Source organism: Thioclava sp. DLFJ4-1 (genome assembly GCF_002020145.1).
GTDB lineage: Bacteria > Pseudomonadota > Alphaproteobacteria > Rhodobacterales > Rhodobacteraceae > Thioclava > Thioclava sediminum.
On sequence record NZ_MPZT01000003.1, the window covers coordinates 225,970 to 336,028 of the forward strand.

At 64.6% G+C, this 110,059-nt stretch carries 115 protein-coding genes (2 of these 115 running past the window's edge); 62 read left to right on the forward strand and 53 right to left on the reverse strand.

Going from position 1 to position 110,059, the window contains the following annotated elements; translation table 11 throughout:
• The 10 genes from BMI85_RS10915 to BMI85_RS10960 all read left to right on the forward strand — a co-directional run.
• Positions 1-142, forward strand: partial view of a hypothetical protein gene (locus BMI85_RS10915; protein ID WP_078601319.1) — the end only. Its footprint begins 425 nt before the window's first position; 142 of the gene's 567 nt are visible here — the last part of the coding sequence; the start codon falls outside the window, past its left edge; the stop codon is at positions 140-142.
• A 96-nt stretch (positions 143-238) separates the two neighbouring features.
• Positions 239-844, forward strand: coding sequence for a glutathione peroxidase (locus BMI85_RS10920; RefSeq protein WP_168174779.1), 606 nt, complete (start codon positions 239-241; stop codon positions 842-844).
• 196 nt (positions 845-1,040) lie between these two features.
• Positions 1,041-2,720, forward strand: coding sequence for a 30S ribosomal protein S1 (rpsA, locus tag BMI85_RS10925; RefSeq protein ID WP_078520828.1), 1,680 nt, complete (start codon positions 1,041-1,043; stop codon positions 2,718-2,720).
• Between the two features lie 301 nt (positions 2,721-3,021).
• The gene (ihfB, locus tag BMI85_RS10930) at positions 3,022-3,309 is read left to right on the forward strand and encodes an integration host factor subunit beta (protein WP_075774953.1); all 288 of its coding nucleotides are present in this window, start codon (positions 3,022-3,024) and stop codon (positions 3,307-3,309) included.
• 6 nt (positions 3,310-3,315) lie between these two features.
• On the forward strand, positions 3,316-3,672 hold the full coding sequence (locus tag BMI85_RS10935) for a LapA family protein (RefSeq protein WP_246832543.1): 357 nt from the start codon (positions 3,316-3,318) through the stop codon (positions 3,670-3,672).
• A gap of 1 nt (position 3,673) precedes the next feature.
• On the forward strand, positions 3,674-4,360 hold the full coding sequence (locus BMI85_RS10940; RefSeq protein WP_078601321.1) for a phosphoribosylanthranilate isomerase: 687 nt from the start codon (positions 3,674-3,676) through the stop codon (positions 4,358-4,360).
• A 105-nt stretch (positions 4,361-4,465) separates the two neighbouring features.
• On the forward strand, positions 4,466-5,698 hold the full coding sequence (gene trpB, locus BMI85_RS10945; RefSeq protein WP_078520826.1) for a tryptophan synthase subunit beta: 1,233 nt from the start codon (positions 4,466-4,468) through the stop codon (positions 5,696-5,698).
• A 139-nt stretch (positions 5,699-5,837) separates the two neighbouring features.
• A complete protein-coding gene (locus BMI85_RS10950; RefSeq protein ID WP_078540699.1) occupies positions 5,838-6,371 on the forward strand; it encodes a PepSY domain-containing protein in 534 nt (177 codons plus the stop codon).
• Positions 6,372-6,453: 82 nt separating this feature from the next.
• A complete protein-coding gene (locus tag BMI85_RS10955) occupies positions 6,454-6,963 on the forward strand; it encodes a hypothetical protein (protein ID WP_078601322.1) in 510 nt (169 codons plus the stop codon).
• Between the two features lie 30 nt (positions 6,964-6,993).
• Positions 6,994-7,551 (forward strand): LuxR C-terminal-related transcriptional regulator, encoded by a 558-nt coding sequence (locus BMI85_RS10960; RefSeq protein WP_078601323.1) that lies wholly within the window; start codon positions 6,994-6,996, stop codon positions 7,549-7,551.
• A gap of 4 nt (positions 7,552-7,555) precedes the next feature.
• Here the strand turns inward: BMI85_RS10960 and BMI85_RS10965 are convergent, their stop codons facing one another.
• On the reverse strand, positions 7,556-8,449 hold the full coding sequence (locus BMI85_RS10965) for a LysR family transcriptional regulator (protein ID WP_078601324.1): 894 nt from the start codon (positions 8,447-8,449) through the stop codon (positions 7,556-7,558).
• Between the two features lie 127 nt (positions 8,450-8,576).
• Here BMI85_RS10965 and BMI85_RS10970 point away from each other — a divergent pair, with 127 nt between their 5' ends.
• On the forward strand, positions 8,577-8,981 hold the full coding sequence (locus BMI85_RS10970) for a DoxX family protein (protein WP_078601325.1): 405 nt from the start codon (positions 8,577-8,579) through the stop codon (positions 8,979-8,981).
• Between the two features lie 12 nt (positions 8,982-8,993).
• Positions 8,994-9,797 carry a VOC family protein gene (locus BMI85_RS10975; protein ID WP_078540716.1) on the forward strand — a complete coding sequence of 268 codons (804 nt, stop codon included), beginning with the start codon at positions 8,994-8,996 and terminating at the stop codon, positions 9,795-9,797.
• A 44-nt stretch (positions 9,798-9,841) separates the two neighbouring features.
• Here BMI85_RS10975 and BMI85_RS10980 read toward each other — a convergent pair whose 3' ends face one another.
• The 3 genes from BMI85_RS10980 to BMI85_RS10990 all read right to left on the reverse strand — a co-directional run bounded on the left by BMI85_RS10980 (position 9,842) and on the right by BMI85_RS10990 (position 11,704).
• Positions 9,842-10,906, reverse strand: a complete 1,065-nt coding sequence (locus BMI85_RS10980; protein ID WP_078601326.1) for a 5-(carboxyamino)imidazole ribonucleotide synthase — start codon at positions 10,904-10,906, stop codon at positions 9,842-9,844.
• Positions 10,899-11,384, reverse strand: a complete 486-nt coding sequence (gene purE / locus BMI85_RS10985) for a 5-(carboxyamino)imidazole ribonucleotide mutase (protein ID WP_078601327.1) — start codon at positions 11,382-11,384, stop codon at positions 10,899-10,901. The genes BMI85_RS10980 and purE overlap by 8 nt, the downstream gene beginning before the upstream one ends.
• A 101-nt stretch (positions 11,385-11,485) precedes the next feature.
• On the reverse strand, positions 11,486-11,704 hold the full coding sequence (locus BMI85_RS10990) for a DUF465 domain-containing protein (protein ID WP_078520817.1): 219 nt from the start codon (positions 11,702-11,704) through the stop codon (positions 11,486-11,488).
• A gap of 232 nt (positions 11,705-11,936) precedes the next feature.
• Between BMI85_RS10990 and BMI85_RS10995 the strand changes: the two genes are divergently transcribed.
• Complete coding sequence (locus tag BMI85_RS10995; protein WP_078540722.1) at positions 11,937-12,347, forward strand: Hsp20 family protein; 411 nt, start codon at positions 11,937-11,939, stop codon at positions 12,345-12,347.
• Positions 12,348-12,370: 23 nt separating this feature from the next.
• Positions 12,371-12,598: a DUF1150 family protein gene (locus BMI85_RS11000; RefSeq protein WP_078520815.1), complete on the forward strand. Its 228-nt coding sequence runs from the start codon at positions 12,371-12,373 to the stop codon at positions 12,596-12,598.
• 33 nt (positions 12,599-12,631) lie between these two features.
• On the opposite strand, the gene BMI85_RS11005 is transcribed toward BMI85_RS11000, so the two are convergent.
• From BMI85_RS11005 to BMI85_RS11035, 7 genes are all read right to left on the reverse strand, one after another.
• Positions 12,632-13,069 (reverse strand): paraquat-inducible protein A, encoded by a 438-nt coding sequence (locus BMI85_RS11005; RefSeq protein WP_078520814.1) that lies wholly within the window; start codon positions 13,067-13,069, stop codon positions 12,632-12,634.
• Between the two features lie 36 nt (positions 13,070-13,105).
• Positions 13,106-13,879: a DNA repair protein gene (locus BMI85_RS11010; RefSeq protein WP_244176646.1), complete on the reverse strand. Its 774-nt coding sequence runs from the start codon at positions 13,877-13,879 to the stop codon at positions 13,106-13,108.
• 127 nt (positions 13,880-14,006) lie between these two features.
• On the reverse strand, positions 14,007-14,753 hold the full coding sequence (locus BMI85_RS11015) for an ATP-binding cassette domain-containing protein (RefSeq protein WP_078601328.1): 747 nt from the start codon (positions 14,751-14,753) through the stop codon (positions 14,007-14,009).
• Positions 14,750-15,541 (reverse strand): ABC transporter permease, encoded by a 792-nt coding sequence (locus BMI85_RS11020; RefSeq protein ID WP_078601329.1) that lies wholly within the window; start codon positions 15,539-15,541, stop codon positions 14,750-14,752. The genes BMI85_RS11015 and BMI85_RS11020 overlap by 4 nt, the downstream gene beginning before the upstream one ends.
• The gene (gene alr / locus BMI85_RS11025) at positions 15,538-16,587 is read right to left on the reverse strand and encodes an alanine racemase (RefSeq protein ID WP_078601330.1); all 1,050 of its coding nucleotides are present in this window, start codon (positions 16,585-16,587) and stop codon (positions 15,538-15,540) included. The genes BMI85_RS11020 and alr overlap by 4 nt, the downstream gene beginning before the upstream one ends.
• Before the next feature lie 69 nt (positions 16,588-16,656).
• A complete protein-coding gene (locus BMI85_RS11030) occupies positions 16,657-17,367 on the reverse strand; it encodes a hypothetical protein (protein WP_210402343.1) in 711 nt (236 codons plus the stop codon).
• 38 nt (positions 17,368-17,405) lie between these two features.
• The gene (locus BMI85_RS11035) at positions 17,406-18,161 is read right to left on the reverse strand and encodes an RNA methyltransferase (RefSeq protein ID WP_078540750.1); all 756 of its coding nucleotides are present in this window, start codon (positions 18,159-18,161) and stop codon (positions 17,406-17,408) included.
• A gap of 100 nt (positions 18,162-18,261) precedes the next feature.
• On the opposite strand from BMI85_RS11035, the gene BMI85_RS11040 reads away from it, so the two are divergent.
• Both BMI85_RS11040 and BMI85_RS11045 read left to right on the forward strand, forming a co-directional pair.
• Positions 18,262-18,879 carry a thiamine phosphate synthase gene (locus BMI85_RS11040; protein ID WP_078601332.1) on the forward strand — a complete coding sequence of 206 codons (618 nt, stop codon included), beginning with the start codon at positions 18,262-18,264 and terminating at the stop codon, positions 18,877-18,879.
• Complete coding sequence (locus BMI85_RS11045) at positions 18,879-19,553, forward strand: AAA family ATPase (protein ID WP_078601333.1); 675 nt, start codon at positions 18,879-18,881, stop codon at positions 19,551-19,553. Before BMI85_RS11040 ends, BMI85_RS11045 begins: the two co-directional genes overlap by 1 nt.
• A 60-nt stretch (positions 19,554-19,613) precedes the next feature.
• On the opposite strand, the gene BMI85_RS11050 is transcribed toward BMI85_RS11045, so the two are convergent.
• The 11 genes from BMI85_RS11050 to BMI85_RS11095 all read right to left on the reverse strand — a co-directional run bounded on the left by BMI85_RS11050 (position 19,614) and on the right by BMI85_RS11095 (position 29,524).
• Positions 19,614-20,987, reverse strand: a complete 1,374-nt coding sequence (locus BMI85_RS11050; protein ID WP_078601334.1) for a cytochrome P450 — start codon at positions 20,985-20,987, stop codon at positions 19,614-19,616.
• Entirely contained in the window at positions 20,984-22,258 is a 1,275-nt protein-coding gene (locus BMI85_RS11055; protein ID WP_078601335.1) for a hypothetical protein, read from the reverse strand. Before BMI85_RS11055 ends, BMI85_RS11050 begins: the two co-directional genes overlap by 4 nt.
• Positions 22,259-22,314: 56 nt before the next feature.
• A complete protein-coding gene (locus BMI85_RS11060; protein ID WP_078521041.1) occupies positions 22,315-23,007 on the reverse strand; it encodes a M48 family metallopeptidase in 693 nt (230 codons plus the stop codon).
• A 34-nt stretch (positions 23,008-23,041) separates the two neighbouring features.
• A complete protein-coding gene (locus BMI85_RS11065) occupies positions 23,042-23,674 on the reverse strand; it encodes a DedA family protein (protein WP_078601336.1) in 633 nt (210 codons plus the stop codon).
• Entirely contained in the window at positions 23,671-24,045 is a 375-nt protein-coding gene (locus BMI85_RS11070) for a hypothetical protein (RefSeq protein ID WP_078601337.1), read from the reverse strand. Before BMI85_RS11070 ends, BMI85_RS11065 begins: the two co-directional genes overlap by 4 nt.
• Entirely contained in the window at positions 24,042-25,223 is a 1,182-nt protein-coding gene (locus BMI85_RS11075; protein ID WP_078601338.1) for a VWA domain-containing protein, read from the reverse strand. The genes BMI85_RS11070 and BMI85_RS11075 overlap by 4 nt, the downstream gene beginning before the upstream one ends.
• Positions 25,224-25,236: 13 nt before the next feature.
• Positions 25,237-25,404, reverse strand: a complete 168-nt coding sequence (locus BMI85_RS21425; protein ID WP_165756950.1) for a hypothetical protein — start codon at positions 25,402-25,404, stop codon at positions 25,237-25,239.
• A 52-nt stretch (positions 25,405-25,456) separates the two neighbouring features.
• Entirely contained in the window at positions 25,457-26,947 is a 1,491-nt protein-coding gene (locus tag BMI85_RS11080; protein ID WP_078601339.1) for a DUF2927 domain-containing protein, read from the reverse strand.
• Between the two features lie 374 nt (positions 26,948-27,321).
• Positions 27,322-28,308 (reverse strand): methyltetrahydrofolate cobalamin methyltransferase, encoded by a 987-nt coding sequence (locus tag BMI85_RS11085; protein ID WP_078520801.1) that lies wholly within the window; start codon positions 28,306-28,308, stop codon positions 27,322-27,324.
• Positions 28,305-29,198 carry a 5,10-methylenetetrahydrofolate reductase gene (locus BMI85_RS11090; RefSeq protein WP_078601340.1) on the reverse strand — a complete coding sequence of 298 codons (894 nt, stop codon included), beginning with the start codon at positions 29,196-29,198 and terminating at the stop codon, positions 28,305-28,307. Before BMI85_RS11090 ends, BMI85_RS11085 begins: the two co-directional genes overlap by 4 nt.
• Positions 29,199-29,212: 14 nt before the next feature.
• On the reverse strand, positions 29,213-29,524 hold the full coding sequence (locus tag BMI85_RS11095; RefSeq protein ID WP_078520799.1) for a virulence factor: 312 nt from the start codon (positions 29,522-29,524) through the stop codon (positions 29,213-29,215).
• Positions 29,525-29,839: 315 nt separating this feature from the next.
• Between BMI85_RS11095 and BMI85_RS11100 the strand changes: the two genes are divergently transcribed.
• A complete protein-coding gene (locus BMI85_RS11100; protein ID WP_078550184.1) occupies positions 29,840-30,280 on the forward strand; it encodes a hypothetical protein in 441 nt (146 codons plus the stop codon).
• A gap of 54 nt (positions 30,281-30,334) precedes the next feature.
• Here the strand turns inward: BMI85_RS11100 and BMI85_RS11105 are convergent, their stop codons facing one another.
• Positions 30,335-31,249, reverse strand: coding sequence for a LysR family transcriptional regulator (locus BMI85_RS11105; RefSeq protein ID WP_078520797.1), 915 nt, complete (start codon positions 31,247-31,249; stop codon positions 30,335-30,337).
• A 373-nt stretch (positions 31,250-31,622) separates the two neighbouring features.
• On the opposite strand from BMI85_RS11105, the gene BMI85_RS11110 reads away from it, so the two are divergent.
• The 5 genes from BMI85_RS11110 to BMI85_RS11130 all read left to right on the forward strand — a co-directional run bounded on the left by BMI85_RS11110 (position 31,623) and on the right by BMI85_RS11130 (position 36,380).
• Entirely contained in the window at positions 31,623-32,840 is a 1,218-nt protein-coding gene (locus BMI85_RS11110; protein WP_078601341.1) for an ABC transporter substrate-binding protein, read from the forward strand.
• A gap of 72 nt (positions 32,841-32,912) precedes the next feature.
• Positions 32,913-33,686 (forward strand): ABC transporter ATP-binding protein, encoded by a 774-nt coding sequence (locus tag BMI85_RS11115; RefSeq protein WP_078540781.1) that lies wholly within the window; start codon positions 32,913-32,915, stop codon positions 33,684-33,686.
• An 11-nt stretch (positions 33,687-33,697) separates the two neighbouring features.
• Positions 33,698-34,405, forward strand: coding sequence for an ABC transporter ATP-binding protein (locus tag BMI85_RS11120; protein WP_198453301.1), 708 nt, complete (start codon positions 33,698-33,700; stop codon positions 34,403-34,405).
• A 63-nt stretch (positions 34,406-34,468) separates the two neighbouring features.
• Positions 34,469-35,365 carry a branched-chain amino acid ABC transporter permease gene (locus BMI85_RS11125; protein WP_246831903.1) on the forward strand — a complete coding sequence of 299 codons (897 nt, stop codon included), beginning with the start codon at positions 34,469-34,471 and terminating at the stop codon, positions 35,363-35,365.
• A gap of 94 nt (positions 35,366-35,459) precedes the next feature.
• The gene (locus tag BMI85_RS11130) at positions 35,460-36,380 is read left to right on the forward strand and encodes a branched-chain amino acid ABC transporter permease (protein ID WP_078601570.1); all 921 of its coding nucleotides are present in this window, start codon (positions 35,460-35,462) and stop codon (positions 36,378-36,380) included.
• 141 nt (positions 36,381-36,521) lie between these two features.
• Here the strand turns inward: BMI85_RS11130 and BMI85_RS11135 are convergent, their stop codons facing one another.
• Both BMI85_RS11135 and hpt read right to left on the reverse strand, forming a co-directional pair.
• Positions 36,522-36,704, reverse strand: a complete 183-nt coding sequence (locus tag BMI85_RS11135; RefSeq protein WP_078550189.1) for a hypothetical protein — start codon at positions 36,702-36,704, stop codon at positions 36,522-36,524.
• Positions 36,701-37,249 (reverse strand): hypoxanthine phosphoribosyltransferase, encoded by a 549-nt coding sequence (gene hpt, locus BMI85_RS11140; RefSeq protein ID WP_078520791.1) that lies wholly within the window; start codon positions 37,247-37,249, stop codon positions 36,701-36,703. The genes BMI85_RS11135 and hpt overlap by 4 nt, the downstream gene beginning before the upstream one ends.
• An 84-nt stretch (positions 37,250-37,333) precedes the next feature.
• Here hpt and BMI85_RS11145 point away from each other — a divergent pair, with 84 nt between their 5' ends.
• Positions 37,334-37,792, forward strand: a complete 459-nt coding sequence (locus BMI85_RS11145) for a type II toxin-antitoxin system RatA family toxin (protein ID WP_078520790.1) — start codon at positions 37,334-37,336, stop codon at positions 37,790-37,792.
• A gap of 77 nt (positions 37,793-37,869) precedes the next feature.
• On the opposite strand, the gene BMI85_RS11150 is transcribed toward BMI85_RS11145, so the two are convergent.
• The 4 genes from BMI85_RS11150 to BMI85_RS11165 form a co-directional block, all read right to left on the reverse strand.
• Positions 37,870-39,048: an ammonium transporter gene (locus BMI85_RS11150; protein WP_078601571.1), complete on the reverse strand. Its 1,179-nt coding sequence runs from the start codon at positions 39,046-39,048 to the stop codon at positions 37,870-37,872.
• A gap of 179 nt (positions 39,049-39,227) precedes the next feature.
• Positions 39,228-39,701: a CinA family protein gene (locus BMI85_RS11155; RefSeq protein ID WP_078550193.1), complete on the reverse strand. Its 474-nt coding sequence runs from the start codon at positions 39,699-39,701 to the stop codon at positions 39,228-39,230.
• Positions 39,698-40,207 carry a phosphatidylglycerophosphatase A gene (locus BMI85_RS11160; protein ID WP_078601342.1) on the reverse strand — a complete coding sequence of 170 codons (510 nt, stop codon included), beginning with the start codon at positions 40,205-40,207 and terminating at the stop codon, positions 39,698-39,700. The genes BMI85_RS11155 and BMI85_RS11160 overlap by 4 nt, the downstream gene beginning before the upstream one ends.
• A 4-nt stretch (positions 40,208-40,211) precedes the next feature.
• Positions 40,212-41,339: a bifunctional 2-C-methyl-D-erythritol 4-phosphate cytidylyltransferase/2-C-methyl-D-erythritol 2,4-cyclodiphosphate synthase gene (locus BMI85_RS11165; RefSeq protein WP_078601343.1), complete on the reverse strand. Its 1,128-nt coding sequence runs from the start codon at positions 41,337-41,339 to the stop codon at positions 40,212-40,214.
• A 216-nt stretch (positions 41,340-41,555) separates the two neighbouring features.
• Between BMI85_RS11165 and dusB the strand changes: the two genes are divergently transcribed.
• From dusB to BMI85_RS11190, 5 genes are all read left to right on the forward strand, one after another.
• Entirely contained in the window at positions 41,556-42,536 is a 981-nt protein-coding gene (dusB, locus tag BMI85_RS11170; protein ID WP_281480936.1) for a tRNA dihydrouridine synthase DusB, read from the forward strand.
• A complete protein-coding gene (locus BMI85_RS11175) occupies positions 42,533-43,600 on the forward strand; it encodes an ATP-binding protein (protein ID WP_078520786.1) in 1,068 nt (355 codons plus the stop codon). Before dusB ends, BMI85_RS11175 begins: the two co-directional genes overlap by 4 nt.
• A 3-nt stretch (positions 43,601-43,603) precedes the next feature.
• A complete protein-coding gene (locus BMI85_RS11180; protein ID WP_078520785.1) occupies positions 43,604-44,974 on the forward strand; it encodes a response regulator in 1,371 nt (456 codons plus the stop codon).
• A 73-nt stretch (positions 44,975-45,047) separates the two neighbouring features.
• Positions 45,048-47,330, forward strand: coding sequence for a PAS domain-containing sensor histidine kinase (locus BMI85_RS11185; protein WP_246831904.1), 2,283 nt, complete (start codon positions 45,048-45,050; stop codon positions 47,328-47,330).
• Entirely contained in the window at positions 47,327-48,727 is a 1,401-nt protein-coding gene (locus BMI85_RS11190; RefSeq protein ID WP_078520784.1) for a sigma-54 dependent transcriptional regulator, read from the forward strand. The genes BMI85_RS11185 and BMI85_RS11190 overlap by 4 nt, the downstream gene beginning before the upstream one ends.
• Before the next feature lie 101 nt (positions 48,728-48,828).
• Here the strand turns inward: BMI85_RS11190 and BMI85_RS11195 are convergent, their stop codons facing one another.
• The 6 genes from BMI85_RS11195 to BMI85_RS11220 form a co-directional block, all read right to left on the reverse strand.
• The gene (locus BMI85_RS11195) at positions 48,829-50,157 is read right to left on the reverse strand and encodes a branched-chain amino acid ABC transporter permease (RefSeq protein WP_078601344.1); all 1,329 of its coding nucleotides are present in this window, start codon (positions 50,155-50,157) and stop codon (positions 48,829-48,831) included.
• On the reverse strand, positions 50,154-51,161 hold the full coding sequence (locus BMI85_RS11200; RefSeq protein ID WP_078540795.1) for a branched-chain amino acid ABC transporter permease: 1,008 nt from the start codon (positions 51,159-51,161) through the stop codon (positions 50,154-50,156). The genes BMI85_RS11195 and BMI85_RS11200 overlap by 4 nt, the downstream gene beginning before the upstream one ends.
• Before the next feature lie 3 nt (positions 51,162-51,164).
• Complete coding sequence (locus BMI85_RS11205) at positions 51,165-51,869, reverse strand: ABC transporter ATP-binding protein (RefSeq protein WP_078540796.1); 705 nt, start codon at positions 51,867-51,869, stop codon at positions 51,165-51,167.
• Positions 51,866-52,726, reverse strand: coding sequence for an ABC transporter ATP-binding protein (locus BMI85_RS11210; protein WP_078540797.1), 861 nt, complete (start codon positions 52,724-52,726; stop codon positions 51,866-51,868). The genes BMI85_RS11205 and BMI85_RS11210 overlap by 4 nt, the downstream gene beginning before the upstream one ends.
• A 104-nt stretch (positions 52,727-52,830) precedes the next feature.
• On the reverse strand, positions 52,831-54,015 hold the full coding sequence (locus BMI85_RS11215; protein WP_078550210.1) for an ABC transporter substrate-binding protein: 1,185 nt from the start codon (positions 54,013-54,015) through the stop codon (positions 52,831-52,833).
• Between the two features lie 191 nt (positions 54,016-54,206).
• Complete coding sequence (locus BMI85_RS11220) at positions 54,207-55,235, reverse strand: GlxA family transcriptional regulator (protein WP_108722344.1); 1,029 nt, start codon at positions 55,233-55,235, stop codon at positions 54,207-54,209.
• 222 nt (positions 55,236-55,457) lie between these two features.
• Between BMI85_RS11220 and BMI85_RS11225 the strand changes: the two genes are divergently transcribed.
• On the forward strand, positions 55,458-56,828 hold the full coding sequence (locus BMI85_RS11225; RefSeq protein WP_078540799.1) for a 3-deoxy-7-phosphoheptulonate synthase class II: 1,371 nt from the start codon (positions 55,458-55,460) through the stop codon (positions 56,826-56,828).
• A 104-nt stretch (positions 56,829-56,932) separates the two neighbouring features.
• Here the strand turns inward: BMI85_RS11225 and BMI85_RS11230 are convergent, their stop codons facing one another.
• Complete coding sequence (locus BMI85_RS11230) at positions 56,933-57,703, reverse strand: PAS domain-containing protein (RefSeq protein ID WP_078601345.1); 771 nt, start codon at positions 57,701-57,703, stop codon at positions 56,933-56,935.
• A gap of 174 nt (positions 57,704-57,877) precedes the next feature.
• Between BMI85_RS11230 and BMI85_RS11235 the strand changes: the two genes are divergently transcribed.
• The 3 genes from BMI85_RS11235 to BMI85_RS11245 are packed head-to-tail and all read left to right on the forward strand — an operon-like array spanning position 57,878 to position 59,981.
• Positions 57,878-58,813, forward strand: a complete 936-nt coding sequence (locus tag BMI85_RS11235; RefSeq protein WP_246832544.1) for a YicC/YloC family endoribonuclease — start codon at positions 57,878-57,880, stop codon at positions 58,811-58,813.
• 5 nt (positions 58,814-58,818) lie between these two features.
• Positions 58,819-59,463 (forward strand): guanylate kinase, encoded by a 645-nt coding sequence (gene gmk / locus BMI85_RS11240; RefSeq protein WP_078520775.1) that lies wholly within the window; start codon positions 58,819-58,821, stop codon positions 59,461-59,463.
• Positions 59,460-59,981: a gamma carbonic anhydrase family protein gene (locus BMI85_RS11245; RefSeq protein WP_078601347.1), complete on the forward strand. Its 522-nt coding sequence runs from the start codon at positions 59,460-59,462 to the stop codon at positions 59,979-59,981. Before gmk ends, BMI85_RS11245 begins: the two co-directional genes overlap by 4 nt.
• On the opposite strand, the gene BMI85_RS11250 is transcribed toward BMI85_RS11245, so the two are convergent.
• Positions 59,978-60,385 carry a hypothetical protein gene (locus BMI85_RS11250; RefSeq protein ID WP_143595058.1) on the reverse strand — a complete coding sequence of 136 codons (408 nt, stop codon included), beginning with the start codon at positions 60,383-60,385 and terminating at the stop codon, positions 59,978-59,980. The two genes, BMI85_RS11245 and BMI85_RS11250, sit on opposite strands and share 4 nt — an antisense overlap.
• Before the next feature lie 243 nt (positions 60,386-60,628).
• Here BMI85_RS11250 and BMI85_RS11255 point away from each other — a divergent pair, with 243 nt between their 5' ends.
• The 4 genes from BMI85_RS11255 to BMI85_RS11270 all read left to right on the forward strand — a co-directional run bounded on the left by BMI85_RS11255 (position 60,629) and on the right by BMI85_RS11270 (position 64,795).
• The gene (locus tag BMI85_RS11255) at positions 60,629-61,687 is read left to right on the forward strand and encodes an ATP-binding protein (protein ID WP_078540806.1); all 1,059 of its coding nucleotides are present in this window, start codon (positions 60,629-60,631) and stop codon (positions 61,685-61,687) included.
• 131 nt (positions 61,688-61,818) lie between these two features.
• The gene (locus tag BMI85_RS11260) at positions 61,819-62,964 is read left to right on the forward strand and encodes a Ppx/GppA phosphatase family protein (protein WP_078520771.1); all 1,146 of its coding nucleotides are present in this window, start codon (positions 61,819-61,821) and stop codon (positions 62,962-62,964) included.
• Positions 62,964-63,698: an RlmE family RNA methyltransferase gene (locus BMI85_RS11265; protein WP_078520770.1), complete on the forward strand. Its 735-nt coding sequence runs from the start codon at positions 62,964-62,966 to the stop codon at positions 63,696-63,698. The genes BMI85_RS11260 and BMI85_RS11265 overlap by 1 nt, the downstream gene beginning before the upstream one ends.
• 125 nt (positions 63,699-63,823) lie before the next feature.
• A complete protein-coding gene (locus tag BMI85_RS11270; RefSeq protein ID WP_078601349.1) occupies positions 63,824-64,795 on the forward strand; it encodes a GAF domain-containing protein in 972 nt (323 codons plus the stop codon).
• 49 nt (positions 64,796-64,844) lie between these two features.
• Here the strand turns inward: BMI85_RS11270 and BMI85_RS11275 are convergent, their stop codons facing one another.
• From BMI85_RS11275 to BMI85_RS11295, 5 genes are all read right to left on the reverse strand, one after another.
• Positions 64,845-65,495 carry an aspartate/glutamate racemase family protein gene (locus BMI85_RS11275; RefSeq protein WP_078601350.1) on the reverse strand — a complete coding sequence of 217 codons (651 nt, stop codon included), beginning with the start codon at positions 65,493-65,495 and terminating at the stop codon, positions 64,845-64,847.
• A 6-nt stretch (positions 65,496-65,501) separates the two neighbouring features.
• The gene (locus tag BMI85_RS11280) at positions 65,502-66,338 is read right to left on the reverse strand and encodes an ABC transporter permease (RefSeq protein WP_078601351.1); all 837 of its coding nucleotides are present in this window, start codon (positions 66,336-66,338) and stop codon (positions 65,502-65,504) included.
• A 3-nt stretch (positions 66,339-66,341) separates the two neighbouring features.
• Positions 66,342-67,199: an ABC transporter permease gene (locus BMI85_RS11285; protein ID WP_078601352.1), complete on the reverse strand. Its 858-nt coding sequence runs from the start codon at positions 67,197-67,199 to the stop codon at positions 66,342-66,344.
• 74 nt (positions 67,200-67,273) lie between these two features.
• A complete protein-coding gene (locus BMI85_RS11290) occupies positions 67,274-68,539 on the reverse strand; it encodes an extracellular solute-binding protein (RefSeq protein WP_078601353.1) in 1,266 nt (421 codons plus the stop codon).
• Between the two features lie 31 nt (positions 68,540-68,570).
• The gene (locus BMI85_RS11295; RefSeq protein ID WP_078601354.1) at positions 68,571-69,545 is read right to left on the reverse strand and encodes an ABC transporter ATP-binding protein; all 975 of its coding nucleotides are present in this window, start codon (positions 69,543-69,545) and stop codon (positions 68,571-68,573) included.
• A 228-nt stretch (positions 69,546-69,773) separates the two neighbouring features.
• On the opposite strand from BMI85_RS11295, the gene BMI85_RS11300 reads away from it, so the two are divergent.
• The 4 genes from BMI85_RS11300 to adh all read left to right on the forward strand — a co-directional run bounded on the left by BMI85_RS11300 (position 69,774) and on the right by adh (position 75,926).
• Entirely contained in the window at positions 69,774-70,460 is a 687-nt protein-coding gene (locus BMI85_RS11300; protein WP_078550232.1) for a GntR family transcriptional regulator, read from the forward strand.
• Positions 70,457-71,275 carry a GNAT family N-acetyltransferase gene (locus BMI85_RS11305; protein ID WP_078601355.1) on the forward strand — a complete coding sequence of 273 codons (819 nt, stop codon included), beginning with the start codon at positions 70,457-70,459 and terminating at the stop codon, positions 71,273-71,275. The genes BMI85_RS11300 and BMI85_RS11305 overlap by 4 nt, the downstream gene beginning before the upstream one ends.
• 476 nt (positions 71,276-71,751) lie before the next feature.
• Positions 71,752-74,133 (forward strand): S8 family peptidase, encoded by a 2,382-nt coding sequence (locus BMI85_RS11310; protein WP_078601356.1) that lies wholly within the window; start codon positions 71,752-71,754, stop codon positions 74,131-74,133.
• A 266-nt stretch (positions 74,134-74,399) separates the two neighbouring features.
• A complete protein-coding gene (gene adh / locus BMI85_RS11315; RefSeq protein WP_078601357.1) occupies positions 74,400-75,926 on the forward strand; it encodes an aldehyde dehydrogenase in 1,527 nt (508 codons plus the stop codon).
• Positions 75,927-76,030: 104 nt separating this feature from the next.
• Here adh and BMI85_RS11320 read toward each other — a convergent pair whose 3' ends face one another.
• The gene (locus BMI85_RS11320) at positions 76,031-76,924 is read right to left on the reverse strand and encodes a helix-turn-helix domain-containing protein (protein WP_078571025.1); all 894 of its coding nucleotides are present in this window, start codon (positions 76,922-76,924) and stop codon (positions 76,031-76,033) included.
• Positions 76,925-77,032: 108 nt separating this feature from the next.
• Positions 77,033-77,917 carry a tRNA (adenosine(37)-N6)-dimethylallyltransferase MiaA gene (miaA, locus tag BMI85_RS11325; RefSeq protein ID WP_078601358.1) on the reverse strand — a complete coding sequence of 295 codons (885 nt, stop codon included), beginning with the start codon at positions 77,915-77,917 and terminating at the stop codon, positions 77,033-77,035.
• A 118-nt stretch (positions 77,918-78,035) separates the two neighbouring features.
• Between miaA and pyrH the strand changes: the two genes are divergently transcribed.
• From pyrH to BMI85_RS11390, 14 genes are all read left to right on the forward strand, one after another.
• Positions 78,036-78,767 carry a UMP kinase gene (gene pyrH / locus BMI85_RS11330; protein WP_078550242.1) on the forward strand — a complete coding sequence of 244 codons (732 nt, stop codon included), beginning with the start codon at positions 78,036-78,038 and terminating at the stop codon, positions 78,765-78,767.
• Between the two features lie 89 nt (positions 78,768-78,856).
• Positions 78,857-79,420, forward strand: coding sequence for a ribosome recycling factor (frr, locus tag BMI85_RS11335; RefSeq protein ID WP_078550245.1), 564 nt, complete (start codon positions 78,857-78,859; stop codon positions 79,418-79,420).
• 51 nt (positions 79,421-79,471) lie between these two features.
• Positions 79,472-80,230, forward strand: a complete 759-nt coding sequence (uppS, locus tag BMI85_RS11340; protein WP_093477136.1) for a polyprenyl diphosphate synthase — start codon at positions 79,472-79,474, stop codon at positions 80,228-80,230.
• Entirely contained in the window at positions 80,227-81,024 is a 798-nt protein-coding gene (locus BMI85_RS11345; protein WP_281480950.1) for a phosphatidate cytidylyltransferase, read from the forward strand. The genes uppS and BMI85_RS11345 overlap by 4 nt, the downstream gene beginning before the upstream one ends.
• 3 nt (positions 81,025-81,027) lie before the next feature.
• Entirely contained in the window at positions 81,028-82,206 is a 1,179-nt protein-coding gene (gene dxr / locus BMI85_RS11350; protein ID WP_246832545.1) for a 1-deoxy-D-xylulose-5-phosphate reductoisomerase, read from the forward strand.
• 3 nt (positions 82,207-82,209) lie between these two features.
• Positions 82,210-83,550, forward strand: a complete 1,341-nt coding sequence (gene rseP, locus BMI85_RS11355; protein WP_246831907.1) for an RIP metalloprotease RseP — start codon at positions 82,210-82,212, stop codon at positions 83,548-83,550.
• Between the two features lie 111 nt (positions 83,551-83,661).
• Positions 83,662-83,835: a hypothetical protein gene (locus tag BMI85_RS21430; protein ID WP_166741394.1), complete on the forward strand. Its 174-nt coding sequence runs from the start codon at positions 83,662-83,664 to the stop codon at positions 83,833-83,835.
• A gap of 289 nt (positions 83,836-84,124) precedes the next feature.
• A complete protein-coding gene (bamA, locus tag BMI85_RS11360; protein ID WP_143595060.1) occupies positions 84,125-86,377 on the forward strand; it encodes an outer membrane protein assembly factor BamA in 2,253 nt (750 codons plus the stop codon).
• Between the two features lie 9 nt (positions 86,378-86,386).
• Positions 86,387-87,274 (forward strand): OmpH family outer membrane protein, encoded by an 888-nt coding sequence (locus tag BMI85_RS11365; RefSeq protein ID WP_078601360.1) that lies wholly within the window; start codon positions 86,387-86,389, stop codon positions 87,272-87,274.
• Between the two features lie 122 nt (positions 87,275-87,396).
• On the forward strand, positions 87,397-87,858 hold the full coding sequence (fabZ, locus tag BMI85_RS11370; protein WP_078520753.1) for a 3-hydroxyacyl-ACP dehydratase FabZ: 462 nt from the start codon (positions 87,397-87,399) through the stop codon (positions 87,856-87,858).
• Positions 87,859-87,862: 4 nt separating this feature from the next.
• A complete protein-coding gene (gene lpxA / locus BMI85_RS11375) occupies positions 87,863-88,660 on the forward strand; it encodes an acyl-ACP--UDP-N-acetylglucosamine O-acyltransferase (protein ID WP_078601361.1) in 798 nt (265 codons plus the stop codon).
• Positions 88,657-89,472: a UDP-2,3-diacylglucosamine diphosphatase LpxI gene (gene lpxI, locus BMI85_RS11380; protein WP_078601362.1), complete on the forward strand. Its 816-nt coding sequence runs from the start codon at positions 88,657-88,659 to the stop codon at positions 89,470-89,472. Before lpxA ends, lpxI begins: the two co-directional genes overlap by 4 nt.
• Positions 89,469-90,620: a lipid-A-disaccharide synthase gene (gene lpxB, locus BMI85_RS11385; RefSeq protein WP_078601363.1), complete on the forward strand. Its 1,152-nt coding sequence runs from the start codon at positions 89,469-89,471 to the stop codon at positions 90,618-90,620. Before lpxI ends, lpxB begins: the two co-directional genes overlap by 4 nt.
• Entirely contained in the window at positions 90,620-90,883 is a 264-nt protein-coding gene (locus tag BMI85_RS11390; RefSeq protein ID WP_078601364.1) for a hypothetical protein, read from the forward strand. The genes lpxB and BMI85_RS11390 overlap by 1 nt, the downstream gene beginning before the upstream one ends.
• Positions 90,884-90,904: 21 nt before the next feature.
• On the opposite strand, the gene BMI85_RS11395 is transcribed toward BMI85_RS11390, so the two are convergent.
• From BMI85_RS11395 to BMI85_RS11410, 4 genes are all read right to left on the reverse strand, one after another.
• On the reverse strand, positions 90,905-92,275 hold the full coding sequence (locus tag BMI85_RS11395) for an aspartate aminotransferase family protein (protein WP_078601365.1): 1,371 nt from the start codon (positions 92,273-92,275) through the stop codon (positions 90,905-90,907).
• Positions 92,276-92,321: 46 nt separating this feature from the next.
• Positions 92,322-93,797, reverse strand: a complete 1,476-nt coding sequence (locus BMI85_RS11400; protein ID WP_078601366.1) for an NAD-dependent succinate-semialdehyde dehydrogenase — start codon at positions 93,795-93,797, stop codon at positions 92,322-92,324.
• A 102-nt stretch (positions 93,798-93,899) separates the two neighbouring features.
• Positions 93,900-94,382 (reverse strand): Lrp/AsnC family transcriptional regulator, encoded by a 483-nt coding sequence (locus BMI85_RS11405; RefSeq protein ID WP_075775114.1) that lies wholly within the window; start codon positions 94,380-94,382, stop codon positions 93,900-93,902.
• 69 nt (positions 94,383-94,451) lie between these two features.
• Positions 94,452-95,927: an MFS transporter gene (locus BMI85_RS11410; protein ID WP_210402345.1), complete on the reverse strand. Its 1,476-nt coding sequence runs from the start codon at positions 95,925-95,927 to the stop codon at positions 94,452-94,454.
• A gap of 508 nt (positions 95,928-96,435) precedes the next feature.
• Here BMI85_RS11410 and BMI85_RS11415 point away from each other — a divergent pair.
• The gene (locus tag BMI85_RS11415; protein WP_078601574.1) at positions 96,436-98,250 is read left to right on the forward strand and encodes an alpha/beta fold hydrolase; all 1,815 of its coding nucleotides are present in this window, start codon (positions 96,436-96,438) and stop codon (positions 98,248-98,250) included.
• Here BMI85_RS11415 and BMI85_RS11420 read toward each other — a convergent pair.
• Both BMI85_RS11420 and BMI85_RS11425 read right to left on the reverse strand, forming a co-directional pair.
• Positions 98,247-99,821: a cisplatin damage response ATP-dependent DNA ligase gene (locus BMI85_RS11420; RefSeq protein WP_078601368.1), complete on the reverse strand. Its 1,575-nt coding sequence runs from the start codon at positions 99,819-99,821 to the stop codon at positions 98,247-98,249. The two genes, BMI85_RS11415 and BMI85_RS11420, sit on opposite strands and share 4 nt — an antisense overlap.
• Complete coding sequence (locus BMI85_RS11425) at positions 99,818-100,819, reverse strand: ligase-associated DNA damage response exonuclease (RefSeq protein WP_078601369.1); 1,002 nt, start codon at positions 100,817-100,819, stop codon at positions 99,818-99,820. Before BMI85_RS11425 ends, BMI85_RS11420 begins: the two co-directional genes overlap by 4 nt.
• A 171-nt stretch (positions 100,820-100,990) precedes the next feature.
• On the opposite strand from BMI85_RS11425, the gene BMI85_RS11430 reads away from it, so the two are divergent.
• On the forward strand, positions 100,991-101,362 hold the full coding sequence (locus BMI85_RS11430) for a phasin family protein (protein ID WP_165756948.1): 372 nt from the start codon (positions 100,991-100,993) through the stop codon (positions 101,360-101,362).
• Between the two features lie 128 nt (positions 101,363-101,490).
• Here BMI85_RS11430 and mnmA read toward each other — a convergent pair whose 3' ends face one another.
• On the reverse strand, positions 101,491-102,627 hold the full coding sequence (mnmA, locus tag BMI85_RS11435; RefSeq protein ID WP_078601370.1) for a tRNA 2-thiouridine(34) synthase MnmA: 1,137 nt from the start codon (positions 102,625-102,627) through the stop codon (positions 101,491-101,493).
• 131 nt (positions 102,628-102,758) lie between these two features.
• On the opposite strand from mnmA, the gene BMI85_RS11440 reads away from it, so the two are divergent.
• The 5 genes from BMI85_RS11440 to BMI85_RS21775 all read left to right on the forward strand — a co-directional run bounded on the left by BMI85_RS11440 (position 102,759) and on the right by BMI85_RS21775 (position 108,382).
• Positions 102,759-103,037 carry a DUF1153 domain-containing protein gene (locus BMI85_RS11440; protein WP_078520740.1) on the forward strand — a complete coding sequence of 93 codons (279 nt, stop codon included), beginning with the start codon at positions 102,759-102,761 and terminating at the stop codon, positions 103,035-103,037.
• Between the two features lie 95 nt (positions 103,038-103,132).
• Positions 103,133-103,846 carry a response regulator transcription factor CtrA gene (locus BMI85_RS11445; protein WP_078520739.1) on the forward strand — a complete coding sequence of 238 codons (714 nt, stop codon included), beginning with the start codon at positions 103,133-103,135 and terminating at the stop codon, positions 103,844-103,846.
• Between the two features lie 90 nt (positions 103,847-103,936).
• Positions 103,937-106,060 carry an NAD-dependent DNA ligase LigA gene (gene ligA / locus BMI85_RS11450; RefSeq protein ID WP_078601371.1) on the forward strand — a complete coding sequence of 708 codons (2,124 nt, stop codon included), beginning with the start codon at positions 103,937-103,939 and terminating at the stop codon, positions 106,058-106,060.
• Entirely contained in the window at positions 106,057-108,147 is a 2,091-nt protein-coding gene (recG, locus tag BMI85_RS11455) for an ATP-dependent DNA helicase RecG (RefSeq protein ID WP_078601575.1), read from the forward strand. The genes ligA and recG overlap by 4 nt, the downstream gene beginning before the upstream one ends.
• A 112-nt stretch (positions 108,148-108,259) precedes the next feature.
• The gene (locus tag BMI85_RS21775) at positions 108,260-108,382 is read left to right on the forward strand and encodes a hypothetical protein (protein WP_255266459.1); all 123 of its coding nucleotides are present in this window, start codon (positions 108,260-108,262) and stop codon (positions 108,380-108,382) included.
• 168 nt (positions 108,383-108,550) lie between these two features.
• Here BMI85_RS21775 and BMI85_RS11460 read toward each other — a convergent pair whose 3' ends face one another.
• Positions 108,551-108,979, reverse strand: a complete 429-nt coding sequence (locus BMI85_RS11460) for an iron-sulfur cluster assembly scaffold protein (protein ID WP_078601372.1) — start codon at positions 108,977-108,979, stop codon at positions 108,551-108,553.
• Positions 108,980-109,040: 61 nt separating this feature from the next.
• Between BMI85_RS11460 and hisI the strand changes: the two genes are divergently transcribed.
• Positions 109,041-109,403, forward strand: coding sequence for a phosphoribosyl-AMP cyclohydrolase (gene hisI, locus BMI85_RS11465; protein WP_078520736.1), 363 nt, complete (start codon positions 109,041-109,043; stop codon positions 109,401-109,403).
• A gap of 28 nt (positions 109,404-109,431) precedes the next feature.
• On the opposite strand, the gene gluQRS is transcribed toward hisI, so the two are convergent.
• A protein-coding gene (gene gluQRS, locus BMI85_RS11470) for a tRNA glutamyl-Q(34) synthetase GluQRS (RefSeq protein ID WP_078601373.1) crosses the window boundary here: on the reverse strand, positions 109,432-110,059 show its 3' portion. Its footprint extends 221 nt past the window's final position; 628 of the gene's 849 nt are visible here — the last part of the coding sequence; its start codon lies off the right edge, out of view; it ends in the stop codon at positions 109,432-109,434.

The window sequence follows — 110,059 nt, forward strand, 5'->3', positions numbered from 1 at the left end:
TTGCCAGCGCCTCGCGCTCGATTTCGACAGCGTGAACACCGCGCCGGAGGCGGTGCGACCCGGCGTAAAGCCCCGTGACCCAATGGAAATACCGGAGTTCCCGGAGCCGAAATACCGTCGCGTCGACCGCATTTGCGATTGAAGAAAAGGGACGCGTGAAATATATCTTCACGAAGTGGTGAACTTTTTTCCCGACTCTCGCGTTGGGTATTGGTGGATGTATTTCGAGGGTGGACCGATGCGCTTGTCCCTGACTTTGGCCTGCATGCTGTCTTGCGTGTCCTTTGCGACTGCTCCGGCACGCGCCGACGGCCCGGCGGCGACGCCCGAACCGATCGCGGTGAAAGCCCGGTCCGCGATGCCGGTGCCGGGGGACCTGTCCTTCGATCTGGTGGAGGGCGAGACGGTCTCGCTCGCCGATTTCCGTGGCAAGGTCGTTCTCGTGGTCAACACCGCCTCGAAATGCGGCTTCGCCCCGCAATTCACCGAGCTGCAGGAAATGTCGGAGACCTATGGCCGCGACGGTTTGGTGATCCTCACGGTGCCGTCGAACGATTTCCGGCAGGAACTCTCCACGGCGGAAGAGGCCAAGCGCTATTGCGCGCTGACCTTCGGGGCCGAATTGCCGATGGCGCAGCTGGCCAAGGTGAAGGGGCCGCAGGCGCATCCGTTCTATCGCTGGATGCGCGAAACCGAGGGGTTCGAGCCGAGCTGGAACTTCAACAAGGTGCTACTGGGCCGCGACGGATCGGTGATCGCGACTTATCCCGCCAGCGCAGAGCCCCTTTCGTCCTGGATGCTGGGCGACGTCAAAGCCGCTCTCGCAACCGCGAGCCGAGGCTGAGCGAGAGGCCGCGCAGCCTGTCTATGACGCAATAAATGCTTGCGATACTAGCTGATCACGCCTATATGGGCGCGGTCTGAGACAGGTTGGGACTCACCCGGCCTGTATGCTATTGCAGCACAGACATTTCAACGAAAGACCGGCGGAGCCAACCGCAAGGCCAGAAAACCGAAGATGAAAAGGAAAATCTGAACGCATGTCGCAAAATGCAACCATGGACGAATTCGAAGCCCTTCTGAACGAGAGCCTCGAAATCGACACCCCGAACGAAGGTTCGGTTGTTAAAGGCAAGGTCATCGCCATCGAGGCGGGCCAGGCCATCATCGATGTCGGCTACAAAATGGAAGGCCGCGTCGAACTCAAAGAATTCGCCAACCCCGGCGAGGCTCCGCAGATCGAAGTCGGCGACGAAGTCGAAGTGTATCTCGACCGTGTCGAGAACGCTCGCGGCGAAGCCGTTATCTCGCGTGAGAAAGCCCGCCGCGAAGAGGCATGGGATCGTCTCGAAGCAGCTTACGCCAAAGAAGAGCGCGTCGAAGGCGCCATCTTCGGTCGCGTCAAAGGCGGCTTCACCGTCGATCTGGGCGGCGCTGTCGCGTTCCTGCCCGGCTCGCAAGTTGACGTGCGCCCGGTGCGCGACGCTGGCCCGCTCATGGGTCTCAAGCAGCCGTTCCAAATCCTCAAGATGGACCGTCGTCGTGGCAACATCGTTGTCTCGCGTCGTGCGATCCTCGAAGAGAGCCGCGCCGAACAGCGCGCCGAAGTCATCGCGAACCTCTCCGAAGGTCAGGTCGTCGATGGTGTGGTCAAGAACATCACCGAATACGGTGCGTTCGTTGATCTGGGCGGCGTCGACGGTCTGCTGCACGTCACCGACATGGCATGGCGCCGCGTGAACCACCCGTCCGAGATCCTGTCGATCGGCGAGACCGTCAAGGTCCAGGTCGTCAAGATCAACAAGGAAACCCACCGCATCTCGCTCGGCATGAAGCAGCTGCAGTCGGATCCGTGGGACTCGGTCGAGTCGAAGTTCGCTCTGGGTTCGGTCCACACCGGCCGCGTGACCAACATCACCGACTACGGCGCGTTCGTCGAGCTGGAGCCGGGTGTCGAAGGTCTCGTGCACGTGTCCGAGATGTCCTGGACCAAGAAGAACGTCCACCCCGGCAAGATCGTTTCGACGAGCCAGGAAGTCGACGTCATGGTCCTCGAGATCGACACCGCGAAGCGCCGCGTCTCGCTTGGCCTCAAGCAGACCATGCGCAACCCGTGGGAAGTCTTCGCAGAGACCCATCCGGTCGGCACCGTCATCGAAGGCGAAGTCAAGAACATCACCGAGTTCGGTCTGTTCGTTGGCCTCGAGAACGACATCGACGGCATGGTGCACCTCTCGGACCTCAGCTGGGAACAGCGTGGCGAGGATGCGATCCAGGACTACCGCAAAGGCGACATGGTCAAGGCCGCTGTCACCGAAGTGGACACCGACAAGGAGCGTATCTCGCTCTCGATCAAGGCGCTCGACGCCGACACGTTCTCCGATGCCGTTGACGGCGTGAAGCGTGGTTCGATCGTGACCGTGACCGTGACCGCGATCGAAGACGGTGGCGTCGAGGTGGAATACAACGGCATGAAGTCGTTCATCCGCCGTTCGGACCTCGCCCGCGATCGTGCCGACCAGCGCCCCGAGCGCTTCCAGGTTGGCGATCACGTCGATGTCCGCGTGACCAACGTCGACTCCAAGACCCGCAAGCTGGGTGTGTCGATCAAGGCGCGTGAGATCGCTGAAGAGAAAGAAGCCGTGGAACAGTACGGTTCGTCGGACTCGGGTGCGTCGCTGGGCGACATCCTGGGTGCCGCGCTCAAGGGCGACCAATAAGAGATCGAGCCGCTTGGCTCAACGAGAGGCCCCGCTGATTGGCGGGGCCTTTTTCGTTCCGCAAAAGCTTGGCGATCTGCGACGACGATTCGCGCAACGGGTGACGCGTGGGCGGGCGAAGCGCTGAATTTCTGCGTTTGCGAAGGCGCTTCCGTCGGCGGCAGACCGCTAGGGGCTCGATTTTACGTGGATTTTCCGGGTCTTTGCTGTTCCGCGTTGCAACGATTGGTCCTATAATTACGAAATGACGCATGTAAGAGCCGGGGGACACCCGGCCAAGCCCGTGGGGGGAGATAACAAGATGATCCGCTCTGAGTTGATCACCAAGATTGCCGAGGAGAATCCGCATCTCTACCAGCGGGATGTCGAAAAAATCGTAAATACGATCTTCGACGAGATCACCGAGGCGCTTGCCTCGGGCGACCGCGTCGAGCTTCGTGGGTTCGGGGCCTTTTCCGTCAAGAAGCGCGACGCGCGCACCGGTCGGAACCCGCGCACCGGCGAGGCGGTTGAGGTCGAGGAAAAACACGTACCCTTCTTCAAGACCGGTAAGCTGCTGCGCGACCGGCTGAACGGGAAAGAGGAATAAGAGCTAATGATTCGAGCGCTTCGGCTGCTGTTTCTCGGTCTGCTCGCCGTGGTCCTGATCGGGCTGGCGCTGGCCAATCGTCAAATCGTCACGCTGCGGGTGCTGCCGCTCGAGGCGGGCAGCTTCCTCGGCTGGGACTGGGCGGTTCAGGTGCCGTTGTTCCTCGTGATCCTCGCGGGCGTTCTGCTGGGTCTGCTGATCGGCTTCGTTTGGGAATGGGCGCGCGAGTCGCGTCTGCGCCGCAATGCCCGCCAGTCGGACCGCAAGGCGCGCAAGCTCGAAGCGGAGGTTCAGACCCTGCGCCACGACAAGACCGGCCCGAAGGACGACGTGCTGGCGCTGCTCGAACAGCCCACGCGCTGAGATGCCGACCGTTGCCATAGACCGCAATGCGCAGGGTCTCGCCCGCGTCAAGATTTGCGGGCTGCGCAAGGCCGAGGATATCGCCGCCGCCGTCGAGGCGGGCGCGCGTTATGTGGGCTTCGTCTTCTTCGCCAAATCCCCGCGCCATCTGGAGATCGCCGAGGCGCGCGCGCTGGCCCAGGAGGTCGAGCCGGGCATCGCCAAGGTTGGTCTGGTGGTGAACCCGAGCGATGAGCTTCTCACCGAGATCACGGATGCCGTGCCGCTCGACATGATCCAGCTTCACGGCTCGGAGACGCCTGAGCGCGTAACGGAAATCCGCGCCAAGTTCGGCCTGCCGGTGATGAAAGCCGTCGGCGTGGCCGATGCCGCCGATCTTCCGAAGATCGCGGAGTATGAGGCGGTGGCCGACCAGATCCTGCTCGACGCCAAACCGCCGAAAGAGGCGGAGCTTCCGGGCGGCAACGGGCTTTCCTTCGACTGGCGGCTGATCGCCGGGCGCACCTGGGAGAAACCGTGGATGCTGGCCGGGGGGCTGACGCCGGAGAACGTGGCGGAGGCGATCCTGCTGACCGGCGCGCGGCAGGTCGATGTCTCCTCGGGCGTGGAGAGCGCGCCGGGCGTCAAGGACCGCGAGAAAATCCGCGCTTTCGTTCATGCTGCCCGTCAGGGAAGTGACGGGGCGTAGCCGGACCCCGCGCAATCGAGTATTTTTGGTCAGATGCCGGGGCGGGGATTTATCTCGCCCCGCTTTGACGCTAGACCGATCCTCACGAATAGCGCGAGGTGTGCCATGGCTGACGATCTGATCAATTCCTTCATGAATGTGCCCGACGAGAACGGGCGGTTCGGCATTTTCGGTGGCCGCTTCGTGTCCGAGACGCTGATGCCGCTGATCCTCTCGCTCGAAGAGGAATACGAGAAGGCCAAGACCGATCCCGATTTCTGGGCGGAGATGGACGACCTCTGGAAGCACTATGTCGGCCGTCCGTCGCCTCTATATTTCGCGCCCCGCATCACCGAAGAGCTGGGCGGCGCGAAGATATATCTCAAGCGCGACGAGCTGAACCACACCGGCGCGCATAAGATCAACAACGTGCTGGGGCAGATCCTGCTGGCGCGGCGCATGGGCAAGACCCGGATCATCGCCGAGACCGGCGCGGGCCAGCATGGTGTTGCCACCGCGACCGTCTGCGCGAAATTCGGCCTCAAATGCGTGGTCTATATGGGCGCCACGGACGTCGAGCGTCAGGCCCCCAACGTCTTCCGGATGCGCCTGCTGGGCGCCGAAGTCGTCCCGGTCAAATCGGGTCGCGGCACGCTGAAGGATGCGATGAACGACGCGCTGCGCGACTGGGTGACCAATGTGCGCGACACGTTCTATTGCATCGGCACGGTGGCCGGGCCGCACCCGTATCCGGCGATGGTCCGCGATTTCCAGTCGATCATCGGCAAGGAAGTGCGCTGGCAGCTTGAAGAGCAGGAAGGCGAGGGCCGTCTGCCCGATACCGTGATCGCGGCGATCGGTGGCGGCTCGAACGCGATGGGCCTGTTCCATCCGTTCCTCGACGACAAATCCGTGCGCATCATCGGGGTCGAGGCTGGCGGTCACGGCGTCGACGAGAAGATGGAACACTGCGCCTCGCTCACCGGCGGGCGTCCGGGCGTGCTGCATGGCAACCGAACCTATTTGCTGCAGGACGAGGATGGGCAGATCCTCGAAGGGCATTCGATTTCGGCGGGGCTCGATTATCCGGGCATCGGTCCCGAGCATAGCTGGCTGCACGACACCGGCCGCGCGGAATATGTGAACATAACCGACAAGGAGGCGCTGGAGGCGTTCCAGTTCTCCTGCCGTCTCGAAGGGATCATCCCCGCGCTCGAGCCCTCGCACGCGCTGGCCCATGTGATGAAGATTGCGCCTGACCTGCCCAAGGACCATATCATCGTGATGAACATGTGCGGGCGCGGCGATAAGGACATTTTCGCGGTCGCGAAGCATCTCGGCTTCGATATGGACGCATAAACTCAGGTTTACGGCGTACAACCTGAGGTTTATTGCTCCTCCATAACCCAATTGGCAATGGACCGGCGGGCGTTGTCCGCTGACCCTTTGCTCCGACGTCGCAGCCCGCGGCGGACAATTGTTCCGGAGGAGATAGAAGATGAAAATGAAATCCACCCTCGCCGCGCTGGCGGCTCTCGCGGTCTCGGCGCATATGGCACAGGCTGAAGTGTCCACGGACGGTATCGCTGCCGATCTGCAGGCCAATGGCTTCACCAATGTCGAGATCAAGGTCGGCCCGACCCAGGTGAAGGCCGAGGGTTACAACCCGAACGGCACCAAGATCGAAGTGGTCTACGACCGCGCCACCGGCAAGATCCAGAAGCAGGAAATGTCGCGGACGCGCGCCGGCTATGACATGACGCAGGGCGTCAGCGTCCGTCAGCAGTCGGAAGATTTCTATGACGGCAGCGACGACGACCATATGGACGATCACGGCGACGACCATTCGGGCAGCGACGATCACATGGATGACAGCCACGACGACGACCACACCACGTCCGATTCCGATCACAGCTCGGATGACGGCGGCTCGCATGAGAGCGGCTCTGACGATGGCGGTTCGCACGACAGTGGCTCCGACGGCGGCGGGTCGCATGACAGCGGCGGCGACGACGGCGGCGACGACGACTGATCCGAACGGACTTGCCCGGTGCCATGTGCGCCGGGCATAATCCTCTGAAATGCCGCGTTCGCGCGCGGGAGGAGTTTTGCCGATGAGACTGCGCAGAGATCTGGCGATAGCCGCGTTGATCGGCGCGCTGAGCGTGCCCGTGGCGCCAGGGCTCGCGCGGGCCGAGACCGCGAGCGAAGCGGTCACCCGGCAGCTCAAATCCTACGGCTACCAGAATATCGATGTGCACCGGACCTTGCTTGGCCGCGTGCGCATCACCGGCACGCGCAAAGGCGTCGAGCGCGAAATCGTTCTCGATCCGCGCAGTGGAGAGATCCTGCGCGACCTGTCGCGCTCCAGCCGCACGCCGATCCTGAACAATAGCCCTCTGGGCGGCACCGCCTCGGGGAGCTATACCGCGACCTCCACCTCCGACCGCACAACGACGACCTCCGATAGCGACTCCTCCGACGACTCCTCGGACGATAGCAGTAGCGCATCGGGCAGCGACGATGGCGGAAGCCATGACAGCAGCGACAGCGACAGTAGCGGTGGCGGCGGCGGCGACAGCGGTGGCGGCGACGATGGCGGCGGGGAAAGCGACGATGATTGACGCCTCGGACCGACCGGCGGGAGCGGCGCTATGACGTCGCGGCTGCGCCGTGCGGTGCTTGTCGGGGCGATCTTGCTGTTTCAGGCGGTCTGCGCGCTGTTCTTCATCTCCGATATCCTGCTGTCGGTCTTCGGGCTCTATCCCGCGCCGATCAGCTGGCAGAACCGCGAAATCCTCGAACTCGGGGCGGCGCTCGGCCTCATTCTGGGGCTCGCGCTTGGCGCCTTCGCCCTGGCAGGTGCGCTGCGAGAGGGGGCACGGGCGAAGGCGCGTCTGCGCCGGGCGACCTCGGCTTTTGAGGAGCTCCTGGAAGAGCGTTTCTCCGACTGGGGCCTCACGGCGGCAGAGCGCGAAGTCGCGCTTTTTGCGATCAAGGGGCTGAGCACGGCGGAAATCGCGGCGCTCCGCGAGACGTCCGAAGGCACCGCCAAGGCGCAAAGCGCCGCGATTTATCGCAAGGCGGGGGTGAACGGGCGCGGCGCGCTTCTGAGCCTTTTCGTCGAGGACATGATGGATCAGCGCGCGGAGGCGGCGCAGCGCGAAGATACGGCGACGAAGCAAAGCGTGACGGCGGTGGCCAAGGGCTGAGCGCTCAGGCCCGGAGGGCGCGCGTATCCTCATAGGCGAAATCGATCAGCGCGCGCAGCTTGCGCGGCAGGCGCGGCCCGTCGAGATAGACCGCATGAAGCGGGATGCGCAGCAGCGTCTCCTCCGGGAAAAGCGAGACCAGCCGCCCCGCCGCGATCTCCGGCTCCAGCACGAAGTCCGGCCCATAGGTGATGCCATGCCCCGCCAGCGCCAATTCGCAGGCGGCGCGCCCGCTATTGACGCGGATCTGCGCCGGAACGGGCAGGGTGGCGATCTCTCCGCCCTCGCGATAGCGCCAATGCGGGATCGCGCTGTGATTGGTGTCGTGGATACAGCGGTGATCGGCCAGATCGGCGATCTGGTCCGGGCGGCCCGCGCGGTCGAGATAGGCGGGCGCGGCCACAACGCGCATCCCGATCTCGCCCAGCTTGCGCGCCCGCAGGGCCTGATCGCGCAGCTGCCCGATCCGAAAGGCGAGGTCGATCCCTTCGGCGGCCAGATCGGTCGCCGCATCCGAGAGCGTCAAGTCGATCACCAGATCGGGGTGGGGGGCTGCGAAGCGCGCGAGCATCTCCGCCAGATAGACCTCGCCGAAAGTGACCGGTGCGGAGATCCGCAGCACGCCCGAAAACCCGCGAGATTGCTCCGACACCGCGCCGAGTAGGTCGTCGAGCCCGTCGAGCACGCTTGGCGCCTCGGCCAGCAGACGCTCGCCCGCGGGGGTCAGCCCGATCCGCCGCGTCGTGCGTTGCAGAAGGCGTGTGCCGAGGCGGTCCTCCAGCTCGGCCACGTATTTCGAGGCGAGCCGATTGGAGATGCCCAGCTGCTCCGCCCCTGCGGTGAAAGAGCCCGCGCGGGCGGTCGCGACAAAGGCGCGGAGTTGTTCGGTGATGTCCATCGCTATTCAGAACAAAATGGTAAAAGTCATTCCTGATAATATCCATTTTATTCGCTAACGGAATGGCTAATTTCCTCGCTGTAACGCGAACACACCGCACAGAGAGTGCGGCTACAGGAGACAGACCATGATCGACACGAAACTCGCCCCCTACGGCATCCTCGTCCTGCGCCTTCTGACCGGCGCTTTGTTCCTCGTCCACGGGCTGACGAAGCTGTTCGTCTTCACCCCGGCCGGCACGATGGGCTTCTTTGAATCGCTGGGCCTGCCCGGCTGGCTCGGCATCCTCACGATGGCGGCAGAAATTCTCGGCGGTATCGCCTTGATCACCGGCATCTATGCGCGGATCGTATCCTTCGGGCTCGGGTTCATCCTGCTCGGCGCGGCCTTCACGGCACACTGGGGCAACGGCTTCGGCTTCTCGAACCAGGGCGGTGGCTGGGAATACCCGGTGATGTGGGCCGTCGTGCAATTCGCGCTCGCGGCTCTGGGTGACGGCCTCTATGCGCTGCGCCCGACCAAACTGAAATGACAGGAGGAGACGATGGCTACCAGTGATGCAAATGTCGAAATCGGCCATGTGACCCTCGTGGTCCATGACCTCCCGGCGGTGGGCGCGTTCTACGAGAGCGTGCTCGGGCTGGAGCGGATCTCGGGCGACGCAACCGAGGCGCGCTACGGCGTCGATGGCAAGGTGCTCGTGATCCTCAAGGCCGACGCATCGGCGCGCAAATCGAGCCGGTCGGAAGCGGGGCTGTTTCACACCGCCTTCCTGCTGCCCGAACGGGCCGATCTGGGCGCGTGGTTGACCCACGCCGCCGAGACCGGCATCCGGCTCGACGGGGCGTCCGATCACCTTGTCAGCGAGGCGGTCTACCTGCACGACCCAGAGGGCAACGGCATCGAGATCTACCGTGACCGCGCCCGCGAAGACTGGCCGCGCAAGGACGGGATGATCGCGATGGTGACCGATCCGATCGACCTGCGCGACGTGATGGCAGAGGCCCGTGGCCCGTGGCGCGGTGCGCCGAAAGGCACGGTGATCGGCCACGTTCACCTTCAGGTGGGCGCGCTCGATCCGGCGGAACCGTTCTATGCCGAGACGCTCGGCGCGGATGTGATGGCCCGCTATCCGGGGGCGAATTTCCACGGGTGGGGCGGCTATCACCACCACCTCGCGACCAATGTCTGGAACAGCCGCGGGGCCAAAGAGCGTCACCAACCCGCGACCGGTCTGGTCGAAGTGGGGCTGAAGGCGGACGCCGAACCGCTCGCCGCCTTCCGCGAGGCCTATGGCGACAGCGTGGCCGACCCGTGGGGCACGCGCTTCACATGGTCCGCGAAGTGATCGAGAGATAAGAGAAAGGCGCCCGCGATGGGCGCCTTTTTCACTTACAGGATGTGGTTCACGTGGCCCATCTTGCGGCCCGGCTTCACCTCGGCCTTGCCGTAGAGATGCACCTGATACCGCGCGAGCTTCGCCAGCCCCGGCACCCGGTCCATATCGTCGCCGATCAGGTTCTCCATCTCGACATCGCAATGGCGCGAGCCGTCGCCCAGCGGCCAGCCAGTCACCGCGCGGATATGCTGCTCGAACTGATCGACCGCGCAGCCTGCCTGCGTCCAGTGGCCGGAATTGTGCACGCGGGGCGCGATCTCGTTTACGATCAACGCGTCGCGGGTGACGAACAGCTCGACCCCCATCACGCCGACATAATCGAGCTTGTTCAGGATCTTGGCCGCCAGCAGAACCGCATCGGTGCGCTGGTTATCGGTGATCGCGGCGGGGACCAGCGTGGTGCGCAGGATGCCGCCCTCATGCTTGTTCTGGCCCGGATCGTAGCAGGAGATCGCGCCATCCTCGGCGCGCGCGCCGATCACGGAGATCTCCTTGAAGAACTCCACGAAGCCTTCGAGGATCGCGGGCGCGCCTTTCATATCCTCCAGCGCGGCGGCGGCCTCTTCGGGCGCGTTGATCACCACCTGACCCTTGCCGTCATAGCCGAACCGGCGGGTTTTCAGGATCGCGGGGCAGCCGATCTCGGCAATTGCCTCCTGCAGGTCCTCGAGATCGTCCACGGCGGCGAAAGGTGCGGTGGCGAGGCCCAGATCGTTGAGGAAGGCTTTCTCGACCAGACGGTCCTGGCTGACGGCCAGCGCCTTGCGGTTCGGGCGGATCGGCTTGAGGCTTTCCAGCAGATCAAGCGCCGAGGTCGGCACGTTCTCGAATTCATAGGTGATGACGTCCACCGCCTCGGCAAAGGCGCGCAGCGCGGCCTCGTCCTCGTAAGGTGCAGTCGTCACCGCATGGGCCACGTCGCCTGCGGGCGGGTTCGCGCCCGGCTCGAAGATATGGGTCTTATAGCCCAGACGCGAGGCCGCGACCGAGAGCATCCGGCCCAGCTGACCGCCGCCGAGGATGCCGATCACCGATCCATAGGGCAGGGGCTCACTCATCTTCCGGCTCCTCTTTGATCGAGGCCGAGAGCTTCTCGCGCCAGTCGTCGAGCCGCTTCGCCAGATCCGCATCCGACACCGCGAGGATGCCAGCCGCCATCAGACCGGCATTGGCCGCCCCCGCAGCCCCGATCGCCATGGTCGCGACCGGAAAGCCCTTGGGCATCTGCACGATGGAATAGAGGCTGTCGACGCCCGAGAGCGCCCGGGTCTGCACCGGCACGCCGATCACCGGCACGCGGGTTTTTGACGCCATCATGCCGGGCAGGTGCGCGGCACCGCCAGCGCCTGCGATGATGACGTGCAGCCCACGGTCCACCGCGGTCTTGCCATAGGACCAGAGCCTGTCGGGAGTGCGATGCGCCGAGACGATCTTCGCCTCGTATTCCACACCGAGTTCGTCGAGAATTTCCGCCGCCTCTTTCATCGTGGACCAGTCGGACTGGCTGCCCATGATGATTCCCACTTTCACGCTCATGACGCCCCCTTTGCAGATGGAGCGCGCACTATAGGAATCTGTGCCGTCGCGGCAAGCCCCGGAGGCATGCAGGCGCCGATCGGATTGGTCGGAGGTCAGGTTCAGGCGATGATGTCGGGGGTGAGCTGGTCTTCGATCCGCGCGATCTCGTCCTTCAGAGCCAGCTTTTGCTTTTTCAGCCGCACAAGGCGCAGCTGATCGGAATGCACCGCCTGCGTGAGCGCCAGGATCGCCTCGTCCAGATCGCGGTGTTCGCGGCGCAGCACTTCCAGTTTTACCCGCAGCACTTCTTCATGATCCATCTCGAGATGGGCGTTCATATCCGTATCGTCCGGTTCTGGTTGCGCAAAAGATCATCCGCCCGACTCGGCCAAGGCGGTCAGGTGGGAGGGTCAATATAACAGGTTTCGAACGGGTTAGGAGAAAATTTGCCGTCAGCGTAAATGGTCGGCGGGGTCTTGCAGGGGGCTTCCACGCCGCCCATATTTGACCAGTGGGCTGCCGAAGATCGGGGCCCGAACTTGCAACGTCGCTTGATCAAGGGCTTGCCGAATGACGAAACTGAGTTTTGGCGCACATCCCTACCTGCTGGGCTTCGACCAGCTGGAACGGTTGGTGGAACGCACCGCCAAGGGATCGGATGCCTATCCGCCGTATAACATCGAACAACGCGGCGAGGATGCGTTCCGCATCACGCTCGCAGTGGCAGGCTTCCGCGAGGAAGACCTCGCGATCACGCTCGAAGACCGGGCGCTCGTGATCCGCGGCCGTCAAAGCGAAGAGGACAGCGAACGCCTGTTCCTACATCGCGGGATCGCCGCACGGGCCTTTCAGCGCAGCTTCGTGCTCGCAGAAGGGGTCGAGGTCGCAGCCGCGACGATCGAGAACGGTCTACTACATGTCGATCTGAACCGGGCCCCGCCCGAGACGATCGTGCAGACCATCCCGATCGAGCGGAAATGAACAGGCAGGAAAGGAAACGCGCAATGAATACGGAATATGATTTCGGCGATAATGCCGAGCATCCCATCGTCTATGTCCGCGAAGTCGCGGTCGTCGATCTGCCCGAGGAAATCCGGGCCGAGCTGGACGATGTCGATCACCTCTATGCGGTGCATGACAGCGATGGCGAACGGCTCGCGCTGGTGAAGGACCGCAAGCTGGCCTTCTCGCTGGCCCGGCAGAACGATCTGGACCCGGTCTCGGTCCATTGATCGGCTGAAAGGACGCGAAAGGCGCCCGGGGGATCACCCTCGCGGCGCCTTTTTCATTTCCAGATGCGAGATCGCGAAAGAGGCCGCGACGCATCCGGTAAACAGGTACAGCCCCCAGGCCGTCTCGAGCCGCCCGACGCCCACGCCCTTCGCCACCACGATATAGATCGCGATCAGGAAGATGTCGGCCATCGCCAGCTTGCCGAGGATATTGAGCGCGGGCAGCAGGCGCGGCGCGGCCAGATCGAACTGGATCAGCGCGACGCCGATCACCTTCAGATAGGGGGCAAAGAGCGCGAGGAAGCTGACGAGCAGGGCGAGGAACACATCGGTCCGCCACAACGTCTGCAACCCACTGAGCACCGAAATCTCCTCCAGCCCGAAGAAGGGCAACAGCCCCGCGCGCAGAAGCGGCGCGGCCCAGGCGAGGGGGAAGAGAAGCAAGAGCGCGAGATTGGCGTATTTCAGCATCGGCCGGCGCTCACCCCTAGGGGCGCTCAGGCCCCGTTACGACTTGGATTCTTTCTTCGCGATCGGCACCACATTGGGCTGCGGGCCGTCTTCGATTTCGTAGCCCAGCAGCGGCAGGATGTCACGCAGGTCGCGCTCCAGCAGGCTGAACTCGGCACTGACCTCGCGCTCTTCAGTCTCCACATCGGTCAGCCATTCGCGCAGCTCCGAGCAGGTCCGGCGGGCGACAGAAATCTGATCGCTCAGAGTCTCGGCCTCTTGCTGGCGCTGTTCGAGGAAGGCGCGGGCGCGTTTGACTTTCTCGGCGGAATAGACCTCAGCGAGATCGCGCGATTGCAGGCTCATCTGTGCGGCCAGTTCCAGAAGTTCCGGCTCCAGCCCGCCCAGATCGGGATGCTGGCGCAGATGGGTGATACGCTCGCGCACCGCGTCGAATTCGCCCGAGAGCGCGAAGACGCCCGCGCGATCGGAATCGTGGGCGCTACGATAGGCGCGGGCCACGTCATCCATGCCGACATGGAAGCGGCGGTGGCTGCCTTCGAGCTTGGATACGCGCGAGCAGGAGGGCAGATAAAGCAAGAGGATCAGCGCCAGCAAGGCCGCGCCCACCTGCAGCCAGACACCGAAATCGGGCAGGGCGGTTTCGCCGAATTGCGCCTCTAGGCTGAGCCACGGCATCAAGCCGAGCGAGGCGGCTGCGACCGCGCCGATGGCGGCGAGTGCGGTGACTGCGACAGTGACGGTGAGTGTTTGGCCAATTGCCGCGTTGAAACGGTCTAGATTGGCGCTTCCTACCTGTTCGGTTTGCATGATGTGACCTCCCCCCGGTTCCCATATTGAAGATAGCGGCCAGTTCCGGTCCGAGATTGAGTCTCGTTGGCGGATCAAGCACTTGGGGAGAATGCGCGGAAATTCGCTTGGTTCCGCAGCCGGTGTGTTAACGAAGCGTTTCGATCGGTCCTTCGGCGCGCCCGTGGATGAATTGCTGGACGTAAGGGTCTGAAGTTTCGTCCATTTCCGCGATCGGACCTTCCCAGCGAATTTTGCCCGCATGAAGCATCGCAACGCGGTCGGCAATCGCGCGGACCGAGGACATGTCATGGGTGATCGTCATCGCGGTCGCGCCCATCTCGGTGACGATCTCGCGGATCAGCTCGTTGATGACGCCCGCCATGATCGGGTCGAGCCCGGTCGTGGGTTCGTCGAAGAAGATGATCTCGGGCTCCGCGGCAATGGCGCGGGCTAGCCCCACGCGTTTCTGCATCCCGCCCGACAGCTCCGCTGGGTAAAGGTCCGCCACATCCGGCGAGAGACCCACGCGGCGCAGCTTCTCCACCGCGATCTCGCGCGCCTCCGCCTTGGGCCGTTTCAGCGCGCCGCGCAGCAGGCGGAAGGCCACGTTCTCCCAGACCGAGAAGCTGTCGAACAGCGCGCCACCCTGAAACAGCATCCCGAAGCGGGCGAGGAACGCATCGCGCTCGCCCTCATGCACGTCGACCCCGTCGAGGGTGATCTTGCCGCCATCGGGTTCGATCAGCCCGAGGATGCATTTCAGCAGCACCGATTTGCCGGTGCCCGAGCCGCCGATGATGACGGTGGATTGGCCGGTCGGCACGATCAGATCGACGCCACGCAGGACGTGTTTCGATCCGAAACTCCGGGTTATGGCGTCGAGGGTGATCATGCCGAGAAGAACGCCTCCGTCAGCACGTAATTCGCGGCGAGGATCGCGACCGAGGCGGCGACCACCGCCGATTTCGTGGCCCGGCCCACGCCCTGCGCGCCGCGGCCCGAATTCATCCCGTGATAGCAGCCCATCGTCGCCACGATGAAGCCGAAGGCCGCGCCCTTCACGAGGCCCGATCCCACGTCCCAGAATTCGAGGAAATCCCATGTGTTCTTGAGATAGGTGGCCGAGTTGAAGCCGAGGCGGTTCACGCCGACCATCCAGCCGCCCATGATGCCGATCACGTCGCCCACGCCGACCAGCATCGGCACGCAAAGCGTCGCGGCCAGCACGCGCGGCACGGTGAGATATTTCATCGGGTTGGTCGAGAGCGTGGTGAGCGCGTCGATCTGCTCGGTCACTTTCATCGTGCCGATCTCGGCCGCGATGGAGGAGGCCACCCGCGCGGCCACCATCAAACCGCCGAGGACCGGGCCGAGCTCGCGCACCATGCCGATCGCGGTGATCGAGGGCACGACCTGCTCGGCCGAGAAGCGCGCGCCGCCCGCGTAGATCTGCAGTGCCAGCGCAGCGCCGGTGAACAGCGCGGTCATTCCCACGACTGGCAGCGACAGCCAGCCGATATTCAGGCACGCAAGCCAGAATTCGCGCAGGTAGAAGGGCGGGCGGAGCAGGTGGCTCAGCGTCTCGCCCACAAAGAACGACAGCCGCCCCGTCGCCGCCATCAGCGCGAGCGTGGCCCGCCCCAGCGCGGCCAGCGGTCGGCTGAGCGCCGCTGCATTCATGCGGTGGGCTCCGCGTAATTCCGGGCATAGCGGGGGCCGAGCGAGGTCAGGATCTCATAGCCGATCGTGCCCGCCAGATCCGCGAGCGTATCGACGCCCTGATGCGGCCCCAGCAGATCGAGCGTGTCGGGCACCGTGTCGAGATCGGTCACATCCACCGTCAGCAGGTCCATCGAGACGCGGCCCCGCAGCGGACAGGGCGTGTCGTCTGCGTAAAGCGCGGTGATGTTCGACAGCACGCGGTGGATCCCGTCGGCATAGCCCGCCGAGAGGGTCGCGATCTTCGTCTCGCGCTCTGCGGTCCAGGTGTTGCCGTAGCCCACGGTTTCGCCGGGCTGGACCACACGGGTCTGGATCACCGGCAGCGACAGGGTCGCGACATGGCGCGCGTCGTCAAAGGGGCGCCCGCCGTAGAGGCCAATGCCGGGTCGCGTCACGTCGAAATGGTAATCCGGGCCCAACAGGATGCCGCCCGTCGCCGAGAGCGAGCGGCTCAGCCCCATCCCGTCAGTCATCCGTTTGAACTCGGCCAGCTGCTTGGCGTTCATCGGGTGATCGGGCTCGTCGGAACAGGCGAGGTGGCTCATCACCAGCTCGATTCCGCGCTCCATCAGCTGCGGGGCGGTGGCCTGCCACTCGGCCGCCTCCATCCCGAGCCGGTTCATCCCGGTGTCGAGCTGCACGCCCACGGGGCTCTCGGGGATCGCCTGCAGATGCCGCTGCGCCTGTTCGGCGGAGTTTAGCATCGGGATCAGCCGCGCGTCGCGCAGGAAACCCGCATCGCCCGCCATATGACCGCCGAGGATGAAAATCCGCGCGTCCTCGCCCAGATGCGGGCGCAGCCGCGCGCCTTCCTCGGCCAGCGCGACGAAGAAGTCCCGCGCACCCGCCTGATACAAAGCCGGGGCAACGCGCCCTGCGCCCAAGCCGTAGCTGTCGGCTTTCACCACGGCCGCGGTGCGCGTCGCCGCGCCCGATTGCGCATCGAGAGCGCGCCAATTGCTGACCACTGCGTCGAGGTCGATATGAAGATTTGCCTGTGCCATGGCCCCTTTTTCTGCGCACACGGCCTCAGGTCAAGGGCAATCCGCGCAAGCCGCGTGCATGGCTGCGTTTCAGGGAAAGCTGCGCCCGTCTTCCAGCCGCGCAAGGATGGCCTCGGGCCCGCCCTGATGCGCCTCCCAGATCAGCACGGCGCAGGCGGCCTCGGCATAAAGCCCGTTGTCGCGCCCGGCCTGCGGCGCCCAGTCGAAAGGCGAGCTAGGCAGGTCGGCGCGCGGCAGCGCCTGACAGCGCTCGATACCCGAGCCCTGCCCGAGATAGCGCGGATCGTTCGAGACCAGCACCGAGAGCCCCTCGTCGAACCACGCGGGCATCCGACCGCGCACCTGACCCAACACGCCCAGCCGGGCATGGGTCTCGGTATGGGTCAGCTCATGAGCGAGGATCGTCTCGGTCAGCCCGCGCGGGGCCACGCGCACGACCGCCCAAGCCCCGAGCGAATAGGTCACCGCCGCCGCACCCCGTCCGCCAAGGCGGCGGTCGCAGGCGTCGCTCGTGCAGGCGAGAATGCGGGTATGGGCTTCGCGCGTCGGGTAGAAATGGGCGACCGTATCGCGCGCCGCATCGACCGTCTCGACCAGATCGCGCCGCTCTGCGCGGCTCATCTCATGTTCGACGAAAATGCCCGGCGCGGCCCGGTCCATCCCGAAACAGCGCGGGCACAGCCCCGCCGCCAGTACCGGGTAGAACCACAACAGCGCGAGCAGACCCAAAAGCCCACCCGCCAGAAGTGCCAATACTGAGACCCGGATCACGCGCCACATGCTGCCAAGATGGCGCAAGCGGCGTCTTTGACCAAGCGTCAGTCGCGCGGGCGGAGAATTTGTCGCAGAGCGCCGTGCAGCGTCTGCACCTCCGAGCGCGTCATCGCGAAACGCGTCCACATGTTGCGCAGGTTGCGCTTCATCATCGGCGCTTTCGCGGGCGGGTGGAAGAAGCCTGCCTCCTCGAGCCGCTGCTCGAAGTGATCGCCCAGCTTCTCGACCTCGACCGCGCTCGCCGGATCATGGCCCGCAAGCCCCGGATCGACCGGCACCGACTCGAGCGTGTGGCGCGAATATTCATAGGCCGACAACAGCACCGCCTGCGCGAGGTTGAGCGAGAAGAATTCCGGGTTCACCGGCACGGTGATGATCGCATTGGCGCGCAGGATGTCGTCATTCTCCAGCCCCGTGCGCTCGGGCCCGAAAAGCACGCCGACCTTCTGGCCCGCGACGATGCGTTTGCGCGCCTCCTCCATCGCCGCCTCGGGCGTGTAGATCGGTTTGGGCAATTCACGGCCCCGCGCGGTGGTCGCGAAGACGTAATCGCAATCGGCCACGGCGTCCGCCACGCTGTCATAGACGCCCGCGAAGTCGAGCACCTGACCGGCTGCACCCGAGGCCATCGCCACCGCTTTGGGGTTGGGCCAGCCGTCGCGCGGCTCCACCAGCCGCATCTTGCGCAGCGAGAAGTTCAGCATCGCGCGCGCCGCCGCCCCGATATTCTCGCCCATCTGCGGACGCACGAGGATGAAGGCGGGCTGGGCGGGATCGGGAATTTCGGGCGTGTTGGGCATGGGCGGTCCTTTCGCGCCTCTCCTAGTCGCGCAAGCTGGCACTGGCAAGGCCGCGCCGCTTGCGTTAATAGGCGGCCAAGACCCGCAAAGGAGCCTGCCCATGGCCGAAGACCGCCCGCAGATTTACCTGATCACGCCGCCCGCTTTCGACGCCGAGGAATTCGCGCCGAAACTGGCCTCGGTGCTCGATGCGCATGACATCGCCTGCATCCGCCTGTCGCTGGCCAGCCGCGACGAATACGAGATCGGTCGGATCGCCGATGCGATGCGCGAAGTGGCCCATGCCCGCGACGTGGCGCTGGTGATCGAATCCCATGTCGCTCTGGTGGAACGCCACGGGCTCGACGGGGTGCATTTCACCGATGGCGCGAAGCAGATCCGCTACGGCCGCAAGAAACTTGGCGACGATGCGATCGTCGGCAGTTACTGCGGCAATTCCCGTCACGAGGGGATGAACGCGGGCGAGGCGGGGGCCGACTATGTCTGCTTCGGCCCGATCGGCGAGACCAATCTGGGCACGGCGGAACCCGCCGAACATGAGCTGTTCGCCTGGTGGTCGGAAGTGATCGAAGTGCCGGTGGTGGCCGAGGGCGCGCTGACCGAAGAATTGGTCACGAAATTCGCCCCCGTCACCGACTGGTTTGCCTTCGGCGACGAGGTCTGGCGCGAAGCCGACCCGGCCGCAGCTCTGGGACGGTTCATCAAGGCGATGTCGTGATGCCGGATTGGCTCGGCGATAGCGACGGCCCGATGGGCGATCACGGGGCCTTCATGGAGAGCGAGCTGCAGGTGCCGCGCGCCGATTTGGCCTCGCATATCCGCCAGCTTCCGGGCGAGCGGCTGCTGATCGGGCTGGTCGGCGGCCCCGGTGCGGGCAAGTCGCATCTTGCGCATGAGCTGGCCGAGGCGCTCGGAGAGCAATCGGCCATCGTCGCGATGGATGGATTTCACCGCGACAATGACTGGCTCGACGCACGCGGCTTGCGCAACGTGAAGGGCGCGCCGGAAACCTTTGACACAGAAGGGTTTTCGCAGCTTCTTGCGCGGCTGAAGTCGAGCCGCCAGAACGAACCCGTGCCGACCTTCGACCGCGATCTGGACGCCACCGTTCCGGGCGGCGCAAGCGTGCCGGGCTCGGCGAAATATCTGATCGTCGAAGGCAATTACCTGCTGCTGACGCGGCCCGGTTGGAGCGATCTCTACCCGCTCTTCGATCTCACGATCCGCATCGATCTGCCCGAAGAAGTGCTGCGCGAGCGGCTGACCCAACGCTGGCGCGATCAGGGCTGCGATCTTGCCGAGACGCGTCGCCGCGTCGAGGAAAACGACCTACCCAATGGCCGCACCATCGCGCGCGAGAGCCGCGCCGCAGATCTGGTCGTGCGCGACTGATCCCTTCGGCTGGGCCGAAATATCCCGGGGGCTGGCAGAGCCAGCGGGGGCAGAGCCCCTTCAACGCTTTGAAATCATGAGGTAAATCCCGTCCTTGCCGCGCACCGTCAGATGCGCGACGGGGACCGGTTCGCGGCCCTCGACAGCCTCGAACCGAAACGCCCGCAGCAGCATCGCGAGCACAAGCGGCCCCTCCGCCATCGCAAACCCCGCGCCGGGACAGACCCGCGCGCCGGAGGAGAACGGGATATAGGCGCGGCGCTGGCAGGCCTTGCCGTTCTCGGTCTCCCAGCGGCTCGGGTCGAACCCGTCGGGATTGTCCCAGAGCCGCTCGTGGCGATGCAGGTGCCACGGTGAGATCACCACCTGAGACCCCGGTTTGACCGCGCGCTTGCGGAAGGTTTCCGGGCAGGTCGCCTCGCGCACGAACATCGGGACGGGCGGGTAAAGCCGCATCGCTTCGCGGAAAGCGGCGCGGTTCAACTTCAGCTTGGAAAGCGTGGAAAAGTCTTGGCTTTCTTCCAGCGCGGTCGCTGCCTCTTCGGCCAACCGGTCCTGCCATTCGGGATCCGTCGCCAGCAGATAGAGCGACCATGCCAGCGCCGAGGCGGAGGTCTCGTGGCCCGCGAGAAAGAAGATCGCGACCTGATCGACCATCTCGGCGGTGTCAAAGGTCTCGCCGGTTTCGGGATCGGCGGTGGTCATGATCTTGGTCGCCAGATCGTCGGGCGCGGTGCCGGCGGCGATCCGGGCGGCGCGCTCTGTCGTCAGCCGCTCGATCAGCGCGCGGATACGGGCCGCGGTGCGTTTCGTCTCGCGCGCGTGAAACCGCGGAAACCAGCGCGGCAGCGGCAGCAGCGCACCGAGATTGACCACCGGGGAGGCGCGTTGATGGCGCTTGAAAGCGGCGAACACGGCGCTGGCGGTCGCATCCTCGATCGGGATCGAGAACAGGGTGCGGAAGATGATATCGGCGGCGACGTGAGAGGTTTCCGTTTCAATATCAAACGGTTCGGCGTCGGTCTTCATATTCAACCGATCGACGCAATCCTCACCCGCCGCCCACATCGCGGGGAAGGTCTCGCGCAGTTTGCCGCCTTCGAAGGCCGGGTCGATGATCCGGCGCTGGCGCTGCCATTGCGCGCCATTGGTGATGAAGACGCTCTCGCGCAGAAGCGGTTTCAGCCCCTCGCGCACGCGGTCGGATTTCGGGAAATCCATCGGGCGTTTGTTGAGCACCAGATCGACCAGATCGGGGTCGTTGCACATATAGGAGCGGAAGAACGGCGTGCGGAACTCGGCCATCCATGCGCGGTAGAGACGCGCGGGCTGGGCCGAGAGGATGTCGGATTTGAACAGCCGGAAATAGCGCCAGAGCGAGACGCGATCCGGGCGCGGGGTCGGTTTCGGGGGCAGGCGGGACGGCTGGCTCATGTGACGCTCGTGAACCGGTTCGCGGGCGTCGTGATCCGGCTTTTCGACGGGGCGCGACCGTGGAAGCGTTCGGCCAGCGTCAGCGGCCCGGCGGTCAGGCGGAAATAATCGTAATCTCCGGGCCGGTCGAAGGCGCAGAGATACTGGAAATGCAGCCGGAAGAAGCGCCAGCGGAGGGTGCGCCAGCGCTCGGGGCTCAGCGTCTGGGTGAAGGCGGCGGAGATTACCAGCGGGTGGATCTGGCCCTCCGGGGCCACGCCCGAGACCGCAACCGGATCGCAGAGCGCGAAGGCGCAGCCATCGCCCGGCGCGGTCACGTCGAGCCAGAACAGCTCGGGCCGGGTGGAGAGGTAGGCGAGATCGGCGCGCAGGCGGGTCGCGCGGGGCAGGTAGCTCACCATCGGGACGACCTGACCGAGCGACAGGAAGGAAAGCGCTGGGGGCGCTGCCCCCCGGCCTGACGGCCTCCCCCCGGGATATTTTTGCCAAGAGGAAGGGGGGAGGCGGTTCTCGCGGATCAGGTCGGCGAGGATCGAGACGGCGAGATGGGCGCCCGAGGAATGGCCGACGATCAGCACCTCGTCCCAGTCCTCGCGCATCGCCTCTTCAATGCGGGCGGCGAATTCGGCCATGCGGGCTTCGAGTTCGGGCGGGTTCGCGCCGCCCCAGCGGGCGGTGAAGGCGTAGTCATGCATCAGGTAATAGGCGAAGAGCTTGCCGTCCTTGGCCCGGAACCAGCGCAAGGTCAGGGCTAGGATCGCGGCGGCGAGGATGAGGCCCGCGAGCCAGTCGAGCGGGAAGCCGGGCAGGAGCGCCGATGCGAGTGCGGCACCGGCCCAGCCGAGGCCGATCCCGATCAGCGCCTGCACGATCAGCGCGACGATCGGGTAGAGCGCGGCGATCACCGGGCCTTTGCGCAGCCGCATCAGTCGGAACAGCGCGCCGGAGGCGATATAGGCCCAGGCCGTGCGGACCAGTTGCGCGTAGGTCGCGGGGATCGACTTGCCCATGGATGAGCGCACGATATCGGACCAGACGAGCACCTCGACATCGGCCTCGACCTCGGCGCCACCCTGCGTCGACGTGACGTGCCAGCCATAGTGGCCACCTGCGCGTTTCGGGGCCAGCGCGATCTCGTAGCCCGAGATGCGGGCTTGGTCTGCGCCTTCCTTGCGGTAGAGCTCGCGGTAGCGGCGGGGATGAATCGGGTCGTAGCCGGGGATGTAGAACACCCGGCGCCTGTGCACCCGCGCTAGAGACCCGCTTGTCATTCACTGCCCTTCCTCGCGGGCAGATTAGCGGCCCTGCGCGGCGAAAGTAAGGAAAATCAGTGCTCTGCGCGCGACCAGCGCAGCTGGTTCGCCTCAATGGCGGCGATGCGCTTTTCGGTCTTTGGGTGGGTCAGCAGCCAGGCGGGCGTGGTCTGGCCCGCGTTCTTGGTCAGCGCGTCGAGCTTGTGGAACAGCGTGACCTGCGGCTCGGTGCCGAAGCCCGCCTTGATCATCAGCGCGGAGGCAAACTCATCCGCCTCGAACTCGTCGCGCTGGCTGAGGCGGGCGGCGAGTGCTGCGGTGATCAGATTGGCGATCCACGGGCCGATGAAGGGGATGAAGCGGCCAAGCACCGTCATCAGCACGGCGCGCAGGGCGTTCTGGCCTGAGAAGTCGATCATGCGGCGGCGCGAATGGCCCAAGGCGACATGGCCCAGCTCATGCGCGATCACCGAGGTCAGTTCCTCCGGGGATACCTCACCGCTGCGATATTTGCGCATGAAGCCTTCGGTGATGAAGACGCGGCCATCGGGGGCGGCGAGACCGTTCACCGGCTCGATCTGATAGACATGGACCGGAATTTCCGAGACCTCGAGCGCAGCGGCGAGCCGGTCGAGATAGGGCTCCAGCTTGCTGTCGCGCAACCGGCGCGAATTCCCGTTCAGCTGGCGTTTGAGTTGCCAGGTCGAGAAATGCCACATGGCGAAGCCGTAGAGGACCAGCAGCAGGATGGGGAGAAGGCGCAACAACATGGGAAGGATATGGCGGCTCGCAGGCCCGTGATCAAGCGTCGTGATCAGGCGTCGGATCGGAGGCTTTGGGGGCGCGCTTGGCCGCATGCCACAGCCACCAGCCGAAGGCGAAGGCGGCAGCACCCGCGCCCAGCAGCCCCAGCGCGTTGCCCGCAAGCTCGGCCGCGGCGTCCAGATTGGCCCCGAAAGTGATGCCGAGGCCCACATAGGTGGTGACCCAGACCGCTTCGCCCGCGAGATCGGCCAGGGTGAAGCGGCGATGCGCGAAGCCGGACGCGCCGGCGGCGAGGTTCACCCAAGGCCCGAGCGCGGAGAACATCCAGCGGGTGAAGAACACTGTGACCGCGCCGCGCTTGCGCAGGGCGGCCATCGCTTTCGCGACCAGTGCACCGCGTTTCGTGTCGGGATGGGGCAGGAAGCGCTCGGCCCGGCGGCCCAGTTGGAAGCCCACCTGATCGCCGATCACCGCGCCGGTGAAGGCCGCGCCGCCGACGGTCGCGAGGTCGAGATCGCCCGAGGCCACGAAGGCGCCGCTTGCGATCATCATCAGCGAGGAGGGGGCCGGAATCGCGAGGCAGCTCAGGAAGGTCGTGAGACCGAGAAGCCACGGCCCGTAGAGCGGCACCTGTGCGAGCAGCCAATCTGAGAGGTCGGAGAAGCTCATTGCTGCGGCTGCGCCTCTTTATCGGCGATGGTCTTGGGCAGGCCGAGCGAGAGTTTGCGGATCAGGTCCTGCAGCGGCTCGCCCTTGGCCTTTGCGATACGTTCCAGGGTCGGGCGGCCCGCGCCGACCAGCGCACGCCCATCCTTGATGCCGAGGATCGCGTCGACCTCCTCGATCTCCAGATGCCAGCTGCGCGCGATATAGCCCGGCGTCATCCATTCCTCGGGGCTTTGATGCAGATGGGCGGGGTCGGACCAGTAGATCGCGCGCGAGACGAACCTCGCGCCGAAGAACAGCGACAGCGCGACCGCGAGGATGAAGCCCAGCGAGGCGATCTTGTGATGCCCCCAGAGGTAGCGCAGCCGGTTCATCCGAGTTCCTTCATTGCCGCGGTGATCCCTTCGAGGGTCAGCGGATGCATCCGGTTCTCGAAGATCTCGCGAATGATCTGGATCGACTGCGTGTAGCCCCAGCCGCGTTCCGGGATCGGGTTGAGCCATGTGTGATCGGGCCATTGCTCGCGCGCACGGGTCAGCCAGACATGGCCCGCCTCGTCGTTCCAATGCTCGTTGGCGCCGCCGCGATGGGTGATCTCATAGGGAGACATCGAGGCGTCGCCCACGAAAATGCATTTGTAATCGGGACCATAGCGATGCAGCACGTCCAAGGTCGGCGTCGCCTCGTTCCAGCGGCGCTTGTTCGATTTCCAGACGCCCTCGTAGAGGCAATTGTGGAAATACCAGTGCTCGAGATGTTTGAACTCGGACTTGGCCGCGGAGAACAGTTCCTCCACCAGCTGCACATGGGCGTCCATCGAGCCGCCCACATCGAGAAACAGCACGACCTTCACCGCATTGTGTCGCTCGGGGCGGGTTTTGACGTCGATATAGCCCGCTTCGGCCGAGGCGCGGATCGTGCCGGGCAGGTCCAGTTCTTCGTTCGCGCCGTGCCGCGCCCATTGGCGCAGGCGTTTCAGCGCTACCTTGATGTTGCGGGTGCCCAGTTCGACCGTGTCGTCGAAATCGCGGAACTCGCGCTTGTCCCAGACCTTCACGGCGCGCTGGTGGCGGCTCTCTTTCTGGCCGATGCGGACGCCTTCGGGGTTGTAGCCGTAAGCGCCGAAGGGCGAGGTGCCCCCCGTTCCGATCCATTTGTTGCCGCCCTGATGGCGGCCTTTCTGCTCCTCGAGCCGCTTCTTCAGCGTCTCCATCAGATTGTCGAACCCGCCAAGCGCCTCTATCTGCGCTTTCTCTTCCTCGGTGAGGTGTTTCTCCAGTTGTTTGCGCAGCCATTCCTCGGGCAGATCGACGGCATTGAGCACATCGTCCGGCGTGATCGCCTCCAGCCCAGAGAAGGCCTCGGAGAACGCCCGGTCGAAACGATCGAGGAAGCGTTCGTCCTTCACCATCGCGGCGCGGGCGAAATAGTAGAAGCCGTCGATATCGTAGGTGCAAAGCCCCGCGGCCAGCCCTTCGAGGAAGCTCAGATATTCGCGTAGAGATACGGGGACACCGCCGCGCCGAAGAGCATCGAAGAATGGCAGGAACATCGCCGCCCTCCGATTATGCCCAGATGCGGTTGATGATCACGGTGACGAAGAGGCCCACCAGCGCCAGCCCGATCGCATGGACGGCGGCATATTGCGCCCGGTCGAGCTTGTTGCCGCCGCGTTTGCGGGCCTTCCAGTCGCCCCAGATCAGCCCGATCACGACACCTGCCAGAACATACATGCTGCGCCCCCTTACGGTCTTGGTCCGGGCGCGCCCGGTCCGCCTTTTGCGGTCAGTTCACGCGAGCGCCCGCATTGGCGAGGGCCGCCACCTCATCCGCGCGGCGTTTCACCGCCGCGTCAGAGCCAAAGCCATAGCGCGCCCATTGCTGCATGTCGAGACGGGCCTGATGTTCCTGCGTCGCGTCACCCAGTTGGCCATAGGCTTCGGCGCGGATCATGTAGAGCGTGGCCATCAGCGAGGCGTTCTCGCTCGACACATCCGAGGCCAGCGCGCGGTTCACCAGCGACACTGCCTCCTGCGCGCGACCCGTGCCAAGCGCGTAGGCCGCAAGCTGCATGTCGATATGTGCGGCCTGAATTTCCGCGCCCGGTGTCGCGCGATAGATCCGGCCCGCTTTCTTATAGGCCTCGACCGCTTTCTCGGGATCGGTCTTCATCGTCAGCCGCCCGACCGCGAACCACGCGAAGGCGGCGCGGCTGTCATGCCAGCCCCGGCTGGTAGCGATCTTGGTGGCGCGTTCGGCAGCGGCGCGGCGGCGCTTGTCGCTCGCGCCTTGGCCGAGCGCGGTGGTGATCGCCTTCACATAGGCGCGCGGCGTCGGATCGGCGGGCAGGGCGTGCATCGAACCGCCCGACGGGTGGATCTTCGACAGGATCGCGGGCAGGGCCGCGCGCACTTCGGCGGGGCTCATGCCGGTATGCAGTGCCGGATCGTAATAGGCGCGCAGGATCGTCATGTCGAACTTGGTCAGCACGGTGTGGAAATTGTCGTCGTTCCAGACCGTGTCGGGCAGGCGGTAGAGATCGTTTACCGGCCCGAGCGCCTGGCTGACCTCCTCGTGCAGGCAGTCGCGGATTTCCTGCGGCGTGGAGTCGGCCGGGATGAACACGGTGGCGGATTGGCGTTGCGTCAGCTTGGCCCAATCGCTCGCCTCGTCGCCATGCGAATTGCGGTAATCCGTCCAGCTCTCGACATTCGGCACCACGAAGCAGGCGACGTTGGGAACCTCTTGGCGCATCTGCCGTTTGGGTACGAATTGCACCGAGATCGTGTTGGCATTGCCCGGCTCGGTCGAGACGTTCAGCCCCGCCTCGCTCTGCAGCCGGTGGACCAGATGGCCAAGCTCGGTCTGCGCCACGGGCGGCGCGTTGCCCGCCAGCGTGATCGAGACCGGGCCTTCGAACCGGGTGAAACGCGGCAGGGCGCGACCGGATTCGAGGAAGAAGCTGAGCTCCATGAAGTCGGCGCCCAGATGGCTGTTATCGGGGAGCCGCTCAGACGGGGGACCGTTCTTGAGCCCCGGCGCCAGATCGGGCGCGGACAGGTCGAGCAACTGGGCCGTGCCGCGGGCCGTCGTCACTTCGGGGCTGTTGGTCGAACAGGCGGCGAGGGCGCCCGCGATGATCAGCGCAGCAAGCGTGCCCGCCCGCGCCGCAGCACGTCCGGGGGACGCGCCTGTCAGCAGGCCTGAGCGCGGTGCCGTCCCGAGGCGCGTTGGCGCCGGGGAGGCCGCGCTGAGCGGTTTGAATGCTAAGCGCATGGCAGCGTGTGATCCCTGTTCGTTGCCGCAAAGGTACACATACGGGTTTAAGCCCGACCAGTAAATCTTTGCCTTATAATTGGAATTTTGACCCTGCGCGCCCTGAAGCGGCGACATCCCGCCGGTTTGCTGCACAGCCAAGGCTGCAAAGCGCTGAACGAGACGGTTTCTGTGCGTGGGCGCTCGGATTGATCACGGATCCGCGAATCGCGCCGTGATCATCGCCATTGTCGCGAAAATGCGGACAAAGTGTGCCTGTTTGCGCAACAATCGTCGCTGGATGGGCCGCAAATCCGGCTTGGACGAAACGCGATGCGCAAAATGCGAAACGCCCGGAGCGAGCCCCGGGCGTTCGACTGTCTTCGTGGATCGGATCAGGCGCGGCGGCGGCGCCCGCCACGACGCCCACCGGCGGAGGAGGTGGCCGCGGCTGCCGAGGCTTCGGCGAAGCTGAGACCGCCCTCTTTCATCGCGTCGAGCGTCTTCGACAGGCGGATCCATTCCATCCCGTTCGGGTCGTGGTTCATCAGCAGGTTGGCGGCGCGGATCGCCTCCATCTCCTGATTGCGCACCGGGTTCATGATCGCCGAGGTCATGCCCGCGCCGATCGCCATCGGCAGGTAGGCCCCGTTGATCCCGTGGCGGTTCGGCAGGCCGAAGGAGATGTTCGACGCGCCGCAGGTGGTGTTCACGCCCAGCTCGTCGCGCAGGCGATTGACCAGCGTGAAGACCTGACGGCCCGCGGAGGCCATCGCGCCCACCGGCATCACCAGCGGATCGACCACGATGTCATGCGCGGGGATGCCGAAATCGGCGGCACGCTCGACGATCTTCTTGGCCACGGCGAAGCGCACGTCGGGATCTTCGGAAATCCCCGTGTCGTCGTTCGAGATCGCGACGACCGGCACGTTGTATTTCTTCACCAGCGGCAGAACCAGTTCCAGACGCTCTTCCTCGCCGGTGACCGAGTTCAGAAGCGGGCGGCCTTCGGCGGCTTCGAGACCTGCTTCGAGAGCCGCCGGGACCGAGCTGTCGATGCACAGCGGCACATCGATCACGCCCTGCACGCAGTTGATCAGATCGCGCATCAGCGAGGGTTCGACGAAGTTGTTGTCCGCATAGCGCGGGTCTTCGGCCATCTTGTTCGAGAACACCGCGCCCGAGTTGATGTCCAGAACCGTGGCGCCGCAGGCGACCTGCTCGAGCGCGTCTTTTTCGACGGTCGAGAAATCGCCTTGCTCCAGCTCGGCGGCGAGCTTCTTGCGGCCCGTGGGGTTGATCCGCTCACCGATGACGCAGAAGGGCTCGTCAAAGCCGATCACGACGGTTTTGGTTTTGGACTCAAGGACGGTGCGGGTCATTCATGGCCTCTCTGTTCGGCGATCCAATTGGCTGTGGCGGTGATACCGCCCAGCGGGAAGAAATGCACGGCTTCGATATTCGACGGGCAATCGGCGGCCAGATCGGCCAGCAATTCGGTCGGCTCGAAGGGCATGAGCAGCTTGGTCACGTCGCGGGCGCGCTTTTGCAGCACTTTCAGCGAGGGTCCGACGCCGCAGGCGATGGCGAATTTCAAGAGCGTCTGCAGTTTCGCGGGGCCTGCGATGCCCAGATGGACCGGCATTTCGATGCCGTTGGCCTCGAGGCGCTTGGCCCAGTCGCGGATCGGACCGGCCTCGAAGGCGAATTGCGTGGCGATCGCCATATCCGCGTCGGTGCGGTTCGCGAAATCCTGCTTGAGCTTCAGCGCGGCCATCACCTCGGCCTCGCCGCCTTTGGGGTCGATGTCGCGGTTGCCCTCGGGGTGGCCGGCGACGTGCAGACGGGCGAAGCCGTCGAACGCGCCGGTCTCGATCATCTGCATCGCGCAGTGGAATTCGCCCTTCGGCTCGGCCACGCCGCCGCCCAGTAGCAGTGCCTGCTCGACGCCTGCCTCGCCGCGATAGCGCGCGACCCAGTCGTTGAGCTGTGCCTCGTCGCGGATGATGCGCGCGGGGAAATGCGGCATCGGCTCGAAACCCTCTTCGCGCAGACGCTTGGCGGTGGCGAGCATCTCCTCGATCGGGGTGCCGTCGATATGGGCGATATAGACGCGGGAGCCCTTCGCGAACAAAGGCGCGAAGCTTTCCACCTTGGCGGCGGTGCGGGGCATCACCTCGACCGAGGCGCCCTCCAGCAGAGCCGCCATCTTGCCGTTCACCGGCGGACGGGCCGGGGTCTTGGCCTCGCGGCGGAAATTCACAAGAGCCATGCGCCTATTCTCCCTTACGCGTCGGGCTGGGTGTTCCAGCCGTCATTGGCAATCAACGCACGCAACCGCGCGTCGTCATAGTCAGAGAGAATACGCGCCAGCACGGCTTCGGCCGCTTCGGCATCGTCGCCGGGCTCTTCACCCGAAGCCACCTTGCGCCACTCGGCCAGATAGGCGTCGCTGTCGCGGGCGCCGATCTTCATAGCCGCGCGGTCGATCGCCTGCTCGAACCGTTCGGGCAGCGGTTTCTTGACGCCACGCCGTCCCTTGCCCGCAATGATTTGGGCCGGGATGTCACGCCAATAGACCAAGGTGATCTGTGCCATGCGAATCTCTCCTCGTATGCGCAGAATTGCCCGAAACCGACGCGGGACAGGGTGGATTTTCGACATTCCGTCGCGGCTGAGCGACGTGCCGGTGACTGTGGGGCAGGTGATAGCAGCCGGGCAGGGGGCTGGGCCACCTCTGTGCATCGGAATAATCCGCGCCAAGATCATGAGCGTCGCTCAAGCTGCCTGCGGCACAAACGCCGCGCGGCGATCTGGCACATTCTGTGACGCGCCGCACTGTCTACATCCTCCGGGCAACCCGAAAACAGGCCGCCCATCTGTTGTGCGGCCAAGTCAGAGAGATGATCCGAGATGACCAAGACCTCCATTCTGATCGCGGCGCTGTTCACCGCGCTCCCCTTCGCCGCTCAGGCAGAGACCCCCGGCGAGCAGTTCATGTCCACTTGGGATCTCGATGGCGACGGCACGGCCACGCTGGCCGAGCTGGAGCAGATGCGCTCGGATGTCTTCGCGTCTTTCGATGCCAATGAAGACGGCAAGCTCGACGCCGAGGAGCACGCGGTCTTCGACGAGGCGCGCGCCAATGACGTGGCGGGCTACGAGGGTCAGCAGCGCGCGCAGATGCAGAAGATGGCAGATGGCATGACGATGGCCGCGACCGATGCCGATGGCGACAAGCTGGTGACGCTGGCCGAGTTCCAGACCAGCACGGCCAAGTGGTTCGCCCAGCTCGACAAGAATGCCAATGGCGGGATCACCATCGACGATTTCGCGCGCAAGCCCGCACAGTAATGCCCGCACAGGAATGACAGCGCCACGACGCCCGGTCGCTTTGCGGTCGGGTGGTCAGGTGCTGGTGGCAGTGATCCGGGGCAGGAACTCTGCACGGTTCTTCGAGACTTCCTCGGCGATGAAGCGCATCGCGGCACGAACGCGGGCGATCTCGTGCAGGTCTTCATGGGTCACCAGCCAGAAGGTGCGGCGGATCTCGATCTCGTCGGGCAGGATCGGCACCAGCTTCGTCGAATGGCGGGCGAGGAAGTCGGGCAGCACCGCGATCCCGCGTCCGGCCTCCGCGACATGCTTATGCGCGAAGAGGTTGGTCGAGGACAGGCGCGGCGTGTGATCGCCCAGCGTGACCGACAGGTAATCCAGCTCCGGCGTGTAGATCAGCTCGGGGATATAGCCGACCAGCGGGTGCTTCAGCAGATCCTCCTTGCGGTTGATCCCCGGATTGCGGGCGAGGTAATCGGGGGACGCATAGAAATGCAGCGTGTATTCGGTGAGCTTGCGTGACACGAGCCGCCCCTTTTCGGGCCGCGACAGGGTGATCGCGATATCCGCCTCGCGCTTGGACAGCGAGAACAGCCGCGGCGTGGCGACCAGCTGCGCCTCCAGTTCGGGATTGGCCTTGATGAATTCGGCCAGACGCGGCGCGAGGAAGAACGCCCCGAACGCATCGGGCGCGCCGATCCGCACCGTGCCGGACAGCGCATAGAGCGTGCCCGAGAGTTCATCCTGCACGCGGGCTGCGACATTCTCGATTTGCTCGGCCTTCGCCAGAAGCCGCTCGCCATGTTCCGAGAGCGCATAGCCGCGCGGGCTACGCTCGAACAATTGCGCGCCAAGCTGGGTCTCCAGAGATTTGACCCGACGTGATACAGTGGCATGATCGGTGCCCATCGCACGGGCTGCGACGGTCAGGCGACCGGCCCGGGCCACCGAAAGAAAGAATCGGAGATCGTCCCAATCGAAGCTCATTGACGGTCCTTTTTGCGGTCTCGTGTCGGAAAAACGGGAGATATGGGCATTTTCGCACATGCGTTTGGCAATACGTGGCATGGTCGCGTGCATTTTCCCACCTAGCCTTTTGCACATGGCCGGTTTCTGCCTAAGGTGCGTGCACTGACAGGAAGTTTATCGGGTCATCGGGAACCGCGGCGGCGCAAGCACTTGAATGTCCGTCCGTTTCCACGCTGAATTCACTGGCGGCCGCGTTGAGGAGCAGGGACGGCCGCATGAGGAGAAAAACAAGATCGTAATCCGGTGGGGACCGAAAATGCGTCCCGTCGGTGTGCTCTCATGGCGCCGCGCGCCGGGGAGCCAAATATATCAACCAATGGGAGGAATGTTGATGAAATCAGCTATTTACGCAGGTGTGAGTGCCGCAGCGCTGAGCATCGCCGCAGGCGGCGCGATGGCGCAGGACGCGATCTCGAACGGCTCCGTGAAAATCGGTGTGCTGGGCGATATGTCCGGCGTCTATTCGACCGGTTTCTCGGGTAAGGGCGCGGTCGACGCGGTCAAGATGGCCGTGCGCGACTTCGGCGGCGAAGTTCTCGGCAAGCCGATCGAAGTGATCTCGGCCGACCACCAGAACAAGGCGGACGTCGGTTCGGCCACCGCTCGCGAGTGGATCGACCAAGAGCATGTCGACATGATCGCCGACCTGACCAACTCGGCCGTGGCGCTTGCCGTGCAGCAACTCGCCTCCGAGAAGAAGACCATCACCTTCGCCACCGGCGCTGCCACCGCGGCTCTGACCGGCGAGAACTGCTCGAAATACGGTATCCACTACGGCTACGACACCCACGCGCTGCCGGTCGGCACCGCGACGGCCGTTGTGAAGAATGGCGGCGACAGCTGGTACTTCATCACCGCCGACTACGCCTTCGGTCACGCGCTGCAGGACAACACGTCCTCGGTCGTGGAAGATCTGGGCGGCTCGGTCGTGGGCAGCTCGGACGTGCCGCTGGCAACCACCGACTTCTCCTCCTATCTGCTTCAGGCGCAAAGCTCGGGCGCGAAGGTGATCGGTCTCGCGAATGCGGGTCAGGACACCGTCAACGCCATCAAGCAGGCGCATGAATTCGGCATCGTCGCAGGCGGCCAGCAGCTCGCTGGTATGCTCGTGCTGATCTCGGACGTGAAGTCGCTCGGCACCGACGTCGCCAAAGGCCTCCAGTTCACCAGCGGTTGGTACTGGAACATGGATGACGAAAGCCGGAAGTGGAAAGCGGAGTACGAGAAGTTCTCGGGCGGCGAAGCGCCGACCTTCGTGCACGCAGCCGACTACTCGCTGACCATGGCCTATCTCCAAGCGATCAAGGCGGCTGGCACCGACGACGCCGACAAGGTGCGTGAGCAGCTTGGCAAGATGAAGATCGACGACTTCTTCGCCAAAGGCGGCACCATCCGTCCCGACGGCCTTCTCGAGCATGACATGTATCTGCTCAAGGTGAAGGACGGCGGCGAAGATCCGTGGGATGTGGCCGACGTGGCACGCACGATTCCGGGCAACGAGGCCTATGCCTCGCTCGAAGCGGGCGGCTGCAAGCTGGTCAACAAGTGATCTGAACAAATCCTTGGCGCAGGGCGGCATTGCGACCGCCCTGCGCCTGCGTATCAGTCCGAAAGCGAGACCATGAGCGACGATATCATTCTCGAGGCCAAGAACCTGACCAAGAGTTTCGGCGGCTTCGTGGCCGTCAATGACGTGAACCTGCGCATCAAGCGCGGCGCGATCCACGCGATCATCGGCCCGAACGGAGCGGGTAAGACGACGATGTTCAACCTGCTGACGAAATTCATCACGCCCACATCGGGCAAGATCCTCTTCAACGACCGCGATATCACCAATCGCAAACCCGCGGAGATCGCCAATATGGGCATCGTGCGGTCGTTCCAGATTTCCGCCGTGTTCCCGCACCTGACGGCGCTGGAGAACGTGCGGCTTGCGCTGCAGCGCTCGCTGGGCGTGAGCTACCAGTTCTGGCGCTCCAAATCGGTGCTGCATGACCTCGACGCGAAAGCGGTCGCGGCGCTTGATCAGGTGGGTCTGAAGGAGTTCGCCCATCTCAAGGCGGTGGAGCTGCCCTACGGGCGCAAACGCGCGCTGGAGATCGCGACGACGTTGGGGTTGGAGCCGGAACTCATGCTGCTCGACGAGCCGACCCAGGGCATGGGCACCGAGGACGTGGGCGCCGTGACCGAGCTGATCGGCCGTGTCCGCGAGGGGCGCACCATCGTGATGGTGGAGCATAACCTCGGCGTCGTGGCCGAACTGGCCGACACGATCACCGTGCTCGCGCGCGGCGAAGTGCTGGCCGAAGGGCCCTATTCCGAAGTGTCGAAGAACCCGGCTGTCATGGAGGCCTATATGGGCGTCTCCGCCGACGAGCAGGAGGAGGTCGCATGAGCACCGAAACGATGATCAAACCGATGCTCAAGATCGAGAACCTGCATGCATGGTATGGCGAGAGCCACGTGCTGCACGGGATCAATCTCGAACTGGGCGAGGGACAGCTGATCACCCTTCTGGGCCGCAACGGCGCGGGCCGCTCGACCACGCTGCGCTCGATCATGGGGATGGTCGATCGCCGCGAAGGCTCGATCAAGATCAATGGCGAGGAGTTCCTGACGAAACCCACGCACAAGATCTCGCCCGATGCGCGGATCGGCTATTGCCCCGAGGAGCGCGGCATCTTCGCCTCGCTCAATGTCGAGGAAAACCTGATGCTTCCGCCGAGCGTGGGAGAGGGCGGCATGTCGGTGGAGGAACTCTTCGAGATGTTCCCGAACCTCGCCAATGTCCGCAAGCGGATGGGCACGCGGCTTTCGGGCGGCGAACAGCAGATGCTGGCCATCGCGCGCATCCTGCGCACCGGCTCGCGGCTGCTGCTCCTTGACGAGATCACCGAGGGTCTTGCGCCCGTGATCGTGAAAACGCTGGGCCGCGTGATCCGCGACCTGAAATCGCGCGGCTATACGATCGTTCTGGTGGAGCAGAACTTCCGCTTCGCCGCCCCGCTCGCCGACCGCCATTACGTCATCGAACATGGCGAGGTGATCGACGTGATCGAAGCCGATCAGGTCGAAGCCTCGATGGACCGGCTGAACCATTACCTGAGCGTGTAACGAGAAACCGGGCCGGGCTCAGGCGCCCGAGACCCGACAGGGAGGACAACCCCGATGGATCCGATGATCCGACTTATTCTTGCCCAGGGGATGCTGGGCCTAAACAACGGCGTGTTCTACGCGATGCTGAGCCTCGGGCTCGCGGTTATCTTCGGCCTCTTGAACGTGGTCAACTTCGCGCATGGCGCGCTCTATATGCTCGGCGCGTTTCTTGCGCTGATCATGTATTCCTATGTCGGTCAGTGGATCGGCATGGCGGATCTGCATATCGGCTTCTGGCCGGCACTGATCCTCGCGCCGATCCTGGTGGCCTGTTTCGGGATGCTGATCGAGCGCTTCCTGCTGCGCAGGCTCTACAAGCTCGACCCGATCTATTCGCTGCTGCTGACCTTCGGGATCACGCTGGTGCTGCAGGGCCTGTTCATCAACTTCTTCAACGCGTCGGGCACGCCCTATCCGGGGATGCCGGAGAGCATGAAGGGCGTGACCAATCTCGGCTTCATGATGTTCCCGAAATACCGCCTCTTCGTGATCGTCTTCTCGATCGTGGTGTGTTTCGTGACCTGGTTCGTGATCGAGCGGACCCGGATCGGCGCACGGCTGCGCGCGGGCACCGAGAACCCCGAGCTGGTGAAAGCCTTCGGGATCAACGTGCCGCTGATGGTGATGCTGACCTTCGGCTTCGGCACCGGCCTTGCCGGTCTCGCAGGCGTGCTGGCGGCGCCGATCTACTCGGTCAGCCCGCTGATGGGCGCGAACCTGATCATCGTGATCTTCGCGGTCGTCGTGATCGGCGGCATGGGCTCGATTGCGGGGGCGGTGATTACCGGCTTCTCTCTGGGGCTGATCGAGGGCGTGACCAAGGTCTTCTATGCGCCCGCTGCAAACACGGTGATCTTCCTGCTGATGGTGATCGTGCTTCTGGTGCGCCCGTCGGGCCTCTTCGGACGTCAAGGGTGAGGGTGAAGACATGAGCAATACGACAAGTACGACGAGCGAAATCGGCGAATTCGAACAGGACGATGTCAGCCCCGAGACCCATAAGCGCGGCCGCATGGTGCAGGCGGTGTTCTGGGTAGTGCTGCTGGGCTTCCTCGCAGTTGCCCCCTTCTTCCTCTACCCGGTCTTCGTGATGCAGCTGCTGTGCTTCGCGCTGTTCGCGGCGGCCTTCAACCTGCTGATCGGCTTCACCGGCCTGCTGAGCTTCGGCCATGCCGCCTTCTTCGGGGGCGCGGCCTATGTGGCGGGCCATGTGCTGAAGGTCTGGGGCTCCCCGCCGATCCTCGGCATCATCGCAGGCACGCTCGCAGCCGCTGCGATGGGCTGGGTCGTGGGCTCGCTCGCGATCCGTAGGCAGGGCATCTATTTCGCGATGATCACGCTGGCGCTCGCGCAGATCGTGTATTTCTTCGCGCTGCAAATGCCCTTCACCGGGGGCGAGGACGGGTTGCAGGGCATCCCGCGCGGCAACCTGCTGGGCATCTTCAATCTCAGCGATCCGATCACGATGTATTACTTCGTGGCGGCCGTCTTCATCGTCGGCTTCCTTGCGATCTACCGCATCGTGCATTCGCCCTTCGGTCAGGTGCTGCAGGCGATCCGCGAGAACGAGCCGCGCGCGCTGTCGCTGGGCTATAACGTGGACCGGTTCAAGCTGCTGGCCTTCGTGCTCTCGGCGGGTCTGGCAGGGCTTGCGGGCTCGACCAAGGCGCTGGTGTTCCAGTTCGCCTCGCTGACGGACGCGCATTGGCAGATGTCGGGCGAGGTGATCCTGATGACGCTCTTGGGCGGCATGGGCACGATCTTCGGCCCGGTCGTGGGTGCGTTCATCGTGGTCACGCTGCAGCACTTCCTGTCGGGCATCGGCTCGTGGGTGCAGGTCGTGATCGGCGGCACCTTCATCGCCTGCGTGCTGCTGTTCCGCCGCGGCATCGTCGGCGAGATCGCGCGTCTGCTGCGCATTTCGTCGCTGTAAAACTGGCGTGGCGGGGGCTCTGCCCCCGCTCGCTACGGCCCGCCGCTTGCGGGTCGGGCGTTCGGCGGGCGTCCTTCCACTGGAAGGCCGCTTTTCCCGCCTCCCCCCCCGGGGATATTTACGCCAAGAGGAAGAGGGCCCTCAGGGTCTGGGCGCGCGCAGCGCGCGCGGGTTCACCGTCGCCCAATCCGGCCAATATCCCAGCTTTTCAATGACAACGATCGCGATCACGGCCAGCGCCACGACGGCCACGATCTTCACCTGCGTCATCGACGGCGGGCGACGTGCCCACCGCGCCATGCGCAGCAGCCACGTGTAATTCACGAAGCATCCTCGGTGAAGCGCACCTTGCCGATGAAAGGCAGGTTGCGATTGCGCTGTGCGAAGTCGATGCCGTAGCCCACGACGAACTCGTCGGGGATCTCGAAGCCGGTCCAGGTCGCGCGCACATCGACCTCGCGCCGCGACGGCTTGTCGAGCAGCGCACAGCATTCGATCCGGCCCGGTTTGCGGGCGCGCAGCATGCCCATCACGTGATGCAGCGTGAAGCCGGTATCGACGATATCCTCGACCACCAGCACGTCGCGCCCCTCGATGCCTGCGCGCAGGTCCTTGAGGATGCGCACCTCGCGCGAGCTGGTCATCGCGTCGCCGTAGCTCGACGCCTCGAGAAAATCGACCTCCACCGGCAGGTCGATCTCGCGCACCAGATCGGCGATGAACACGAAGGAGCCGCGCAGCAGCCCCACCACGACCAGCTTGTCGGTGCCCTTGAAGGTCCGGGTGATTTCGGCGGCCAATTCCTCGACCCGGGCCGCGATCTGCTTGGCCGAAATCATCTGGTCGATCACATAGGGGCGCTGCGTCATGATGTCGGGCCTCGAAACGGGTTGTAGGGCTTGAACTCGGGCTTAGCTTTAGCGCATCAAGAGGCGCAAGAAAACGGGAGAGACATGCCTAAGCATCACGAGAACCGGGTCATGCCCTATAGCGCGCAACAGATCTACGATCTGGTGGCCGATGTGGGGAGCTATCCGAAATTCCTGCCGTGGAATTCGGCAGCCCGCGTGCGCTCGCGCGAGGAGCGCCCGGACGGCTCTATCCTGATGCTGGCCGATCTGGTGATCTCGTTCAAAGTGTTCCGCGAGAAGTTCGGCTCGCGCGTGGTGCTGCATCCCGACGAACATCATATCGAGACCGAATATCTCGACGGGCCGTTCAAATACATGCACAGCCATTGGCGGATGAGCGATCGCGATGACGGCTCCTGCGAGGTCGATTTCCATGTCGATTTCGAGTTCAAGAACGCGATCCTGCAGGGCGTGATCGGGGTCGTCTTCAACGAGGCGATGCAGCGGATCGTGCGCGCCTTCGAGAAACGTGCCGAGGAGTTGTATGGCCCCAAGGGCTGAGTGATCCTCGCCTCAGGTGCTACGAAAAAGGCCGCCCGTCGGGGCGGCCTTTTCTGTTTTGGGTCAGGCTCCTGCGATCAGGAGTTCATGTCATAGGCGCGCTCGCCATGCGTGGACAGGTCCAACCCGTTGGTTTCGTGCTCGTCGCTCACGCGCAGAGGGAAGACCAGCCGCACCAGCATCGCCAGCACCCAGCTGCCCGCGACGGTGAAGATACCGACGACGGCCAGCGCGCCGAGTTGCGCCACGAACGACCCATGCCCGAAGACTGCGATCATGATCGTGCCGAAGATGCCGCCCACGCCATGGACCGCGAAGACGTCAAGGCTGTCATCGACATGCAGCCTTTCACGGATCAGCACGACGAATTCCTGACAGATGATCCCGGCGGCGAAGCCGATCACCAGCGCTTCGATCGGGCCCACGAAGCCCGAGGCCGGGGTGATCGAGGCCAGACCTGCGATCGTGCCGGTCACGAGGCCCACCATCGAGGCTCGGCCGAACTTGATGCGCTCCCACAGCGCCCAGCTGAGCGAGGCGGCGGCGGCGGAGATATGGGTGACGGTGATCGCCATGCCGGCTACGCCATCGGCCGCCAGTTCCGAGCCGCCGTTGAAGCCGAACCAGCCGACCCAGAGCAGCCCTGCGCCCATCGCGACCATGCCGGGGTTATGCGGCGGCGTGGTGCGCTTCACCCGCGGGCCGATCATCAGCGCCAGTACGAGGGCTGCGAGGCCTGCGGTTTCGTGCACCACGATGCCGCCTGCGAAATCCTTGGTTCCGACCGCACCCCAGATGCCGCCATCGGACATGATGCCACCGCCCCAGATCCAATGCGCGACCGGCGCGTAGATCAGCAGCATCCACAGCCCGGTGAAGACCATCACGAAGCCGTAGTTGATCCGCTCCACGAAGGCGCCGACGATCAGCGCGGGCGTGATGATCGCGAAGGTCATCTGGAAGGCGAAGAAGACGATCTCGGGGATCGAGCCCGACAGCGTGTCCGGCGTGATGCCCAGCAGCGCGAATTTACCCAAGCCGCCCCAATAGCCATTGGCGTCCCCGAAGGCGATCGAATAGCCGAACAGCAGCCACAGCACGCTCATCAGCGCCGCGATCGAGAAACACTGCATGAAGATCGACAGCACGTTGCGCGCCCGCACGAGCCCGCCGTAAAACAGCGCCAGCCCCGGCAGCGTCATCAGCAAAACCAGCGCCGTCGCCACCATGATCCACGCGGTATCGGCCGCGTTCATCCCCGCTTCCATCTCGACAAATCCTCCTCGAAATTCCCTCTGGAGGGCAGGGGCCATAAGCGCCGCGCGCAATAAAGAGACATTTTGCGCAAAACCCGCCTATTCGCGCGTCACTTTTGTAACTGCGCGAAAAATGGGCGGTGCGGGGTGCGTGTGCTTATGACGTGGGCGGTTTGGAGTCAGGCTTGCGCCGCCGACAGCAGCAGGGCGAGCGCGTGATCGCGGGCCGCTTCGCGCACTTTGTCGCGGCCGAGTGCGCCGAATTCGACCGTCTCGACTTGGGTTTCGGCGCCCTCGCGCGCGAGGCCGAAACAGACGCGGCCCTCGGGTTTGAATTCCGATCCGCCGGGGCCCGCGATGCCGGTGATCGCGACGGCGATCTGGGCGTGGGAGTGGCTCAGCGCGCCCTCGGCCATCTCGCGCGCGACAGGCTCGGAGACCGCGCCGTGGGCGTCGAGGCTTTCCGCGCTGACGCCCAGCATCTCGCGTTTGGCGTCATTGGTGTAGGTGACAAAGCCGCGCTCCACGACCGCGGACGATCCCGGAATATCGGTAAGGGCTGCGGCGACCATCCCTCCGGTGCAGCTCTCGGCGGTCGCGACCATCAGGCCGCGCGCCTTGCAGGCGTCGAGAACGTCCGACGCGCGGCTCATCCCATCATGCCCAGAAAGACGATGTGGTAGAGGCCTGCGAGGATGATCGACACGATCCCGGCGAAGACCCCGGCCCAGATATCGTCGAGCATTACGCCCGTCGCGTCATGGCGGCGATCGGCGCGGCCCACGAGCCACGGCTTCCAGATGTCGAACAGGCGGAACAGCAGGAACGCGGCGACCGGGCCGGGCCAGACCATATGCAGATCGACCCCCGTGGAGAGGCCGCGCTGCCAGAAGCCGAAGGCCGGGAAGAGGAGTGCCACCCATTGGCCCGCCACCTCGTCGATGACGATCTCGGAGGGGTCGTCTTCGCTGTCGCCCAGCTGCGCGCGCACCGACCAGAAGCCGAGCGCTGTCACCGCGATGGTGGCGATCACCAGCGGGATGAAGCCCAGCCAATGCTCGATCGCCCAGCCGACCAGCACGGCGACCAGCGAGCCCCAGGTGCCCGGCGCGGGTTTCAGCAAGCCGACAAATCCGACCGTGTTGAGGACGCGCAGCATGGGGTTACTCCTTGATCAATGTGGCGGTGGCGATGGCGGCAATGCCTTCCTCGCGCCCGGTGAAACCCAGACGCTCGGAGGTGGTGGCCTTGACCGAGATCCGGCCCGGCTCGATCCCGATGATGCGGGCGAGAGTCTGCGCCATTTCAGCGGCATGCGGGCCGATCTTCGGGCGCTCGCAGATCAGCGTCACATCGGCATTGCCCAGACGAAAGCCCCGCGTCTCGGCCAGTTTCACCGCGTGATCGAGGAAGATCTCCGACGCAGCGCCTTTCCATTGCGGGTCCGACGGCGGGAAATGCCGTCCGATATCGCCCTCGGCCAGCGCGCCATAGATCGCATCGGTCAGCGCGTGCATGCCCACATCGGCATCGGAATGACCCTTGAGCTTCTTGTCATGCGGCACCGCGACCCCGCAGAGCGTCACATGATCGCCCGGCTCGAAAGCGTGCACGTCGTAGCCATGGCCCAAACGGATATCCATCTTGTCTCCCAACAGTCTCTCGGCCCGGGCGAAATCCTCCGGGTAGGTGATCTTCAGATTGTCTTCCGAGCCGCGCGTGATCGCAACCGAAAGACCGGCCGCGCGGGCCACTTCCACGTCATCGGTCGCCCCGCCGGGATGGGCGCGATGGGCGCTGAGGATCGCGTCGAAATCGAAGCCCTGCGGGGTTTGCGCGCGGTAGAGCCCGTGGCGGTCCTGCGTGCCGGTGACCTGACCGTTCTCGCCGGTCCAGAGCGCATCCGACACGGGCAGGGCGGGCGCTGCCGCCTGTGCGCTGTCGAGCGCCTCGAGCACGCCGTCGATCACCGCGCGGCTCACCAGCGGGCGGGCGCCGTCATGGATCAGCACCTTCTCGACGCCCGAGCCCTCGAGCATCTCCAGCGCATTGCGCACCGAGGCATCGCGGCTCGCACCGCCCGCACAAAGCGCGACCTCGCCCTGAAACTGCGCGATGCCGCGCGTCATGTCCTCGGGATGCAGAACGACCACGATCCGCCCGATGCCTTTGAAAGCGGCAACGGTATGGGCCAGCACCGGCTGCCCCGCGAGGCTCTGCCATTGCTTCGGGGTTTCTCCGCCAGCGCGGGTGCCACGCCCGGCGGCGACGATGATGATGGCGTTGCTCATGGCGGCTCCCTGATCGCCCAAGGGCTTAGGCGAAGACGCGGCTTTGCGCAATCGGTGCCGCTGGACGCGATACGTCGCGCGATGTGACAACTGGCCACAGTTAGGTGATTAAAAAATAGGCGGATGCTGATTTTCCCACCTAAAAAGGGGTGGACGCAATTGTGATTCTTTGGTCAAACGCCTAATTCGAAGGAAGACGAGTGACAGGACACCTCCGTGCCGAAGATTTTGGTTCTCGACGACATCACATTGACCCCTCCGGTCTTTCTCGCGCCCATGGCCGGGATCACCGACCTTCCGTTCCGGCGGATGGTGGCGCGTTTCGGCGCGGGTCTTGTCGTGTCCGAGATGGTGGCCTCGGGAGAGATGCTGACCGCGAAACCCTCGGTGCGCGCGAAAGCGCGGGTCGAGATGGGGCTGGAGCTGCCGACCTCGGTGCAGCTCGCCGGGCGCGAGCCCGAGCCGATGGCGGAGGCCGCGAAGATGGTCGCCGACATGGGTGCGCGGATCATCGACATCAATATGGGCTGCCCGGCCAAGAAGGTGACGGGCGGGGCTTCGGGCTCGGCGCTGATGCGCGATCCCGATCATGCGCTGCGCCTGATCGAGGCGACGGTGGACGCCGTCGACCTGCCGGTGACGCTGAAGATGCGGCTGGGCTGGTGTGACGACACGCATAACGCAGCCGAGATCGCGCGCCGGGCCGAGGCTGCGGGTGTGAAGATGATTGTCGTGCATGGGCGCACGCGGATGCAGTTCTACAAAGGCAGCGCCGATTGGGAAGCGATTGCCGAGACGGTCGATGCGGTCTCGATCCCGGTGATCGCCAATGGCGACGTCGTCGATGCGAGCTCCGCGCGCGCGGCACTTGCGCAATCGGGCGCGGCGGGTGTGATGGTCGGTCGCGGGGCGCAGGGCGCGCCGTGGCGGCTGGCTGAAATCGGGCATGAAATCTTTGGATCGCCGAAGCCGCAGGTTCCTTATGGGAATGCGCTTTGCGATTACATTTCAGAGCATTACGAGGCGATCTTGAGTTTCTACGGACGTGATCTCGGGCTGCGTCTCGCGCGCAAGCATCTGGGCTGGTATTGCGAGGCGGCGAATGCGCCGCTGCGCGCCGAGATGATGGTCAGTCAGACGCCGGAGGCGACCTTATCGCTGATCGAGCGCGCTTTCGGGGAAAGGTGCGCCGCATGAACCTTCCGGCCCCCGGCATTATCTGGACCTCGCTGCCGACCCCGGCTTTGCTGATCGACGGCGATGATCTTGTCGACGAGGTGAACCCCGCCGCCGAGCTGTTCCTTAACCTCTCCGCCAAGGCGCTGCGGGGTAAGGCGATCGGTGAAAGGCTCGCGATTTCCGCGCCTTTGGAGGAAATCTTCTATCGCGTTCGTAAGAACCGCGCCTCGCTCTTCGTTAACGATGTCGAGCTGACGACGGGCGAGAAAGCCCCGGTGCAATGCAATCTGCAAGCCGCCCCCGTGGGCGAAGACCCCGACCGGGTGCTGCTGCTGATCGAGCCGCGCGAGCTGGCTGATCGGTTGGGTCGCGCGAGCCTCGTGAAATCGGCAGCGCGCTCGGCCATCGGCATGGCGGAGATGCTGGCCCATGAGATCAAGAACCCGCTCGCCGGGATTGCCGGGGCGGCTCAGCTTCTGAGCATGAACTTGTCCGGCGAAGACCTTGAATTAACGGACTTAATCGTCGACGAGACACGCCGGATCGTGAAGCTGCTCGAACAGGTCGAACAGTTCGGAAACGTCCGCGCGCCCGAGAAAAAAGCGGTCAATATCCATGACGTGCTCGATCGCGCGCGCAAATCCGCAGGCGTCGGCTTCGGTGCGCATATGACGATCAAGGAGGATTACGATCCCTCGCTGCCGCCGACGCTGGGCGATGCGGATCAATTGACTCAAGTCTTCCTGAACCTGTTGAAGAACGCCGCAGAAGCCTCGGAAGGGAATGGAGAAATCAAGATCCGTACCTTCTACGAACACAGCCTGCGTCTGCGTCGCGCCGATGGATCGGGGCAGCCTCTGCCGCTGCAGATCGAGATCATCGACGACGGCCCCGGCATCCCGCCGGAAATCTCCAACGAGATCTTCGAGCCCTTCGTTTCGGGCCGCGAGAACGGCACGGGGCTTGGTCTCGCGCTTGTCTCGAAGATCATCAACGATCACGACGGCTGGGTCACGCTCGATTCAGTCCCGGGGAAGACCCGGTTTCGCATTTCACTTCCCGTTGCGCCAAAGGAGGCCTGATCCATGGACGGCACCGTACTTGTCGCGGATGACGATCGCACAATCCGCACCGTTCTGACCCAGGCCCTGACCCGGGCGGGCTGTAAGGTTCATGCCACTGCCTCGCTCGTGACGCTGATGCGTTGGGTCGAAGAGGGCAAAGGCGATCTTGTGATCTCGGACGTGATCATGCCTGACGGAAACGGGCTGGAGGCGCTGCCGAAAATCTCCGAAGAACGTCCGGGCCTGCCGGTCATCGTGATCTCTGCGCAGAACACGATCATGACCGCGATCCAGGCAGCCGAGGCCGAGGCTTACGACTATCTGCCCAAACCGTTCGATCTGCCGGATCTGATGAAGCGCGCGCAAAAGGCGCTGGAGCAGAAGCGCCGTAGCCCGATCGCACCGCGCGAGATCGAAGGCGGCGGCGATGCTGGCGATCTGCCTCTGGTCGGGCGGACCCCGGCGATGCAGGAGCTTTATCGGCTTGTCGCACGGGTGATGAATGCCGATCTCGCGGTGCTGATCGCGGGTGAAAGCGGCACCGGAAAGTCTCTGATCGCGAAGGCTATTCACGACTTTTCGGATCGCCGTACGCTGCCCTTTGTGGTGGCGCAGGCGGGCGATCTGCAGGGTGCGGATGGCCCGGCGGCGCTGGTGGCGAAAGCCAAGGGCGGCTCGCTCGTCTTCGACGAGGTTGGCGATTACGACGACGACACGCAGGCGCGGATCGTGCGGATGCTCGACGCGCTGCCCGATCCCGCGCCGCGGATCATGGCCACGACGCAGATCGACCTCGCGGGGCTGATGGAGGCGGGCAAGTTCCGTCAGGACCTGTTCTACCGGCTGGGCGGCGTGACGCTGAACGTGCCGTCCTTGCGCGAGCGGGTCGAGGATATCCCGCTTCTGGCCGAACATTTCCTTGCCCGGGCCGAGCGCGACGGGCTGGGCCTGCGCCGCTTCACGCCGGAGGCGCTGCAGCTCGTGCGCGCCTATTCCTGGCCCGGCAACGTGCGTCAGCTGGAAAACACGATCCGGCGTCTTGCGGTGACCTCACCCGAGGAAGAGATCACCCGCGCCGAGGCGGAATTCGTGCTGGGCAACCAGCCCGCGATCGAGCCGCTGCGCCAGGGCGGCGAGGGCGAGAAGCTCTCCGCCTCCATCGCGCGCCACCTGCGGCGCTATTTCGACCTTCACGGCGGCACGCTGCCGCCTCCGGGCCTTTACGACCGGATTTTGAAGGAAATGGAGGCGCCGCTGATCGAAATCGCGCTCGATGCGACCGGTGGCAACCAGGCCAGATGTGCCGATCTGCTTGGCATCAACCGCAATACGTTGCGTAAAAAGATCACCGATCTGGATATTCAGGTGACACGCCGCCGCAAACTGATGTAAACCCGCAACAGGGGCCTGTGGCTTTTCTGTTCACACGGATTCGCGAGCCACGGTCTGGAATGAGGGGGCATTAGTGCAGGGCAGCACGGCATATCGCTCAGGCTGGGACCGTTTGGCGCGCTTTCGCCGCCAGAAGCGGGTGCGCAACCTGTTTACCTTCGGTCTGGTCGTTCTGGGCCCGGCGCTCGCGATTGCGACCTTTATAGTCCTCGGGCCCTTGGGACAGGGGGCGGACAGCACCGCGCTGCGCCTGATCCTGCTCGCCGATTTCGTCTATTTCCTGCTACTCGCCGGTCTGATCCTGATGCGGCTGGTGCAGATCATTGCGGCACGGCGCGCGCATTCCGCCGGATCGCGGCTGACCCTGCGCCTGACGGGCGTTTTCGCGGGCATCGCGCTGGTGCCGACGATCCTCGTCGCGGTCTTCGCGTTCCTCACGGTGAATATCGGTCTCGAGGGCTGGTTCTCGGATCGCGTGCGCTCGGTCGTGGGCACGTCGCTTCAGGCCGCCGAGGCGTATCAGTCCGAGCATAAGCGCGATCTTGTGCAGGATAGCCGGGCGCTCGCGAATTTCCTCAATCTGCGGCGGCAGGCCTCGACCTTCATGTCGGATGGCGAACTGCGCGAATTGCTGATCACCGGGCAGGCGGGCATCCAGCGCGGCGTGAAAGAGGCCTATGTGATCGACGGCACGGGCCGGATCGTAGCCCGCGGCGATCGCTCCTATCTCTTTGATTACGAAGAACCTTCCCCGCGCGACATCGTCGAGGCGCAGAAGGGTGAGACGGTGCTGATCGAGGATTGGCCGAACTCGGAACTGCGCGCGCTGATCCGGCTCGATGCATTTGTAGACCGCTATCTCTATATCTCGCGCAAGGTGGACGGGCAGATCCTCGCGCTGCTCGATAAAACGCGCGAGACGGTGACGCTCTATCAGCAATTGGAAAGCGCGCGCGGCCGGGTGATTTTCGAATTCGGGCTGCTTTACTTCGGCTTCGCGCTGATCCTGATCCTCGCCGCGCTCTGGATGGGCCTGTGGTTCGCAGAGCGCCTGTCGCGCCCCATCGGACGGCTTGCCGCCGCGGCAGAGCGCGTCGGGTCGGGCGATCTGGATGCGCGGGTCATCGAGGCCGAGGGCGACGACGAGATCGCGACCCTCGGCGAGGCGTTCAACCGGATGACCGGGCAGTTGAAGGGCCAGCGCATGGCCCTGATCGAGAACCACCGCGAGACCGAGGAACGTCGGCGGATGTTCGATTCCGTGCTGTCTTCGGTGACTTCGGGGGTGATCGGGCTGGACGCCGATGGGCGGATAGACTTCGTGAACCGGGCGGCGATGACCTTGCTGGCGCTCGATAGTGCGCGTGACAATGCCCGCGAGCTCTCGACCGCCGTTCCGGAATTCGTCGGGCTTTACAATCGCTTGCAGGACGGACTTAACGAGGTCGCGCAAGAGGAAATCCGGGTCTCGCGCGGTGGGCGGCTGGAAAGCCTGCTGGTGCGCATGGCGGTGCGGCGCAACGATCTGGGCACGCCCGAGGGCTATGTGGTGGCCTTCGAGGATGTGACCGATCTGGTCTCGGCCCAGCGGATGGCGGCATGGGGCGATGTGGCGCGGCGCATCGCGCATGAGATCAAGAACCCGCTGACGCCGATCCAGCTTTCGGCCGAGCGGATCAAGCGCAAATTCGGCAAGATGACCGAGGGCGAAGATCTTGAAACGCTCAATCAGCTCACCGGCGTGATTGTGCGGCAAACCAATGACTTGCGGCGCATTGTTGACGAGTTCTCGCGCTTCGCGCGGATGCCGGAACCCGACCGCGCGGATCACGATCTGGCTCAACTGGTGCGCGACGCCGCGACCTTGCAGCAAGACAGCCTTCATGGCGCGAAGCTGGTGACGGATGTCCCGAGTGAGCCGGTGATCGTCGAGCTGGACGCGACGATGATCTCGCAAGCGGTGACGAACCTTGTGAAGAATGCTGGCGAAGCGATTGAGTCCTATACGGAAAAAGGCAACGTGGAAGAAGGCTTCGCGCCCGAGGTTCGCCTCGATATGCAGGTCGCGCCCGAGCATGTGACGATCCATATCGCGGATAACGGGATCGGCTTGCCGCCCGACCGCTCGCGGCTGTTCGAGCCTTACGTAACGACGCGCGAGAAAGGCACCGGGCTGGGCCTTCCCATCGTCAAGAAGATCATTGAGGAACATGGTGGAACGCTGACCCTGAGCGATGCGCCCGCCTTTGCAGAGGGTGCCCATCGCGGGGCGCTCGCCGAAATCAGGCTCCCACGCGCCCGAGCAGCGCTCAGAGCCATCAAGGAGAGGGGCGAAGCCCCCGGGGAAGTGACATGAGCGACATTCTGATCGTCGACGACGAGAAAGACATCCGCGAGCTGATCGCCGACATCCTGCGCGACGAAGGCTTCAAGACACGCCTCGCGGCGAATTCCAACGAGTGCATGGACGAGATCAACGCGCAGGAACCGGCGCTGATGATCCTCGATATCTGGCTGAAGGACAGCAAGATGGACGGGATCGACATCCTCAAGACGGTCAAGCGCGACAACCCGGACGTGCCGGTGATCATCATCTCGGGCCACGGCAATATCGAGATCGCGGTGGCGGCGATCAAGCAGGGCGCCTACGACTTTATCGAGAAGCCCTTCAACATCGACCAGCTGATGGTGGTGATCTCGCGCGCGATGGAGACGGCGCGGCTGCGGCGCGAGAACTCGACGCTGAAACGCCGCGACATGTCCTCGGGCGAGATGATCGGCGACTCGGCGGCGTTCCGGCGACTGAAGGATCAGCTCGACAAGGTCACCAAGTCCAACGGCCGGGTGATGCTGACGGGCGAGCCAGGCTCGGGCAAGGAGATGGCCGCGCGCTATATCCACCAGTTCTCGACCCGTGCGGCGGGGCCGTTCATCACGGTGAATTCCGCCTCGATCGAACCCGACCGGATGGAAGAGGTGCTGTTCGGGCGCGAGACCCCTGAGCGCGGCGTCGAGAAGGGGCTGCTGGAGCAGGCCCACGGCGGCGTGATCTATTTCGACGAGGTGGCCGAGATGCCGCTCGGCACGCAGTCGAAAATCCTGCGCGTTCTGACCGAGCAGCAATTCCTGCGCGTGGGCGGGGCCGACAAGGTCCGCGTCGATCTGCGGGTGATCTCGTCGACGACCCGCGATCTGATGACGCAGATCCGCGAGGGGCTTTTCCGGCAGGAGCTCTACGACCGGCTGAACGTCGTGCCGATCGAGGTGCCGCCGCTCTCCGAGCGGCGCGAGGACGTGCCGCTTCTGGCAGACCATTTCCTGCGCGGCTTCAACGAGACCCAGGGCCTGCCGCTGCGTGAAATCTCGGAAGAGGCTGCGGCGCTGATGCAGACGATGGATTGGCCCGGCAACGTCCGTCAGCTGCGCAACGTAATCGAGCGGGTGCTGATCCTCGGTGAAGGCACGGGTGCGATCGAGGCGCGCGAGCTGCCCGGTCAGGAAGGCCCGGCGGATGAGGGGCGCATCGTTCTGGGCGGCGCGCTCGCCACGCTGCCTTTGCGCGAGGCGCGCGAGCTGTTCGAGCGCGAATACCTGCTCACCCAGATCAACCGCTTCGGCGGCAACATCTCGCGGACCGCGAATTTCGTCGGCATGGAGCGCTCGGCATTGCACCGCAAACTCAAATCGCTCGGCGTCGTCACCACGAACAAGGCGGGCGCCCGCGTCGCCCAATTCGACGGCGGCGAGGAGTAACGAAAAACGCGCGCCTCCTTTCGAGGCGCGCGTTTGTTTTCGGCTTGGAAGAAATATCCCGGGGTGAGCCCGGAACGGGCGAGGGGCAGAGCCCCTCGTTTTTATTTCTCCGGCAAGAGCCCGCGCGGGCTGAAGCGCAGCACCATCAGCAGGATGATCCCCATCACCAGCATCCGCATATGCGGGGCCGATTGGATCAGGTGATCCTTGAGCCCGCCATCGGGGAAGGGTGCTGCCAGCGCACCCATGATATCCGGACCCCAGTCGCCTGCCTTGACCCAGACGTACCAGATCAGCACACCGCCGAGGATCGAGCCCCAGTTGTTGCCAGAGCCGCCCACGATCACCATCACGAGGATCAGGAACGTGTAGCGCAGCGGGTTGTAGGAGGTCGGCGTCATCTGCCCGTCGAGCGAGATCATCATCGCGCCCGCAAGCCCGATCACCGCCGAGCCCAGCACGAATATCTGCAGGTGGCGGCGGGTGACGTTCTTGCCCATTGCCGCCGCCGAGATCTCGTTGTCGCGGATCGCGCGCATCATCCGGCCCCAAGGCGATTTCAGCGACATCTCGGTCAGCCAGATCAGCGCGAGGATGACGATCACGAACAGCACGAGGAAGGCCAGCTTCACCGCGATCGTCGAGCCCAGCTGCGGATCGAGACCCCAGCTTTGCATCTGCGCGACGAAATCGGGCGAGTTCTGCAGGTCGATCTCGTAGGGCACCGGCCAGGGGCGCGGGATGCCGTTGACGTTCAGAACGCCCCGGTCGAGCCATTGCTCGTTCTTCAGGATCGCGACGATGATCTCTGCAATGCCGAGCGTGGCGATCGCGAGGTAATCCGAGCGCAGGCCGAGGGCGGTCTTGCCGACCAGCCAGGCCGCGCCTGCGGCGAGAACCGCGCCCACGGGCCAGGAGATCAGCGTCGGCAGGCCCAACCCGCCGAGGTTGCCCTGCGCCGAGGGGTTGATCGCCTCGATCACCTCGACCGCCGGATCGAACAGCCAGCGATAGGTGAAGAAGCCGACGACCAGCACCGCGGTCACGGCGAGGCCGCGGGTCTTGCCGCGCAGATTGCGCCAGATCCAGACCGCCGCGAGCACCGCGACGATGGCCACGAAGAAGGCCGCCATGATGCCCGGACCGCCGCCCGAGAAGGCGCCGGGGGTGGGCGGCATGGAGATCAGCACCGGGGCGAGGCCGCCAAGCGCGAGGAAGCCCATCGCGCCCGCGTTGAACAGGCCCGCATAGCCCCATTGCATGTTCACGCCGAGCGCCATGATCGCCGACAGAAGCCCCATGTTGAGAATGCCGAGCGCCGAGTTCCAGCCCGAGGTGAAACCCTCGAGCAGGATGAGCGCGGCCATGATGGCGAAGAAGAGGGGCGCACGGATGCGGCTGGTCTCGCCAGCCTGACGATTGCTGCTCATACGATTTTCCCCTTGAAGAGGCCGGTCGGCTTGAAGATCAGGACGAGGATCAGGATCGTGAAGCTGACTGCGTATTTGTAGTCGGTGGAGAGAAGCTGAACGAGCCCGTCCGGCTCCCAGCTCGGGACCAGATAGGTCGCGACCTTCTTCCATGCGTAGGTGAGGCCCACTTCCGAGAAGGAGATCACGAAGCCGCCCGCGATCGCGCCCACCGGGTTGCCGATGCCGCCGACGATGGCCGAGGCGAAGATCGGTAGCAGAAGCTGGAAATAGGTGAAGGCTTTGAACGACTTGTCGAGCCCGTAGAGCGTGCCTGCGATGGTCGCGAGCGCGCCGGTGATGATCCAGGTGACGGCCACGACCTTGTTCGGGTCGATGCCCGACAGCAGCGCCAGATCCTCGTTATCGGAAAACGCGCGCATGGATTTGCCGGTGCGCGTCTTGCCGAGGAACCAGAACAACGCGGCCACGGTGATGATCGCGGTGACGACGGTGATGACTTGGGTCGAGCGCAGCGTCAGCGGCTCGTGCAGGCCCGTCATCTCGCGCCATTGCCGGGCGTTGATGACGAAGCGCGTGCCGTCGTCGAAGTTGATCTGGTCGACGCCGATCAGGAAGCGCGTGAGCGCGTTCATCACGAACATCACGCCGACCGAGACCATGACCATGACCACGGGCGCAGCCCTGACTTTTCGGTAATATTGGTAAACGACCTTGTCCGTGCCGAGCATCAGCGCCGCGGTGACCGCGATGCCGAAGGGCAGGGCGAGAAGGGCGGTCGGCAGCGGGCCGAAGCTGATCCCCATCGCCTGAAAGCCCCAGGTGATCAGGATCACGACCCCGGTGCCGAAGGCCATCGTGTCGCCATGGGCGAAGTTGGAGAACCGCAGGATCGAGTAGATCAGCGTGACCCCGAGCGCACCGAGCGCGAGCTGCGCGCCATAGGCGGTGGCGGGGATGATGACGTAATTGGTAACCGCGACAAGCGCGTTGATGAGTTCCATTCCTCAGCCCCCCAGGAAGGTGCGGCGGACTTCCGGGTCGGCCAGAAGGGCCTCGCCAGTGTCGGTGTATTTGTTCGCGCCTTGCACGAGGACATAGCCTTTATCCGCGATCTCAAGGGCTTGGCGGGCGTTCTGTTCGACCATCAGGATCGAGATGCCGCTGCGGGCGACCTCGATGATGCGATCGAAAAGCTCGTCCATCACGATGGGTGAGACGCCCGCGGTCGGCTCGTCGAGCATCAGCAGTTTCGGCTGGGTCATCAGCGCGCGGCCCACGGCCACCTGCTGACGCTGCCCGCCGGACAGCTCGCCCGCGTTCTGGCGGCGCTTTTCCTTCAGGATCGGGAACAGATCGAAGACCTGATCCATCGTGCCACGGAAATCGTCGTCGCGGATGAAGGCGCCCATCTCGAGGTTTTCCTCGACCGTCATGGTCGGGAAGACGTTGTTCACCTGCGGAACGAAGCCCATACCTTTCTTGACGCGGTCCTGCGGCGAAAGGCCGGTGATGTCCTGCCCGTCGAGGGTGACCTTGCCTTCGCGTAGGCCGAGCATGCCGAAGACCGCCTTCATCGCGGTGGATTTGCCCGCGCCGTTGGGGCCGACGATCACGGCGATCTCGCCCTTTTCAACGGTCAGCGTGCAGTCGTGCAGGATGTCGGCCTTGCCGTAGCCGCCGGTCATGTTGGAGGCGTTGAGATAGCTCATTGGGCACCCCCTTTGCCGGCTTCATCGCCCAGACCGGGCTGCGCGCCGTGGTCTTCATGGGCGGCGGTCTCGGCGGTTTCCTCGGCCTTGACCTTGTTCTTCAGCCCGGTGCCCAGATAGGCCTCGATGACGGCCTCGTTTTCCATGATGTGATCGGCAGACCCCTGGGCCAGCACCTTGCCCTCGGCCATCACGATGACCGGGTCGCAGAGGCGTCCGATGAAATCCATGTCGTGTTCGATCACGCAGAAGGTGTAGCCGCGTTCCTTGTTGAGGCGCACGATGGCATCGCCGATCGTGTTCAGAAGCGTCCGGTTCACGCCCGCGCCAACCTCGTCGAGGAAGACGATCTTGGCTTCGACCATCATCGTGCGGCCCAGCTCCAGAAGCTTTTTCTGACCGCCCGAGAGGTTGCCCGCCTTCTCATCCTTGAGATGCGAAATCGTCAGAAAATCAAGCACTTCATCGGCCTTCTTCAGAAGCGCCGCTTCCTCGTCGCGGATGTGTTTTCGCCCGAACCATGTGTTCCAGAGCGTTTCGCCCGCCTGACCGGTGGGCACCATCATCAGGTTCTCGCGCACGGTGAGCGAGGGGAATTCATGCGCGATCTGGAAGGTGCGCAGCAGCCCCTTGTGAAACAGCTCGTGCGGGGCAAGCCCGGTGATGTCCTCGCCATCCATCGTGACACGGCCCGCGGTGGGTTCGTGCACGCCTGCGATGACGTTGAAGAGCGTGGATTTGCCGGCGCCGTTCGGGCCGATCAGCCCGGTGATCGAGCCGGTCGCGATTTCGAGGCTCGCGCCATCGACCGCGCGGAATCCGCCGAAGGATTTGACTAGGTTTTCAACCCGGATCATAGGGTCCCCTGAGTTGTAGGCGCGTTAGCTTCACGCCGCATCTTGTTGTTTTATAATTGAAAACAGCCCGGATCGCTCCGGGCTGCTTCAGCTCTGATGACCGCTTAGCGGTATTTCACCGTCTCGATCTTGTCGTCCTTGATCGCGATTTCGCGGAAGGTGCCCGCGGCTTCGCCATTGCCGATCAGGTTGACGGCGGTCGCGCCTTCATAGTCGACCGGCTTGCCTTCCTTGATCAGGTCGAGCGCCTTGCCCAGCTCGCCGGGATAGATCTTCTCGCCGGGGCCGTTCGCGACTTCCATGACCTTGTCCTTGTAGACTTTCGGGTCGGTGGAATCCGCCGCCTGCATCGCCAGCAGCATCAGAGCCGCTGCGTCATAGGCGCCGCCCGAATAAGCCGACGAGCCGTCGAAGCCGGCTTTCTCGGCCATGCCGAGATAGGTCTTCATGCCGTCGCCTGCCGAGTCGGGAAGCTGGCCGAAGGAGCCGTTGATTTCCGAGCCGAAATTGTCTTCGAGCGTCTGGCTGACCATGCCGTCGGGGAAGACGAAGGTCTCGAAGGCGCCGGTGTCGAGTGCGCCGCGCAGGATGCCCGAGCCGCCCTGGTCGATATAGCCGACGATGACGAGCGCGTCGCCACCTGCGGAAGCGAGCGAGGCGACTTCAGCGGAGTAGTCGCCCTTGCCGTCTTCGTGCGCGGCCGAGATCGTGACGCTGCCGCCCTTGGCCTTGTAGGCTTTCTCGAAGCTGTCGGCGAGACCCTTGCCGTAGTCGTTGTTGGTGTAGGTCACGGCGACGTTCTTGATGCCCTTCTCGAGGATCTCGTCGGCCATGACTTCGCCCTGACGCGCATCCGACGGAGCGGTGCGGAAGAACAGGCCATCATCTTCGAGCGTCGAGAGTGCCGGCGAGGTTGCCGAGGGCGAGATCATCACGACGCCGTTCGGCATGGCGACGTTTTGCAGGACAGCGGTGGTCGCGCCCGAGCACATTGCGCCCATGATGCCAGCGACCTTGTCGGTAGTGACCAGCGTTTCGCCTGCCGCGGTCGCGGCTGCTGCGTCGACGCAGGTCGAGTCGCCGCGGACTGCGGTCACGGTGTCGCCACCCAGCAGCTTGCCGGAATCGGAGACTTCCTTGATCGCCATCTCGGCACCCTGCGCCATCGGCGGGGCGAGCGATTCAAGCGGGCCGGTAAAGCCCAGCAGGACGCCCATCTTCACGTCATCGGCATATGCGCCAGTCGCGCCAAGCGCGATCGCAGCCGAAGCCAGAAGCAGTTTTTTCATGTGTTCACTCCCGTGTTGGAACTCGCGTTCTTGCGCGAGGTTAGTGCGCGGTTTGTCAAATGTGAAGAACCGCGAGTGGCGCGATGACGCGAAAAACGGACCCGAAGGTCAAGGTGCGCGCAATGCGACGTAACGGCAATTTGGGGTTATGTGCAAATTCGTGAGAGGCGCGAGGGGTGATTGCGCAAATTTCAGTCGAGCGAGTCTTCCGGCCCTAAATCCACGGTGGAGTCCAGGCTTTCCTTTTCGCCCGCAGCGCTCGCGCCACGTTCACGATAGGGTGTGGTCTGGTAATGCGCGCGGTAGCATTTCGAGAAATGCGACGGGCTCGCAAAGCCGCAGGCCATGGCCACGTTGATCACGCTCATTTCCGTTTGCATCAACAGGTTACGCGCCTTTTGCAGGCGCAATTCCATGTAGTAGCGCTTCGGCGAGCGGTTGAGGTAGCGACGGAACAGCCGCTCCAGCTGGCGCGCGGACATGCCCACTTCGGTTGCGAGTGTCGCGGGGCTGATCGGGTCCTCGATATTGCGCTCCATCCGCCCGATGACCTGTGCGAGCTTGGGGTGGCGCACGCCGATCCGGGTGGGAATCGACAGCCGCTGCGTGTCGCGGTCCGAGCGGATCGAAGAATGGATCAGCTGATCGGCGACGGTATTGGCCAGTTCCTCGCCGTGATCGCGGGCAATCAGCCGCAGCATCAGGTCGATCGAGGCGGTGCCGCCCGCCGTCGTCACCCGGTTGCCGTCGATCACGAAGACGCCCTTGGTCAGCTCGATATCGGGGAAATCCTCGGCGAAAGCGTCGACATTCTCCCAATGGATCGTCGCGCGCTTGCCATCGAGCAGGCCTGCGCGGGCGAGCGCATAGGACCCGGTGCACAGGCCCCCGATCGTCGCGCCACGCCGTGCCTCGCGCCGCAGCCAGTTCAAAAGCGGCTTGGTGACCGCCTCGGCCACGTCGATACCGCCACAGACAAGCACCATCGTATCGCGGCCCAGTTCCTCCAGCCCGATATCGGTGCGGAAGGTCGTGCCGTTCGAGCAGGTGACATCCTCGCCGGTTTCCGAGGCCAGTTTCCACGTATAAAGCGTGCGGCCCGAGACCTGATTGGCGAGGCGCAGCGGCTCGATCGCGCTGGCGAAGGCCATCATCGTGAACCGGTCGAGAAGCATGAAGACGACCGAGCGCTGGCGGGCGTCCGGGGCGATCCGGATCATCCCCTGCGAAGGGGCTGGGCGACGGGTGGGGCGGGGATCAGGCATGTCGTCAATCCGTCATCTGTGGTGAATCACCGAAACAGGAAATTGGTGCCCGCCGCAAGAGGGGGAACTTACGGAGGGGCCCGCAGGCGTGCGGAAATGCAATTTCGGGTTTGTTTCCCTGACCCGCGCCGTCTATAAGCGGCGCCGAATGAAACGACCACGCTTTTGGAGGATCAGATGGGCAAGGGTTGGAGCAAATCGGACTGGCGCGCGAAACCGCGGGTTCAGATGCCCGACTATCCCGATCAGGGGGCGCTGAACGCTGTCGAGGCACAGCTGTCGCGGATGCCGCCGCTGGTCTTCGCGGGCGAGGCACGTACGCTGAAGTCGGAGTTGGCGAAAGCCGCGCGCGGCGAAGCATTCCTGCTTCAGGGCGGCGATTGCGCCGAGTCCTTCGGGGAATTCTCGGCCGATAACATTCGCGACACCTTCAAGGTGATGCTGCAGATGGCGGTCGTGCTGACCTGGGGCGCGAAGGTTCCGGTCATCAAGGTCGGCCGCATGGCGGGGCAGTTCGCCAAGCCGCGTTCGGCACCGACCGAGACCATCGACGGCACCGAGCTGCCGAGCTACCGCGGCGACATCATCAACGGCTTCGAGTTCACCTCGGAGGCGCGTCTGCCCGATCCGAACCGGATGCTGCAGGCCTACACGCAGGCGGCCGCGTCGCTGAACCTGCTGCGCGCCTTCTCGACCGGTGGTTTCGCCGACATCCACCGCGTCCAAAGCTGGATCGCGGGCTTCACCGATGCCGACGACGCCGAGAAATACCGTCAGGTCGCCGATCAGATTTCGGAGGCGATGGACTTCATGCGGGCCGCGGGCGTGACCTCGGAAACCGCGCATGAGCTGGCTTCGGTCGATTTCTACACCTCGCACGAGGCGCTGCTGCTGGAATATGAAGAGGCGCTCTGCCGCATCGATTCCACTTCCGGCCTGCCGATCGCGGGCACCGGCCACATGCTCTGGATCGGCGACCGCACCCGTCAGCCCGACGGCGCGCATGTCGAATTCGCACGCGGCGTGCAGAACCCGATCGGTCTGAAATGCGGCCCCACCACCACCGAGGACGACCTCAAGGTGCTGATGGAGAAGCTGAACCCGGAAAACGAGGCGGGCCGTCTGACCTTGATCGCGCGCTTCGGCGCGGGCAATGTCGGCGATCACCTGCCGCGCCTGATCCGCACGGTCGAGGCCGAGGGCGCGAATGTCGTCTGGTCCTGCGATCCGATGCACGGCAACACGATCAAATCGGCGAGCGGGTTCAAGACCCGGCCCTTCGAGTCCGTGCTGCGCGAGGTGAAGGAATTCTTCGCGATCCACAAAGCCGAGGGCACGATCCCCGGCGGCGTGCATTTCGAGATGACTGGCAAGGACGTGACCGAATGCACCGGCGGCGTGCGCGCCGTGACCGATGGCGATCTGTCCTCGCGCTACCACACCGCCTGCGACCCGCGTCTGAACGCAAGCCAGTCGCTGGAACTGGCCTTCCTCGTCGCCGAGGAACTGCAGGACCGCCGCAAGTTCGCGAAAGCCGCGTCGCAATAAGCGCGTGCCGCGCTGCGGCAGGTTTCAACGGATTGATTGGCCCGGACCTTCGTGTCCGGGCCTTCTTTTTTGCGTCGCGAGGCAGGGCTCATCCATTAGGGGGCTTAGCCCTCCTGCCGCACCACCCGGAACATCGCGCGGCGCTCGTCCGGCGTCATCTCGGCTAGATGCTCGGCGCGGGTTTTTGGGCGTGGCGTGTAGGGCGTCTGGCCCTCCGCGAAACCTGAAGTTGCAGGCATCGGCGCGGGCTTCGCGAACGCCTGTGACGCGCGGGGGCTGCGCCCGGCGGGTTGGGGCTCGCGCAGCGGCGGCATCTCCAGCGGCTTGATCCGGGCGCCCGTGACCGTGAAGCGGCGCGGGGCGCGGCCTGCATCGTGGATGTCTTCCGCCTCGCCCGTATTGCGCAGAGGCTCCGCGACGAAACACCCCAGCACCCGCGTCACCGCGCCGAAATCATCCGTCAGCGGCAGCATCACCAGATGGCCCGCCAGCCCCGGCTTGCCGATCCCGGCCTCCGAGGCCAGCTGCGCCTCGGCGATGGCGGGGCGCGCGAAGACGGCCTCGGTCAGATCCGCAATCTGCTTGCGGCCCTCGGGCGCGAAAAGCGAGGTCAGGGGCATCCCGCGCACCTCCATGCCCATCAGGTCGCAGATATGCTGCCCTGCGAGACGAAACCGCCCCATGCCCGGCGCGACCCGTTCGAGGATGAAGGCGAATTCCAGCGCGCGGTCGATGCCGCGCGGATCGATATCGGCGCGTGCGGGCATCGGGCGGCCTGCCAGCAGCGCCTCCCAATAGGCGCGCAGCTCGTTGCCGATCCGGCGACCTTTGGCCGAGGCGGGGGATGCGGCGTTGCTGTCGGTTTCGCGATCCATTTCAATCACCCTTACTTCGTCCCGCGCGGCACGGGCGCGGGGTGGCTGTCTCGCGCCCGGCGATCGGGCGGCATGTGCCGCCTTGCGGTTGACCGTCAGGGCGAAATCGTTACTGAACTCTTACCAAGGCCAAGTTAGGCCATTTTTTCGTCACATGGGGAAAGAAACTCTTAAATGGTTAAACCCGCTCCAGAGCCGCGCCCGGAGGGGGCGCCCGCCGCCGCAACTGTCTCGATGACCGGATTTGCCGCCGGACAGGGGAGCGGCGCGGGGCATGACTGGAGCTGGGATCTGCGCTCGGTCAATGGCAAAGGGTTCGACCTGCGGCTGCGGCTGCCCGATATCGAGGGGCTGGAGCCCGCACTGCGCAAGGCGGTCGGCGACCGGGTTGCGCGGGGCAATGTCACGCTGAACCTCAAGCTCACGCAGGCCGCAGGCAGCGCCGCGATGCGGATCGAGCCAGACGTGCTCAATGCCGCCCTTGCCGCCGTCGACAAGGTCGAGCGCGCCGCCGAGCGCAAGGGCGTGGCGCTGGCGCCGCTCAAGCCGAGCGACCTGATGGCGATGCGCGGAGTGGTCGATCACTCGGGCGGCACGATTGAGGATCCCGCGGTGCTGCTGGCCGCGCTGCTGGAGAGTTTCGAGCCTGTTCTGGAGAGTTTCGTCGCGATGCGCCGCGAAGAAGGCGCCCGGACCGGCGCCTTGCTGGCCGCGCGCATCGACGAGATCGCCGCGCTGACCGACGAGGCCGCTGATGCTGCTGCCGCGCGCGCCCCGAAAGCCGCAGAGACGCTGAAGGCCGCGCTTGCGCGGGTGATGGAGGCCACCGAGGCCGATCCCGACCGGGTCGCGCAGGAGCTGGCCCTGATCGCGATCAAGGCCGATGTCACCGAAGAGATCGAGCGGCTCCGCGTCCATGTCGAGGCCGCGCGTGCGCTTCTGGCCGAGACCGGCCCCGTGGGCCGCAAGTTCGAGTTTCTCGCGCAGGAATTCGTCCGCGAGGCCAATACGCTGTGCTCGAAATCGGGCGATGCGGAGTTGACGCGGATCGGTCTGGCGTTGAAATACGCGATCGACCAGCTGCGCGAGCAGATCCAGAACGTAGAGTAATTCCGATGCCCGATACCAGCCGCCGCGGCCTTCTCATTATCCTTTCTTCGCCCTCGGGCGCAGGCAAATCCACGCTGGCCAAGCGGCTGATGAACTGGGACCCGACGCTGCGCTTCTCGGTCTCGGCCACGACCCGCGATCCGCGCCCGGGCGAGAGCGACGGGGTGGAGTATTTCTTCAAATCCCGCGCCGAGTTCGAAAAGATGGTCGATCAGGGCGACATGCTGGAACATGCCGAGGTGTTCGGCAATTTCTATGGCACGCCGAAAGGCCCGGTGGAGGCCGCGATGGGCGAGGGGCGCGATACGCTGTTCGACGTCGACTGGCAGGGCGGGCAGCAGATCCGCAACTCCTCGCTGGGCAAGGACGTGGTCTCGATCTTCATCCTGCCGCCCTCGATTGCGGCGCTGGAAGAGCGTCTGCGCAGCCGTGCGCAGGACAGCGATGCCGTCATCAACGGCCGGATGGAAAAATCGCTCGCCGAAATCAGCCATTGGTCGGAATATGACTATGTTCTGGTCAATGATGATCTCGACCGCGCCGAAGAGCAGTTGCGCACGATCCTGACCGCCGAGCGCAGCCGCCGCGACCGTCAGACCGGGCTGAATGAATTCGTGCGAAAACTGAACAGGGAGTTCGAGGCAAGATGATTTACGAACTGGACGGGATCGCCCCCGAAATCGCCAAAGACGCATGGGTCGCGCCCGACGCCAACCTGATCGGCAAGGTGGTTCTGGAGGCCGAGGCCTCGGTCTGGTTCGGCGCCACTCTGCGCGGCGATAACGAGGAAATCCGCGTGGGCGCGGGCTCGAATATTCAGGAAAACGTGGTCTGCCACACCGATATGGGCTTCCCGCTGACCATCGGCGCGAATTGCACGGTCGGGCACAAGGCGATGTTGCATGGCTGCACGATCGGGGACGGCTCGCTGATCGGCATGGGGGCGACGGTGCTCAACGGCGCGAAGATCGGCAAGGGCTGCCTGATCGGTGCGGGCGCGCTGATCACCGAAGGCAAGGAAATCCCCGATGGCAGCCTCGTGATGGGCGCGCCGGGCAAGGTGGTTCGCCAGCTCGACGAGAAGGCGCTGCAGGCGCTGCTGGGCTCCGCCGCGCATTACCGCGAGAATGCCGCGCGCTTCTCGAAGGGGCTCAAAGCGATCGGTTAATTGTCGCGAAACTCATCTACCGGCAGGGTGAATATATCGAAGTCGAGCTGGGGATGCGCGGCGCGCACCTCCTGCCGGATGGCTGAGATATTGGGCAGCGGGCGGGAATAGGCCCGCAGCTTGCCGGAGAACCCGAATTCCTCGAGTCGCTTCGCGAGGTCGAGAATGTCGAACCTCTCCGACAGAAGAGGAGCCAGTACCAGTTCGGGGCGCAGCTTTACCATCTTGTGCGCGGTGATCTGGTCGTATTGAAGCACCTGAATCGCCTGGCCGGAGATCTCTTTGAGCGAAGACGGCAGCTCACGCGCAGGGTCGACCAGCAGCAGGTTGCTAGTCTCAGACGCCTTCACACATTGAAAGAGAACGGCTTGTAAGGCGAGACGGGAACGGGGGGTTCTTGACATAGTAATAGTGCAAACCTCATCGCCCCCGCGGTGTAAGTGACGGGATCCGGAAAGATCCCATGAAATACACGCCTAGGTTTAGCGTTTTTTCACTTATTTCACAAGGCACTGATTGTTGACTGCGAAGCGTGAGTTGCAAAACCGAAGCAGGGGTCGGTTTTTCGGGCATGGCAAGGCTTTACAGCTCGCGCCGCATCGCTCAAACCTTGCCGCGACAGCGATGGCAGGCGGGGAGGCATGGCAATGAGCCAAGGGGCGATCGGACAGGTTCTCGACGCGCTGCCGAGCGCGGTTTTGCTGATCGGGCGCGACGAGCGGATCGCGCAGGGCAATGTCGCGGCCAACCGGCTTTTCGGTACGCAGTTTCTCGGGCGTCCCTATGTGACGGTGCTGCGCCAGCCCGGTTTCGGCGCGGCAGTCAGCGCGGCGCTGCGGGGCGCGCGGCCCGATCCGGTGCGCCTGCGGCTGCATCCGACCGGTCAGGCCGAGACGATCACGCTGGTGCATTTCTCGCCGCTTCCGCCCGCGCCCGAAGGCCCGCTTTCCACGAATTCGGTTCTGGCGAGTTTCGAGGACATCACCGCGCTGGAGACCGCCGAAGCCATGCGGCGCGATTTCGTCGCCAATGTCAGCCATGAGTTGCGCACGCCGCTGACCGCGCTGATGGGCTTCATCGAGACGCTGCGTTCGAGCGCGCGCGACGATGCGGCGGCGCGCGATCGGTTCCTGTCGATCATGGAGCGCGAGGCGGCGCGGATGAACCGTCTGGTGGGCGATCTTCTGTCGCTGAGCCGCGTCGAGGGCGAGGAACGGATGCGCCCGACAACCAAGGTCGATCTGGCGCTGGTGCTCAAGGGCGTCACGCAAACGCTCGAACCCGTCGCCGAGGCGGCACAGGTGAAGCTGATCTCCGAGGGCGAGACCGGGGCCTTGCCGGTGCAGGGCGATCCCGATCAGCTCACGCAGGTCTTCTCCAACCTCGTGGAGAACGCGATCAAATATGGCGGGCAGGGCGGCGAGGTGCGGCTGCGCGTCTCGGCGATCGCGCATGAACCGGTGCTGCGCGGCAGAGCCTATCGCGTCGATGTGATCGACCGCGGCGAGGGGATCGACGAACAGCATCTGCCGCGCATCACCGAGCGCTTCTACCGCGTCGACACCCACCGCTCGCGCGAGAAGGGCGGCACCGGGCTGGGGCTCGCCATCGTCAAGCATATCGTGGCGCGCCACCGTGGGCGCTTCCGCGTCGACAGCAAGAAGGGCGAGGGCAGCTGCTTCACGGTGATCCTTCCCGCGGTCTGAGGGCGCGCCGGGGCGACCCGGTTGCGGCCCGCGAAAACGTCTGACCTTCTATCACTTCCGCGTCGCGCTCCCTTGAACCGGGAGGCGCAAACCGATAGCTTTAGAGCAACTTCAAATCGGAGGGCGTAATCATGGCGCCCAAGCGTCCCCGGTCGGCGGGCGCGCTCCCGACAGCTGCATCGCCCGCGCGGGCGGTGAAACCGGCTCAGGTCGAGTCCCCCGCGACCAAATCCGCCAAGTCCGGCGAGGGGCTATATGCCGCTCTCGACCTTGGCACCAACAGTTGCCGGATGCTGATTGCCCGTCCAAGGGGTTCTCAGTTTCAGGTGGTGGATAGCTTCTCAAAAGCCGTCCAGCTGGGCCAAGGTCTTGAAACCTATGGCCGGTTGTCGCGCAGCTCGATGTCGCGGACCGTTCAGGCATTGCAAATCTGCCGACGCAAGATCGAAACCCACGGGGTCACCCGGATGCGTCTTGTGGCGACCGAGGCCTGCCGCCGCGCCAAGAACGCGCGCGATTTCATCCGCTACGTGCGCCGCGAGACCGGCCTGCCGCTGGAGATCATCCCGCCCGAGGAAGAGGCCCGGCTGGCCGTGATTTCCTGCGCCTCGCTGGTGTCGCCCAATTCCGAGCAGGTGCTGGTGGTCGATATCGGGGGCGGTTCGACCGAGCTGGTCTGGATCGACCTCGAAGACGTGCCGCCCGGCGACCGCGCCCGCGCGATCATGCGGCTCTCGCAAGGGTTCAATCAGCCCGACGGCCCCGATCCGGCGGCGCGGGTGGTGGACTGGATTTCGGTGCCGCTTGGCGTGGCGACGCTCAAGGATCAGTTCGCCGATGTCGAAGACGATGCCGCCCGGTTTGCCCTGATGAGCTGGTTCTTCGAGGAAAAGCTCGCGGATTTCACGCCCTACGCGGCTGGCAGCCCGCAGGACGGGTTCCAGATCATCGGCACCTCGGGCACCGTCACCACCGTCGCGGCCTGCCACCTCAACCTGAAGCGCTACGACCGCAACCGGGTCGACGGACTGACGATGACCTCGGGAGAGATCGACGCGGTGATCCGCTCCTTCCTGCAACTCGGCCCCGCCGGGCGGCGCTCGGATCCGCGGATCGGGCGCGACCGACACACTTTGATTATGTCGGGGGCTGCAATCCTGCAGGCCCTGATGCGGGTCTGGCCCACCGACCAGATGTCCATTGCCGACCGTGGCCTGCGCGAGGGGCTCCTCTATGCGCAAATGGCCGGAGACGGCGTGTTAGAAGAGATGAAATGATGGCGAAGACACCCAGCGGCAAGAACACTTCCGGACGCGGGCAGCGCGACCTGCGCGTGCGCGTGAAGACGGCGAAGGGGCGCAGGCTGTCCTCGACCCTCTGGCTGGAGCGGCAGCTCAACGACCCTTACGTTCAGCGCGCGAAGAAAGAGGGCTATCGCGGACGCGCGGCCTACAAGATCCTCGAGCTGGACGACAAGTATCGCTTCCTCGTGCCCGGCGCGCGGGTGGTCGATCTGGGCTGTGCGCCCGGCGGCTGGTGTCAGGTGGCGGTCAAGCGCGTGAACGCCTTGGGCGAGAAATCGGGCAAGAAGGTCGGCACCGTTCTGGGCGTCGACCTGCAGGAGGTCGATCCGATCCCGGGGGCCGAGATCCATGTGCTCGATTTCCTCGAGGAAGGCGCCGACGACAAGGTCAAGGAATGGCTCGGCGGGTCTGCGGATGTGGTGATGTCGGATATGGCGGCCTCGTCCTCGGGGCACCAGAACACCGATCACCTGCGCATCATCACGCTGTGCGAAGCGGCGGCGGAGTTCGCCTTCGACGTGCTCGAAGAGGGCGGCACTTTCGTCGCCAAGGTCCTCGCAGGCGGTGCGGAGCAGGGGCTGATGACGATCCTGAAGAAAAACTTCACCAAGGTCGCCAATGTGAAACCACCGGCCTCGCGCTCGGACAGCTCGGAGAAATTCGTGGTCGCCCAAGGATTTCGCGGGCGGCGGCACGAGGAGGACTGAGCCGCGACTGTCTCACCCCCGAGACAGGTGCCGGGCCGCTCAGCGGGAATTTACGTTGTGTAAGGTCCGAATCGGCCTAACCTGCTTGGGCTTTCATAGGCTGCGCAAGAGAGGGAGGCTTTCGCATGCCGTCACTGCATACAGGCGTTCCGCGCCAACATGCCGATATCGTGCGCGAGGTCGTCTCTTCGCCGAAATCCGCCACGCGGGCGGGGTTCGCGGCCAGCTGGCGCCGTTCGATGATCCATCACCGTATCGACCCCGAAACCGGCGGGCGCAACGAGCGCCTGACCCAGGCCGAGATGCGCGAGAGGCGCGAGCGGGCGGGGCTGATGATGCGGATCGCCTCGCCGGTGCTCGACCGGCTGTCGCGGGCAGCAGGCGATGCGGGTTGTACCGTACTGCTGTCGGATGCGGGCGGGCTGGTGCTGGACGAGCGTTTGCGCGACGCGGATATGGACGATTTCCATTCCTCGAACCTTGCGCCGGGCTCGGACTGGTCCGAAGGGGTCGAGGGCACGAACGGCATCGGCACCTGCGTGGCCGAGGCGCGCCCCGTCACCGTCTGGCGCGATCAGCATTTCCGCACCCGCAACACCGTCCTGACCTGCATGGGCTCGCCCATCTTCGGCGCGCAGGGCGATCTGGCGGGGGTGATCGATGTCAGCTCCGCGCGCTCGGACATGACCGAGGGCTATGCACGTCTCGTGGCGCTGACCGTGCAGGATGCGGCGCACCGGATCGAGGCGGACCTGTTCCGCGCCTCCTATGACGGCGCGCGCATCCTCTCGACCGGCTCGGGCGAGACCGGGGCGCAGGGCGTGATGCTGCTGGCGCTCGATCGCGACGATCTGGTTGTCGGAGCCACCCGCGCCGCGCGGCGACACCTTGGCATTGAGGCGGGTCAGATCGGCCAGCTTCCGGCGTCGGACCTGCTGGAACACGGCATCCGCAACGGGCTGGAAGAGGCGCAACGCTCGGAAATGGCCCGCGCACTGGCCCGCAACGGCGGCAATGTCTCGGCGGCCGCGCGCGATCTCGGCATCGGGCGGGCGACGTTCTACCGCAAGGCCAAGGCGCTCAATCTCGGCGTCTGAGTGGCAGGTCGACGGGCAGGGTGCTTCGCCCTCAGGGACGCGTTTGCTCTCAATTCAGGGTCGCCCGGATCGCGCGCGCCAGATGCGCCGAGGCGATGACCCCGTCGATCAGCGGAACGCGGGTTCGCTCGAAGAGATCGGCGCGCAGATGCGACATGCCTGCGCATCCCATCGCAACAGCGCGCGCGCCTTCCTTCCCGGCTGCGGCGATCTCCTCGGAGAGGCGCACGCGGACCGGCTCTGATCCCTCTTCGACGGCCAGCACCGGGACGCCACTCGCGCGCACCGCGATGCACGCGCCCGCAAGCCCGTACTGCGCGATGTTCTCCTCAAGGACCGGCACCGACACCTGCAAAGTGGTCACCACCGAGAACGCCCCGAACGCCAGCGCGCCGATCACGTAGGCGGCCTGACCGATCCCGATCACCGGGCAATGGGCGGCGGCGCGCAGCTCGTCGAGCCCGGTATCGTCGAAACAGGCGATCACGATCAGATCGGCGCCAATCCCCTTCGCCTCGGGCAGCAGTTTCTTCAGCCCGATCACGGCATGCGCGCCATCCTCGGGCCCCTCGATGGCCGGTGGCCCCTCCGCATTCGTCCAGCCGACGATCTCGGCGTCCGGCAGCGCGGCCTGCGCAATGCCCACGATCTGATCGGTCATCGACGCCGTCGAATTCGGGTTGATGTAGAGAATGCGCATCTGGGATCAAACGCCTTTCCCGGCATCCGATCCAAGCCGGGCGCGCCGCCGTGCCATGACCCAGGCGGCGATCAGGAACGCCCCGATGATCAGCAGCGAAAACGCCGTGGTGAGCGTGCCCAGGGCATAGACCACGGGCGTCGTCACATTCGTCGTCATGCCGAAGATCTCGAGCGGCAGCGTGTTGTAGCTGCCCGCCGTCAGAAGCGTGCGCGCGAATTCGTCATAGCTCAGCGTGAAGCCAAACAGCGTCACACCGATTAGCGACGGCGCGATGATCGGCAGCACCACGAAGCGGATCGTCTGCCATGCGCTTGCGCCCTGATCGCGCGCGGCCTCCTCGAAGCTTTTGTCGAAGCGGTTGAAGACCGCGAACATGATCAGCAGACCGAAAGGCAGCGTCCAGGTCAGCTGAGAGCCGAAGCCCGAGGTCGCCCAATGCACCTTCAATCCGAGCTGGTTGAAGATCAGCCCCACGCCCAGCGAGATCAGGATCGAGGGGATCACCAGCGAGGCGATCGTCAGGTAGAACAGAATGCCGGAGCCCGGGAATTTCTTGCGAAAGGCAAGGCCCGCCATGACCGAGACGACGACCGTCGTCACCATGACCAGCAGGCCGAGCATGAAGGACCGCCGGAATGCGCCCCAGATATCGCCCACGGCCTGTTGCTGGAACAGCTCGTGGAACCAGTTGAGCGACACGCCCCGCATCGGGAAGGTCAGCCCGCCCTCGGGGCCCTGAAAGCTCAGGATGCCGATGGTGATCGTCGGCCCGTAAAGGAACAGCACGAAAAGCGCGAAGATGACGGTCAGGACGTAGAAGCTGCGCGGACGTTTCTCCATGGCTCAGAGCTCCTTGCGGATGTTGACGAAGCGCAGCAGGATCCCGATCACGATCAGCACGGTACACAGCAGCACCACCGCCGTGGCGGCCGCGGACGGGTATTGCAGCAGCGCGATATCGTTGGAGATCAGCCGCCCCACATTGGCCCGCTGCGACCCGGACATGAACCGCACGGTAATGAAATCGCCCATCACCAGCGTCAGCACGAAGATCGTGCCGATCATGATGCCGGGTTTGGTCAGCGGGATGATCACATGGACCAGCGTCTGGAACCCGCTCGCACCGTTGTCGCGCGCCGCCTCGATCAGGTTGCGGTCGATCCGCATCATCGTGTTGAAGATCGGCACCACCATGAACAGCGTGTAGAGATGCACGAAGGCGAGGATCACCGAGAAATCGGAATAGAGCAGCCACTCCAGCGGCTGGTCGATCACGCCCCATGAAATCAGCGTCTGGTTCGCAATCCCGTTGCGCCCGAGGAACGGGATCCACGAGATCATGCGAATGATGTTCGAGGTCCAGAACGGGATCGTGCACAGCAAAAACAGCGCGATCTGCATCGTCTGGCTGCGGATGTGAAAGGCGAGGTAATAGGCGACGGTGAAACCGATCGCGAGCGTCATCGCCCAGGTCAGGAAGGCGTATTTGAAGGTCGCGGCGAAGACCTTGTAGGTCACCGGCGAGCCGAACAGGAACTCGTAATTCTCAAGACTGAAGGCGGGGATGATCGAAAACTCGGTCGCCTGCCAGAAGCTGACGATCACGATGGTAATGATCGGCGCGACCAGAAAGCCCAGCAACACCACCGTCAGGGGCGCCGCCTGCAACCATCCCGTCACTGTCTCGCGGGTCACTTTCATCGCGATCCTGCCCTTCGACTTGGCTCAAATATCCTCGGGGGGTGTGGGGGGCGGATAGCCCCCCACCACGGTCATTACGAGGCGATGAACTCGTTCCACTTGCGAACCATGTACTGGTTCTCGTCCATCACGGCGTTCCAGCACGCGACATGGCCCATTCGGTCGTAGAAGGATCCGCCGTCGCGGGTCTCGCCGGCTTCGGCCAGCTTGTCGCCGGTCGGGCTGGTGATGACATCCGTCGCGGGCTTGCCTTCGAACCAGTAGCCCCATTCGTTGTCGGACATGAAGTCCTTCGAGGTTTCCGGCACGGCCGAGTAATAACCCTGACGCATCAGGTAGCCGCCGACCCAGCCCGAGAGATACCAGTTGATGTATTCATAGGCCGCATCGAGCTCCATGCCCGAGAGCGATTTGGACAGGCCGAGACCGCCGCCCCAGCTGCGATAGCCCTCTTTCAGGGGCTGGTAGACGCAGTCGATGCCGCGCGATTTCACCGCGGTGATCGCGGGCGACCACATCGACTGGATCACCACCTCGCCCGAGGCCATCAGGTTCACGCTCTCGTCGAAGGTCTTCCAGAAGGCGCGGAACTGGCCGTTCTTCTTCGCCTCGGTGAAGATCGCCATGGTCTTGTCGATCTCGTCCTTGGTCATGTTGCCCTTGTCGCCATACTGGATCTCGCCCATCGCCTCGCAGACCATGGCCATGTCCATGATACCGATCGAGGAGATGTCGAGGATCGAGGCCTTGCCCTTGAACTCGGGGTTCAGAAGTTCGGTCCAGCTTTCGATCGGGCGACCGATCAGGTCGGGGCGGATGCCCAGCGTGTCGGCGTTGTAGATGGTCGGGATCAGCGTCATCCAGCCGGTTTCACTCTCGGCGAAGGTGGTGCCGCCGGGGCCCTCGACGAAGCCTACGGTCGAGGGCGCGGTGCCTTGGGCGATCACGCTCTCGGGCGTCAGCTTGCCGGATTTGAAGATGCCGACGATCTTGTCGTAATTCTTAATCTTCGAGGTGTCCATCGCCTGCAGGTTGCCGGTCGGCCAGACCTTCTTGCAGATCCAGTATTCGATATCGGCGATGTCGAAGCTGTCGGGCTGGGTTGCCGCGCGCTGGGTCACCGCGTCGGAATCGAGCGCGGTCATCTCGAGCGTGAAGCCGAGATCTTCCTTCACCTTGTTGGCCACGTCATTGAGGTTCGACACGCCCGTGCCGAACTGGCGCAGCGTGATATTCTTGATTTCCTGCGCCCAGATCATCGGCGCGGGCAGGGCGGAGGCGCCAAGCGCGGCCGCCCCGGTTTTTAGAATCGAGCGGCGGGTATAACCGGTTTTCGACATTGTCACTTATCCCTCTGTTGGAGTGTCGATTTCAGGCACGGAGGCGGTGCAGCCGCCCCTCATCCCAAGCAAGACGCACTTGCTCGCCCGGGTTTATGTCGTTGGAGTAGAAGGCCTCGTCGCTCATCAGCGCGATGATCGGCTCCTGGCCCTCGGCCTGGGCGGTTACCGCGACGCGGTCGCCCTGATATTCGATCGCACTGACCGTCGCGGGCATCCCCTCGGGGCCAAGGCGCACCGCATCCGAACGGATCGCATGGAGCTGCCCGTCGAGCGTGACCACGTTGTGACCGCCCATGAAGCGCGCCACGAATTCGGTCCGGGGCGTGTTGAACACCTCGCGGGCCGGTCCGGCCTGTTCGATGACGGCATTGTTCATGACCACGACCTCGTCGGCGAGCGCGAGCGCCTCGTCCTGCCCGTGGGTGACATGAAGGAAGGTGATGCCGAGCTCGCGCTGCAGCCGCTTGAGCTCGGCACGCATCCGCACCCGCAGGAAGGGGTCGAGCGCGGAAAGGGGTTCGTCGAGAAGCAGCACTTCCGGTTCGGTGACCAGCGCCCGCGCCAGCGCGACGCGTTGCTGCTGCCCACCGGAGAGCTGCGTGGGAAGCCTCTCGGAGAGATGCGCCATATCGACGAGTTCGAGAAGCTCCATCGCCTTGGCATGGCGCGCGGTCTTGTCGACGCCTTTCATCCGCAGCGAGAACGCGACATTGTCCTTGACGGAAAGATGCGGAAAGAGCGCGTAGTTCTGGAACATCATCGCCGTGCCCCGCTTGGCCGGGGGCAGGGCGGAGATATCGGTGCCGTTCAGGCGGATCGCGCCTTCGCTCACGCTTTCATGGCCCGCGATCATCCGCAGCGTCGAGCTCTTGCCGCAGCCCGAGGGGCCGAGCAGACAGACATAGCTCCCCGGCGCGAAGACATGGTTGATCGCGTCCACCGCGACCGTGTCGCCGTAGCGCTTCGTCAGATTCACCAACTCGAGATCATGTGCCGTTCGCATCGCATCGCTTCCCTTCGATCTGGGTTCAGCCTTCGGTGCGAACCGGACAGCTCGCCATCATTTTCCGAACTCACGGTGCCGTGAATCCGACCTTGCCTCGAATTTGAGCAGAAAAATTTTCTGCATGCGCAAAATTACGACACAACATTGTATACAATCCGAATCGGAGCGATCCAGCTTGTCCTCCGCAGATCGCCCGGGGCATCGTGTGAACGAAAGGAACTCAAGATGAACGATCCGCTCCCCGCCGCCCCGATGCCCGATACGATCGCCAATGATCTGGCGCTCGCGATCCACGAGCATCGGCTGATGCCGGGCACAAAGCTGTCGGAAGAGGAGCTGGGGGAGATATACGGTGTCTCGCGGACCATCATCCGCGCCGCGCTGCAGCGGCTGGCCCATGACCGGCTGGTGGAACTCAAGCGCAACCGCGGGGCCTATGTCGCGCAGCCCACGGTGCGCGAGGCGCGCGAGGTGTTCGAGGCGCGCGCTCTGCTCGAGCCGCGCACCGCGCGCTCGGCCGCCGAGCGGATCACTGAGGACGACCTCGCGGCCCTCCAACGTCATATCGACGAAGAACACGCGGCGATCGACGATGGCGAGGCGGGCCGGGCACTCTTTCTCTCGGGGCAGTTCCATCTCGAGATCGCACGGATTGCCGATCAGGCCACGATCACCGAATTCATCACCCAGCTGGTCGCGCGGTCTTCGTTGATCATCGCGCTCTATTGGCACCGGCGCGGGGCCCTGTGCGAAAGCCATGCCCACCATGCCTTGATGCGCGCCTTCGCGGAACGCGATGCCGACTTGGCGGAGGAGCTGATGAAAAATCACCTTCTCGACCTCCTCAGCTCTCTCGACTTGCGAAACCGCACCTCCGCTCCTGCCAGCCTGCGCGAGGCCTTGGGGGCATGATCCTGCGCAATGCCGATCTGTCAGAGTTGGAGACGGTTCTCGACTGGGCCGCCGCCGAGGGCTGGAACCCCGGCCTCGCGGATGCCGAGGCTTTCTACGCAGCCGATCCCCAAGGGTTCTTTGTCGCCGATGTGGATGGCGCGCCTGTGGCCGCGATCTCTGTGGTCAATCATGACGAGAAAGCCGCGTTTCTGGGTCTCTATATCTGCAAACCCGAAGCCCGGGGGCAGGGCATCGGGTTCGCCTTGTGGCAACATGCGCTGCGCCATGCAGGAGAGCGCAGCGTCGGCCTCGATGGTGTGGCGGCCCAGCAGGACAATTACGCGCGCTCCGGGTTTCGGCGTCAGGGCGCGAGTTTGCGGCTCACGGGGGTGCTGTCATGCGAAGACGACACGGGCATCGTGCTGGCCGAGCATGCTGACCTTGAGCACCTCATTGCGCTCGATGCGCAGGCATCTGGCGTGCGGCGGGACGCTTTCCTGAGCCGCTGGCTCGCGCCCGGCCCATCCCGTCAGACCGTCCGGCTCAGCGATGGCACAGGCTTCGCGACCGTCAGGCAATGTCGCGAGGGGCTCAAGATCGGGCCGATCATTGCCGAGCGGAGTGACGATGCGATGCGGCTGGCACGTGCCGCGGCGAACCGCTTTCCGACTGCGCCCGTCTCGATCGACCTGCCCGAGAGCAACGCGCCACTCAGGGCCCGTCTGTCGGAGTGCGGCTTCACCCCGGCTTTCGAGACGGCGCGCATGTATCGCGGCACCGCTCCGAAGACGACGGCGTCCTTGCAAACCATCGCAACGATGGAGCTTGGTTGAGCGCGCATCGACGTAAGTCAGACGCGGGGCGTTTGGCCGCCTGTTCTGTCATAGATGCGTGCTGTTCGCTCAACGTCGCGCGCCGCGGTACGCGACCCGCTACGCTGCAGATTGTGCCGAAAGGGGCCGATGCAACCCGACCGAGCGCCGCGATGACGTTTCAATTGTTCGTGTATCCGAAGCGACCGGCATGCTTGCGAGGCGCAGCGCATCCGACGTCCCGCCATCAGTGACTTCGTGAAGTAGGGTCAAGAAACATTGAGGTTTCGCACCGTGTCCACTGCGTTTCCAAGCGCGCTCTGATGAATTTTCCGAGGGCTCCCTGCGTCGCTATCGACACATGCCAGGGCGTTTAACCGATGCTTAACTCAAGTGTCGTTGAAGCAAGGGGTGAAGCACAGTATCGCTGAGGCTATCCAGACAAAAAGAAGACCGGACCTCCGCGAAGCAGGCATTTTTCCGCGAAAGGGATCTTGATGACGATGGGACGTATTCTGGCGGCGACGGCTTTGACCTCGCTTGCCGTCACACAGGTGCATGCACAGGATCTCGCTCAACGGATCGCGCTCGCGGGTCGCACGACGGTCTCCTACGGTCTCGCGCAGGCTCCCGCCGCTGCGCCCGGTTCGCCTGATACCACTTCGGGAAATACTGCGGCAAATACCGCGGCCAGCACGACATCCGTGACAGGCTCCAACAGCATGCTCTTGCTCCTTGGCCTCGGTGTGGTGGGGCTGGCCGCCGCTGCGGGGGGAGGAGGAGGCGGGTCCTCGAGCTCATCTGGCTCCTCGAGCAACACCCAGCCGCCGCCCTCGGGCAACGCGCCGTATACCGGCACTGGCGGCAGCGTCAGCAGTTTCGAGACCGACGAGTATTATGCAAGCGGCGGCCTTGCGCAGACCGAAGCGGCCTATCGCTACGCCGAAGGGGCCTATGGGTTGGGAACGCTCGTGTCGATCTACGATTCCGGCGCGGATGTGACCCATCCCGATCTCGCTGACAACATCGATGGTGCGCTCTCCTACAGCTATTTCGACAACACCTCTGACGTCACCGACACCGACGGGCATGGCACGCATGTGGCCGGGATCGTTGCCGGTGTGCAGAACGGGCAGGGGATCGAGGGGATCGCCTGGGGGTCCAAGCTGATGATCCTGCAAGGCGTCGGAGGCTCGGTGCCTGCGGGCAGCTACGCCGATGCGGTCACGCGCTCGGTCAATGCCGGTGCGGTCTCGATGAACAACAGCTGGGCCTATGTCGACGGTAATAACAAGACGCTCACGATCGACCAGTTTTCGAGCGCCGACCAAATCCGCCAACAGCTTGGGTCGGCCACCATCGACTCGCTCGACGCGGCGGCGAAGGCGGGCATGGTCAGCGTGTTCGCTGCGGGCAATGACGGTGGAGCCAATCCGAGCCTGATGGCGGGCCTGCCGGAGTATTTCCCGGAAATGGAAGGCTCGATCCTTGGCGTCGTGGCCGTGGACAGCAACCACCAGATCGCCAGTTTTTCCAACCGCTGTGGCGAGGCGATGAATTACTGCCTCGCCGCGCCGGGCGTGGATATCCTCTCGACCTATCCGAGCGATCTTGGCAGCGACTACGCCTATATGAGCGGGACCTCGATGGCGACGCCCTATGTCACCGGCGCGGTCGCGGTGCTCAAGAGCGAGTTCCCCGAACTCACCGGTCAGCAGATCGTGCAGATCCTCGAAAACAGCGCAACCGATCTCGGTGCGGTGGGGATCGACCCGATCTATGGCTGGGGCGAGCTCAATCTCAGGCAGGCTCAGGCACCGGCCGGAACGCTGAAAGTCGAGACGACCAGCTCGCTCGACGGTCCCTCCGTGCCTGCCACCCAGAGCACGATCAGCGCAACCCGTGGTGTCGCAGGCGCCCTGCGCGCCACACTCTCCAATCAGCGGATGATCGTCACGGATGCCTATGATCGCGGCTATCACGTGGCGGCCAGCAGCTTCGTGGCCGACTATGCCGATGGCCGTGCAGCACAAGCCTCCACCGAGACTTTCGCGATGGGGCCGACCGCTCCGGTCAATTTTAGCGCAGGCACCGGCACCCTGTCGCTGTCACATGGCGACAGCTCCGCGATTGCCGGAACGAAATGGGTCGATAGTGCCGCGATGGCCGCGCCTTATCTGAAATCCTTCGACACCGACTCCGCGCTTCACTACGAAATCGGTCTCGGCGACGGCGTGTCGGCCTCGATTTCGCAGGCAGGCGGCGGCGCGGGCGATGTTAGCTCGCAATATATCGCCGGTTCGCTCAATGCCCGGTTCGGCGCCAGCACGCTTTCGATGACCGTCGGCAACCTGCACGAAGACGGCGGTTTCCTGGGCACCTCGGTGGGGGGCGCGTTCGGCGGCGGGCTTTCGAGCAATACCCATTTCGTACAGCTCGGGATGAATGTCGCTCTCGGCGACGGGGCAACTCTCGAGCTTACGGCCGCCAATGGCAGCTCCAGCTTCTCCGGGAACGGTTTGCTCCAATCCGGGAGCGGGCTGCGGTCGAACGCCTATGCCATTGGCCTGAGCAAGTCCGGTTTTCTGGCCGGGGACGACCGCATCTCTGTCGGGATTTCGACGCCGATCGCGCTCGCCTCGGGGAAATTGACGATGAGCGTTCCGACCGCTGTCGGCGCAGCCGTCGGAAATACGCGGTCCGAAAAGGTCGTGATGACGACAGCCTCGGTGAATATCGAAAGCGCGGCCCCTCAGCCCGACCTGCAGATCGGCTATTCGCGCAAGGCCGGGATCGGTCGGCTCGGTGCGGGGCTCGTCTACGAGCCGGGACAGAGTTCGGCGATGGGGGTTTCGCTGGGATGGTCGGCGCGTTTCTGATCCGGCTTGGGCGGTCCTGAACGACTTGCCGTCGCGATCTCGACTCGTCTCAGGACTTCGCTTCCTGACGCGCGCGACACACGCCGTCTTCGATAGTCTCAGCGCCCCGGCAAATTCTCAATGCTGCGGCTGCACCTGTCTCAGGCGCGAGACAGATGACGCATTCCACCAGCGCAGAGCGGCTATGCGCAGGGCGCGCGGTTGGGCAGTCTGATCTCCATGGCGCGCAGCCCTGTCGGTTGCGCTCAAATCTGGGAGGAAGACCAATGGCCAACGACATGACGCCCGAGTTCAAAGGCGTTTCGGTGTCGCCGTTCCGCGACCGTTATGACAACTTCATCGGCGGCAAATTCGTGCCCCCGAAAAACGGCAAATATTTCGACAACATCACCCCGATCACCGGCGGCAAGGTCTGCGAAGTCGCCCATTCGTCGGCGGAGGATATCGAAGCCGCGCTCGACGCAGCTCATGCCGCGAAAGACGCCTGGGGCAAGACCTCGGCTGCCGAGCGCTCAAACGTGCTTCTCAAGATCGCCGACCGTATCGAGGAAAATCTCGACCTGATCGCCGCCGCCGAGACCTGGGACAACGGCAAGCCGATCCGCGAGACCACGGCGGCCGACATTCCGCTCGCCGTCGACCATTTCCGCTATTTCGCGGGTGTTCTGCGCAGCCAGGAAGGCACGATGTCGGAGATCGACAACGACACCGTCGCCTATCACTTCCACGAGCCGCTGGGCGTCGTAGGTCAGATCATCCCGTGGAACTTCTCGGTGCTGATGGCGGCGTGGAAACTGGCGCCTGCGCTGGCGGCGGGCAACTGCATCGTGCTGAAACCGGCCGAGCAGACCCCGGCGGCGATCCTCGTCGTGATGGAAGTCATCGCCGACCTGCTGCCCGATGGCGTTCTTAACATCGTCAACGGCTATGGCGCGGAAGTCGGCGCGGCGCTCGCGAGCTCCTCGCGTATCGCCAAGATCGCGTTTACCGGCTCCACTGCGACGGGTCGCAAGATCATGCAGGCCGCGACCGAGAACCTGATCCCGGTCACGCTGGAACTGGGGGGCAAATCGCCCAACATCTTCTTCTCGGACGTGATGGCCGAAGATGACGCCTTCCTCGACAAGGCGGTCGAGGGCTTCGTGCTCTTCGCCTTCAACCAGGGCGAGGTCTGCACCTGCCCGAGCCGCGCGCTCATTCAGGAAGACATCTACGAGAAGTTCATGGAGCGCTGCATCGCCCGCGTCGAAGCCATCAAGCAGGGCGACCCCCGTGCGATGGAGACGATGGTCGGCGCGCAGGCCAGCCAGGAGCAGCATGACAAGATCATGTCCTATCTGAGTATCGGTCGCGAAGAAGGGGCCGAGGTGCTCACCGGCGGTGACGCCGCGCGCTTCAACGGCGATCTGGCGAACGGCTTCTACATCCAGCCGACGATCCTGAAGGGCCACAACAAGATGCGGGTCTTCCAGGAGGAAATCTTCGGCCCGGTGGTGTCGGTCACGACCTTCAAGGACGAGGCCGAGGCGCTCGAGATCGCCAATGACACGATGTACGGCCTTGGCGCCGGTGTCTGGACCCGTGACGGCTCGCGTGCCTATCGCTTCGGGCGCGGCATCGAAGCTGGCCGCGTCTGGGTCAACAACTACCACGCCTATCCGGCCCATGCGGCCTTCGGCGGGTACAAGCAGTCGGGGATCGGTCGCGAGACCCACAAGATGATGCTTGATCACTACCAGCAGACCAAGAACATGCTGGTCAGCTACAACCCGAACAAGCTCGGGTTCTTCTGATAGGGTTTACCTCCCCAAACCCCGGGCCGCGTCTGCAAAGGCGCGGCCCTTTTTCGTGTCGTAGGGTCGGGGAAGGTCGGGCAGGCGGTCGGTCGCGGCGCGGGTCAGCTCGCGCGGCGGAAGGCGTTAGGCGTGCTGCCGGTTCCGGCCTGGAAGGCGCGGGAGAAATAGCCCGGGCTGCGATAGCCCAGAAGCTGTGCGATATCCTTGATCGGGACGGGCGTGTCGCGCAGCAGGCGGCGCGCCTCATAAAGGCGGCGCTCCTGCATCAGTTCCAGCGCCGATTTCCCGCAGGCATCGCGGCAGGCGCGCGACAGATGCGTGGGCGTGACGCCCAACTCGCGCGCGATATCTGCGACCGGCGTTCCCGCGCGATACTCGCGTTCGACCAGAACGGCGTAGCGCGTGACCAGTCGGCGCGCGGCGCTCGGGCGGATCGCCTCGTTCGCATTGCTCGCGATCTGCCGTTCGAGCCAGACGCTCAAGAGACCCAGATGGCTGCGCAGAGCGCGGTCGGCGGCGGGGCGCGTGCTTTCGCTCTCGCGCTGGATCGCCTCCAAGATCGAGCCGATCTCGCCCTGCGCGATCGCTTCGCGGATGCGCAGGTGATGGGCGGCGGGCGGCAGAGTGATGTCAGTGTCGCGGCCGAAGAACAGGGCCTGACCGTGGGTCTGGTTGGAAATCTCGAAGCCGTGCATCACGCCCGGCGGGATGAATATCGCATTATTGGGGCCGTAGCCGCGGGTCACACCGCCCAGTGTGATCCGGCCTTGTCCGCGCGAGAACCACAGCAGGCAGGGTTCGGAATGGGCGCGCATCGCCTCCACCCGCCAGCGCCCGCCTTTGGCCAGATGCGCGATCTGCACCAGCCGCGGCTCACTCGGGGGGCTCGGCAGGTCGGTCGCGGTCTGCGCCGGGCCGGGCGAGCCGCTTGCGCCGGGCTTCACGGTTTTGGCCTGCGAGAGCTGCGAAAGGGGCGGTGTCGAAAAGAGCTTCACGATGCTTTGATCCTACGCGATTTCGGCGGGAGGATAGCCCGCAACTCTCGCGTGAACCAAGGAGTTTTCCAGAGAAGTCCGGGCGCCCAGTTGCCGCAGGGTCACAGTCTACGTGATCTTGTGCCACGCCTTCATGCGGCCACGAAACCAAGTGCGCTGGCGCTTCGCATATTGGCGACTTGCCGCCTGTGCGCGTTCTCGGGCCACGCTCAGATCGAGCGCGCCATGCAGATGCGCGATCAATTCCGGCGCCCCGATCGCCTTCGCCCAGAGCGCGTTCGGATCCCAGATCGGCTCCACCGCGCGGACCTCGTCGAGCGCGCCCTGTTCGAGCATCAGATCGAAGCGGCGGTCGATGCGCTCGGCCAGCCAGTCGCGATCCGGATCGAGGTGAAGCGGCGCCACGGTGTCGAGCGGCAGGAGCGGTGGCGGCGTACGGGCCTGCCACACGGCAAGCCCCTCACCGGTGGCACGCAGCACCTCCCACGCGCGCTGCACTCGCATCGGGTTCTGCGCGTCGATCTTTGCGCGGGTCGCGCCGTCGAGCTCGTCCAGCATCCCGGCATGGCCCTCCGAGAGCCGCCGATGATCGGCCTCGGCGCGGATTTCCGGTGGCGTTTCAGGGATTTCCGCCAGGCCCTGCGTCAGCGCGGTGAAATAGAGCCCGGTGCCGCCAACGATGATTGGGCGCGGCCCGCCTGCGTGGAATGCTTCCAGATACGGGGTGACGTCGCGCAGCCAGTGGCCGACGGAATAGTCGGCGCCGGGATCGAGATGACCGTAGAGCGCATGCGGCGCGCGGGCCTCTTCCTCGGGCGAAGGGCGCGCGCTCAGCACCCGCCAACAAGACCAGACCTGCAGCGCGTCGGCATTGATCACCACGCCGCCCTCGGCCTCGGCGATCGACAGCGCCAGCGCCGATTTTCCGCTCGCCGTCGCTCCCGCGATCAGCACGGGCGTTCGCGGCGATATTTCGGGCAGGGCAGTCGGCATCGGCGGCTCTTGCAGGCTTTCTGGCGGGCTCGGGGCTCTACGCTTTCGCAAGAGGTTGAACCCCGGCTCTATTTGGATCATTTTGCGCGCCAATGACAACAGCCCATCGGAGGATCAGATGAGCACCGAGACGCATCCCGCGGCCAAATACAATCGCGTGCTACTGAAGATCTCGGGTGAGGCGCTGATGGGCGATCAGGGCTACGGCCTGCATCCGCCGACCGTCTCGCGTATAGCGCATGAGGTGAAATCGGTGCGCGATCTGGGCGTCGAGATCTGCATGGTGATCGGCGGCGGCAACATCTTCCGCGGGCTCGCGGGCTCGGCTCAGGGGATGGAGCGCACGACGGCCGATTACATGGGGATGCTCGCGACGGTGATGAACGCACTGGCGATGCAATCCGCGCTGGAAGGCCTCGGCGTCTTCACCCGCGTGATCTCGGCCATTCCGATGGATCAGGTCTGCGAGCCCTATATCCGCCGTCGCGCGGTGCGCCACCTCGAGAAGAAGCGGGTCTGCATTTTCGCTGCCGGCACAGGCAACCCCTATTTCACGACCGACACGGCCGCCACGCTGCGCGCCAACGAGATGTCCTGCGAAGCGATCTTCAAGGGCACCAAGGTCGACGGGGTCTATGACAAGGACCCGGTGAAATTCGACGACGCCAAGCGCTACGACACCGTCAGCTACGATGAAGTTTTGCAGAAGAACCTCGGTGTGATGGATGCCTCGGCTATCGCGCTCGCACGCGATAACAACAAGCCGATCATCGTCTTCTCGCTTGACGAGCCGGGTGGCTTCCGCGGCATTCTGGCAGGCGAAGGCACCTACACCAAAGTGCAGGGCTGAGCGCCGCGCGACGGTCACAAATGCTAGTTTTCGCCTGCGAGCTGCGCTAAAGCTCGGCCCGAGGCTCAACAAGAACGGGGAAATACCCAATGTCCGACGATATCGAGATCGACACCGATGACCTTGCCCGCCGCATGGATGGCGCAATGAGCTCGCTCAAGCATGAATTCGCGTCGCTGCGCACGGGTCGCGCCTCGGCCTCGATGGTGGAGCCGGTTCAGGTCGAAGCCTATGGCCAGATGACCCCGATCAACCAGGTCGGCACCGTGAACGTGCCCGAGCCGCGGATGGTCACGATCAACGTCTGGGACAAGTCGATGGTCGGCAAGGTCGAGAAAGCGATCCGCGAATCCGGTCTGGGCATCAACCCGCAGACCAACGGCACGATCATCATGCTGCCGATCCCGGAGCTGAACGAGGAACGCCGCCGAGAACTGACCAAGGTCGCCGCCCAATATGCCGAGCACGCCCGCGTCGCGATCCGCAACGTGCGCCGCGACGGCATGGACCAGATCAAGAAGGCCAAGGCCGACGGCATGTCCGAAGACGACGTGAAGATCTGGGAGAGCGAGGTTCAGGACATGACCGACGCGCATATCGCCAAGGTCGACAAGGCGCTCGAAGACAAGCAAGCCGAGATCATGCAGGTCTGAGGCTTTTGCCTCAGCCCCCCTGCGTCTTGAGCGAAAAGGATCACATTGCCGATGGCCCCTAGCATTCCCGATATCGCCCAGACCCCGCAGGGGCACGAGGGGGGCGCCCCGGCGCCGCTGCATGTCGCGATCATCATGGATGGCAACGGGCGGTGGGCCACCCAGCGGGGCTGGCCGCGTCTGGCCGGTCACCGCAAGGGGGCCGAGCAGATCAAGAAGGTCGTGCAGGCCGCGCCCGATCTCGGCATCCGCTACATGACGATCTACGCCTTCTCGACGGAGAACTGGAAGCGCTCGACGCAGGAAGTTCTGGGGTTGATGAAGATGTTCCGGCTGATGATCAAACGCGAGGCGGCGGAGCTGTCGCGGCAGGGCGTCGAGCTGCGCTTTATCGGCGACCGCACGCCGCTCGACCCGCTGCTGCGCGAGACGATGGACGCGATCGAGACCCGCACCAAGGGCAATTCGAAGCTGACGCTCGCGGTTGCGATCAATTACGGCGGCCGCGACGAGTTGAAACGCGCAGCCCAGTCGATTGCGCGCGACGTCGCCGAGGGCAAGATCACGGCCGACGAGGTGGACGAAGCGATGATCTCGTCGCGGCTCGACAGCGCGGGCATGCCCGATCCCGATCTGGTGATCCGCAGCTCGGGCGAGACGCGGACCTCGAATTTCCTGCCGTGGCAGGCGGCCTACTCGGAATATGAATTCACGCCGACGCTCTGGCCCGATTTCACGCCGGACGAGCTGTCCGACATTCTCGATCGGTTTGCCGGGCGCGAGCGGCGCTTCGGCGGGGTTGCCTCGTGACGGAGACGCCGCGGACCGGCAAATGGGGCGATCTCGTCCCGCGGCTCGCCTCCGGGCTTGCGATGGTCGCGATCGGTCTCGCCGCGATCTGGTGGGGCGGTCCGGTCTTCGCGGCGCTCTCGGTGCTCGTGACGGGTCTGATGATCTGGGAACTCACCGCGATGCTGCGCCCCGAACGCCCCGGCAAGGCGGTCGGTCTGGGGCTGGTCGCGGCGGCTGCGCTGACTTTCGTCTTGGCGATCCATGAGCCTTATGGCCTGCTTTATCTGCTGATCGTGCCGATCATGGCGGCGGTGATCTGCACCGGACGGCGCTGGCTTGGCGCGGGCTATGCGCTGGCGATCATGCTGACCGGCTATGGGCTTGTCGCGTTGCGTGAAGGGGCAGGGCTCGGCGCGATCACATGGATCGTCGCGGTGGTCGTTGTCTCTGATATCATGGGATATTTCGTGGGCCGCACGATGGGCGGGCCGAAATTCTGGCCCAAGGTCAGCCCGAAGAAGACATGGTCGGGCACGGTCGGCGGCTGGGTCGGTGCGGCGCTCGTGGGCTTTCTCTTCGCCCAGATGGGCGGCGGGCTCGCGATGATCTGGATCTCGCCGCTTCTGGCCTTCGCAGGCCAGCTGGGCGATATCGCCGAAAGCGCGATCAAGCGCGCGACTGGCGTGAAGGACAGCTCCTCGCTGATCCCGGGCCATGGCGGCGTGCTGGATCGGTTCGACGCGCTGACCGGCGCGGTCGTGTTCCTGATGCTGATTTCGCAGGTGATGACCCTGCCGCTGACGGAAGGCTGAACGATGCGGAAGGTTTCGGTCTTCGGGGCGACCGGCTCGATCGGGGAAAGCTGCTTTGATCTGCTGATGGCGCAGGGCGGGGCGGAGGCCTACGACGTGGTCGCGCTGAGCGCGGGCCGCAATGTCGCGCGACTGGCCGAACAGGCCGTGGCGCTGAAAGCCGATCTGGCCGTGACCGCGTTCGACGAATGTCTACCCGCGTTGCGCGATGCGCTGGCCGGAACCGGGATTGAAGTCGCTGCTGGACCGCAGGCGCTGATCGAGGCGGCCTATCGTCCGGCCGATTGGGTTCTGTCGGGGATCGTCGGCGCGGCGGGGCTCGCGCCCGGCTTCGCGGCGCTCTCGCAAGGCGCGACGCTGGCGCTGGCAAACAAGGAATCTCTGGTGACCGCGGGCCCCTTGCTGATGGCCGAGGCGCGCGCGCATGGCGCGACGATCCTGCCGGTCGACAGCGAGCATTCCGCGATTTTCCAAGGGCTCGTAGGCGAGGATATCGCCGCGGTCGAGCGGGTGATCATCACCGCCTCGGGCGGCGCGTTTCGCGACTGGCCGATGGAGAAACTCGCCCATGCCACGGTGGCCGAGGCCTCGGCGCATCCGAACTGGGACATGGGGCAGCGGATCACGATCGACTCCGCGTCGATGTTTAACAAAGCTCTGGAAGTCATTGAGGCAAAAGAGTTCTTCGGCTTCGCGCCGGAGCAGATCGAAGTCCTCGTCCATCCGCAGAGCATCGTCCATTCGCTGGTCGGGTTCCACGATGGCGGGCTGATGGCGCATATGGGCGTGCCTGACATGCGCCACGCGATCGGCTATGCGCTCAACTGGCCCGCGCGAAAACCTCTGCCGGTCGAGAAGCTCGACTTGGCGAAGATCGGACAGCTCGATTTCCGCACCCCGGATCTGGAGCGGTTCCCCGCGCTGCGGCTGGCGCACGAGGTGATGGAAACGGGCGGTCTGGCGGGCACCGTGTTCAACGCCGCCAAGGAAGTCGCGCTCGATCTGTTCATCGCGGGCCGGATCGGATTTCTCGACATGGCCACGCTGGTCGAGAGAGTTCTGGGCGAGATGTCGCGGGACCAGGGTCTTGGAATCGCCGCAAAAGACCTCGATATGGTTCTGAGCTGCGACGCCGAAGCGCGGGCGCGCGCGATGGCGATTTGTGAACACGGAAGGATCTGAGTTTTGGACCTGCTGCCCCAATTCGGCAATCTGCTCTATACCGTGGTGGCCTTCGTCGTCGCGCTCTCGATCATCGTCGCGGTGCATGAATACGGCCATTACATCATCGGGCGGATTTCCGGGATCAAGGCGGAGGTCTTCTCGCTCGGCTTCGGGCCGAAGCTGATCAGCCGCGTCGACAAGCATGGCACGCGCTGGCAGATCGCCGCCGTGCCGCTTGGCGGCTACGTCAAGTTTCTGGGCGATGCGAATGCGGCCTCTGCCGGGGTCGATTCCGAGGAAATGGCCCATCTGAGCCCCGAGGAACGCCGCCACACGATGCATGGCGCGCCGCTTTGGGCACGCGCGGCCACCGTGGCGGCCGGGCCGGTCTTCAACTTCATCCTGTCGATCTGCGTGATCGCGGGGCTGAGCCTCTGGACGGGGCAGGCGACCGACACGCCCGCGATCCAGACTGTCGTGGCGCTGCCCGGCGGCTCGGGCGATCTGCAGCAGGGCGACGTAATCGATGCGGTGGCGGGCAAGCCTACGCCGGATTATCAGGCGCTCTCCGATGTGGTCGATCAGCTGCCCGCAGGGCCGACGCTCGATTACACCGTGACCCGCGACGGCAGCAAAACCGACGCGACGGGGCCGCAACTTTTCCCGGCGCGGTTTGCAGGCGTTCAGCCGGGCTCTGCCGCCTATGATGCCGGGCTGCGCGCGGGCGATGTGATCACCGCGATCGACGGCAAGCCGGTCTATCGCTTCGTCGATCTGCAGGACGCGGTGAAGGCGGGCGAGGGCAAGGCGGTCTCGCTCGATATCTGGCGGCCCGAGGGCGATGGCGGCGAGACCTTCTCCGTGACGCTGGCGCCGCGCCGCACCGATCTGCCGGTGGGCGACGGGCAGTTCGAGACGCGCTTCCTGATCGGGGCGACGGGTTCGTTCATGTTCGAGCCGGTGACGCAATCGGTCGGTCCGGTCGATGCGCTGCTGGGCGGTGCAAGACAGACCTGGGGCATCATCACGCAATCGGTCTCGGGCATTCAGGCGATGATCGCGCAGCGGATTTCGAGCTGTAACCTGACCGGCGCGCTGCGCATTGCCGAGACCTCGGCGGCGGCGGCGAAATCGGGCGTGCTCGATTTCATCTGGTTCATTGCGGTGCTCTCGACGGCGGTGGGCTTCCTGAACCTCTTCCCGATCCCGGTGCTCGATGGCGGGCATCTGATGTTCCACCTCTACGAGGCGATCACGGGCAAGCCGCCCTCCGATCAGCTGATGAACGTCTTCATGTCGATCGGGCTGGCGCTGGTGCTGACGCTGATGGTCTTCGGGCTGTGGAACGATCTGACCTGCTGAGCGGGGCCGTGACGGCGGTGGCGGCCCAGATTTCGCCACAATTGCCTCGCAATGCGGTCATGAAGACAGGGTAGGGAACTCTTAGCGCAAATCGCGCGAAGGAGACCGCTCATGTCCGAGATCATCGCGCATCACTATCGCGAACTTCGCCCGTTGGTGGAAATCGTCGGGGATCGGCTGCTGTTCATCGCAGCGGTTCTGGTCGCGCTGTTCGGCGCGGCGCTGATCGGCATTCAATTGATCGACATTCTCGGCGGCGACGCTTCCAGCTTCCAGCGCATCTGAGCCGGTCCGAAAAGGGCACGAAACGCCCGCAAAACCCGTTCATCTTCGATCCCGGGGCCGCCTTCGCGGCCCTTTCTTTCGTGGCAAGATGATCGCGCTCCACAAAATCTCGGGTCTGAGCCCCCATCCCAGCTTTGACATCGCTTACGCCCTTCGGTACGACCCTTATCAAAGGGAAAAAGTGAACTTCCGGCGGGAGAGGGCGATGTCTATGAGCGTGCAAACTATGCTGAGACTCTGTGCGACGCGAAAGGCACTGCGGGCCAGCGTAGTATTTCCAGCAGTTGCAATGAGTTGCCTTGCGGTTCCCGTGATCGCTCAGGCGCAGCAATACAGTTTCTCCCAGGTGGTGATCACCGGTAACGAGCGCGTCGACGCGGCGACGATTCTGTCCTTCGCCAGAATCGCCCGTAATCAGGCCGTCACCGCCGCCGATCTCAATGCCGCTTACCAGCGTTTGACGAATTCCGGCCTGTTCGAGAATGTGGCGATCACGCCGCAGGGCAACACGCTCAAGATCGCCGTGACCGAATATCCGACGATCAGCGTGATCAATTTCGAAGGCAACAAGATCATCAAGGACGAGCAGCTCGCCACGATCATTCAGGCGAAGCCGAACCGCGTCTACAATCCCGCCCAGATCGAAGCCGACGCCCAGCGTCTGGCGCGCGCCTATTCCGAGGATGGCCGCATGGCCGCCCGCGTCGTGCCGAAGGTCATTCGCCGCGACAATAACCGCGTCGACGTCGCCTTCGAGATCAAGGAAGGCAAGGTCACCTCGATCGAGCGTGTGACCTTCACCGGCAACCGCTCCTATTCGGACCGTCGTCTGCGTCAGGTGCTCGAGACGAAGCAGGCGGGGATCTTCCGCACTTTCGTGAAGAACGACACGTTCAACGCGAACCGGATCCCGGTGGACCGTCAGAAGCTGATCGATTTCTATCAGGCGCGTGGCTACAAGAATGTGCAGGTCACCGGTGTGTCCTCGCAGATGTCGCGCCAGCGCGATGCGTTCTTCATGACCTTCAACATCATCGAAGGGCAGAAATACCACTTCAACTCGATCAACACGACATCCGAGATCGACGGGGTCGCGCCTGACGATTTCGCGCCGCTTACCAAGATCCGCCAAGGGCAGACCTTCTCGCCGAAAGCGATCGAACTGGCCGTGACCCGGATGGAGCAGCTTGCGATCAAGAAGGGCATCCAATTCGCCCGCGTCGAGCCGCGCATCACCCAGGACCCGCGCACGCAGTCGGTCAATGTCGATTTCGTGCTGGTCCGTGGCCCGCGCGTCTTCGTGCAGCGCATCGACATCGAGGGCAACACCGCGACGCTCGACCGGGTGGTCCGGCGCGAGTTCCGGACGGTTGAAGGCGACCCCTACAACCCGCGTGAGATCTCGAACGCCGCCGACCGCATCCGCGGCACCGGCTACTTCAAGTCGGTCGACGTGAACACGAAGCCGGGCAGCAGCTCCGATCAGGTCGTGGTGGACGTGAATGTCGAAGAGCAGCCCACCGGCTCGCTTGGTTTCGGCGCCTCCTATTCGAATTCGGACGGGATCGGTTTCAACGCCTCGTTGGAAGAGAAGAACTTCCTCGGTCGCGGGCAGTATCTCGGCGTGTCGATCGGCACGACCAAGGACAATAACAGCTCCAGCTTCCGGTTCATCGAGCCGGCGTTCCTCGGACGTGACGTGGCGCTGAAGTTCTCGGCCGCCTATGCGACCTCGAGCTCGGCGTCGAACACCGCTTACGACACGCGCCGCATCAGCGTCGAGCCGGCACTGGAATTCCCGGTCTCCGAGCGCGGCCGTCTGCAGGTGAGCTACAAGATCGGCGAAGACACGTTGAACAACGTGCCGAGCGACTCCTCGGCAATCCTGCTGAACGAAGAAGCCGACAAGGGCACGCAGCGTTACAGCGGCCCGGGTCTGCGCTACAGCTATGATACCGCGCGCGAACAGATCGACCCGCGCTTCACCTGGCGGTTCAACGTCGATCAGCAGTTCTGGGGCGTCGGCGGCGACGTGAAAGGCGGCCAGACCACCGCGAAGATCGTCGGCGAGCGCAAGATCTTCAACGAGGAAGCGACGTTGCGCGCCTCGCTCGAAGGCGGCGCGGTCGATGCCACAGACGGTTCGACGATCCTGCAACGCTTCTCGGGCAGCCAGATCCGCGGCTTCGAGAGCTACGGCATCGGTCCGCGTGACCTCAATGCGGGCAATACCGACGCGCTCGGCGGCAATTACTACTGGGTCGGCAAGGTCGAAGCGGAATTCCCGATCGGTCTGCCCGAGGAATACGGCATCACCGGCGGCGTGTTCTGGGACGTGGGCTCGGTCTGGGGTCTGGACGACACGACCGGGACCGGCGGCAACGAAGTCGACGACTCGATGCATGTCCGCTCGGCGGTCGGTGTCTCGATCTTCTGGAAATCCGCGATCGGTCCGCTGCGTCTGAACTTCTCGCGGGCGATCAAGAAAGAAAGCTACGACAAGACCCAGAACTTCGATCTGTCGCTTTCCACGCAGTTCTAAGGGCGCGCGATGCGTCTGAGCAGCGTCACCGCTTCCTTCATTGCAGCCGCGCTGGCCTTCGGGCCCGGCGCGGCTGTCGCGCAATCGGCGGTGCAGACGCCCCACACGCAGGCGCCCGCAGCCGGGCCGCGCGTCCAGCAAAGCGCGGTCCTCACCCTCGATTGGGAGCGGCTCTACGACAACTCGCTGTGGGGCAAGCGGGTGCAATCCGAGATCGAGGCCGCTTCGAGCGCGCTGCGCAAGGAAAACGACCGGATCGCCAGTCAGCTCGAGGCGGAAGAGCGCAAGCTCACCGAGGAGCGGCTGACGATGCCCTCGGATGAGTTCCAGCAAGCCGCCGATGCCTTCGACACGCGGGCGACCGATATCCGCAAGGCCCAGAAGGCCAAGGCCGATGCGATCCAGCGCCAGTTGAATCAGGAACACCAGACCTTCGTGCAGACCGTGGTGCCGCTGCTCGACGAGGTGCTGAAGGCGCGCGGCGCAGTCGTGGTGCTCGATTCCCGCGCGATCATTCGCGGGCTCGCGCAGGCCGATGTAACGTCCGAACTGGGCGCGCGGGTCGACAAGGAAATCGGTGACGGGGCCGGGCGCGTGACGCCGTTGGTTCCGCCGACGTCGAACGGGAACTCGGCGGATGCGGCTCGAGGTGCGCCCGCGACGCCGGACCAGCCTGGTTCGAACCAGCCCGCTTCGGGCCAATCGTCAAGCGGCGCAGACCCGGATCAAAGCGGCGAGGCGGGTGTATTTGTCGACAGCAGCCCCAACTCCGCAGGCAAATCGGGCGGCAATTCCACGCTCGACGGCGCGACACGAGATGCGCCGGGGCTGCCGCTTGGTCTGCCGGTCGAAGATAACAATCAGGTTGCGCCGACCGACACCGCACCAGCGCAATAGCAGACGCGCGCTGCTTGCCAAGCGGGGCCGCGATTGCTAGCAACAATCCAAAAGCGATGATCGCGTGATGCGGCAAATTGATACCGCCGCAGGCGCAGTGCGCCCAAGAACGAGGACAGCTCATGACCGAACCCGCCCCCTATACCGAAGCCGATCTGTCGCTCATCAAGCGCATCATTCCGCATCGTTATCCGTTCCTGCTGATCGACAAGGTGCGCGACATTGTCCCGAACAAGGGCGCGGTCGGCATCAAGAACGTCACCGCGAACGAGCCGCATTTCCAGGGCCATTTCCCGGAAGAGCCGATCATGCCCGGCGTCACCATCGTCGAGGCGATGGCGCAGACCTCTGCCGTGGTGGTGGGGATTTCGCTCGACGTGATCGACAAGCCGCTGCTGACCTATTTCATGGGCATCGACAAGTGCAAGTTCCGCCGCAAGGTGGTGCCGGGCGACGTGCTCGAACTGCATGTCACCGTGAAGCGCGGCGGCGGCAAGATTTGGAAATTCGAAGGCCGGGGTACGGTGAATGGTGAATTGGCTGCCGAAGCCGAGTTCACCGCCATGATGGACCTTCAGGGCTGAATGCATGAGCATTGACCCAAGCGCGCAGATCCACGCGTCCGCGGTGATCGAAACCGGCGCGGTGATCGGTCCGGACTGCCGGATCGGCCCGTTCTGCGTGGTCGGCCCCGAGGTCGTGCTGGGCCGGGGCGTCTCGCTGCAAAGCCATGTCGTGCTGCAGGGTGCGACGGAGATCGGCGAGGAGACGCAGATCTTTCCCTTCGCCTCACTGGGGCAGATCCCGCAGGATCTCAAATTCAAGGGCGAGAAGACGCGGCTCAAGATCGGCAAGCGCAACCGCATCCGCGAATACGTCACGATGAACACCGGGACGGATGGCGGCGGCGGGCTCACTCAGGTGGGTGATGAAGGGCTGTTCATGTCGTCCTGCCATGTCGGGCATGACTGCAAGATCGGCGACCGTGTGATCCTTGTGAATTCCGTGGCGCTCGCGGGGCATTGTCAGCTCGAGGATGACGTCATCGTCGGCGGTCTGTCGGGCGTGCACCAGTTCGTCCGGATCGGGCGCGGCGCGATCATCGGTGCGCTGTCGATGGTGACGGCGGATGTGATCCCGCATGCCTTGGTGGCAGGACCGCGCGCGGGGCTCGAAGGGTTGAACCTCGTGGGGCTGAAGCGTCGTGGCACGCCGCGCGAGGAAATCACGTCGCTGCGTAAAACCGTCGAGGCGCTCGGTCAGGGCAGCTTCCGCGAAAGCGCGCGAACCCTCTCGGAAGAGGGCGTCGAGGGCGAATTGGCGCGCGAAGTGCTCGATTTCATCCTCGGTCCGTCCGACCGCAGCTTCCTGACGCCCGGCAAATGAGCGGGGGCACGCATACCGCGCTGATCGCCGGGGCTGGCCGTCTGCCTGCGATCCTGACCGAGGCCGCACCGGATATTCTGGTTTGCGAAATGATCGGGGCGCCTTGCGATCTGGACGGCGAGCATCTGCGCTTTCGGATCGAGCGTCTGGTGCCGTTTCTCGACGAACTGGCCGATCGCGGGATCGAGCGGGTGGTGTTCGCAGGCGCGATGCAGCGTCCGGCAATCGATCCCGAGCAGTTCGATCCCCGCTCGGCGCAGCTGGTGCCGCGGCTCGCGATGGCGATGCAGGCAGGCGACGATGCGACGCTGCGCGCGGTGATCGAAGTCTTCGAGGAGTTCGATCTAGAGGTCGTGGGCGCGCATGAGATCGCGCCCGCGCTGCTGCCCGAGGCGGGCGTACTGTGCGGCAAGCCGTCCGTCGTGGACGAAGAAGACGCCGAGCGTGGGGCCGAAATCGTGGCCGCGCTTGGGGCGTCGGATATCGGTCAGGGCGCGGTCGTCGGGCGCGGGCTTTGCCTTGCGGTCGAGACCCTGCCGGGTACCGATGCGATGCTGGAATTCGTGCAGCACCACAAAGGCTTGCGCGGCGATCTTAAAGCGGTGAAAGGGGTCTTCTACAAGGCGCCGAAACCCGATCAGGACCGTCGTGCCGATCTGCCTGCCATCGGCGTCGAGACGGTCAAGAACGCCGCCGCCGCTGGCCTTTCAGGGATCGCTTTCGAGGCGGGCGGCGTGATGCTCTTGGACCGCGACGCGGTCATCGAGGCCGCCGAGGCAGCGGGCCTCTTTCTTTGGGCGCGAGCGTCATGAGGCTCTACGTCATCGCGGGCGAGGCATCGGGCGACAAGCTCGGCGGCGCCCTGATGGCGGGGATCAACGGGCTTGCGCCGGGCGTGGACTGGTCCGGCATCGGCGGCGAGGAAATGGGCGCACAGGGGCTGACCAGCCTTTTCCCGATGGAAGAACTGTCGGTCATGGGGCTTATGGAGGTCCTGCCGAAATACCGCCATCTGAAACGGCGCATCGCCGAGACGGCGGATCATGTGATCGAGAGCGGTGCCGAAGCGCTGATCACCATCGACAGCCCCGATTTCTGCCTCCGCGTGGCACGGCTGGTGAAGGAAAAGCGCTCTGATCTCAAGGTGATCCACTATGTCGCGCCGTCGGTCTGGGCGTGGCGTCCGGGGCGCGCGGCGAAGATGGCGCAGGTGGTCGATCATGTCCTCGCGCTGCTGCCCTTCGAGCCGCCCTATATGGAAGCCGCCGGGATGAGCTGCGATTTTGTGGGCCATCCCGTCGTGGCCGAACCGCGCGCGACCGGGGCCGATGCCGCTGCCTTCCGCGAGACCCATATGATCGGCGAAGACCAACCGCTCGCGCTGTGTCTGCCGGGCTCGCGGCGCGGCGAGGTCAAGCGGCTTGGGGCGCGCTTCGACGAGGCGCTGATGCAGCTGCGCGACCGCGAGCCGGGGCTGCGGGTGGTGCTGCCGACGGTGCGGGGCGTCGCGCCGATGGTGCGCGAGATGACGGCGCGCTGGCCGGTCGCGCCGATCGTGGTCGAGAATGCCGATGACAAGCGCGCGGCCTTTGCCGCCGCCGATATCGCGCTGGCGGCCTCGGGCACGGTCAGTCTGGAGCTGGCGGCGAACCGGGTGCCGATGGTGATCGCCTATGACGCGAATTTCCTGACCTGGCACGTGATCTCGCGGATGCTCAAGGTCGACACGGTGACGCTGGTCAATCTGGTCTCCGAGACGCGGGTGATCCCGGAATTCCTCGGGCCCGACTGCAAGCCGCGTGACATCTCGGCGAAGATGCTGGAATTGCTGGAAGAAGACGCGGCCCGAGACGAGCAGATGGTCGCGATGGAAGAGGTGATGCGCCGTTTGGGCGAGGGCGGCGAGCCGCCCGGTCTGCGCGCGGCGCGTTCGGTTCTGGAGTTTCTCGGGAGGGCGTGATGCGCGTCTTTTTGACTGTTTTTCTGACAATCTGGGCCGGGGCCGCCTTGGCCGAGACCGATCCCGCGCAGCTTTTTGCGCAATCCTGCGGGCGCTGTCATCGCGATGCTGTCAGGATGGTCGCAAAGATCGACTGGACTGCAGATATGCAAACGCCCGAGGCGCGGCGCGACTGGTTCGACGGTTTCATGGTGCGTCACCATTCGCCCGATGCAGACAGCCGCGCGGCGATTGCCGAATGGCTGGCAGGGTTCGCCTCGTAAGACGACCCCTGCCGAGGGGCCTTAGCCCAGAACCGATTTCACGGCATCGGCGGTGACTTCGACGATCTTGTCGGCCTCCGCCTCGGTGAGGCACAGCGGCGGGGCAAGGCCGAGGATGTCGCCCTGCGGCATCGCGCGCCCGATCACGCCACGCTCGACCATCGCGCCCGCGATCTTCGCGCCGATCTTGTCGGAGGCGTCGAAGAAGCTGCGGTTGTCGCGATCGGCCATGAATTCCACCGCGCAGAGCATCCCTTCGCCGCGGATATCGCCGACATTCGCGTGCTCGCCGATGGCGGCGCGCATCTGGTCATTGAGGTATTTGCCGACCGAGCCCGCATTCTCGACGAGGCCCAGCTTGTCGATCAGTTCGAGGTTCGCGACACCGGCCGCCGCCCCGATCGGGTGCGCCGAGTAGGTCCAGCCGTGACCGATCGGGCCGTTCTCGTCGGTGCCTTGCTCGAGCACTTTCCACATCTTGTCGCTCACAATCGTGCCCGAGAGCGGCGCATAGGCCGAGGTCAGGCCTTTCGCGATGGTGATCAGGTCGGGCTTCATGCCGTAGTGATCCGAGCCGAACATAGCACCCAGACGCCCGAAGCCGGTCACGACTTCATCGGCGATCAGCAGGATGTCGTATTTGTTCAGCACCTTCTGGATCGCTTCCCAGTAACCGGCCGGCGGGGGCACGATGCCACCGGTGCCCAGAACCGGCTCGCCGATGAAGGCGGCGATGGTGTCTGGGCCTTCGCGTTCGATCAGCTGCTCCAGCTCGGACGCGCAATAGGCGGTGAAGGCCTCTTCCGACATCGCCTCATCGGGGCGGCGGAAGTAATAGGGTGCCTCGGTGTGGACGACCTGGCTCAGCGGCAGGTCGAACTTCTTGTGGAACAGTTCCAGACCCGTCAGAGAACCGGTCATCAGGCCTGAGCCGTGATAGCCGCGCCAGCGCGAGATGATCTTCTTCTTCTCGGGGCGGTTCAGGATGTTGTTGTAATACCAGACCAGCTTGATGTTGGTCTCGTTCGCATCCGAGCCCGACAGGCCGAAATAGACCTTCGACATGTGATCGGGCGCACGGTCGAGGACCATATGCGCCAGCGTGATCGAGGCTTCCGTGCCGTGGCCGACATAGGCGTGGTAATAGGCCAGCTCCTTCGCCTGCTCGGCGATGGCCTCGGAGATCTCGGTGCGCCCGTAGCCCACGTTCACGCAGTAGAGGCCCGCAAAGGCGTCGAGCAGCTTGTTGCCGTCGCGATCCTCGATGAACACGCCCTTGCCGCCGGTGACGATGCGGTTGGGGGACTCGCCGCGCGCGTGCTGGGCGAGATGCGTCGAGGGGTGGAAGAAGCTTTCGCGATCCCACTTGTCGAGTTGGTCATTGGTCAGCAATTTTCTCTCCTTCTTCTTGTCTTGGGCGTCCGGGCGGGCGGGGGAGTTAACCCCAGTCGCGACAGACGTATTTGATTTCCATGAACTCTTCCATTCCGCGACGCGAGCCTTCGCGGCCCAAGCCCGATTGCTTCATGCCGCCGAACGGGATCGGCGCGCCGGTGACCTTGGTGCGGTTGACCGCGACCATGCCGAATTGCAGCGCGCGGGTGGCGCGGTAGATGCGTTTCGGGTTCTGGCTGTGGACGTAGGCGACGAGGCCGTATTCGGTCGCGTTGGCTTTGGCGAAGACCTCTTCTTCCGTGTCGAAGACGGTGATCGGAGCGACCGGGCCGAAAGTCTCTTCGTGCATGATCTTGGCATTATCAGGCACGTCGGTCAGCACGGTGGGCGCGAAGAACAGCGGGCCACGATCGAGCCGCTTGCCACCGCAGGCCAGTTTCGCGCCTTTTGCGAGCGCGTCGGCCACGTGCTCCTCCTGTTTGGCCACGGCCTTTTCGTTCATCAGCGGGCCGATATCGGGGTCCTCCATGCCGATGCCCACGCTGAGCGCCTGCGTGGCCTCGGTGAAGCGGTGGCAGAATTCGTCATAGACAGGACGCTCGACATAGATCCGGTTCGCGCCGAGGCAGTCTTGGCCGGAGGTTGCGAATTTCGCCTTGATGACTTCCTCGACGGCTTGATCGAGATCGGCCCCCTTGAAGACGATCACCGGGGCATGGCCGCCCAGTTCGAGGACCAGCCGTTTCACGGTCTGAGCCGATTGGCGATAGAGCAGGCGGCCCACTTCGGTCGAGCCGGTGAAGGAGAGCGCGCGGACGCGGGTGTCGTCGCACCACGGCTCGACGATTTCGGGCGCATGGCCGGTCAGCACGTTGAACACGCCTGCGGGCAGACCCGCGCGCTCGGCCAGTTCCGCCAGCGCCAGCGCCGAATAGGGCGTCTCATGCGAGGGGTGCGCGACGACGGTGCAGCCCGCGGCAATCGCGGCGGCGGCCTTGCGCGCCAGCATCGCGGCGGGGAAGTTCCACGGCGTGACGAGGCCCACGACGCCCACGGGTTCGAGCCACAGCTCCACCTCGGCGTCGTGCAGATGCGAGGTGACGCCCTCGATATTCGGCCGCTTGGCCTCTTCGGCGTAATATTCGATGAAGCTCGCCGCGTAGTCGATCTCGCCTAGGGCTTCGCTGAGCGGTTTGCCCTGTTCGAGCACCATGATCCGCGCCAGATCGTCCTTCGCCTCGATGATCAGGTCGAACCAGCGGCGCAGAATGGCGGAGCGTTCCTGCGGCAGCGTCATCGACCAGTCGAGAAAGGCGGCTTGGGCGGCATCGACCGCCGCGCGCGACTGGCTGCGGTTGAGCGTGGTGATATCGCCCAGACGTTCGGCATTGGCGGGGTTGGTGACGGGGATGACCTCGCCCGTCTCGCCCGCGATCCAGCGACCGTTCACATAGGAAAAGCTGCGCAGCAGGCGCTTGTCGGCGATATCGGGGCGGGCGGAAATGGCGGTATCGAGCATGAGAGACCTCCTTGGTTGAGATCACTCTGCGCCCGATTTCACAGGGTAATAGTCCGAATGGACTGCGCGCACCCCGGATTTGGGCTGAAATAGCGCCGTCCGTCAGTCCATTTGGTCTGCGAAGAGGTCGAAGGGGGGCATGGCGGCGTTCTTCACCTCTTTCGTGACGATATAGGTGAAGTAGCGCGCGATGCCGATCCGCGCGTCCAGCATCGAGTCGATGAGCCGCTGATAGGCGTCGATGTCGCGGGTCACGATCTGCATCAGATAGTCGAATCCGCCGCCCAAAGCCCAGCAGCCCACGACCTCGGGGTGCTGATCGAGCGAGCGCTCGAAGGTCTGGAAACTGGCGGCGGTGTGATCGGCCAGTTCTGCGGCCACGAACAGCGTCACATGCGGCCCGAGCTTCTTGAGGTTGAAGGTCGCGCGATAGCCCGCGATCAGGCCCGCTTTCTCCAGCTTTTTCAGCCGGTCCCAGGCGGGCGTGGGCGAGAGGTTGATCTTCTCGGCCAGCGCCGCCTTGGTGATGCGGCCCTCGCGCGCCAGCACGCGCAGAATTTCGATATCGCGGGGGTCGAGCTTGATCATGGCGCCACGCTACACCGGGTTAACGCCCTGCGCATCCCCGATTTTTCGGGTCCGGTGCAGCACTGCTCATTCGGCTGGTTCACGTTGCTTGGATTGCGGCGCGCGGAAGCGCTCCTTGGCCGAACCGTAGGGCTCCACCGTCCGGCGTTTGCGGCGCAGCCCGTCGGCATCGCCCCGGCGCAGGCGGAGGAAATAGAGCGCCGAGAGCGGCCCCGTCGCGCCCGCAATCGCAAAGCCCCAGAGGAAGGCGTGGATCGGGATCACCTCGGCCCCGGTGGTGGTCGCCGCCGACCCTGCGGTCAGCTCCAGTACGACGCCCGCCAGCGCGATGCCGAGCGCGAGCGAGACCTGACGGCTCATCGCGGTGAACGCGGTGGCAGGGCTCATCTCGCGCGTATCGAGATCGGCGAACCCGATGGAGTTGATCGCGGTGAAGACGACCGATTGCGCGGCGCCGCCGATCAGCAGAAGCGGGATCAGCTGCCAGTCATGGATGCTCGTCACGGTGAGAAAACCGAAGATCGTCGCGCCCCGGATCACCGCCGCCCAGATCATCACCCATTTGAAGCCGAACCGGTCGAGGATGCGCGGCACGAAGGTCCGCAGGCTGACCGCGCCCACCGCGTTCAGACCCGTCAGCGCGCCCGAGACCATCACCGAGGCCCCGAGCCCGAGCTGGAAGAACAGCGGCAGCAGCAGTGAGATCGCCCCGTTCGACAGCCGGAAGATCAGCCCACCGGTGATCGAGACATCGAAAGTGCGGTGCCGGAACAGCCGCAGATCGAGAAGTGGCTCCTCCGTGTTGCGCGCGCGGAGCCAGTAGAGCACCAGAAGCGCCACACCCGCGACGCTGAGGCCCGCAGCTGCTTGCCAGGGCAGGATATGCTCGCCCAGCGCGGAGAACCCGGTCATCACCGCCGCCAGCCCCACGGCGGACAGCAGGAATCCCGGGAAATCGAACGGTTTCGGCTCGGGCGGGCCGTCGGCGGGCATGTGGCGTAGCGTCAGCCAGATCGCCAGTGCGCCCAGCGGCAGGTTCATCAGGAAGATCGAGCGCCAGCCGAGGAAGGTCGTCACCGTCGCCCCCACGAAGGGGCCCAGCGCCGGGCCGATCAGCGCGGGCAGGGTGACATAGACCATCGCGCGGGTCATCTCCTCCTTGGAGGTGTGGCGCAGCACGATCAACCGGCCCACGGGGCTCATCATCGCGGCCCCGATGCCCTGCAGTGCGCGGGCCAGCACCAGCCCCGTCAGGCTCGTCTGGATCGCACAAAGAAGCGAGGCCACGAGAAACACGCCCATCGCCGCGAGAAAGGTCCGCCGCGCCCCGATCCGGTCCGCGATCCAACCCGAGATCGGCACGAAAGCTGCGAGCGCGATCAGATAGGTCGCCATCGCCATCTTGAGCGACAGCACCGGCACCGACAGGTCCCGCGCGATCACCGGGATCGCGGTCGCCAGAACGGTCGCGTCGATCAGCTCCATCAGGAGCGACAGCGCCACCGTCAGCGGAATGATATTGTCTCGAAGCCTGCTCAACATGACCGGCATAGCTAGCACGCAGGCGCACGGAGTCACCCCGCGGCCGCGCGCAGGCTTGCGTGCTCTATCGCGCAGGCAAAGCGGGCAAAGAAAAGCCCCGCCCGAGAGGGGCGGGGAGTTGGGAGTGAAGCGGCCTGCTTCCGGGCAAGAGAGACAGGAGAACCCGGAAGCAGGTCGGTCGGAAACCCGGGCAGGGAGGGGTGGAGAGAGAAAACCCGGCCTTTCCGTATGTCGCGGGGCATCGGCAGTGGACAGCGGTCCCCGGGGGTGGCGTGTCCCGGTTTGCCATCTCGCCTATGCCCTTGCGTCTCGAGATGTGCAGGGTGAACCGATGCAGCAATGCCTCAGTTCCGATATTTCATGCGCCTCCCGCCCATGTGAGATCGGCTCTTATTTGCGTGAAGAGTCGCGAGGGCGCGTTCTCTTGCGTCAGGTCAAACCGCTGTCATCGTTTTTGCGGTAAGTTCTGCGCGGAATCGCAACGCTAGGAGGCTGCGGGATGAAGGATATGGCCGGAGACAAAACGCCACCGCGCAAGGGCGCAGGGAAAGCTGCGGGCAAATCTGCACAGGCCGACACGCCTCAGGCCGAGGAGCACAGCGCGGCGCTGGCCTCGTTCGAACGTCTCGATCGGTTGTCTCACGCGCTGATGGGCCGGGCCGAGGGCGGGCTGTCTCCGATTTCGCTCGGGCTCGCGTTTTCCGATTGGGCGACCCATCTTGCGCTCAGCCCCGGCAAGCAGGCCGAACTGTGCTGGAAAGCGGGCCGCAAATGGATGCACCTGTTGCGCGAGATGGCGCCGCACCGGAGCGACGACGAGGGCGCGCAGCCGCTCGAGCCGCTGCCGCAGGATCGCCGGTTCTCTGCGCCCGATTGGGAACAGTTCCCGTATTCCCTCTATGCGCAGAGTTTCCTCCATGCCCAGCAATGGTGGCACAACGCCACGACCGATGTGCGCGGGGTCGAGGCACGCCACGAGCAGATGATGCAATTCTACGCGCGGCAATGGCTCGACATGGCGTCGCCCACGAATTTCATCGCGACCAATCCGCTGGTCCTTGCCCAGACGTTGAAGGAGGGCGGGGTGAACCTCATGCGCGGGGCGCGCTATTGGGGCGAGGATGCGTTCAAGGTGATGACCGGCGACACCAAGCCGGAGCCCACGTTGATCCCGGGAATGGATGTCGCGCTGACGCCGGGCAAGGTGGTGCTGCGCAACGATCTGATCGAGCTGCTGCAATACGAGCCCAGCACGCCGAAGGTCCATTCGGTGCCGCTGCTGATCGTGCCGGCATGGATCATGAAATATTACATCCTCGATCTGGAGGAGACGAATTCGCTGATCCGCTGGCTCGTGGGGCAAGGCTTCACCGTCTTCGCGATCTCGTGGAAGAACCCCGACGAGGGCGATCGCGATCTGGGCTTCGACGATTACCGCGAAGAGGGCGTGATGGCGGCGCTCGATGCGGTCTGCGAGATCACCGGGGCGGAGAAGGTTCACGGGCTGGGCTATTGCCTCGGCGGCACGCTTCTGTCGGTCGCGGCGGCGGCGATGGCGCGCGATGGCGACGAACGGCTGGCCTCGCTGACGATGCTGGCGGCGCAGGTCGATTTCACCGAAGCCGGGGAATTGAGCCTCTTCACCAATGAAGACCAGCTCAGCCTGATCGAAGACATGATGTGGGAGGAGGGCTATCTCGACAAGACCGCGATGGCGGGCACCTTCACCATGCTCAAATCGAAGGACCTGATCTGGTCGCAGGCGGTTCATACCTATCTGATGGGCGAGCGCGAGACGGATGGCGCGATGGCCTCGTGGAGCCACGACGCGACGCGGATGCCCTACAAGATGCATTCGCAATATCTGCGCCGGCTGTTCCTCGACAACGATCTGGCCGAGGGGCGGATGGACACGCGCGGCACGCCGGTCTTCCTGCAGGATATCGAGACGCCGGTCTTCGCCGTCGCGACCCAGACCGATCACATCGCGCCCTGGCATTCGGTCTTCAAGCTGACATGGTCGCTGCCGGGCGCCGTCACCTTCGCGCTGGTCTCGGGCGGGCACAATACCGGGATCGTGCGCCCGCCGGGTGCGCCGCGCGCGAGCTATCGCTTGATGGAGCACCGCCCCGGCATGCTGCATCCTTCCGCGTCGGACTGGGCTGCTGAATGCGCGCCCCGCGAAGGGTCGTGGTGGGAGCCGTGGGCGAAATGGCTGCGCAAGACGGGCGACGGGCAGGAGATCGCGCCGCCGCCCATGGGCAAGGGGCGCAAGTATCGCCCGCTCTGCGACGCGCCGGGGTCCTATGTGCTGACCCGCTAGGGCTGCTCGACCTCGGGCAGCATTGCGCGCAGCGTCTCGATCCGGTCGGCCTCGCCTGCGGGCTTGTCCCAGCGGATGCGCGAGATGCGCGGGAAACGCATCGCGACGCCGGATTTGTGCCGGGTGGAGCGGTTGAGCCCCTCGAAGGCGACCTCCACCACCAGATCGGGCGACAGGGACCGCACCGGGCCGAAGCGTTCCACGGTGTGATTGCGCACGAAACGGTCGAGGTTGCGCAGCTCCTCGTCGGTGAAGCCGGAATAGGCCTTGCCCACGGGCACGAGCCGGTCACCGTCCCAGACGCCGAAGGTGAAATCGGAATAGAAGCCCGAGCGTTTGCCATGCCCTCGTTGAGCGTAGAGGATCACCGCATCGATGATGCGCGGATCGCGTTTCCACTTGAACCACGGCCCCTTGGGGCGGCCCGCCATATAGGGCGTGTCGCGGCGTTTGAGCATTACGCCCTCGATGACCACTTCGGGCGGCGCTTCGCGTAGGCTCGCAAGGTCATCCCACGTCTCGAAGGGTAGCAACTCCGAGACGTCGAACCGTTCAGGATTGAGATCGGCAACGAAGGCCTCCAGCCGCGTGCGGCGGGTTTCGAAGGGCAGGGGGCGCAGGTCCTCCTCGCCTTCGGTCAGGATGTCGTAGAGGCGCAGCGCCGCCGGATGCGAAGCCAGCATCGCCTTGCCCGGAGACTTCCGCCCCAGCCGCTTTTGCAGATCGCCGAAGGGCGCGACCTGATCGCCGCGACGCACGATCAACTCGCCATCGAGCGCGCCCTCGAACGCCATATGCGCGACCACATCGGGAAAGGCGCCGGAGATATCCTCGCCGGTGCGCGAATAGAGCCGCCGCTCGCCGCCCTCCGCCACGGCCTGCACCCGGATGCCGTCCCATTTCCACTCGGCGACGAAATCGGCCGGCGGCAGATCGGTCAGCGCGTCGAGATCGGTCGGCGTCGAGAGCATCACGGGCCGGAACGGCGCAAAGCCCGCGCGCTCGGGTTTCTCGCCGCCTTCGATCCAGTCGAAAAGCGGCTGATAGGGCGGCGAGAGCCCGTGCCAGATTTCCTCGATCTCCTCCAGCTCTGGCGTGCCGACCGAGGCCAGCGCCACCCGCGCGAGCCGCGCCGAGACGCCCACGCGCAGCCCCCCGGTCGCGAGTTTCAAGAGCGCATAGCGTTCCGAGGGCTCCAGCCGATCCAGCCAACCCGCGATCAGCGGCCCGACGCGGGTTTTCGGCGTGTCCTGCAGGGTCTCGACGATTTCCACCAGATCGACGTCCTGGGCGGTGTTCTCCTGCGGCCAGATCAGCGCGATCGTCTCGGCCAGATCGCCCACGTAGTCATAGGACAGCGCGAAGAGCTCGGGATCGACGCGCTCGCCCACCATGGCGCGCAGGACCGCAGGCTGCGCGCGGCCCAGTTCCAGCTCTCCGGTCAGCGCCGCCAGCGCATAGCCGCGCTCGGGGTCGGGCGCATGGCGCAGGTAATCACCCAGCACGTCGAGCTTGGCATTGCGCCCCGGCGTGAAGGCGAGCCGTTCGAGAAGGACCGCGAAGGCTTTCATTCCGGCTCCTCCTCATAGCCCACGAGGTGCAGCGGACGAGCCACGCGCCCCTCCAGTTCGGCCCAGCGCATCAGTGCCTCTTCGCGGCCATGGGTGATCCATAGCTCGGACGGATCGACCTCGCGCACGGTGCGCGTCAGGTCCACCCAGTCGATATGGTCCGAGATCACCAGCGGTAGTTCGACGCCGCGCTGGCGGGCACGGGCGCGGATCTGCATCCAGCCCGAGGCAAAAGAGATCACCGGATCGGCAAAGCGCTGCACCCAAGGCGAGGAAAAGGCGGAGGGCGGCGCGATCACCAGCGCCTCGCGCAGCGCCCGCGCCTCGGCCTTGTCCATCGTGGCGGGGCGCAGATCGCCCAAGGGGATGCCCTGCTCGATGTGATAGTCGCAGAGTTTTTGCAGCGCTCCGTGGATGTAGATCGGCGCGTCATAGCCCGCCTCGCGCGCCAGCATGATGACCCGCTGCGCCTTGCCCAGTGCATAGGCACCCACCAGATGCGGGCGCTCGGGGGCTGCGCGCATCGAAGCCATCAGCTTGGCCATCTCGTCAGCCGGGTCGGGATGTTTGAACACCGGGAGCGCGAAGGTCGCTTCGGTAATGAACGTATCGCAGGGCACCGGCTCGAAGGGCGCGCAGGAGGGGTTCGAGACGCGCGCGTAATCGCCCGACGCCACGATCCGCTGCCCGCGATGCGTGATCGCGATCTGCGCCGAGCCCAGCACATGTCCCGCCGGGTGAAAGCTGACATCCACGCCGCCTACGGAGAGCGGCCCCTCATAGGCTTGCCGCTGGCCCGCGAAATCCTTGCCATAGCGGATCGCCATGATCTCCAGCGTCTGGCGCGTGGCCAGCACATGCCCGTGGCCTGCGCGCGCGTGATCGGCATGGCCGTGCGTGATCAGCGCGCGCGCCACGGGGCGACTCGGGTCGATATAGAAATTGCCGCTAGGGCAATAGAGCCCCTCGGGGCGCGGGATCAGAAGCGGCTCGGCCATCGGTCCTTCACTTACGCTAATGCTTGAAATGCATACGCGGGCGCGCGTTCTCGGCCCAATTTTTCGGCATTTGCCTTGAGCCAAGCTTTTCGCGCTAAGATTGTTCCAAATCAAACGCTGTGCGCCGGACCCATGCTACGCTCGCGCCATCCAGTCACAAGGGAGGCTGACATGGCACAGAAGAAATCCGCACCCGGGATGAACATGGCTGGCTGCATGCCAGTGCCCGATATGGGGTCGGTAAGCTCGGTGATGGCACCGCAGCTCAAGATGATGGAATCGATGATCGCGCAGAATATCGAGCTGCTCGAGTTTCTGAAGACCCGCTTCGAGCGCGACCAGGAGATGGTCACCCAGTTGGCGGAAACGCCCGATCCGATGCGCGCGATGAGCCTTTGGGGCGAATTCTGGCAGCGCACGGCGAGCGATTACACCGCCGAGATGACGAAGCTCGCAACCTCGATGACGGGGATTGCGGAGCGCGCGGTGCGCTCGGCCACCGAAGAGGGCGAAGCGCTCGCCAAGGCGGTCGGAAAAAAGTGACGACTCGGGTCGGCAAGCACGGGGTGAGCCTCGGAGACGTGCCGGTCTGAGTGATCCGAAGATGCGATAGGCGCGGCAAGCTAGACGGGCTCGCCGCGCGCAGTGCTGTTTGCGGGCCTATTCGGCGCTTACTTCTTGTAGATCCAGCCACCGCCGAAGATGCGGCTGTCCTCGGGCGCGTAGAACACGCAGGCCTGACCGGGGCTGACGCCTTCCTCTGGCACGACCAGTTCGACTTCCGCCTCGGTCTCCGAGATCGGTCGGATGATCGCTTCGCGCGGCGGGCGGGTCGAGCGGACCTTGACCTTCAGATGCCATTCCTTGCGCGAGGTGAAGGGCTCGTCGCCCAGCCAGTTGATCTCGCGCACGGGGATGGTGCGGGTGGAGAGCGCCTCTTTCGGGCCGACGACCACGTGGCGGGTGTCGGGATCGAGCTTCACCACATAGAGCGGGTCTTCGAGCCCGCCGATGCCGAGCCCGCGCCGCTGGCCAATCGTGTAATGGATCACGCCGCGATGTTGGCCGAGGACGTTGCCCTCCATATCCACGATATCGCCGGGATCGGCCGCGCCGGGGCGCAGCTTCTCGATGACGCTCGCGTAATTCCCGTTCGGCACGAAGCAGATATCCTGACTGTCGGGCTTGTCCGCCACCGCCAGCCCGTATTTCGCTGCCAGTTCCCGCGTCGCATCCTTCGAGGGCAGGTGGCCCAGCGGGAAGCGCAGGTAATCGAGCTGCTCGGGCGTGGTCGAGAACAGGAAATAGCTCTGATCGCGGTTCGCATCGGCTGCGCAATGCAGCTCGGGCCCGGTCGCACCGTCCTTGCGCTGGATGTAATGGCCCGTCGCCATGCAATCGGCGTCGAGGTCCTTCGCCGTCTCCAGCAGGTCCTTGAACTTCACGCGCTCATTGCAGCGGATGCAGGGCACCGGGGTCGCGCCGCCCAGATAGGCGTCCGCGAATTCGTCGATCACCGCCTCGCGGAAGGTGTTCTCGTAATCGAGCACGTAATGCGGGAAGCCCATCTCCTCGGCCACGCGGCGCGCGTCGTGGATGTCCTGCCCGGCGCAGCACGCGCCTTTCTTGGCCAGCGCCGCACCGTGGTCGTAAAGCTGCAGCGTCACGCCCACCACGTCATAGCCTTCCTCGGCCAGTTTGGCGGCCACGACCGAGCTATCGACGCCGCCCGACATGGCGACGACGACGCGGGTGTCCGCGGGCGGTTTGGCGAAACCGAGCGAATTGAGCGGCAGATCCTTGGGCATGATGAAGCGTCCTTTAACGAGACGTGCAGCAATATAGGAAAATGCGACCCACTCTCAACCCCGCGTTTCACGCAGTGTTAAGGGCCCGCGCGCCAGTGTGGCCGGCGTGAAGAGCTTGAAGGGGTGAGCCCATGTATCTCAAGAAAGTCGATGGTCCGCGCGCGGTGACCCTCGCCGACGGCACGATCCTGACGCGCGCGGATCTGCCCTCTCCAAAAACCCGACGATGGGTGGCGAGCCGGAAAGCGGTGATCGTGCAGGCGGTCGCGCATGGGTTGATCGCCCGCGACGAAGTTCTGGAGCGTTACGCGCTCTCTGACGAGGAATTGGATCTCTGGATCGAGGGTGTCGAAAGGCACGGGATTCAAGGTCTTAAAGTCACCGCGATCCAGAAATTGAAACAACTTTAGATTGCGATGTAACGGAATCGTGACAAGGTAACCCGGTGTTAACCATTTGGTGTAAGTCTCGACCCCGATCGAGGGATTAATGCGGAGAACCCAGGATGCGGATTTTATTGGTGGAAGACGACCCGACGACGTCGCGCAGCATCGAATTGATGCTGACGCACGCGAATCTCAACGTCTACTGCACCGATCTGGGGGAGGAAGGAATCGATCTCGCGAAGCTCTACGATTACGATCTGATCCTGCTCGACCTCAATCTTCCCGACATGAACGGGCACGAGGTGCTACGGCAATTGCGTCTGGCCAGGATCGACACGCCGATCCTGATTCTCACCGGCGCGGACGACACCGAGAACAAGATCAAGGGATTCGGCTTCGGCGCCGATGACTACATGACGAAGCCGTTTCATCGCGAGGAGCTGGTGGCGCGTATTCACGCGATCATCCGCCGGTCCAAAGGCCACGCCCAATCGATCATCCGCACCGGCAAGATCTCGGTCAATCTCGATGCGAAGACGGTCGAGGTCGATGGCAAGCCGGTGCATCTGACTGGCAAGGAATACCAGATGCTCGAGCTGCTCAGCCTCCGGAAGGGCACGACCCTGACGAAGGAGATGTTCCTGAACCATCTGTATGGTGGCATGGATGAGCCCGAATTGAAGATCATCGACGTCTTCATCTGCAAACTGCGCAAGAAGCTCGCCGATGCCACCGAGGGCGAAAATTACATCGAAACCGTCTGGGGCCGCGGCTATGTGCTGCGCGATCCCGACCCGTCCGAGTTGGAGCGGCGCATCGCGATGGGTGCCTGACGTCCCGAAAGCCGATGATCTCCGTCGTCACGGCTCTTTACGCCCCCTCGGCGCTTGCCTAAACCAAGGTCAGCACGAGGGGGTCTTTTTATGTCCGAGCCAAGCCGCACCGAGATCGACGCGCTGAGCGAGGCCGAGGCCCGCGCCGAGCTGCCCGAGCTGATCGAGAAGATCGCGGCGGCCAATACTGCCTATCACACCCATGACGCGCCCGAGATTTCGGATGTGGAGTATGACGCGCTCAAGCAGCGGCTCGCGGCGATCGAGGCGAAATTCCCCGCGCTGAAATCGGACCAATCGCCCAGCGAACAGGTGGGCGGGCAGCTGGCCGAAGGCTTCGGCAAGATCACCCATGCGATCCGCATGATGAGCCTCGCCAACGCGTTCTCCGACGAGGACGTGACCGAATTCGACGAGAGCATCCGTAGCTTCCTCGGTCTGAAATCCGACGCGCCGCTCAACTACACGGCCGAGCCGAAGATCGACGGTCTCTCGCTGTCGATCCGCTACGAACACGGCAAGCTGATCCATGCCGCGACGCGCGGCGACGGCGCGGTCGGCGAAAACGTCACCGAAAATGCCCGCACCATCGACGATATTCCGACCACGATCGCGGACGCGCCGGAGGTGCTGGAAGTGCGTGGCGAGGTCTATATGAGCCATGCCGATTTCGAGGCGCTCAACACCCGCAACGAGGCCGCGGGCGAGAAACGTTTCGCCAATCCGCGCAACGCCGCCGCCGGTTCGCTGCGCCAGCTCGACCCGAAAGTCACCGCGTCGCGCCCGCTGAAATTCTTCGCCTATGCCTGGGGCGAGCTGTCCGCGCCGCTGGCCGACACCCAGATCGACGCCATCGCGCGGCTGCAATCGCTCGGCTTCCAGACCAATCCGCTGACGGAACTCTGCGATGGTCCGGCCGATATGCTCGCCCATTACCGCGAGATCGAGGCCAAGCGCGCTACGCTCGGCTACGATATCGATGGCGTCGTCTACAAGGTGAACGACCTCGCGCTGCAACGCCGCCTCGGTTTTCGTTCCACCACGCCGCGTTGGGCGATCGCGCATAAATTCCCCGCCGAGCTTGCCTGGACGCAGCTCGAAGGGATCGACATTCAGGTCGGTCGCACCGGGGCGCTCTCGCCGGTCGCGCGGCTGACCCCGGTGACCGTGGGCGGCGTCGTCGTCTCGAACGCGACGCTGCATAACGAGGATTACATCGCCGGGCGCGATTCCAAGGGCGCCGAGATCCGCGGCGGCAAGGATATCCGCATCGGCGATTGGGTGCAGGTCTATCGCGCGGGGGACGTGATCCCGAAGATCGCCGATGTGGACCTCACGCGCCGCCCCGACGATGCGGTGCCCTACGACTTCCCGACCCATTGCCCGCGCTGCGGATCCGAGGCGATCCGCGAAGAAGGCGACGCGGTGCGCCGCTGCACGGGGGGGCTGATCTGCCCCGCGCAAGCTGTGGAAAAGCTGAAACATTTCGTATCCCGCGCGGCTTTCGACATTGAAGGGCTCGGCGCGAAACAGGTCGAGCAATTCTACGAGGACGGCTGGATCAAGGAGCCCGCCGACATCTTCACGCTGGAAGAGCGCTACGGTCAGGGCCTCCAGCAACTCAAGAACCGCGAGGGCTGGGGGGAGAAATCCGCGCGCAACCTCTTTGCCGCGATCGCCGAGAAACGCACGATCCCGCTGCAACGGCTGATCTTCGCGCTCGGCATCCGCCATGTCGGCGAAACCAGCGCCGGTATGCTCGCGACTCATTACGGCACGTGGGAGGCGTTCGAGGCCGCGATGACGCAGGCCGAGTGCGGGCAGGGCGCGGAATGGGACGATCTGATCTCGATCGACGGCGTCGGCGAGACGCTCGCAACATCCGTCGTGACGACGTTCCAGCAAGAGGCCGAGCGCGCCTCGATCGACCGTCTCACCGCGCATCTGAGTGTCGAGGAGGCCGAGAAGCCGAAATCCGACAGCCCCGTCTCCGGCCTCACCGTCGTTTTTACCGGCACGCTTGAGAAGATGACGCGGGCCGAGGCGAAGGCGCGCGCCGAGGCGCTTGGTGCCAAGGTCTCGGGCTCGGTCAGCGCGAAGACCGACCTGCTCGTCGCAGGGCCCGGCGCGGGCTCGAAAGCCAAGAAAGCGGCCGAGCTGAACATCCGCGTCATCGACGAGGATGAATGGATCGCGCTCGCGGGGGGCGCATGAGCACGCGGCCCGCAGAGCTTTTCGAGCTTTTTGCCGAGCTCGACAGTCTTGCGGGCGTCGGCCCGAAAACGGCCAAACATTTCGAGGGGTTGGGGATCACCCGCCCGCGCGATGTACTGTTCACCTTGCCCTATTCGGTGATCGATCGCCGCCCCGTCGCGACCGTGCAGGGCGTGCCCGCGGGCACCACCGTCACCGTCGAAGTGACCATCGGCGCTCATAGCCCCGCGCGCAAACAAGGCGCGCCCGATCGGGTTCTGTGCCATGACGCGCAGGGCGATATCACGCTGGTCTTCTTCCGGGCGCGCGGCGACTGGCTCGCGAAACAGATGCCCAACGGGGCGCGGCGGATCATTTCGGGCAAGCTCGAGATATATGACGGGCAGGCGCAGATCGTGCATCCCGACTACATCCTGCCGCCCGAAAATGCGGGTGAGATGCCCCGGTTCGAGCCGGTCTATCCGCTCACCGCGGGCGTCACGCAAAAGCTGATGGCGAAGGCGGCGGAGGGGGCCTTGGCGCGCGCGCCCGACCTGCCGGAATGGATCGACGATGCGCTCAAGCGCCGCGAGGGCTGGCCGGATTGGCAGGACGCGGTGAAAACGGCGCATCACCCTGAAAAGATTGACGATCTCTCGTCCACCGCGCCGGCGCGTGCGCGGCTCGCCTATGACGAGCTTTTCGCCCACCAGATGACGCTCGCGCTCGCGCGGCGCCAGTCGCGGCGCAAGAAGGGCCGCGTGACGCGCGGGACGGGCAAGCTCTCGGCGCAGGTGCTGGCGAGCCTGCCTTACAAGCCGACCGGCGCGCAGACCCGCGCGATTGCCGAGATCGCGGGCGATCTGGGCTCCGAGCGGCGGATGAACCGGCTGCTGCAGGGCGATGTCGGCGCGGGCAAGACGCTGGTCGCCTTCATGGCGCTGTTGACGGCGGTTGAGGCTGGCGGGCAGGGCGTGATGATGGCGCCCACGGAGATCCTCGCGCGTCAGCATCTCGAAGGTTTGGCGCCGCTGGCCGAGGCGGCAGACGTCCGGCTGGAGATCCTGACCGGGCGCGACAAGGGGGCGGAGCGGGCGCGCAAGCTCGCCGATCTGGTCTCGGGCGCGATCGGGATCCTTGTCGGGACCCATGCGGTTTTTCAGAAAGACGTGGAATTTCAGGATTTGCGGCTTTCCGTGATCGACGAACAGCATCGCTTCGGTGTCGCGCAGCGGATGGAGCTGGGCGCCAAGGGGCAGGCGGTCGACGTGCTGGTGATGACCGCGACGCCGATCCCGCGCTCACTCGCGCTTGCGCAATATGGCGATATGGATGTGAGCCTCTTGGACGAGAAGCCGCCGGGCCGGACGCCGGTCAAGACTGCGCTTGTCGCGATGGAGCGGATGGGCGAGGTGGTCGAGCATCTGCGCAAGGCGGTCGCCGAGGGGCGGCAGGTCTATTGGGTCTGCCCGCTGGTCGAAGAGAGCGAGCGCGTCGATCTGAGCTCTGCGACCGACCGTTTTCTGGCGCTGCGCGCGGCGCTTGGCGACGATGTCGTGGGGCTTGTTCATGGCCAGATGCCGTCGGCCGAGAAAGACGCTGCCATGGCGGCCTTCGTGAAGGGGCAGACCCGGGTGCTCGTCGCGACGACGGTGATCGAGGTGGGCGTAAACGTGCCCAACGCCTCGATCATGGTGATCGAGCGGGCCGAGAGCTTCGGTCTCGCGCAGCTCCATCAGCTGCGCGGGCGGGTCGGGCGTGGGGCCGCGGCCTCGACCTGCCTGATGATCTACCAGACGCCCCTGAGCGAGACGGCCGAACGCCGCCTGTCGATCCTGCGCGAAAGCGAGGACGGGTTCCGCATCGCTGAGGAAGACCTCGCCATGCGCGGGGCGGGCGATGTGATCGGCACGGCGCAATCGGGCCTGCCGCGCTTTCGCGTGGCTGACCTCGAACGCCAGGCCGGTCTGATGGCGGTGGCGCAGTCGGATGCGCGCAAGCTCCTGTCCGACGATCCCGAGTTGAGCGGCCCGCGCGGACAGGCGGCGCGGGTGCTGCTGTGGCTGATGGAACAGGACCGCGCGATCCGTTTGATCGGTATCGGCTGAGCCCCGTTCGACTCACGTTCTCCCCCAGTGTTCTCAAATGTTCCTAAAAAGTTCTTTACACGCGACGTCAAATGTGAGAACAAAGTAGCAACAGAGGGATTGGAGGTGCCAGATGGCCAAGGAAATCAAGGAACTTCTCGACCGCAATCACAGCACACTGCTGGCCGACGCCGTGGGGGGTATCGCGCTTTGCGCAAGCTTCATCATGGCGCTTTGGCTGCCGGGGCTCCTCTAAGCCCGACCTGTCTCATCGTTACTGCCTCGCGCTTTTTGGCTGCCGCACCTGTCCCAAACCTGCGGCTTCGCCTGTCCCCCAGGCCCGCCTGTCCGTAAAGCGCAACTTCAGCCGCCGCTCTTTCGAGTGGCGGCTTTTTTTATCGCGAGAGAGGTGGAGGTTAGCGGCTCAGCACTGCTCGAGCGCTTCGAGCGTCGCCTCGGGGGCGAGCAGGATCGAGCCATGCCGGTTGGGGTAGTCGCGCGCGGCTTGCAGCACCTCGTATTCGCCGAAAGGCGCATCGGGGACGGGGCCGCCCTTGAGCATCTCGGCCAGCTGATCGCGCAGCTTCGCGACCTCGTCGCGCGTGCGACCCATGACCTGCGCCCCGAAGATCGCAGCCGAGGCCTGACCCAGCGCGCAGGCATGCACGGTCTGGCTATAGCCCGAGACGCGGCCATCCGTGCAGGTCAGCGAGACCTCGACCGTGGAGCCGCAAAGCGGCGCGCGCTTGCGCACGGTCACATCGGGCGCGGGGAGCGGATCGGTGCCCGGCATATCGGCGGCGAGCGCCAGAATACGCTGCGAATAGAGCTTGATCAGATCGGTGTCGCTCATCTCTTTCCCCTTCGGCCCGTTCGGCGTAGATAGGACCTGAGCCACAGGAAGGAAAGAGCCGATGCCATTCGATCCCGCCAGCTTGACCTATGACGCCAACGGTTTGATCCCCGCAATCGCGCAGGATGCGCTCTCGGGCGATATCCTGATGATGGCATGGATGAACGCGGAAAGCGTCGCGAAGACACTTGAAACAGGACGCGTAACCTATTGGTCGCGCTCGCGGAAATCGTTCTGGGTGAAGGGCGAGACCTCGGGCCATGTGCAGCGCCTGCGCGAGATGCGGGTCGATTGCGACCGCGACACGCTTCTGGTGCTGGTCGAGCAGGAAGGCCCGGCTTGCCACACCAATCGCAGGTCGTGCTTCTACACCGCGATCCGCGATGGCGAAGAGGTCGAGATCCTCACGCCGATGGAAGATTGAGAGCGGCCCTTCGGGGAGGATATTTCCGTCAAGAGGAAGCGGGCAGCCCGACCATGCGGCGAATGTCGCCCGGGGTGGCCCCGTCCTCGCGGTATTTCGCGATGGCGCGGGCGTCGTCGCGCTTCGCGAGGCGTTTTCCACTCTCGTCACGGATTAGCTCGTGATGGCAATAAGTTGGCGTCGGAAGTTCAAGCATCGCTTGAAGCAGAACATGGATCTGCGTGGCGTCGAACAGGTCCGCGCCGCGGGTGACATGAGTAATGGCTTGCGCGGCATCGTCGAGCACGACTGCGAGATGATAGGACGTGCCCATCTCGCGCCGCGCGAGCACGACATCGCCCACCTTGTCGATCAGATCGGCGCGGGAGACGTTATGCGTGCCTTTGTGCAGCGCGCAGATTTCCTCGAAACGGATATCGCGGGCGGCACGGATCATGTTCAGGCGTAGCGCGCTGTCGGGCAGCGGAGCCCCGGGGCGACGCGCGCCGCGCTCGCGGCAGGTGCCGGGGTAGATCAGACCGTCGGGCCCGTATTGCACGCCTTCCTGCGGTGCGGAGGCTGCCGCCTCGATATCACGCCGCGTGCAGGTGCAGGCAAAGAGAAGGTCTCTTTCCCAAAGTGTTTCAAGGGCTTCGCGATAGATGTTCAAGCGGTCC

Excerpts from the sequence above, each read along its gene's own strand:
- dxr (WP_246832545.1), top strand. The coding sequence starts at position 81,028 with ATGCGGAAGGTTTCGGTCTTCGGGGCGACCGGCTCGATCGGGGAAAGC.
- hpt (WP_078520791.1), bottom strand. The coding sequence starts at position 37,249 with ATGACGCAGCGCCCCTATGTGATCGACCAGATGATTTCGGCCAAGCAG.
- frr (WP_078550245.1), top strand. The coding sequence starts at position 78,857 with ATGTCCGACGATATCGAGATCGACACCGATGACCTTGCCCGCCGCATG.
- BMI85_RS11285 (WP_078601352.1), bottom strand. The coding sequence starts at position 67,199 with ATGAAAGTGACCCGCGAGACAGTGACGGGATGGTTGCAGGCGGCGCCC.
- BMI85_RS10940 (WP_078601321.1), top strand. The coding sequence starts at position 3,674 with ATGCCGACCGTTGCCATAGACCGCAATGCGCAGGGTCTCGCCCGCGTC.
- BMI85_RS11305 (WP_078601355.1), top strand. The coding sequence starts at position 70,457 with ATGATCCTGCGCAATGCCGATCTGTCAGAGTTGGAGACGGTTCTCGAC.
- BMI85_RS11155 (WP_078550193.1), bottom strand. The coding sequence starts at position 39,701 with ATGAGCCGCGCGTCGGACGTTCTCGACGCCTGCAAGGCGCGCGGCCTG.
- uppS (WP_093477136.1), top strand. The coding sequence starts at position 79,472 with ATGGCCCCTAGCATTCCCGATATCGCCCAGACCCCGCAGGGGCACGAG.
- BMI85_RS11005 (WP_078520814.1), bottom strand. The coding sequence starts at position 13,069 with ATGCTGAAATACGCCAATCTCGCGCTCTTGCTTCTCTTCCCCCTCGCC.
- BMI85_RS11235 (WP_246832544.1), top strand. The coding sequence starts at position 57,878 with ATGGTTAAACCCGCTCCAGAGCCGCGCCCGGAGGGGGCGCCCGCCGCC.
- BMI85_RS10935 (WP_246832543.1), top strand. The coding sequence starts at position 3,316 with ATGATTCGAGCGCTTCGGCTGCTGTTTCTCGGTCTGCTCGCCGTGGTC.
- purE (WP_078601327.1), bottom strand. The coding sequence starts at position 11,384 with ATGAGCGTGAAAGTGGGAATCATCATGGGCAGCCAGTCCGACTGGTCC.
- miaA (WP_078601358.1), bottom strand. The coding sequence starts at position 77,917 with ATGCCGACTGCCCTGCCCGAAATATCGCCGCGAACGCCCGTGCTGATC.
- BMI85_RS10975 (WP_078540716.1), top strand. The coding sequence starts at position 8,994 with ATGGCTACCAGTGATGCAAATGTCGAAATCGGCCATGTGACCCTCGTG.
- BMI85_RS11400 (WP_078601366.1), bottom strand. The coding sequence starts at position 93,797 with ATGCTCGATACCGCCATTTCCGCCCGCCCCGATATCGCCGACAAGCGC.
- BMI85_RS11000 (WP_078520815.1), top strand. The coding sequence starts at position 12,371 with ATGAATACGGAATATGATTTCGGCGATAATGCCGAGCATCCCATCGTC.
- BMI85_RS11260 (WP_078520771.1), top strand. The coding sequence starts at position 61,819 with ATGGCGCCCAAGCGTCCCCGGTCGGCGGGCGCGCTCCCGACAGCTGCA.
- hisI (WP_078520736.1), top strand. The coding sequence starts at position 109,041 with ATGCCATTCGATCCCGCCAGCTTGACCTATGACGCCAACGGTTTGATC.
- BMI85_RS11180 (WP_078520785.1), top strand. The coding sequence starts at position 43,604 with ATGGACGGCACCGTACTTGTCGCGGATGACGATCGCACAATCCGCACC.
- BMI85_RS11230 (WP_078601345.1), bottom strand. The coding sequence starts at position 57,703 with ATGGATCGCGAAACCGACAGCAACGCCGCATCCCCCGCCTCGGCCAAA.
- adh (WP_078601357.1), top strand. The coding sequence starts at position 74,400 with ATGGCCAACGACATGACGCCCGAGTTCAAAGGCGTTTCGGTGTCGCCG.
- BMI85_RS11205 (WP_078540796.1), bottom strand. The coding sequence starts at position 51,869 with ATGAGCTATCTCAACGCCTCCAACATGACCGGCGGCTACGGCAAGGCC.
- BMI85_RS11225 (WP_078540799.1), top strand. The coding sequence starts at position 55,458 with ATGGGCAAGGGTTGGAGCAAATCGGACTGGCGCGCGAAACCGCGGGTT.
- BMI85_RS11440 (WP_078520740.1), top strand. The coding sequence starts at position 102,759 with ATGTATCTCAAGAAAGTCGATGGTCCGCGCGCGGTGACCCTCGCCGAC.
- BMI85_RS11020 (WP_078601329.1), bottom strand. The coding sequence starts at position 15,541 with ATGAATGCAGCGGCGCTCAGCCGACCGCTGGCCGCGCTGGGGCGGGCC.
- BMI85_RS11115 (WP_078540781.1), top strand. The coding sequence starts at position 32,913 with ATGAGCGACGATATCATTCTCGAGGCCAAGAACCTGACCAAGAGTTTC.
- BMI85_RS11460 (WP_078601372.1), bottom strand. The coding sequence starts at position 108,979 with ATGAGCGACACCGATCTGATCAAGCTCTATTCGCAGCGTATTCTGGCG.
- BMI85_RS11100 (WP_078550184.1), top strand. The coding sequence starts at position 29,840 with ATGACCAAGACCTCCATTCTGATCGCGGCGCTGTTCACCGCGCTCCCC.
- BMI85_RS11270 (WP_078601349.1), top strand. The coding sequence starts at position 63,824 with ATGCCGTCACTGCATACAGGCGTTCCGCGCCAACATGCCGATATCGTG.
- BMI85_RS11300 (WP_078550232.1), top strand. The coding sequence starts at position 69,774 with ATGAACGATCCGCTCCCCGCCGCCCCGATGCCCGATACGATCGCCAAT.
- BMI85_RS21430 (WP_166741394.1), top strand. The coding sequence starts at position 83,662 with ATGTCCGAGATCATCGCGCATCACTATCGCGAACTTCGCCCGTTGGTG.
- BMI85_RS11050 (WP_078601334.1), bottom strand. The coding sequence starts at position 20,987 with ATGAGCCAGCCGTCCCGCCTGCCCCCGAAACCGACCCCGCGCCCGGAT.
- BMI85_RS10990 (WP_078520817.1), bottom strand. The coding sequence starts at position 11,704 with ATGAACGCCCATCTCGAGATGGATCATGAAGAAGTGCTGCGGGTAAAA.
- recG (WP_078601575.1), top strand. The coding sequence starts at position 106,057 with ATGAGCACGCGGCCCGCAGAGCTTTTCGAGCTTTTTGCCGAGCTCGAC.
- lpxB (WP_078601363.1), top strand. The coding sequence starts at position 89,469 with ATGAGGCTCTACGTCATCGCGGGCGAGGCATCGGGCGACAAGCTCGGC.
- bamA (WP_143595060.1), top strand. The coding sequence starts at position 84,125 with ATGAGTTGCCTTGCGGTTCCCGTGATCGCTCAGGCGCAGCAATACAGT.
- gmk (WP_078520775.1), top strand. The coding sequence starts at position 58,819 with ATGCCCGATACCAGCCGCCGCGGCCTTCTCATTATCCTTTCTTCGCCC.
- mnmA (WP_078601370.1), bottom strand. The coding sequence starts at position 102,627 with ATGCCCAAGGATCTGCCGCTCAATTCGCTCGGTTTCGCCAAACCGCCC.
- BMI85_RS11040 (WP_078601332.1), top strand. The coding sequence starts at position 18,262 with ATGGCCGAAGACCGCCCGCAGATTTACCTGATCACGCCGCCCGCTTTC.
- BMI85_RS11290 (WP_078601353.1), bottom strand. The coding sequence starts at position 68,539 with ATGTCGAAAACCGGTTATACCCGCCGCTCGATTCTAAAAACCGGGGCG.
- BMI85_RS21775 (WP_255266459.1), top strand. The coding sequence starts at position 108,260 with ATGGCCAAGGAAATCAAGGAACTTCTCGACCGCAATCACAGCACACTG.
- BMI85_RS11245 (WP_078601347.1), top strand. The coding sequence starts at position 59,460 with ATGATTTACGAACTGGACGGGATCGCCCCCGAAATCGCCAAAGACGCA.
- BMI85_RS11275 (WP_078601350.1), bottom strand. The coding sequence starts at position 65,495 with ATGCGCATTCTCTACATCAACCCGAATTCGACGGCGTCGATGACCGAT.
- ligA (WP_078601371.1), top strand. The coding sequence starts at position 103,937 with ATGTCCGAGCCAAGCCGCACCGAGATCGACGCGCTGAGCGAGGCCGAG.
- BMI85_RS11200 (WP_078540795.1), bottom strand. The coding sequence starts at position 51,161 with ATGGAACTCATCAACGCGCTTGTCGCGGTTACCAATTACGTCATCATC.
- alr (WP_078601330.1), bottom strand. The coding sequence starts at position 16,587 with ATGGCACAGGCAAATCTTCATATCGACCTCGACGCAGTGGTCAGCAAT.
- lpxI (WP_078601362.1), top strand. The coding sequence starts at position 88,657 with ATGAGCGGGGGCACGCATACCGCGCTGATCGCCGGGGCTGGCCGTCTG.
- BMI85_RS11130 (WP_078601570.1), top strand. The coding sequence starts at position 35,460 with ATGGTGCAGGCGGTGTTCTGGGTAGTGCTGCTGGGCTTCCTCGCAGTT.
- BMI85_RS11295 (WP_078601354.1), bottom strand. The coding sequence starts at position 69,545 with ATGCGAACGGCACATGATCTCGAGTTGGTGAATCTGACGAAGCGCTAC.
- BMI85_RS10995 (WP_078540722.1), top strand. The coding sequence starts at position 11,937 with ATGACGAAACTGAGTTTTGGCGCACATCCCTACCTGCTGGGCTTCGAC.
- BMI85_RS11420 (WP_078601368.1), bottom strand. The coding sequence starts at position 99,821 with ATGAAAGCCTTCGCGGTCCTTCTCGAACGGCTCGCCTTCACGCCGGGG.
- BMI85_RS11255 (WP_078540806.1), top strand. The coding sequence starts at position 60,629 with ATGAGCCAAGGGGCGATCGGACAGGTTCTCGACGCGCTGCCGAGCGCG.
- lpxA (WP_078601361.1), top strand. The coding sequence starts at position 87,863 with ATGAGCATTGACCCAAGCGCGCAGATCCACGCGTCCGCGGTGATCGAA.
- BMI85_RS11085 (WP_078520801.1), bottom strand. The coding sequence starts at position 28,308 with ATGACCCGCACCGTCCTTGAGTCCAAAACCAAAACCGTCGTGATCGGC.
- BMI85_RS11390 (WP_078601364.1), top strand. The coding sequence starts at position 90,620 with ATGCGCGTCTTTTTGACTGTTTTTCTGACAATCTGGGCCGGGGCCGCC.
- BMI85_RS11210 (WP_078540797.1), bottom strand. The coding sequence starts at position 52,726 with ATGATCCGGGTTGAAAACCTAGTCAAATCCTTCGGCGGATTCCGCGCG.
- BMI85_RS21425 (WP_165756950.1), bottom strand. The coding sequence starts at position 25,404 with ATGTATGTTCTGGCAGGTGTCGTGATCGGGCTGATCTGGGGCGACTGG.
- BMI85_RS11110 (WP_078601341.1), top strand. The coding sequence starts at position 31,623 with ATGAAATCAGCTATTTACGCAGGTGTGAGTGCCGCAGCGCTGAGCATC.
- BMI85_RS11010 (WP_244176646.1), bottom strand. The coding sequence starts at position 13,879 with ATGCAAACCGAACAGGTAGGAAGCGCCAATCTAGACCGTTTCAACGCG.
- BMI85_RS11445 (WP_078520739.1), top strand. The coding sequence starts at position 103,133 with ATGCGGATTTTATTGGTGGAAGACGACCCGACGACGTCGCGCAGCATC.
- BMI85_RS11015 (WP_078601328.1), bottom strand. The coding sequence starts at position 14,753 with ATGATCACCCTCGACGCCATAACCCGGAGTTTCGGATCGAAACACGTC.
- BMI85_RS11090 (WP_078601340.1), bottom strand. The coding sequence starts at position 29,198 with ATGGCTCTTGTGAATTTCCGCCGCGAGGCCAAGACCCCGGCCCGTCCG.
- rpsA (WP_078520828.1), top strand. The coding sequence starts at position 1,041 with ATGTCGCAAAATGCAACCATGGACGAATTCGAAGCCCTTCTGAACGAG.
- BMI85_RS11365 (WP_078601360.1), top strand. The coding sequence starts at position 86,387 with ATGCGTCTGAGCAGCGTCACCGCTTCCTTCATTGCAGCCGCGCTGGCC.
- BMI85_RS11055 (WP_078601335.1), bottom strand. The coding sequence starts at position 22,258 with ATGACAAGCGGGTCTCTAGCGCGGGTGCACAGGCGCCGGGTGTTCTAC.
- BMI85_RS11035 (WP_078540750.1), bottom strand. The coding sequence starts at position 18,161 with ATGCCCAACACGCCCGAAATTCCCGATCCCGCCCAGCCCGCCTTCATC.
- BMI85_RS10970 (WP_078601325.1), top strand. The coding sequence starts at position 8,577 with ATGATCGACACGAAACTCGCCCCCTACGGCATCCTCGTCCTGCGCCTT.
- BMI85_RS11310 (WP_078601356.1), top strand. The coding sequence starts at position 71,752 with ATGACGATGGGACGTATTCTGGCGGCGACGGCTTTGACCTCGCTTGCC.
- BMI85_RS10960 (WP_078601323.1), top strand. The coding sequence starts at position 6,994 with ATGACGTCGCGGCTGCGCCGTGCGGTGCTTGTCGGGGCGATCTTGCTG.
- BMI85_RS11410 (WP_210402345.1), bottom strand. The coding sequence starts at position 95,927 with ATGTTGAGCAGGCTTCGAGACAATATCATTCCGCTGACGGTGGCGCTG.
- BMI85_RS11045 (WP_078601333.1), top strand. The coding sequence starts at position 18,879 with ATGCCGGATTGGCTCGGCGATAGCGACGGCCCGATGGGCGATCACGGG.
- BMI85_RS11120 (WP_198453301.1), top strand. The coding sequence starts at position 33,698 with ATGATCAAACCGATGCTCAAGATCGAGAACCTGCATGCATGGTATGGC.
- BMI85_RS11075 (WP_078601338.1), bottom strand. The coding sequence starts at position 25,223 with ATGTTCCTGCCATTCTTCGATGCTCTTCGGCGCGGCGGTGTCCCCGTA.
- BMI85_RS11430 (WP_165756948.1), top strand. The coding sequence starts at position 100,991 with ATGGCACAGAAGAAATCCGCACCCGGGATGAACATGGCTGGCTGCATG.
- BMI85_RS11190 (WP_078520784.1), top strand. The coding sequence starts at position 47,327 with ATGAGCGACATTCTGATCGTCGACGACGAGAAAGACATCCGCGAGCTG.
- BMI85_RS11105 (WP_078520797.1), bottom strand. The coding sequence starts at position 31,249 with ATGAGCTTCGATTGGGACGATCTCCGATTCTTTCTTTCGGTGGCCCGG.
- BMI85_RS11160 (WP_078601342.1), bottom strand. The coding sequence starts at position 40,207 with ATGCTGCGCGTCCTCAACACGGTCGGATTTGTCGGCTTGCTGAAACCC.
- BMI85_RS10950 (WP_078540699.1), top strand. The coding sequence starts at position 5,838 with ATGAAAATGAAATCCACCCTCGCCGCGCTGGCGGCTCTCGCGGTCTCG.
- BMI85_RS11220 (WP_108722344.1), bottom strand. The coding sequence starts at position 55,235 with ATGATCCGGATCGCCCCGGACGCCCGCCAGCGCTCGGTCGTCTTCATG.
- BMI85_RS11425 (WP_078601369.1), bottom strand. The coding sequence starts at position 100,819 with ATGGCCGAGCCGCTTCTGATCCCGCGCCCCGAGGGGCTCTATTGCCCT.
- BMI85_RS11080 (WP_078601339.1), bottom strand. The coding sequence starts at position 26,947 with ATGCGCTTAGCATTCAAACCGCTCAGCGCGGCCTCCCCGGCGCCAACG.
- BMI85_RS11280 (WP_078601351.1), bottom strand. The coding sequence starts at position 66,338 with ATGGAGAAACGTCCGCGCAGCTTCTACGTCCTGACCGTCATCTTCGCG.
- BMI85_RS11065 (WP_078601336.1), bottom strand. The coding sequence starts at position 23,674 with ATGAGCTTCTCCGACCTCTCAGATTGGCTGCTCGCACAGGTGCCGCTC.
- fabZ (WP_078520753.1), top strand. The coding sequence starts at position 87,397 with ATGACCGAACCCGCCCCCTATACCGAAGCCGATCTGTCGCTCATCAAG.
- BMI85_RS11215 (WP_078550210.1), bottom strand. The coding sequence starts at position 54,015 with ATGAAAAAACTGCTTCTGGCTTCGGCTGCGATCGCGCTTGGCGCGACT.
- pyrH (WP_078550242.1), top strand. The coding sequence starts at position 78,036 with ATGAGCACCGAGACGCATCCCGCGGCCAAATACAATCGCGTGCTACTG.
- BMI85_RS10955 (WP_078601322.1), top strand. The coding sequence starts at position 6,454 with ATGAGACTGCGCAGAGATCTGGCGATAGCCGCGTTGATCGGCGCGCTG.
- BMI85_RS10965 (WP_078601324.1), bottom strand. The coding sequence starts at position 8,449 with ATGGACATCACCGAACAACTCCGCGCCTTTGTCGCGACCGCCCGCGCG.
- BMI85_RS11125 (WP_246831903.1), top strand. The coding sequence starts at position 34,469 with ATGATCCGACTTATTCTTGCCCAGGGGATGCTGGGCCTAAACAACGGC.
- BMI85_RS11265 (WP_078520770.1), top strand. The coding sequence starts at position 62,964 with ATGGCGAAGACACCCAGCGGCAAGAACACTTCCGGACGCGGGCAGCGC.
- BMI85_RS11165 (WP_078601343.1), bottom strand. The coding sequence starts at position 41,339 with ATGAGCAACGCCATCATCATCGTCGCCGCCGGGCGTGGCACCCGCGCT.
- BMI85_RS11150 (WP_078601571.1), bottom strand. The coding sequence starts at position 39,048 with ATGAACGCGGCCGATACCGCGTGGATCATGGTGGCGACGGCGCTGGTT.
- BMI85_RS11095 (WP_078520799.1), bottom strand. The coding sequence starts at position 29,524 with ATGGCACAGATCACCTTGGTCTATTGGCGTGACATCCCGGCCCAAATC.
- BMI85_RS11175 (WP_078520786.1), top strand. The coding sequence starts at position 42,533 with ATGAACCTTCCGGCCCCCGGCATTATCTGGACCTCGCTGCCGACCCCG.
- BMI85_RS11030 (WP_210402343.1), bottom strand. The coding sequence starts at position 17,367 with ATGTGGCGCGTGATCCGGGTCTCAGTATTGGCACTTCTGGCGGGTGGG.
- BMI85_RS10920 (WP_168174779.1), top strand. The coding sequence starts at position 239 with ATGCGCTTGTCCCTGACTTTGGCCTGCATGCTGTCTTGCGTGTCCTTT.
- ihfB (WP_075774953.1), top strand. The coding sequence starts at position 3,022 with ATGATCCGCTCTGAGTTGATCACCAAGATTGCCGAGGAGAATCCGCAT.
- BMI85_RS11145 (WP_078520790.1), top strand. The coding sequence starts at position 37,334 with ATGCCTAAGCATCACGAGAACCGGGTCATGCCCTATAGCGCGCAACAG.
- BMI85_RS11250 (WP_143595058.1), bottom strand. The coding sequence starts at position 60,385 with ATGTCAAGAACCCCCCGTTCCCGTCTCGCCTTACAAGCCGTTCTCTTT.
- BMI85_RS10980 (WP_078601326.1), bottom strand. The coding sequence starts at position 10,906 with ATGAGTGAGCCCCTGCCCTATGGATCGGTGATCGGCATCCTCGGCGGC.
- BMI85_RS11415 (WP_078601574.1), top strand. The coding sequence starts at position 96,436 with ATGGCCGGAGACAAAACGCCACCGCGCAAGGGCGCAGGGAAAGCTGCG.
- trpB (WP_078520826.1), top strand. The coding sequence starts at position 4,466 with ATGGCTGACGATCTGATCAATTCCTTCATGAATGTGCCCGACGAGAAC.
- BMI85_RS11195 (WP_078601344.1), bottom strand. The coding sequence starts at position 50,157 with ATGAGCAGCAATCGTCAGGCTGGCGAGACCAGCCGCATCCGTGCGCCC.
- BMI85_RS11070 (WP_078601337.1), bottom strand. The coding sequence starts at position 24,045 with ATGAACCGGCTGCGCTACCTCTGGGGGCATCACAAGATCGCCTCGCTG.